A 112237-nucleotide genomic window follows, 5' to 3' on the forward strand; every position below is an offset into this window, starting at 1 on the left:
GCCACAACGGTTTGGTGGCCGCCGCATACCTGGCGCGGGCCGGGAGGTCGGTGGCGGTGCTCGAGCGGCAGCCGCACACCGGCGGCGCGGCGGTGTCCGAGCGGGTGTTCGCGGGCGTCGACGCGCGGCTTTCGCGGTACTCGTACCTGGTGAGCCTGCTGCCGCGATCGATCGTCCAAGACCTGGGCCTGCGGTTCGAGACGCGGCGGCGGGCGGTCTCGTCCTACACGCCGGTCGGGGAGGGGGGTCTGCTCGTCTCGTCCGAGCAGGCGCGGACGGCGGCTAGTTTCGCGCGGCTGACCGGCTCCGATCGGGAATTCGGTGCGTGGCAGCGGTTCTACGCGTCGACCAACCAGCTGGCCCGGCGGGTTTTCCCGACGCTGACCCGGCCGCTTCCCTCCAAGGAGGCGCTGCGGCACATCATCGACGACGCGCCCATCTGGGAGGCTCTGTTCGAGCGGCCGCTCGGCGAGACGATCGAGTCCACGTTCGACGACGACACCGTGCGCGGCGTGGTGCTCACCGACGCGCTGATCGGCACCTTCACCCACGCGCACGATCCGTCGCTGCGGCAGAATCGCTGCTTGCTCTATCACGTGATCGGCGGGGGAACCGGCGACTGGGATGTGCCGATCGGCGGCATGGGCGCGCTCACCGACGCACTGGCCGAGGCCGCGCGATCGGCGGGAGCGGAAATCGTCACCGGCTGTGCGGTGACGAGCCTCGAAACCGATGGCAGCGCAGCGGAAATCGTACACCCGGGCGGGAGAATCGGAGCGCGCCACGTCCTGGCGAACGTCGCGCCGTATACGCTCGCAGGATTGCTCGGTGAGCCCCTGCCGCCGAAACCCGAAGGCGCGCAGTTGAAGATGAATATGCTGCTGCGTCGTCTCCCGCGGTTGCGCGACGCCGAAACCGATCCCAGGGAGGCGTTCGCGGGGACTTTCCACATCGGGGAGTCGTACGCCCAGCTCGACCGAGCCTACGGTGAGGCCGCGATCGGCCGGATCCCGTCCGCGCCACCCGCCGAAATCTATTGCCACACACTGACGGATCCGACGATCCTGGGACCGGAACTGGCCGCGCAGGGCGCGCATACCCTCACGCTGTTCGGACTGCACGCTCGCGGAAAACTCTTCGCCGCCGACCACGCCGCAGCCAAAGACGAGATCGTGCGAGCGACTCTCGCGCAACTGGATTCGGTGCTCGCCGAGCCGATCGCGGACTGTTTGGCGACAGACGAGAACGGCGCACCCTGCCTCGAGGCGAAAACTCCGATCGAACTGGAGCGCGAGGTCGGCCTCCCCGGTGGACACATCTTCCACCGGGATCTGGCCTTCCCTTACCTCCCGGAGGACGCCGATCCCGCCGACCCCGCAGCCCGGTGGGGCGTGGCGACCGGCCACCGCAATGTATTCCTCTGCGGCGCGGGTGCCATCCGGGGTGGCGGGGTCAGCGGCATCCCTGGGCACAACGCGGCGATGGCCGTGCTCGACGCCGGTCAGGCAGGCTGACCCCGCAGCGCGACCTTGGCGGCGCGGCCCGGCGTCTCGGTGGCGACCGCTGCATCCGCCGCTTCCTCCAGCGGATAGGCGGCTTCGATATCCAGTCGCAGGACGCCGTCGGCCGCGAGGTCGATCAGCTCGCGCATGAGCCGCCCTCGGTGCTCGGCGCCGATCTCTTCGATCCGCTTGGCGCCCCAGAAGCCCTTGATCACCACCTGTTTGAAGATCAGCGCGCCCGGGTCGAGCGACAACGGCTGCCCCGAGAGCGCGCCGAAGGAGATCAGCTGCCCGCCGGGCGCGAGCAATGCCAACTCGGCGGCCGCGGCCCGGCCGCCCACCTGATCGACGGCCCGCAGGATCGGCGCGCCCGAGGTGGCCGCCTCCACCTGGTCGCGCCAGCCCTCGCTCTCGGTGTCGAGCACCGGCTCGTAGCCGAGTTCCCGCAGCGCCGCGACCGAGGCCGGGCCGCGCACGAGATTCAGCACGTTCAAACCGCGCTGCCGGGCGAAAACGTTCACGAGTCTGCCGACCGCGCCGTTGGCGGCATTGATCGTCAGCCAGTCGCCGGAGGACAGTTCGAGGTCCTCGATCAGCATCAGCGCGCTCAACGGCATGGCCAGCAGCTGGGACGCGGTCTCGTCGGAGACCGCGTCGGGCAACGGAATCACCTGCCGGGCCGGGACGACGAAATACTCGGCCCACACGTTCTGCGCGCCGGACACCGTCACTCGCTGCCCGACCGCCAGGCCGTCGACCTCGGGTCCCACCGCGTCGACCCGCGCGACCGCCTCGCTGCCGGGGATCGCGGGCAACTCGGGACGGTAGCCGTACACGCCGCGCACGATGGCCAGATCGTGATTGTGGATCGGCGACAGGATCAGCGCGAGCCGCACCTCACCCGGCCCCGGCTCGGGTACCGGGCGCTCCGCGGTGGCCAGCACGTCCTTCGGTTCGCCGAATCGTTCGATGACTACGGCACGCATAACCGCTCCTTCTCGATCAGTCGTCGGCAACCAGGACCTGGACGTCGATATTGCCGCGGGTCGCGTTGGAATACGGGCACACCTGATGGGCTTTGTCGGCGAGCGCCTGCGCGTCCTCGCGGGACAGATGGGGAAGCGAGACCTCCAGCGTAACGGCCAAGCCGAAGCCACCGGCGTCGTTCGGGCCGATACCGACCTTCGCGCCGACGGCGGAGTCGTCGACATTGGTCGAGGTCTGCTTGCCGACCAGGCGCAACGCCGAATGGAAACACGCCGCGTAGCCCGCCGCGAACAGCTGTTCGGGGTTGGTGCCCTCGCCGTTGCCGCCCATCTCCTTGGGAATCGACAGGTTCACGTCGAGCTTGCCGTCGGTGGTGCGCGCATGGCCGTCGCGACCGTCGCCGCTGGCCAGGGCCTCTGCGGTGTAGAGGATTCGCATGTCTACTCTCCTTCGTTCAACTGAGACTTCAGCGCCTCGGTCAGCCGGTGCAAAACGCCGCGCAACGCGATGACGTCGTCCATGGACAAACCACTGGCCTCGGCCATCTGGGCGGGGATGTCGCCCGCCTCGGCGCGCAGCGCGCGCCCGCGCTCGGTGAGCCGGATATCGACGCGGCGTTCATCGGCCGCCGACCGCCGCCGCTCGACCAAGCCGGCCGCCTCCAGTCGCTTGAGCAACGGCGAGAGCGTGCCGGAATCGAGGTCGAGCGCCTGGCAGACGTCTCCGACGCTGCGTTCGTCGCGTTCCCACAGCGCCAGCATCACCAGGTACTGCGGGTAGGTGAGCCCGAGCCGTTCCAGCTTCGGGCGATAGACCGCCGTCATCGCCCGGGACGCCGCGTAGAGCGGGAAGCAGAGCTGCTCGTCGAGGGTGAGGTGATCGGTCATGAGCAATAATGTAGTGGCCAATTTGGTTGTGTACAACATAAATGGGCGGTGGCACCCGTCACAGCACTGCGAAGGGCGGCGGTCTAGCGGGCCGGGAAGCGAAGGACGCGATCGTCGCCGCTCGCGGGGTCACCCCGGCCGTCGGTGTTGGAGGTGGTGAGCCACAGCGCTCCGTCCGGGGCGGCTTCCACGGTGCGCAACCGGCCGTACCGGTCGCGCAGTTCGGCCCGGGGCCCGCCCACGCGGCCGTCCTCGAGCGGCACGGTCCACAGCCGCTGCCCGCGTAGCGCCGCGACATACAGGATGTCGCCGGCGATGGCGATGCCCGAGGGCGAGGCTTCCGCGGTGGTCCAGGTCAGCAGCGGATCGGTGAAGCCGCGGTCGGCGCCGCCCCCGCCCTCGACGTCGGGCCAGCCGTAGTTGCGGCCGGGCTCGATCAGATTGATCTCGTCGAACCGGTTCTGCCCGAACTCCGCCGCGAACAGGCGACCGGCCCGATCCCACGCCAGTCCCTGCACGTTGCGGTGGCCGAGACTGTAGACCGGCGAGCCGGGATACGGATTACCCGGCGCCGGACGGCCTTCGGGAGTCACACGCAGGATCTTTCCGTTCAGGCTCGCCGGATCCTGTGAGCGTCCCGATTCCCCGGCGTCGCCGGTCCCGGCATACAGCATGCCGTCGGGCCCGAACGCGATCCGTCCGCCGTTGTGGTTACCGGCCTCGGCGATGCCGGTGACGATCGCCTCGGGCCGGCCGTCGAGCCGGAACCGGACGATCCGATTGTCCGTCTCGGAGGTGAAATAGGCGTAGACGTAACGGCTTTCGGTGTAGTCCGGCGCGACGGCGAGTCCGAGCAGACCGCCTTCGCCTCGTGCGGCGACGTCCGGCAGCCGGTAGACCTGCTCCGGCGCACGGCCTGCGGCGACTCGCACGATCCGTCCGGAGTCCCGCTCCGCGACCAGCGCGGCGCCGTCGGGCAGGAAGGCCAGGCCCCACGGGACCTCGATGCGCCTCGCGACTTCCTCGGCGGCATCGAGGTCGGGTCTTCCCGCCGGGTTGCTCGGTGCGATGGTGCCTGTCGTAGGCGCACCGCTCGGCGTGGTCGGGCTCTCGCCGCCGCAGGCGCCTATCGCCGCTACGGAAAAGAGCAAGGCGATCACCGCAAGCAAGCGCGGCGCGTGGATCGGGACCTCGCTACCGGGGGCGCACGCTCGGTCGGCACTCCCGCCGCCCGAAGGCGCCGGGAAGACGAGGAAGCGGCCCGATTCGAGTGCCATCAGCCGAGATACGTGCCGTACCAATCCAGGACGCGACGCCATGCCTCGGTCGCCGCCGTGGCGTTGTACCGCTGACCGGTGTCGTTGAAGAAGGCGTGGTCGGCGTCGGGTGCGGTGAAGATCTGATGCGGGGCGCCCGAACGGGCCAGTGCGGCCTCCGCGGCGGGCCGGGAGGCGTTCACGCGGGCGTCGGCCGCCGCGTAGACCCCGAGCACCGCGGCTTTCGACGCGGAGAGATCGCCGTTGTCCGGGAACGGTCCGTAGAAGGGTGTCGCTGCGGCGAGCGGCGACGGGCCGGAGGCCAGCAGTAGCCAGGTCAGGCCACCGCCGAAGCAGAAACCGGTGGCGCCGAGCTTCTTTCCCTCGACCCGGCGCTGGAGTTCGTCGAGCCCGGCGCGCAGGTCGGCGACGAGCTGTTCCTGCGGGATACGGCTCAGTTCGGCGGTCGCGGCGGCCGGATCGGTGAACGCGGCGGTGCCGCCTCGCGCGGACAGCAGGTCGACCGCGAGCGCGGAGTATCCGGCGCCCGCGAAACGTCCTGCCACCGAACGGATGTGATCGGTGAGGCCCTTGTTCTCGTGCACGACCAGCACCCCGCCCCGCGGCTGCGGCGCCGCCGCCCACGCGGCTTGCAGTGGCGTCGCGCCGGGTCCGGTGAAGGTGACAGCGGCGGTCGGGACGGCTGCGGCGGCGCCGGGTGGCGTCGACGGCGCCGTGGGGCTGGGCGTGGAATCGGTGATCGCGGTGTCGTTGCTCGCGCAGGCGGCCAGCAGGGCGGTTGCGGCGGTGACGCCGAGCCCGAGCAGGCCGAGCCTGCGCAGTGCCTCCCGCCGGGGGAGCAGGCCGTCGGCGTGATCGGCCGCGATCTCCTCGGCGATGTAGCGCTGCAACGGCGTCATGCGCCCCACGATAAGCCGGATCGTTGGCGGGTGCGCGGCGTTCACCGTCTGTTCGCCCACGACAAACCGGCCCGACCGCGCATCCCACGGCATTCGCCAGGAGATTGCTACCTTGTCGCTCAATCGGGCGATCGATGGTCGGTCCGCACACCGGTCGAGGGAGCGAGATGGCAGCGGGGCGTGACATGGGACGAACGATGAGCAGGGCGATCCGGATGGTGGCGACGGTCGCGGTACTGGCGGCCGCGGGATTCGGGTCGGGGCCCGCGGTCGCGGAGCCGTCCGCCGAGTCCCACACCGTGGGATGGACCGCGTTGCACGACGGTCCCCAGCCGTATGCCGACGTGCACATCGACTGGGACGTCCCGATCCGGATGAGCGACGGCGTCGTGCTGAAGGCCAACGTCTACCGGCCGGTGAAGCAGGGCGGCGAGGTGGAGCAGCAGCCGCTGCCGACCATCGTGAATCTGACCCCCTACACCAAGCTCATGACCAATCTGATCGACACGGCGCTCGCGGTGCCCGGCTTGCAGCCGCTGACCGTCCGGCTGGTCAACCGTGTGAATCTGGCCCGTACGCCGGTCAGCGGTTTCGGCGATCTGCTGCACGCGGTCGACGGCGGCACCGTGCAGACGGTCCTCGGACTCGATCGCAACCTGATCCGCGCCGGATACACCCAGGTCATCGCCGACGTGCGCGGAACCGGTTTCTCCCAGGGCGCATGGGACACCCTCGGCGAGCGGGAACAACTCGACACCCGCGAGGTGATCGACTGGGCGGCCGCGCAGCCGTGGTCGAACGGCCGGATCGGGATGAGCGGCGGTTCGTATTCGGGGATCAACCAGCTGCGCGCCGCCGAGGACGCCCCGGCGCCGTTGCAGGCGATCTTCCCCGTGGAACCCGGGAGCGACCTGATGCGTGACGTCGTCGCGCCGGGCGGCGGGGTGGGGACGACATTCCTGCCGATGTGGCTCAATACGGTCAACCAGCTGAAGCTGATTCCCGACGTGCAGTCGATGTTGAACGGCACCTTCGATTGGGGGTGGCTGCACGAACGGATGTCCGATCCGGCCAGCAACGTCGATCTGCTGGCCCAGGCGCTGCTCACGCCTTCGCTCGACCACGTGCCGCCCGCGCTGGCCGACGCGCTGGACGAGGACAGCTACTTCCGGCGCGGCATCGAGGGCCACCCGGAGCGCATCACGGTGCCCACCTTCGTCTACGGCGGCTGGCACGACATCTTCGCCAACAGCGCGACCAAGCTGTACAACGCCATCCCGCTCCCCGCGGGCAGGAAGCAATTGATCGTCGGCGACACCTATCACGCGAATCCCGGTGCGGGGACCGGCATTCCCGGAGCACCGCCGCGGCTGGACGTGTTGCAGCGGGTGTGGTTCGACAAGTGGTTGAAGGACGTCGACCACGGCTTGGGCGATTTCGGGCCGGTCACCGTGTGGGAACAGGGAGGCGGCTGGATCACCCTCGGGCAGTTCCCGCAGAAGGACCTCAACCATCGCCGCGTGTATCTCTCGGGCACGCCGAGCGGCACCACCGGGAAAGCGGTATACGACGGATCGCTGACGATGACAGTCCCCGACGAGCGACGGACATTGACGGTGGCGCCCGGCCTCGCCGCGGCGTGTTCCCGCGACACCGCACAGGGCTCGGCAGGCATGGCGGCGGTGGTGGACGTGTGCGCGAAGGACGCGCGCATCGCCGAGCGCAACGCGCTGACCTTCACCAGTGCGCCGATGACCGAGCGCACGGTCATCTCGGGGCCGGTGAACGTGCACCTCAACACCGTGCACGACGCCACCGACGGCTACTGGAGCGTCACGATGAACGATGTGGCGCCCGACGGATCCTCGAAGGTGCTGACCACCGGGCAGTTGACCGCCTCCCTGCGCGCCGTCGACGAGCAGAAGAGCAGCCGCACCTCGTCCGGCGATCTGACCGAACCGTTCAACCCGCTCACCCTCGACAGCGTGCAGCCGGTCGTTCCCGGTGAGCCCGTGGCGCTGGACATCGCGGTCATCCCCACCCAAGCGGTGCTGCAACCCGGTCACCGGCTGCGGATCGACGTCTTCGCGGGCAACTCGCCGAAGGCGCTGGCCTTCCGCCCCATGCTCAACAACACCGAACTGAAGCCCCAGCACCTCGAGTTGGATCCGTCGGCGCCGAGCTTCGTCATCGTGCCGACCAACCGTCCGCTGGGCTGAGCGCCGCGTGGGGTCGTCTCGCCGGGCGACCCCACGCGCCGGGGCTCACAATTGCGACTGCACCTGCGCGGAGATCAGCTCGAGATGCTCGAGATCGGTCAGATCGAGTACCTGCAAGTAGATGCGGCTGGTGCCGATCTCGGTGTACCGGCCGATCTTGTCCACCACCTCGGCGGGTGAGCCGGCCAGGCCGTTGGTCTTCAGCTCGTCCACCTCGCGTCCGATCGCGGCGGCCCGGCGCGCCACCTCGGCGTCGTTCGCGCCGACGCAGACCACCAGCGCGTTGGAGTAGACCAGGTCGTCGGCCGCGCGTCCGTAGGTCTCGGCGGCGGCGCGCACCCGGTCGAACTGCCGCGCGCTGTCCTCGAGCGAGGAGAACGGCATATTGAACTCGGCGGCGTACTGCGCGGCCAGCCGGGGGGTGCGGGTGGCGCCCTGGCCGCCGATCAGCACCGGAATCGGGTCCTGCACCGGTTTGGGCAGGGCGGGGGAATCGGTGAGCTGGTAGTGCTTGCCGTCGTAGCTGAACGTGTCGCCGGGTTTGGTCGCCCAGAGCCCGGTGATGACGGCCAGCTGCTCTTCCAGCCGGGCGAACTTGTCGGCGGGGAACGGGATGCCGTACGCGGCGTGCTCCTCGGCGAACCAGCCGCTGCCAAGACCGAATTCGACCCGGCCGCCGGACATCTGGTCCACCTGGGCGACCTGGATGGCAAGCGGGCCGGGCAGCCGGAAGGTGGCGGCGGTGACCAGGGTGCCCAGGCGGATCCGTTCGGTCTCCCTGGCCAGTCCGGCGAGGGTGATCCAGGCATCGGTGGGGCCGGGCAGGCCGTCGGCGCCGCCCATGCTCAGGTAGTGGTCGGAGCGGAAGAACGCGTCGAATCCCAAGTCCTCGGTGGCCTTGGCAACGGTGAGCAGCGTGTCGTAGCTCGCACCCTGCTGCGGCTCGGTGAAGATGCGTAGTTCCATATCGATGACCCTAGTCGGTCGGAGCATGGGCGAATCGCTCCGCTCGCGCCGTACGGACGACGGGGAAAGCATGGGGCGATGTGCCGGGAGCGGTGCGTCACCGGATCATCGAGATTCACCAGCGGCGGGGGTTCGGTGCTCGCCTGGCGTCAGCGATTCCGGCCGCGTGTAAGTCCGTGCGATGAGCGCGGCGCGTAATCGGTACAGCACATGCGGAACGGCTGTGTCCAGGCCGGTGAGGCGGCCGATGCGCTTGAGACGATGGTCCACGGTGTTCGGGTGCAGATACATCGTCCGGGAGGTCCGCCTGCGGTTGAAGTCGTTGCGGATGTGCTCGCGCAGGGTGTCGAACAGCTCGGGATGGCCCTCCAGCGGGTCGAGCAGCGCCGCCAGCCGATCGCGTCCCGGCCCCGGCCGGGTGAGTTGATATTCGAGGGCCAGATCCTCGAAACGGTACAGACCCGGCGGGTTCCGCAGGCGCCGGACCATGTCGAGCAGTTCGTGTGCCTGGTCGGCGGCGCCGGGGATCCGGTCGGGCTCGGCGGTCATGGCGGCGGCGGTGAGCGGGGCGGGTACCGCTGTGGCCAGCGCGGCGACCAAGGCGTCGAGATCGTTCGCGGCGACCAGCGACTCCGGTACCAGGATCGTCCCGCCGATCGCGCTGAGCACGGCGGGCACATGCCCGCCGCAGTGCACGGCGAGGCAGATCTGCATGCGCTGCCGGATGCTGTAACCGTCGCCGGGGCGTCGCCCGGGACGTTCCTCGGTGGGCTGGTCGACCGCCACGGCGAGCACGGTGTAGCGGTCGGCGACCGGAATGCCGTACTCACGGTAGACCTTCGCGGGGTGGTGTCCTCTGAGCAGTGCGACGGCGACGGCGTGCGGAGCGGTCTGCTCGGCGGCGGGCGCGACGGACAGGTAGGCGAGCGATACGGTCGTGGTGACCGCGTGCAGCGCGTCGAAGAGCCCGCGGATGTCGTCGTGGCGCACGGTCTGTGCGTCCCGCAGGTGGTCGTCGAGATAGAGGCGGAATCCCTCGTGGACGAGATGCTGGACGGTGTCCATCGGAACCCCCACCCCGGCCCACCGGGTGGCGGCCTCGAAGATGCGGACCGTGCGCGCCGGTCGCTCGGGATCGACGGACGCGACCAGATCGAGGCAGTGCGTGACGGTGGCGCGGATCTCCTCGCGCAGCAGGTTCCCGCGCTCCACGTGCCGCCGGGGAATGATGCCGAGCAGGTGCCGCACGATGTGCTCGGTGGCCGGGACGAACTCGGCGGACGCCGCGGCGGCGCTGCGTGGGGATGGCATGCCGCTACTCAGACTCCGCCTCCGCCGCGAGGCGCCCGTAGCTCGGGCGTGCGGTCGCGGTCCGGATGTCGGGCCAGGTCCGTGCATTGCGTCATCGCGAACATTCGTACTTCCCATCCGGTCCGCGCGGATTTCAAATCTTTTGACGCAGAACGAAATCGGCGGGCCGCAGTCTCGGTCCTCGAAATCTAGCCGCAGGCGGCGCGAATCGTCACTGCACGGGCCGACGAAGTGCTCGCCCGCTAGGTTGTTGCCGATGACAAGTCCGCGCGCACGACAGATCCTCCGCCATGGGGGAAGGAGGTTCGAGTGCACGATGTACCGGTGATCGTCGTGATGGGGGTGTCGGGTTCGGGAAAGACGACGGTGGGCTCGCGCCTGGCCGACGCGCTCGGGGTCGAGTACGCCGAAGGCGACGACTTCCACCCGCGCGCGAACGTCGCGAAGATGGCGGCGGGGGCGCCGTTGGACGATGCCGATCGCGCACCCTGGCTCGACGCCTTGGCCGCCTGGATGGCCGAGCGATCCGGACGGGGCGGCGTCGTCACGTGCTCGGCTCTCAAACGGATCTACCGCGACCGGCTGCGCGCCTCCGCCCCCGAGGCGTTCTTCCTGCATTTGAGCGTGCCGCGCGCCGAACTCGAGCGGCGCGTGACCGGACGTCGCGGGCATTTCATGCCGCCGCGCCTGCTCGATTCCCAGCTGGCCACCCTGGAGCCGCTCGGTCCCGACGAGGACGGCAGCACCATCGATGGGGCACGTCCGCCCGAGGAGGTGGTCCGGCAAGGCGTGGCAGCGTTGGGCAGGTGAGCCGTGCGTCGGGTTCGCCCGCTAGAGGCCGCCGAGATCCGACAAAACCTCGAAAGCGAGATCGAGGCCGCGCCACAACGTGTCGATCCCGGCGGTCACGACGGGTGTCGCGGCCGGATCCTGCATGGCCAATCCGTTCGAGAGAATGACGACGTTGGCGCCCGCGTCGGCCAGACGGAGCAAGGGGCCGGTCGCCACCCCGCGACCGACCACCAGGTCCAAACCCTCGCCGACGAAGTAGAAGCGCCACAGCGGGCCGAGGTCGCCGCCGTAGACCGCTTTGGTCGCGTCGACGATCAGCGCGCCGTGCTGGGCGATCGCGTCGACGATGCGGAAATAGTCGCCGGCGTTGGCGGCGGTGCTGCCGACCGCGGCGACGGAATAGGACAGGTCGACGCTCAGATGCGCGTTGTACCCGGCCATCGCCACGCGCGCGGGGGACAGCTCGCAGTGGCGGGTCAGGGCGAAATAGTGCGCCCAGTGCGGGTCGACGGGTGCGCCGGTGAATTCGGCGTGCACTGTGCGCAGGAAGCGCGACAGCAGTTCGAGACTGATCCGATGCGCCCATTCCGGGTCGTCGAACGACGCGGGGTCGCGCTGTAGCGGCAGGACGGCGGCCCGTTCGACCGCGTCGAGCCCGAGGGCGAACACCCCGCGCAGATCGCGGTGGGCGACCAGGATCTCCGTGATCCGCCGGTGCCGGTCGACGGCTTCCTCCAATCGCGGCAGCGCGGAACCGGTCAGCGTGCCGGTGTCGGACAGTTCCGCGATAGCGGCCGTCTCGGCAGGCGCCAGCGGTGTGCCGCAGGCCGTGGCCGCCGGTGCGGCGGAGGCGTTCGCCGGACCGAGCGAGATCGTGAGGATCAGCGCCGTCACGGCTGCGGTCAGTGCTGAAAAAAGCTGCCGCGCAGCAGTACTCGTCGTACGCGCAAGGATGTTCGGCATACTGGCTCCAGGGTCGTGAATCGCGATTCCGCGCCGGGACGGCCGAAGTGGATGAATTCGGCGATGCGGCACGCGGTAGGTGGCGCAGGGGCGGGGATCGAAGCCTATCCGAGCCGATCGCGTCGCGCAGCGCGGCGTCAGTGCGACGCGAAGCAGGAGCCGGAAGGCGCGCCCGGCAGGCAGATCTCGGCGATGGCGGAGACGAGCAGCCACGCGCCGATCAGCAGCGAACCCACGGCTATCGCGCCGAACACGAAAACCCACAGCAGGCCGGGCAGCCGGGTGAGCCTGGCGAGTTGATCGGCGTCGGAGTCGACCTCGTGATAGCGGGCGCGCTGCTGCCGGGAACGACCCCGCTGTAACTCGAGCACCGGCCGCGCCCCGGCGAACAGCAGGAACCAGGCGCCCAGATACGCGAAACCCGCTTGCAGCGTGTCGGTGCCGAACCAGGAGACGACGAAGACCGCCGCACCGAGTCCGAGCACGGTGATACCGCCGTAGACATTCCTGATCTTGATCAGGAGCGCGGCGAGCAGGACGATGGCGGTCCACAGCATCAGCGTGATCCGGCTGGCGCCCAGCAGGGCCGCGAACCCGAGACCGAGCAGCGGCGGCGCGGGGTAACCCGCCATCGTGGTGAGGATCATCCCGAGGCCGTAGGGTTTTCCACTCGACACCGTGAGTCCCGAGGTGTCCGAATGCAATCGGATGCTGTTGAGCTTGCGGCCGGTGAGCAGCGCGACCAGGGCGTGCCCGCCTTCGTGCGCGATGGTGACGATATTGCGGGTGAGCCGCCAGATCGGGGTGTAACCCACCAGCACGAGCGCCGCCACCGCGGCCGCCACCACCAGCCACCACGGCGGTTGCGCTTGCGTCGTCGTCAGACGATCGGCGATGGAGGCGCCGCGCTCGAAGAATTCCGCTCTGTCCACCGCCGCACCTTAACCGCCCACGGACGACCGCGCTCGTGGCAAGCGTTCCCGTTCGCGGCACGTGGCGACGGCGGCGTCCGCCTCTCAGCTCTTGCGCAGGACCCCTTCGATGTTGCCGAAAATGCCGGAGAGCCTGTAGGCCACCGAGCCGTCCGGTTGCAATCGGACCGTGGAGGTGGAGCCGTTGTCGAAGCAGGTGGGAGAGCCGCCGGAGAGTCGCGCGACAAAGGACAGCTCGGTCTCGGTGGCGCCGGTGAGGGTCTCCGCCCGCTCACAGCGCTCACCCTTCAGCTTGCCGGTGTTCGACGACTGCGCGACTTCTTCGCCGATCGTGCCGTCTCCGATGGTCAGAACGATGTCGAACGACGCGAGGACGTCACGAGCGACGCCTTTCCACTCGCCGAGAAATGCCTTCGGAACGCTGGTGGCGGAGGGACTGCTGCTGGTCGTCGGGGTCGTGACATCGGCCTGCGTGGCGGTAGCTGTGGAAGGTGTGCTGGCTGCTGGGGTGGTCTGTGCGATCGAATCGTTCGAATTGTCGTTCCGCAGCTGTGCGCCGACCACGAACGCCGCTACGGCGACGGCGATGCAGACGACGAGCGCGCCCGCGACGAGCAGGGCTCGGCCGGGGCGGCGCGGATGAGGTGGGGCGGCGGCCGCGCCGAATCGGGGCGAACTGTGGTGTGCGGGCGGGTAGGTGTGGTGTCCGGTGTACGTGGGAGACGCCTGCGGCGGGCCAGGATGCCGCAGGTGCGTGGGCGCCGATCGCCCGGGGTCGCTGTGCGGGTGCGCAGGTGAAACCGAATGGATCATGGTGTCGGCGGTGCGCGCGGGATGCGGGGGTGCGGGAAGGTCCGGGCGGTCGAACGGCCCGGAGTCCAGGTTCAGCAGTTCCACTGCGCGGTGGCTGACCTCCTCGAGCACCGGGGCGGGCAGCCAGCCGCCGCGCTCGGGGATGCCGAGAGCGGTGAGCTGGGTGAGCAACTGGTCCGGCGTAGGGCGGGCCGCGGCGTCCTTGGTCAGGCAGGCCGACACCAGCGGACGCAGTCGCTGTGGGACGTCGTCGAGCTGCGGCTCCTCGTACACCACCCGCCACAGCATCTGCACGGTGTCGCCGACGCCGAACGGCCCGTGGCCGGTCGCCGCGAACACCAGGATCCCGCCAAGGGCGAAGACGTCCGCGGGCGGGCCGACCGGGTCGCCGGTCACCTGCTCCGGGCACATGAATCCCGGAGAGCCGATGACCTTTCCGGTGGTGGTGAGCCGACTGTCTTCGACGGCGCGGGCGATGCCGAAGTCGATGACCTTGGGACCGTCGAGAGCCAGGAGGACATTGGACGGCTTGAGGTCGCGGTGCACCACCCCGGCGCCGTGGACCGCCGTCAATGCCTCGATCAGCCCGTGCGCCAGCACGAGCAGCGCGTGCTCGGTGAACGGCCCGTACCGGTCGACCGCGTCGGCCAGCGAGAACCCGGCCACATAACCGGTGGCCAGCCACGGCGGATCGGCGTCCACGTCGGCGTCGAGCACCGGCGCGGTGAACCGTCCGCCGACCCGCCGCGCCGCCGCGACCTCCCGCCGGAAGCGCGTGCGGAACTCCGCGTCGATCATGTCGGGGCGGATGACCTTGACCGCGACGGTGCGCCCGCCCGCGTTCCGTCCGAGGTAAACGCGGCCCATGCCACCGACGCCCAGGACGCCGAGCAGGCGATAGTCCCCGATCCTGGCCGGATCGTTCATGCCGAGCGGTTGCATCGCGCAGCTGGCTCCCTTCTCATGGCGTACGACCCTCCGAGAGGCTACTCACCGGGCGCCGCGTGTCCGCACAGCGCGCTGCCCTCGCTAACCGGCCATGCTGGGCTCGGGCGCGGGTTGGTCCCGCCGCGTCCGCCTGGCCAGCAGATATGCCGCGAGCGCCGCGGGAATGTTCATCAGAACGCCGTAGACCGCGCCGGGCACGGCCATGGTCTCGTTGTCGAGTACCGAAGCGGCGACGGCGATCGCGAGCGCCGCGTTGTGCACGCCGATCTCCATGGCCGAGGCGATGGCCTGATCGGTTTCCACTCGCGCGAGCCGGGGCACGAAGTAGCCGACGGCCAGGCTGATCACGGCGAAGGACAGGCAGATCGCGGACAGCTTTCCGATGTGCTCCGACAGCGTGTCCAGATTCGAGCCCACTCCGGCCGCGATCACCAGCGCGAGTACCACGACGGAAAGGATCTTGACCGCGCCGCGCATCCGGCGCGACCATTCCGGGAACCGCCGGTGCACCGCCATGCCGATCGCGACGGGCACGAGCACGATGGCGAAGACCTGAGCGAATTTGTCCGGCCGCAGCCCGACCGAGCCCTCACCGTCCAGGAACAAGGCGTAGGACAGCGCCACCACCACCGGCATGGTGAACACCGCGAGCACCGAATTGATCGCGGTGAGGGTGATGTTCAGCGCCACGTTGCCCCCGGCGATGTGACTGAACAGGTTCGCCGACGCTCCGCCCGGCGACGCGGCGAGCAGCAGCATGCCCGCGGCCAGCGCGCCGTCGAGTCCGAACAGGCGGATCAGGCCCAGGCACACCGCGGGCAGCAGGACCATCTGGCATACCAGCGCGATCACCGCCGCTTTCGGATAGCGCAGCACGCGCGCGAAATCGTCGGTCGTCAGCGTCAATCCGAGCCCGAACATCACCAGGGCCAGTGCCAGCGGCAGCAACACCGCGAAAATCGTTGCACCCATGGGGGTCTCCTCTCCGCCGAGCGGCCGGACCGGCCGATCCGGGGACCGACGTTATCGACTCGCGGCGAAGGTGGCCAGCCCCGGTCAGGCGGTGACCGTCACACCCCGGGCCGCCGACTCTCGTGCCTTCGTCAGCAGGCGCAGCGTCGTGACGGCGTCGCGCGGGTCGACGGGTACCGGCGCGCCGTCGATGAGCGCGGCGGCCATGGCGGAGTAGAACGCCGGGTATGCGCCGGGCGCGGTAGGCACCGGGACGAAATCGGGTTCCGCGCCGAGTACGCCCCAGCGGTCGGCATCGACTGTGCCCCAAGGCGAATCGTCGTCCGGGCGGCGTCCGGACCGCAGCGCGTCCTCCTGCGGGTCCAGCCCGTAGGTGACATACCCGGCTTCCGACCCGAGCACCCGGAAGCGCGGTCCGAGGTGCGGGGCGACGGCGCTCATCCACAGGTGGGAGCGGACACCGCCGGTGTGGGTCAGCGCGACGAACGCGTCGTCGTCGGTGGTGATCCCTTCGCGCCGCCGGTCCAGCTCGCAGTACACCGAAGCCACCGGGCCGAACAAGCTCACGGCTTGGTCCACCAGGTGGCTGCCGAGGTCGAGCAGGATGCCCGCGCCCTCCTCGTCCGTGCCGACCTCCCGCCAGCCGCCCTTCGGCACCGGACGCCACCGCTCGAACCGCGACTCGAACCGCCGCACCCGGCCCAGCTTCCCGGTCTCGACCAGCTCGCGCACCGTCCGGAAGTCGCCGTCCCAGCGCCGGTTCTGGAAGACCGACAGCGCCAGGCCGGAGCGTTCCGCGCGCGCGACGAGGTCCTCGGCGTCGTCTGCCGAGACCGCGAACGGCTTGTCGACCACCACCGGCAACCCGGCCTCGAGGGCTTGCCGGGTCAGCGGCGCGTGGGTGCGGTTGGGCGTCGCGATCACGACCAGATCTATGCCGCGCGGCGCGGCGAACAGCTCTTCGGCGTGCGACACCACGCGCACACCGGGGTGCTCGGTGCGCGCGCGTTCGGCCCGCTCGGCCGAGGAGGTGACCACCGCCGCGACCCGCATCCGCGGCTCCGCCGCGATCAGCGGAGCGTGGAAGACCGAACCGGCCAAGCCGTAGCCGAGAACGGCGACGTCGAGGATGCTCATGCCCCCGACGCTACCGCGCCCGCGACGGTGCCCGCCGCCACCACGTCCGCGCCGGCCCGTCGGGTGCGAGCACCTCCGAACCGCAGCTGTGTCGCACGGAAGCGAACCGCGCCGTCTGTCGTGCGCTCGCAAAGGATCAGCGGCTTCGATCCGTGCTCGGAGACACGAGGGTATCGCCCGCTCAGCGCTGCGCTACGGCGGAGTACTCCTGTTCGGGCCGCCCCGTGGTGCCGTAGCGCAGGCTCATGCGCACCGCGCCGCCGGCCACGAGCCCGGCCAGGTAGCGCTGGGCGGTCGCCCGGGAGACGCCGATGGCGCTCGCCACCTCGCCTGCGGACAGGGGCGTTTCCGCTGCGAGAATTGCTTGCAGCACAGCGTCTTTGGTGGGAGAGGACGCGGTTGCCGATGGGCTCGCGGTGGCCGCGGGCCGCAGTGCGTGCAGCGCGGCGGACACCCGGGCGTTGTCGATCTGCGGCGCCGCGAGGATGCGCCGGTACCGGGCATAGGCGGCCAGCCGGGCGGCCAGGTCGGTATGCGGAAACGGCTTGACGAGGTAGGCCAGCGCGCCCGCCGCGATGGCGGCCCGCACGGCCCCGCTCTCCGTCGAGGCGGTGAGCATCATCGCGTCGCAGCGGATCTCGCGGACGAAATCGATGCCGGATCCGTCCGGCAGATAGACGTCCACCAGCGCCAGGTCGATCGGGTCCGCCGCGACCAGTTCCCGCGCGGACGCGAGGGTGTTGGCGGTGCCGGCCACCGTGAAACCCGGTATGGACCGCACGATTCCGGCATGCAGGTTCGCCACCCGGAAGTCGTCGTCGACGACGAGGACGGTCAAGGTCGGCGCGGCCATGCCACCTCGCTTTCCACGAGCACACCGGGGACGCGGGCGATGAACTCCGCGCCGGTGAGCGGCGGCGGCCCGCCGCCGGGGCTCGACAGGCGCACGTCGCCGCCGTGGGCGCGGGCGATCTGGCGGATCAGGGCGAGGCCGACACCGCGCCCGCCGGGTACGCCGCGCTCGTCGCGGGTCGAGACCCCTTCGGTGAACAGCGTGTCCACCAAGCCGGGCGCGACGCCGTCGCCGGTGTCGGCGACGGTGATGTGCAAAGTCGAATCCTCCTGCACCAGTTCGACTTCCACCTGCCGCACCGCCCGGTCCCCGGCGCGGACTGCCTCCATGGCGTTGTCCAGCAGGTTGCCGAGCACGGTCGTCACGTCCACCGGATCGGTGAGACTGCCCTCGACCCAGGTGTTGGGGCCGAGTACGAGTTCGACGCCGTTCTCCCTGGCGTGCGCGGCCTTGGCGGCCAGGAATGCCTGCAGGTACGCGTCGTGGATGGCGTCGATGCCCGGTGTCGCCGGGCCGAGCGGGCCCGCACCGATCAGTTCGTCGACGGACCGCGCCGCCTCCCCGACCCGCCCGCCGTGCAGCAGGCCGCTGATCAGGTGCATCTTGTTGGAGAACTCGTGGCGCTGCGCGCGCAGCACCGTGCTCATCGACTGCACCGCGTCCAGTTGCCGGGTCAGCGATTCCACGTCGGTGCGGTCGCGCACGGTGAGCACCGCGCCGAGATCGCGCCCGTCCCGGACCACCCGGCGCGCGGAGACGATCACGATGTTCGCGCCGACCGTCGCCGAGGCGGGCTGCTCGTCGAGGTCGCGAAAAACTTCGAGCACGCGGGGCGTCAGCCCGAGCTCGTCCACCGGACGCCCGATGTCCGGCGCGACACCGAGCAGCCTGCGGGCCTCGTCGTTGACGAAGGTGGTGCGCCACGACGCGTCGACCGCGAGCACGCCGCCGCCGATACCGTGCAGCACCGCGGCTTGGCCGCGGACCAGTTCGGCCAGCTCGTCCGGTTCCAGCCCGAGCGTGAGCCCCCGCCACCGGCGGGCGAGCAGGATCGATCCGGCGATGCCGACCGCGAGCGCCACCGCGACCAGCGCGCCCGCGGTGCGCAGGTCGCCGAGCAGTTGATCGTGCACCGCGTCGGTGGCGATGCCGACGCTGACCGCGCCGACCACACGGTCGGAACCGGGAGCGAGTACCGGGACCTTCGCGCGCACCGAGTCGCCGAGCGTGCCGCGTTCCTCGGTGATCGACTCGCGGCCCGCGAGCGCCTCGGACGGATCGGTGCTGACGTGCTCGGCGAGCCGTCCGGCGTCCGGATGCGCGAGGCGGATGCCCGCGTCATCGGTGATCACGACGAACAGCGCACCGTTGCGCTGCGTCGCGTCCACCGCGAGCCGCTCGAGCGGGCCGGCGGCCAGCTCCCGGCGCACGGCGGGATCGTCGGCGACCGCCCCCGGGGCGTACCTCCCCACCTCGGCGCGCACCACCGGGTCGGCGGCGACGGTGCGCGCGACAGCCAGCGCGCGCTGGCCGTAGGCGTCGCGCAGCCGCTGGTCGCTGAGGTAGCCGAACACCGCGAACGCGACACCGAGGGTCAGCGCGACGACCAGGATCTGCGACAGCAGAACCTGGGTCCGCAATCGCACGGCCCGCGCGCCCTCAGTGGCCATGGGCGCAGCATAGGCGCGAATTACCGCGCACGGGAACGTGAGCAGAATGCGCAAAACCTGCGAATCCCGCGTTTGTGGCGCTTGTGCGCACAAGCTCGGGGGTGTGACCGGGGACACGTACGTTCGCACTACCCGATCTCGCAGGAGTAGGAAGCAATGACGCAATCACTCATCGAGCTGCGGAGCGCGACCAAGCGCTTCCCCGGCACCGGCGGTGGCATCCACACCGCCGTGCGCAATCTGAACCTCACGGTGCGGCCCGGCGAATTCGTCGCCGTCGTCGGCCCGACCGGATGCGGCAAGTCCACCACGTTGTCGCTGGTGTCCGGGCTGGAACCGGCCTCGGCCGGCCGGACGCTGGTGCGCGGTGAGGACGTCGACGGCATCCCGGACGGCATCGGCTACATGTTCCAGCAGGACGCGGTGCTGCCGTGGAAGAGCGTGCTGGACAACGTCGCGCTCGGCCCGCGCCTGCGCGGCGCGTCGAAAGCCGAGGCGCGCGCGAAGGCGTCGGGATGGGTGCGCAAGGTGGGCCTGGCCGGATTCGAGAGCTACTACCCCCACCAGCTGTCCGGCGGCATGCGCAAGCGCGTGGCGCTGGCGCAGACGCTGGTCAACGAGCCGGAGATCCTGCTGATGGACGAGCCGTTCAGCGCACTGGACGTGCAGACCCGCCAGCTCATGCAGGACGAACTGCTGCGGGTCTGGGCGGGCACCAACGCGGCGGTCATCTTCGTCACGCACGATCTGGAGGAGGCGATCGTGCTGGCCGACCGGGTGGTCGTGATGACCGCGAGCCCGGCCACCGTCTGTGGTGACTTCCCCGTCGGCTTGGCGCGGCCGCGCAGTGTCGAGGAAGTCCGGCTGACGACCGAGTTCCGCGACATCTACCAGGAGATCTGGCAGACGCTGCGCGATCAGGTCGAGGCCGCCCGCGCGAAGGGAGCCTCCCGTGTCGCATGACGTGCTGGCGCCCGACGCCGCCGCGCCGGTGGTGGAGAACGAGACCGAAGAGCAGATCCTGGCCAGGGTGCGCACCACCGCGCGGCGCGCACGGATCCGCACCTGGGGCCTGCGCGCCGCGCTGGTGGCGCTGTGGCTGGGCGCGTGGGAACTCACCGCCACGGTGTGGATCGATCCCTTCTTCTACTCCAAGCCCTCGCTGATCTGGGCGCGGTTGGTGGAATGGTTCACCGAGGGAACGCAATTCGGCTCGATCTGGCTGCAGATCTACACCACCGTGCAGGAAGCCGTGCTCGGTTTCGTGATCGGCACGGTGGCCGGCGTCGTGCTGGGCGTGCTGCTCGGCCGCAGCCGGTACTGGGCCGAAGTGCTCGCGCCGTTCATCAAGGCGCTCAACGCCGTTCCGCGCATCGTGCTGGCCTCGCTGTTCATCATCTGGTTCGGGCTCGGGCTGAGCTCCAAGGTGGCCACGGTGGTGGTGCTGGTGTTCTTCGCGGTGTTCTTCAACGCGTTCACCGGTGCGCGGGAGGTCGACGGCAACGTGATCAACAACGCCCGCATTCTCGGCGCCAGCCGCAGGCAAGTGCTGGTGTCGATCGTCCTGCCCAGCGCGACCACCTGGATCCTGTCCAGCCTGCACACCGCCTTCGGCTTCGCGCTGATCGGCGCGGTCGTGGGTGAATACGCCGGTGCCGGCAAGGGTTTGGGACTGTTGATCAGCAACGCGCAAGGCACATTCGACTCGGCGGGCATCTACGCGGGCATGATCGTCATCACGGTGATCGCGTTGATCGCCGAGTGGGGGATCGGCATGGCGGAGAACCGGTTGCTGAAGTGGCGGCCCTCGCAAGCGACCTCGAACCACGGGATCTGATCATGAGGTATCGCAAGCAGCTGGCGCTCGTGGCCGTCGCGATCGCGGCACTGCTGACCGTCACCGGATGCCGGGACTCCCGCACCATTCCGATGGCCGACGGGCGGCCGCAGATCACCATCATGGTGGGTGGCCTGGAGAAGGTGATCTATCTGCCCGCCATGCTCACCCAGCGACTCGGCTTCTTCGAGCGCAACGACATCGACGTGAGATTGCTCGGCGAACAGTCCGGCGCCACGGCCGAGACCGCGCTGCTCACCGGCGATGTGCAGGGGGTGGTCGGGTTCTACGACCACACCATCGACCTGCAGGCCAAGGACCAGTGCATCCGCTCGGTGGTGCAGATGTCCGATGTGCCGGGCGAGGTGGAGCTGGTGTCGAGGGCGGACGCGGACATCACCTCGGTCGCCGACCTGCGCGGCAAGAAACTGGGCGTGACCTCGCTCGGTTCCTCGACCGACTTCCTCACCCAGGCGCTCACCGGCCAGGAGGGCATGACGACCGCCGAGTACACCCGGGTGAAAGTCGGCGCGGGACAGACCTTCATCGCGGGCATGAACCACGACGGCATCGACGCGGGCATGACCACCGATCCCACCGTGGCGCAGATGGTGAACTCCGGGGAGGCGCGGATTCTGGTCGACATGCGCACCGAGGCGGGCACCCGGGCCGCGCTCGGTGGGCTGTACCCGGCGACGTCGCTGTACATGAACTGCGCCACGATCGACGCCCACCCGGACATCGTGCGCAAGCTCGCCGCCGCGTTCGTGCAGACGCTGCAATGGATCCGGACGCACACGCCCGAGGAGATCGCCGCGAAGATGCCGCCGCAGTACGCGAGTGCGGGCAAGGACCTCTACGTCCAGTCGATCCGCGACTCCATCGGCATGTTCAACGGCGACGGCCTGATGAAACCGGAGGGCGCGCAGAACGTGCTGGACATTCTCGGCAAGTACTCGAAGAACGTGCGCCCCGTGCGCGATCGCATCGACCTGTCGGAGACCTACACCACGCAGTTCGTGGAGGAGGCGTTGCGCGCGCCGCGCCAGTAGGCCGGTGACCACCGCCGAGCCGCCCGAAGCCCAGCTGCGCTCGGGCGGCTCGGCCGGTCAGTGCTCGAAGACGCTCACATCACCGGGTTCGGTTTCGAGCGCCCGCCGGTCGAACGCCAGCAGGGCGAGGAAGAACACGCCGCCCGTAACGACCAATCCGGCGACGATCACGACCGGAACGAAGGCGTCCGAGGGCGTCACCAGGACGAACAATGCGACAGCCGACCACACCAGCGCGCCGATGGCGACCGGCAACTCGAAGCGCCCGAGGTCGAACGCGCCTTTCCTGCGGTCCAACCGGCGGCGCACCGCCAGGTAGAGAACGACTGTCGAGGCGTAGATGAGTGCGGGCAGGATCGTCGACGCCGTGATCAGCTCCAATAGCGCGTCGCCCGGCAGGGCGATCATCAGGACCACACCGAGGAGAAAGATCAGGATCGTCGCCGGGACCGGCGTGTGGGTGCGAGGGTCGACCCGGCGCATCAGCCGGTGGGCGGGGAAGCGCGCGTCGCGGGACATCGCGAAAACCAGCCGCGAGCACGCGGCCAGCACCACCATCCCGGCGCCGAAGAACGCGAACGTGATCGCCGCCAGCAGCGTCCGCTCCATCACCGGACCGAGCTGATCGCGCATGATCGCCGCGACCGGCGAGCCGCTGGCACTGATGCGGGGGATGTCGTCGATCGCGACGGTGAGCGCGATCAGGAACAGCAGCCCCAGCACCCCGGCGGCCACCACCGATCCCACGATCGCGCGCGGGACGCTGCGATGCGGGTCCTCGGCCTCTTCGGCGAGGTTGGCCGCCGCGTCGAAGCCGACCAGCGTGCCCAGGCCCATGAGCATGGCGAGCATCAACCCGCCGCCGACGGTGAAGTAGTCGGGAGCGTTCTCGGTGACACCGCGGGAGGTGAGGTTGCCGGGGGCGCCTCTACCGGTGATCACCACCGCGACGACGAGCGCGATCGCCAGCACCACCACGAGCCCGAGTTCGAGCCCCACCGCGCTGGTGTTGATCATGCTGACCAGGCGCGTCGACGCGATGGCCAGCACCGCCTGGATGAACAGCACCACGAGCGTGATCAGCCGGGCGGTGTCCTCGTCCGGCTCGATGCCCGCGAGCGGCATGAAGGCCTGGCTCGCCAGCGCGTTGTCGACGGCCACCACGGCGATCGCCAGGTAGCAGAAGGTCACCCACCCGAACCACCAGCCGATCTTGGGGTTGGCCAGTCGCGATGCCCACTGGTAGGAGGAGCCGCTGAGCGGGATGCGCGCCGCGAACTGCGCGACCACCAACGCCACCAGAGCCTGCCCCACCGCCGCGACGATCCAGAGCCAGACACCCACCGGACCGGCGTTGCGCAACACGTCGTCGTAGGTCGCGAAGATGCCGACCGCCACCGAGATGAACGCGAACGAGATCGCGAACACCTGGAAGGAGCCGAGGGTCCGTTCCAGCTCCTGCCGGTAGCCGCCGGCCTCGACGGAATTCTCGTCGGCCTGCGAGTGCGCCGAAGCTCGCGCCACCTTCGCCACCTCACCTTCGATAGAAGTGGTGTACCGACCCGGAGGTCGATCGGGAAGGTCATCAGGTTCAGAGATTGTGGCGACCGGTCTGCCACCGATCATCCCTTCCCACCTGGGCGATGTCACTGCTCGTTCGCGGAGCTAAGTTCCGGAGCCGCTGCTGATCTTCTCAGCCGTGGAGACACCGCACCATAGACCGACATGAGAGTTGGTCCCACAAGCCGGTGTACGTCACGGCGGCCGAGGTGCGCGTGCATTATCTGATCGGATTCGTCGGGCTGGCGTGCTTCCTGCTGCTGGCATGGTTGCCCAGTACCGACCGCCGCGCCGCCGCCGGAAGGCTGCCGCGGATCGCGGTCCTGTTGCTCCTGCAGATCGCGCTAGGTTTCCTGTTGCTGAAAACGGGGATCGGGGGAACCGTGATCCGGGCGGTCAGCGACACTTTCGCCCATATCCTCGGCTACGCCGCACAGGGTACGGCGTTCGTGTTCGGCGACCTGCCCAGCGTCGGCGGCAGCGGGCCCGCGTTCCTCTTCGCGGTCCTGATGCCGATCGTGCTCGTCTCCGCGCTGATCGGCATCTTGCAGCACCTGCGGGTGCTGCCGTTCGTCATCAAGTACCTCGGTCTGCTGCTGGCGTGGGTGAGCGGCTTCGGCAAGATCGAATCGTTCAACGCGGTCGCCTCCGCCATCCTCGGTCAGTCCGAGGTGTTCATCTCGCTGCGCGCCATGCTCGACGACATCCCGTCGCAGCGGATGTACACCCTGGCGGCCTCGGCGATGTCGACGGTCTCGGCGGGCATCCTCGGCGCCTACATGCAGCTGATCGACCCGAAGTACGTGATCGCGGCCATCGTGCTGAACATGCTGGGCGCTTTCGTGGTGTGCTCGCTGATCAACCCCTACGTGGTCACCGCCGCCGACGACGCGCGGCTGCTCGGCGAGGAGATCTCCGACAGCCGTAAGGCGCAATCGTTCTTCGAGATGCTCACCGAATACATTTTGGTGGGTTTCAAGGTGGCTTTCACCGTCGCGGCCATGCTGATCGGATTCATCGCTCTGCTGGCCATGATCAACGGAATCTTCGCCGCCCTGTTCCACGGCACCACGTTCCAGGATCTGATGGGGCACATCTTCGCCCCCGCCGCCTGGCTGACCGGCATCCCGTGGGACGAGGCGGCGGCCGCGGGCCGATTCATGGGCACCAAGCTGGTGTCCAACGAGGTGGTCGCCATGCAGGAGCTGAACCGGCAACACGGGGGACTGTCCGACCGCACCGTCGCGATCGTGTCCACCTACCTGGTGTCGTTCGCGAACTTCTCCACCATCGCCATCGTCACCGGCGCGGTCCGCAGCCTCAGCGAGAAACAGGGCAGCGTCATCGCCCGCAACGGCCTCCGCCTGCTCTACGGCGCCACGTTGGTCAGCTTCCTGTCCGCCACCATCGTCGGGCTGCTGAGTTAGTATTGCAACGGAAGTCGGGATCGCGTCACTGGTGACGTTTTCCCTTCAGCGGCAACGACTTCGGTTCCGGCGAACCAGGCCGATCATTCCTTCGATCGATGAGCTCTATACCGGTGAATTCACCGAGCCGCGCGCTGGTCTCGCCCTCCGAAACCTGACGCACAATGTCTCGGAATTGCCATAAAACGTTTCCGGACCGGGGTGCGGTGTCCTCGATGGTGCGTGCGTAAACAGGGTCGAGCAATCGAATTTCATGCGCTTTGGGGAGATTCCAATACGGAATCATCGGCGAGAGATGGTGATCCAGGTGGTATCCCTCGTTGTGTATACCCAGGAAATGGTAGGAGATCGGCCCCAACGCGCGATGGCGAGTGGTGTGTAGATCTATGCTGTTATTTCCTACCAGGGGGAAATGTTCCAGCAATGCCATGTACCAGTTGATCAGTGGGAATACGAACAGCAGCGGGATGATCCAATACAGCAGGAATTGGGTTCCGTAACCGGTTGTCGAGCAGAGCAGGCCCAGCGTTGCCAGATAGCACACCACTGCCAACCCGGGGCGGACCTCGTCCCGGGTTCCGGAGAGTCTCAACTCCTTCACGATGGCCGACGTCTCCCGCCCCAGGAGCGGCATCACCATGTGACGCCACACGAACTCGGCGCCGGATTGCGGCTTGTACAAGCCCGCGGTGATATGTGCCCGGAAATCCGGATCTGTGCGCACATCGCCGAAGCTGCCGTGATGATCGCGCATGTGGCTCCGCCGGAACGCGTCGAACGGTTGCAGGATCACATACCCCGAGAACCATGTTCCCAAAAACCTGTTGACGCGCTCGTTTTCGGCCAGCGTCCCGTGCACGGCCTCATGAACCAGTGTCGCGAGCGCGCGCTGCCTGGTTGCGATGGCAGTCAGACCCACGGTGAGATAGACGAGCCACCATATCCACCCTGATAGCTGCTCGCACACGATGACAACAGCCGCGATCACCGCCCAGTCGCCGATCAACGCCAACGGCCCGTGCCAATTGTCCAGCTGCCGGAGTTTTTTGATCTCCTTGTTGATGTCGGGGGCGAACCTGTAGCGAGGTACTCGACCAGGAAGTGGAGCGATGCCATCGCTTTGTCGTTCTTCGGGCAACGCTGCATCCTTGCTGCGGCTTCCTGCCGCTGACGAATCCGCTGCCGATCGGTCGTACACGACCGGATCGGCGCGTGAGGTGAAAGGGTGCGGGAGTTCTCGATGCCGAGTCGCGTGACGGAGCCACATCGAGGGTCTGTCCTGTCGTCGGTGTAACTCGTCTCCATTCCTGGTGATTCGGTGACTGGCGGGTGGCGAACAAGCGTCGGTCGAAGGCGCCGTTGCCGGCTCGATTCAGGTGTCCGGTCCGGTAAGCACCTCCGGCTTCGCCGGGCCGCGTAGCCCTCGATCCTCCTGGCGCGCTTGCCAGTTCGAAATAGTCCTCCATCCTACCCTCGAGCGCGGGCTCCACCACCGGCTTCGTCATCCGTGCTCACAGCCCGCCCACGCCGACCGGGATCACTCGCGGCCACATGAGGAAACTTCGAGTGCGCGCGTAGCCCGCTCGATCCGTGATGTCCGGATCTGTGGGGGAGGCGTCCTTGTGGACTCGCCGCACCGGCTCGAGACTGGGTGCATGGAGGCGAGCGGTGACGTCGTGGTGGCGGTATCGGACGGAGTGCTGATGCTCGATGTCGCCGGACCGGTACAGGTGCTGCACTGGGCCGGGCGCCGCATCCGATTCGCCTCGCCCGACGGCGCTGCGGTCCGCACGGACGTCGGTGTGCCGCTCGGCGTCGACGGCGCGCTGAGCGAGCTGACCGGATCGGTGGACATCCTGCTGGTGCCCGGGTATCCGCCGGAGGACCGTGTGCCGACCGCGCTGGTGGAGGCGGTGCGCGCCGTCGGCGGCGCGGCGCGGCGGGTGGCCTCGGTGTGCACCGGCGCGTTCGTGCTGGCCGAGGCCGGATTGCTGGACGGGCGGCGCGCCACCACGCATTGGCTGGCGTGTTCGGCGCTGGCCCAGCGGTTTCCGCGCGTTCGAGTGGAAGCCGACGCCATCTATCTGCGCGACGGCCCGGTCATCACGTCCGCCGGAGTCACCGCGGGTATAGACATGGCTTTGGCGCTGGTGGAGGAGGAGCACGGCGCGGACCTCGCGCGCTCGCTGGCCAAATACCTCGTGGTGTTCCTGCACCGGCCCGGCGGCCAGTCGCAGTTCAGTGTGCGCACGAGTATTCCGACGCCACGCACCGACGGCCTGCGCCAGGTGGTCGACGCGGTGATCGCCGACCTGTGCGCCGATCACAGCCTAGCCGCCATGGCCGCCCGCGCCGCGCTGAGCGAACGCCATTTCAGCCGCCTGTTCCGGCAGGAGATCGGCATGACGCCGGGGCGTTACGTCAAGCAGGTGCGGCTGGAAGCCGCGCAAGCGCTGCTCGAATCCGGCGACGAGCCGATGACGACGGTCGCCCGCCGCAGCGGGTTCGGCTCCGAGGAGACGATGCGCCGCACCTTCCTCGAACTGCTCGGCACCTCGCCGAGCGACTACCGCAGGCGCTTCCGCGCGCCCGCGCGCTGATCGCACCGTTCACGAATCAGGAGTACGACCATGTCTCTGTCTCGTCGTGCCGCGCTGAGCGCGGGAATCGCCGCCGGCGCGTTCACCGTGGCGACGAAAGTGGCTTCGGCACAGGGATTTTCCCTGAGTAACCCGGCGACATCCGTGGCGGACGCCGCGAATCGGCTCATCGCCGCCGAACTCTCCCCGATGCTGCGCAACCACAGCGTGCGGGGTTTCCTCTTCGGGCGCGCGGTCGCCGAACGGCAAGGCTTGCGGCCCGGCGCCGACTACGACGAGGAAACCATGTATCTGATCTGCGCGCTGCACGACCTCGGTTGGCCGACAGCGCGGAGGGCGACCAGAAGTTCGAGATCGGCGGCGCCGATCGCGCCGCGCGATTCCTCGAGGACAACGGTGTCACCGACGCCAGGGTGGACACGATCTGGGACGCCATCGCCGCGCACACCTCGGGTTTCACCGACTCGCCGGTCTGGCGCCGCCGCAGGCCGCCGGAAACGTGGATCGCCGTGGACGGCATCGGCGTCGACGTGGGCGGTTCCCCCGCCGACCTGCCGTTCGGCTACGCCGACCTGGTGCACGGCGCCTATCCGCGGCTGGGCGGCAGCCGCGCGCTCGGCGCGGCGATCGAAGCCCAGGCGGTGGCGAACCCGCGGAAGGCGCCGCCCACAAGCCTCGCTCGTGCGATCCTGCAGCAGCGCCATCCCGAACTCCCTACGCTCACCTGGGACGCGATCGTGTCGATGAGCGGGTGGGGCGACTGACGATTCAGGCGTTGGCTTCCTCGGCCGCCCGCAGTTCGGCCTTCCATTCCCGGAAGCCTTCCTCGGTGCGGCCGCGGCGCCAATACCCGGAGATCGACGCCGCCCACTCGGCGGGAACGCCTCGATCCCTGCGGATGTAGCGCCGCAGATCCTTCATGACCGCCTCGGCCTCGCCGTGGATGAACACCTGAACCTGTCCGGGCGCCCACGACGCGGCACGGACGGTTTCGGCGAGCACTTCGCCAGGGGGCCGGACGCCGCGGTGCAGCCAGGTGAGCTCGATGCCGTCCGGCTTCTTCAGCGGGAGTTCGTCGTCGGGACCGGCGACCTCGACGAACGCCAGGCCGGTCGCTTCGGCGGGCATCGCCTCGAGCGCGGCGGCGATGGCGGGCAACGCCGCCTCGTCACCCGCCAGCAGATGCCAGTCGGCGTCCGGGCGCGGGGAGTAGGCGCCGCCCGGGCCGTACAGGTCGACGGTGTCGCCGGGTTCCACCGCGGCTGCCCACGGTCCCGCGAGGCCCTCCGCGCCGTGGTAGACGAAATCCACCGCGATTTCCCCGGCGACGCTGTCCACCGATCGGACGGTGTAGGTGCGCAACACCTCGTTCCCGTCCTGCGGGAAGATGAACTTCACATACGAGTCGGTGAACTCGCTGGGCCGGAACGCGGCGAAGCCGGGGCCGCCGAGGTGCACCCGGATCAGGTGCGGGGTCAGCCATTCCGTGCGTTGCACCGTGAGGGTGGTGCGGGGACGTGCCAAGGGAACCTCCGATAAATGTTATTAGGATTGCCTTACTTACCCTACTCGTGTTCGGCTCAGGGTGCGGCCAACCGCTGACGGCGCGCCGCGCGGGCGAAAGGATGATGCCCATGACGCAGTCCGTGCCGACACCGACCCACGCCGTGCAACAGCGCTACCGCGATCCTCGACCGGTCGAACCCGCGCCGTGGAATCAGGTCCTGCAAGTGCTGCACGAACATCGCTCGGTGCGCCGCTACCTGTCCGACCCCGTGCCCGATGCCACGCTGCGACTGCTGATCTCCGCGGCGCAGTCCGCGCCGACCTCGTCGAATCTCCAGGTCTGGAGCGTCATCGCGGTGCGCGACCCGCAGCGCAAGGCACGCTTGGCCGCGCTCGCGGGCGACCAGGCCCACATCGTGCAGGCACCGGTGCTGCTGGTCTGGACGGCCGACTTCGCCCGCCTGCGCCAGCTCGCCGAAGACCGGAGCGCGCCGCTGGAGGGCGCGGACTACCTCGAGTCGAGCTACGTCGGCTTCATCGACGCCGCGCTCGCGGCGCAGAACGCGGTCGTGGCGGCGGAATCGCTCGGACTCGGCACCGTCTACATCGGCGCGTTGCGCAACAAGCCGGAAGAAGTCGCCGCCGAACTGGGCCTGCCGCCGCAGGTCTTCGCCGTCTTCGGCTTGGTGGTCGGCCACCCCGACCCCGCCGAGGACGCGCGGGTGAAACCGCGTCTTCCGCAGGAAGCCGTGCTGCACCGGGAAACCTACGATCTGGCCGCGCAGCGGTCGCACGTAGCCGAGTACGAGACCCGAATCGCGGAATTCTATGCCGAGCAACAGCTCGCGCATTCCTGGACCGAGCGTGTGCTGGCCCGGCTGGCCTCGGCGGCGGCGCTCAACGGCAGGCACCGGCTGCGCGAATCGCTGAACAACCACGGCTTCCGGTTGCACTGACCCGCCTCAGGCCGCGACCTTCTCGGTGAGCAGTTCGAACGATCTGGCGCGGTCGTCGATGTCGTAGACCAGCGTGTTGATCATCAGCTCGTCGGCCCGCGTGCGCTCGAGCAGGTCCGCGAGCCGGCCGCGCACCGTCTCCGGCGAGCCGAGCACCTGCCCGGCCCGGCGCTGCCGGATGAACGCGCGCTCTTGCTCCGTCGGGCGGAACGCGGCCGCTTCCTCCGGCGTGGCCAGCGCCTGCGGCGTGCCGCGCACCAGGTTCAGGAAAGCCAGGTCGCGCGGACCGGCGAGGGCATCGGCGCGCTCGTCGGTGTCCGCGCAGATCACCGCGACCGCCACCATCGCGTACGGGCGCTCCAGGTGCTCCGACGGCCGGAAATGCTCGCGGTAGAGCGCGAGCGCGGGCTCGGTGTTGTCGGGGCTGATGTGGTGCGCGAAGGCGAACGGGAGTCCGAGCACCGCGGCGACCTGGGCGCTGTAACCGCTGGAACCCAGCAGCCAGATCTCCGGTTCCTCGCCGCGACCCGGCGTCGCGGCGATGCCGCCGGGATCGGCGCCGCGGAAGTAGCCCAGCAATGCGGCCAGTTCCTGGGGGAACGATTCCGCCGACAGTCCGTCCGCGGTCCGTCGCAGCGCGCGGGCGGTCGCCTGGTCGGTGCCGGGCGCGCGTCCGATGCCGAGGTCGATCCGCCCGGGATGCAGCGCGTGCAGGGTGCCGAACTGCTCGGCGACCACGAGCGGCGCGTGATTGGGCAGCATCACCCCGCCGGAGCCGACCCGGATGGTCGAGGTGGCGGCGGCCAGGTGGGCCAGCAGCACGCTCGGCGCCGAGCTGGCGATGCCGGGCATGTTGTGGTGTTCGGCGACCCAGAAGCGGTGGTAGCCCAAAGCTTCGGTGCGCCTGGCCAATTCGGTGGTCGCGTCCAGCCCCTCACGGACGGTGCGGCCGGACTGCACCGGCGCCAGATCCAGTACGGACAGCGGGACGTCGATCATGGGTCTCCTCCACAGTGGCGATCTCCACTGCCAACGCCGCCCGTCCCCGGTGTATTTCGCCCGGCCGCCTCAGCCGCGTGCGATCGCGCGGAACACCTCGATGGTCTCCTGCTCGTCCTGGGTGGTGCCGTGGTCGCTGAGCTTGACGATGACGGTGCCGCTGGGCGGGTCCACGTAGACGTACTGGCCGTACACGCCGACGGCGGTGAGGTCGGCGCCGTCCCCGCCGGTCGGGTGCCACCATTGCGCGCTGTAGGGCCAGACGCCCACCCGGTGCGGTGCCGGCGTGCGGATGCGGTCGATCCAGGCAGGCGGCACGATCTGCGCGTCGCCTGCCCGTCCGCCGTCCAGCACCAGCCGGCCGATCTTGGCGAAATCGCGGGCGGTCGCGTTCAGGCAGCAGAACGCTTTCTCCTGGCCTCCGGAGCGATCGAGGTTCCACAGCGCGTCGTCCTCGGCGCCGATCGGCCCCCAGATGTCGCGCTCCAGCAATTCGGCCGGCGGCATGCCTTCGACCCGCGCCAGCGCCATGCCCAGCAATTGGGTGTCCACGCTGCGGTACTCGCCCGCGCTGCCGGGAGGGAACCGCAGGCCGTGGTGGTCGCGGACGAATCCGGCCAGATCCTCGGTGAGGTACATCCGGGCGGTGCCCGTCAGCGGCAGATACTTGTTGTAGTTCTCCGATACGTCTACCCCGGAGGCCATGTCCAGCAGGTCGCGGATGGTGATGCTGTCGTACTCGCCGCCGGTGGTCAGCTCGGGCAGGATCCGCACCAAGCGGTCGTCCTCGGTGAGTTTCCCCGCCGCGACGGCTCGGCCGGTCAGCAGCGACACGATGGACTTCACCACCGACCACGAGGACTGCCGGGTGGTCGCGGTGAAGCCGTCGCGGTACCACTCGTGTGTCACAGCGCCGTCGCGCAGGACGAGGAATGAATTGGTGTGCGTGGTGCCGAGGAAATCGGCGATCGAGAGGTGCGAGCCCTTCCAGGGCACCTGGTCGGGCAGCGGCCGCGGTGCTTTCGGGAGGGGACGCGGGGCGGGGGAGGCGGCCACCGTCCGGCTCTCGAACAGCGCGCCCTGCGCCGACGGCGGGTCGGTCAGCAGACGCAGCAGTGTCGGCGGCGATGGGATGTGCAGGACGGTCGTCGTCGCGAACGACGCGCCGACCAGGACGGCGACGATCACGAACAGGACGACGACGGCGCGCAGCGCGAAGCGGCCGGGTCGCCCGCGCCGTGGCGATGCTTCGGTCATGACGAAAGCCCATCGGTAGGGGATCCGATGATGGCACGCCCGACGCCGCTCCGGTAGATCCGCACGGCCGTGGCGGTCGGCCCGGAGACGACGCGCGCGCCGGCCGGGCGGTAGCGTGACCCCCTGGGCCGGACCGTGCGATGATCCGACATCGTGTTCCGGCGTACCGGCAGGCGACCGGCGCCGCTGCCCAGCGAGGGAAGGACCGCAGTATGACAGCCTCCGACCGTCATCTTCAGGACGCGGGCCCCTTGGATCCGGCGGACGGCGGGGAGTCGGAGGGCTACGCGCGGGGCCTGAGCCCGCGCACCATTCAGATGATCGCCATCGGCGGCGCGATCGGCACGGGCCTGTTCTACGGCGCGGGCGGCGCGATCGAGCAGGCCGGTCCCGGTCTCATCCTGGCCTATCTGGCGGCGGGCCTGGCCATCTTCGTGATCATGCGGGCGCTCGGCGAATTGCTGACCTACCGGCCGATCTCGGGCAGTTTCGCCGAGTACGCGCACGAATTCCTCGGCCGCTTCGCCGGTTTCGTGACCGGCTGGTCGTACTGGGCGGTGTGGGTGGCCACCTGCATGGCCGAGATCACCGTGGCGGGCAAGTACGTGGAGTACTGGTTCGACATCGCGCCGTGGGTCACCGCACTGGTCGTGCTCGCGGTGATGTTCTGCGCCAACTTGATCTCGGTGCGGCTGTTCGGCGAGGGCGAGTTCTGGTTCTCCACCATCAAGGTGACCGCCATCGTCGGCATGATCCTGCTCGGCATCGGCGTGCTGCTGTTCGGTTTCGGTCACGCGCCCGACCCCACCGTCACCAATCTGTGGGCCGACGGGGGCGTGTTCCCCAACGGTCTCGGCCAGTCGCTGCTGGTGTTGCAGATCGTGCTGTTCGCCTACGTCGGCGTGGAATTGGTCGGCGTCACCGCAGGGGAGGCGCGCGAGCCCCGCAAGACGCTGCGCAAGGCGATCAACACGCTCCCCTTCCGGATCGGCCTGTTCTACGTCGGCGCGCTCATGGTGATCATGGCGGTTTCCAGTTGGCGCACCTTCCACGCGGGCAAGAGCCCGTTCGTGGAGGTCTTCGAGCAGATCGGCATCCCCGGTGCGGCGGGCATCGTCAACTTCGTGCTGCTCACCGCGGCATTGTCGTCGTGCAACTCGGGGATCTACTCGACCGGCCGGATGCTGCGCACCCTGTCGCTGCGCGGCGAGGCGCCCGCCGGGCTGAGCAAGCTGAGCGCGAACGCGGTGCCCTACGCCGGGATCATCGCGTCCGCCGCGGCGATGGTGATCGGCGTGGTGGTCAACATCATCTCCCCGGACAAGGCGTTCGCCTACATCACCTCGGTGTCGACCATCGGCATCATCTTCGTCTGGGGCGTCATCCTGGTCTGTCACCTGCTCTACCGGGCCAAGGTGGCCCGCGGTGAGTTGCCCGCGAGCGACTACCGGCTGCCCGCCGCGCCCTACACCTCCGTGCTGGCGCTGGCGTTCCTCGGGCTGGTGGTCGTGCTGCTGCTGTTCACCGACAGCGGGCGCACCGCGATCGTCGTCGGCGTGGTGTGGGCGGTGCTGGTGTCGGCCGGGTACCTCGCGCTGCGCAAGATCGGTAACTCCAGCACCGCGACCGACCCCGTGCACACCAGCTGACGGGCGGTCATCGCTAGGCGGCCGCGAAGAGCGCGACAGCGCCGACCGTCTCCACCATGCCGTAGAACCAGGTGGGGTAGAAGGCCGTCCGCTCATCGAGCACAGCGGACGCCACCCGGCCGAGGGCCATGCCCGCCAGCGCCGCGCCGACCGCGACCATGATCCCGCCGCGCAGCGATGCGAGGTCCAGGGCGGCCACCGCCAGCACGGCCGCCATCGCCAGCCCGAAACCGCCGTAGACGGCGCGCACTTCGTAGCGGGCGCCGGCTTCGGTGAGCCGGATGCCGAACGGCCGGATCAGCGCGGCGGGTGCGGCGAGTGCGTACGCGCCCATGCCGAGGAAGAACACGCCGACGATCCCGCATACGGTTTGTGCCACTGCGACCTCCAGAGTTCCGGTTCGGTTCGGGAAGCCCAGCTTGCGCCAGGGTCGGTGCCGGACGCTTCCGAAAACCCGCTGCCTAGAGTCGAGTCGTCCGCTTCATCTGTGCGCTCCTGGCCCGCGGGCCTGCTGCGGCATATGCCGATGAGGACGAGCGCTGGACGTCGGCGCGGTCCGCGCCTCCGTGGGCCGCCCGGCATGGGTGCCACCCGGTTGCCGCCCACCTGTCCGGAGCGACCGAAGCACCTCGCGCCACTGTGGCCGAGCGCGGTGCGGGACCGACGGTCAGCCGGTCACCGACCGCCGGGGCATCATCGCCGAAGCGATGAGCATGACGGCGGCCATCGCCGCGATCGTGACGAAGACCAGATGCACCGCCGAGGCCAGTGTGGCGGGCACCGGGTGGTCGGTGTGGCCGACCCGCGAGTTCACGATCGCACCGAACACGGCGACGCCCACCGCGCTGCCGAGCGAGCGCGCGAACATATTGGCCGAGGTGACCACGCCCCGTTCGGTCCATTCGGCGCTGGTCTGCGCCGCGATCAGGGTCGGGGTCGCGACCAGGCCCATGCCGGTGCCGATGACGAAGCACGACGCGGCGACCTGCCACAGCCCCGAGTGCTGGGTGATCAACAGCGTGCTCGCGGCACCGAGCGCCGCCAAGCCGCTGCCGATCAGGGCTGTCGCGCGGAAGCCGATGCGCAGGTACACCTTGCCCGCTTGGGACGCGGCCAGCGGCCAGCCGAGGGTGAGCGCGCCGACCGTCAGGCCCGCGACCAGCGCGCCGGTGCCGAGCACACCCTGGGTGAAGGTGGGCACGTAGGAGGTCGCTCCGATCAGGACGGCGCCGACCAGGACCGACACCAGGCTGCTGGCGACCACCACGCGGCGGGTGAACACCCACAGCGGCAGGATCGGATTGCGCGCCCTGCGTTCGACCAGCCCGAACAGCACGAGCAGGAGCGCGCCGCCCGCGAAGATCCCCACGCTGACCGGCGAAGACCATGCCCAGGCCTGGCCGCCCTCGAGCAGTCCGAGGATCAACGCGCCCGCACCGACGGTCAGCAGAGCCGCACCCAGGTAGTCGACGCTCTGCCTGCGTCGCGGCGCGGCCTCGGCGAAATTGCGCACCAGCATCCATCCGGCCAGCGCGCAGAGCGGAAGGTTGATCAGGAAGATCCAGCGCCAACTGACGTACTCGGCGAACAGGCCGCCCAGCAACGGGCCCGCCACACTCGACATGGCCCACACGCTGGCCAGATATCCCTGGACCTTGGCGCGCTCCGACAACGTGTACAAATCGCCCGCGATCGTCATCGTCATCGGCTGGATCGCTCCGGCGCCGATGCCCTGGACGGCGCGGAAGGCGATCAGCCCGAGCATGCTGGTCGCCACGCCGCACAGCAGCGAACCCAGTGCGAACATCGCGATCCCGAACAGGATCACGGGTTTACGCCCCACGGTGTCGGCGAGCTTGCCGTAGATCGGCACCGTCACCGCCTGCGCCAGCAGATAGATGGAGAACAACCAGGGGAACTGCGCGAAGCCGCCGAGGCTGTCGGTGATGGTGAGCACCGCCGTGGCGATAACCGTCGAGTCCAGCGCGACCAGCGCGGTCGCCAGCATCAGCGAGCCGAGGATGGCGCCGCGCTCGGATCGGAGCCCTACGGACGCCGTCACAGTCTCGGTCGCCACCGCGGCCCCTCTCGTTCGCCTGTCTAACCACCTCGAACGACCGTATCCGCCCTCCGGCTATTCCCGCATACGGATTTTTCGTGCTCGGAGCGGCCGGCCACCGCGGCGGCGGTCCGGCGATCAGCCCTGGCGAGGCACCGGCGCGACCGTAATCGTCGGTGGCCGGCGCCCCGGGTCACTGGGGCAGGTCCGCCCCGGTCGGGGGCGGCTGTGCCTCGAGGACGGCGAGTTCCTCGTCGGTGAGCAGTCGCGAGCGGATCAGGAAGCGCACCCCTTCGGGCGCTTCCAGGGAGAATCCGCTGCCACGGCCCGGCACCACGTCGACCGTGAGATGGGTGTGCCGCCAGTACTCGTACTGGTCGGCGCTCATCCAGAACGGGGTGTCCGCCGCCGGATACCCCAGCAGCACGTCCGACGCGCCGACCCGGAATTCGCCGCGCGGATAGCACATCGGTGCACTGCCGTCACAGCAGCCGCCGGACTGATGGAACATCACCGGGCCGTGCTGCTCGATCAGTCGGCGCAGCAGCGCTTCCGCCGATCCGGTGAACTCCACGCGGCCGGCCGGATCCGGCATCAGAAGAATCCGAGCTTGTCCGGCGAGTAGCTGACCAGCAGGTTCTTGGTCTGCTGGTAGTGGTCGAGCATCATGCGGTGGTTCTCGCGCCCGATGCCGGACTTCTTGTAGCCGCCGAAGGCGGCGTGCGCGGGGTAGGCGTGATAGCAGTTGGTCCACACCCGGCCCGCCTTGATCTGGCGGCCGAGGCGGTAGGCGGCGTTGATGTCGCGGGTCCACACTCCCGCGCCGAGTCCGTAGAGGGTGTCGTTGGCGATCTTCAGCGCCTCGTCGACGGAGTCGAACGTGGTCACCGACACGACCGGCCCGAAGATCTCCTCCTGGAAGATCCGCATGTCGTTGCGGCCGGAGAAGATCGTCGGCTCGACGTAGAAACCGCCGGGGAACTCGTCGACCTTGCGCGGGCCGCCGCCGGTGAGCACCTCGGCGCCCTCCTGGCGGCCGATGTCGATGTAGGACAGGATCTTCTCGAACTGGTCGTTGCTGGCCTGCGCGCCGATCATGGTGGCCTCGTCGAGCGGGTTGCCGCTGCGGATGGCTTTGGTGCGTTCGATGCACCGGGCGATGAACTCGTCGTAGATCGAGGAGTGGATCAGCGCGCGGGACGGGCAGGTGCACACCTCGCCCTGGTTGAGCGCGAACATCACGAAGCCCTCCACCGCCTTGTCGAGGAAGGCGTCGTCGGCGGCCATGATGTCGGGCAGGAAGATGTTGGGACTCTTTCCGCCCAGTTCGAGCGTGACCGGGATGATGTTCTCGCTGGCGTACTGCATGATCAGCCTGCCGGTGGTGGTCTCGCCGGTGAAGGCCACCTTGGCCACGCGCGGGCTGGCCGCCAGCGGCTTGCCCGCCTCGACGCCGAAACCATTGACCACGTTGAGGACTCCCGGCGGCAGCAGATCGGCGATCAGCTCCACGACCTTCAGGATCGAGGCCGGGGTCTGCTCGGCGGGCTTGAGCACCACGGCGTTTCCCGCGGCGAGGGCCGGCGCGAGCTTCCAGGTGGCCATGAGGATCGGGAAGTTCCAAGGGATGATCTGCCCGACGACGCCGAGAGGTTCGTGGAAGTGATAGGCGATGGTGTCGGCGTCGATCTCGCTGATGCCGCCTTCCTGGGCGCGGACAGCCCCGGCGAAGTAGCGGAAGTGATCGACCGCCAAGGGCAGGTCGGCGGCCAGCGTTTCCCGGACCGGCTTACCGTTCTCCCAGGTCTCGGCCACTGCCAGCGCCTCGAGGTTGTCCTCGATCCGGTCGGCGATCTTGTTGAGCAGGTTGGCTCGCTCGGTGGTCGACGTGGCGCCCCACGCGTCGGCCGCCTGGTGCGCGGCATCCAAGGCCAGTTCGATATCTGCGGCCGAGGACCGCGCCACCTCGCAGAAGGTCTGGCCGTCCACCGGCGAGGGATTCTCGAAGTAACGGCCCTCCACCGGGGCGGTCCACGCACCGCCGATGAAATTGTCGTAGCGCGTGGCGAATTCGACGACGCTGCCCTCGGTTCCCGGCTTCGCGTAGCTCATGGCGGGTGACTCCTCGCTGGTTGCGGACGTGATGCACACGGCGCGGCGGCCGTGATTCGGGTCACTATGAACCGCGAGGGTTGACGAAACGTTGAGGCGCGCGACCTCAGTCGCGCAGCGCGCCGTGCAGCCGGGCGGCCGCCAGCGCACGACGCCCGTCGCCCGCGGGAAGCAGGCGAAGCGCGCGTTCATGGATCTCGATGTCGTGCGGTGCGCGCTCGCCGTAACGCAGCGCGTGCTCGACGTTTCCGCTGGACAGCACCGCGGTGCGCACGCCGACCGCCAGGTACTCGCGCCACTGCACGATGCCGGGGGTGTCCGAGTCCGGCAGCAGCGGGCCGCGATACAGCTCGACCGCCGTGGCGGTGTCGCCCGCTTCGAGCGCGGCGAGCACGTCCACGGCGTCACAGGACAACGGGCTCACCAGGCGATAGACCCGGCTGGTGATGTCGCCGCCGGTGGCGCGCCGCAGGTAGGACATCTCGGATTTGAGCGTGCTGGCCCCGACCGGCCGGTCGCCGTACACCGCGAAGTGCAGACGTTCGTGGGTGAACCCGTCGGGTTCGAGTGCCAGCAGGGTCAGGATCTCCAGGTGCCTCGGGCGCAGCCGCACGGGGGCGCCGTCACGGATCAGGCGGGCGGTGCCGAGACAGGTCAGCCGGACCCCGGGCGTGGCCATGCGATGGTGCAGCTTGGTCTCGATGGCGGTGACCAGGGTACGGGCGGTGGACATGGCCAGCGGGTGCGCGCGATCCCAGGTGGTTGACAGGTCCAGCACGCCGAGCTGGCGACCGTCCGCGGCGCGGATCGGCGCGCAGTAGCAGACCCAGCCGTGCAGGGCGGCGACCAAGTGCTCGGCGGAGAACACGGTGTGCGGCCGAGCGGTGCGCAACGCCAGCGACAACGCGTTCGTGCCCATGTGCGCCTCGTCCCATCGACCGCCCGGCGCGAAGTTGACCTGTTCGGCGCGGCGGCGCATCACCGGACCGCCGTGCGACCACAGGATGGTGCCGGTCTCGTCGGTGATCGCCGCGACGTAGCCCGCGCCTTCGGTGATGTCGCGCAATTGGTCGGTCAGCTCGGATACCGGTGTGCGCAGAGGGGACTCGGCCCAGCGGGCGGCCACATCGGCGTCGGCGTGGGGCGCGTGCTCGCACGCCGGATCGACGGTGCGCAACGATCGCAGCCACGATTGCGCGACCTCGCTGCGCAGCGCGGAATCACCCTGCGGTGTCCCGGCGGGTATCCATCGGGACCACTCTTGTTCCAGTGCAGCGCGTCGCTGCGAGAGGGAACTGCGCTGTGCCATCTCCGCGGATCCTGTGTCTTCGCTCCGATCGTCTCCGTGCTCTCCCATCATGCCCCAGCGCACGGCCGGGCATTCCGTTTCGGCGCGACGTCCACGGGTCTGGACGAACGACGATCGGGCCGCCGCGTTCCCCTCGGCCGACCGGCGCGAAAGTGCGCGGACACCCAGGGAATCCCGGCGGCGCGACCGGCGATCGGTGTGCGGCCGTCTTCCCGCCGCACACCGACTCGGCCGATTACGGCGTGGAGAAACCGATCAGCGCACCGATGCCCGCTCCGATCGGAACAGTGACCAGCGCGCCGACTCCGCCGAGGAAGAAGCCGATCACGGCGCCGATGCCCGCGCCGATGAGGGCGCCGATACCGGCGTTGTACTGCTTGCGCGCGAGGGTGTCGTCCTCACCGATGAACTGGGTGAGGCGCTCGGTGGTCGCGGGCGCGTCGACCGGCGTCACCGTGAGGGTGCGACCGGCATCGGTGATCGTGGGCGCCAGCCCGTGCGCCGCGCCGGAGGCCTGGAACGCCAAGGGCATGGTCGCGACGACCTGTCCCGTCCCGTTGCGCAGTTCGACGGCGCCCGCGTCGGCCGTCAACGCGAAGGTGCCCGCGTCGAGGGTGGTGACCACCCCCGTGCCGTCGGCGGCGGGTGCCGAGGTGAAACCGATTCCCTGCTCGACGCCGTGCACGCTGACCTGTGCCGGTGCCGCGGGCTGTGCGTGCGCGACACCTGTCGCTATTCCGGTGGCTCCGACCGCCAGCAGGGCGGTTGCGGCGAATCTGTTGACTCTCATCAGTTTTTCCCCACATAGTCGTGTCGGCCACGAGTGCCGACGAATCCCCAAGATGCCGGTTCTCGGCCCCACCCATTCTGGCCGTAGGGCTTTCGCGAAGCAATCGTTCTGCGAATTTCACGAAAAATCGGTGACCTGCCCGCACCCGGTGCGCCACTGAATTACTTACGGGCGGCGCCTGTTTCGCTGTCCGATTCGGCCGAATTGCAGAATGTGTGCTGATTCGTCTGACGCGGTGCAAAATTCGCGCGGCGGACGCCGGTATCTCCGGAGAATTCAGATGTGGCAACCGGATCGGTACGAGTTCGTCGGCCGCGCGCTGCCGGGGTGCTGGGTTTACCGCGGCCCGGTTCGAGATCGGAGAGTGCACTTCGCCGCTCGGGCGGTCGCTCGGCGCGACGCCGTGATTCGAGGCCGCCGCGGGGTTGCGGCACTCGATCCGGCGATCGCGTCGGTAGGTGTGGCCACGGGGCTCGGGGAGCGATCTCGCCAAGTGCCGAATGATTCCGGGGCCGCGCCCATGCGGAGCCCGGCCGCGAACAAGGCGCCGGGTCGGCGGCGCGGAGCCGGAATCATCTGGCGTGCTGCGGGAGCGCTCCGCTCAGAACGCGCTACCGGTGCCGGGCAGCATCCAGGCGATGCCGGGCCAGATGCCGAACGGGCTGCCGTAGAACCCGAACGGGTTGCCCCCGTAGCCGTAACCGCCCCAGCCGCCGTAGCCGCCCCACCCGCCGTAACCGCCCCACCCGCCGTGGTGGCCCCAGCCGCCGTGGCGGTGCCAGCCACCGTGGATCTCCTGAGCCTGGCTCGCCTGCGCGACGGTCGGCTGCTGCGCCATCGCGGGCGCGGCGACCGCGGCGACGGGGGTCAGTGCGAGCGCGGCGACCATCGCCACGCGGACAACCGCTCGCCGGGCGCGTCCGGTCTCGACGTCGTGAATCATCGGTACTCCCTCACTTCGGTACGTCTTCGTCCGGTCGGTGACCGATTCGGAGGTCATCGACCCAATCTAACCAATGCGTATCGTACCGTTGAATAACGGCACATTCAATGTGGTGCGATCGTGCGAGAATTTCCTCCCAGCGGAGCGTCGCCGGTCGTGGCGGGTGGTCGCGCTGGGTACCGTCGGTGGCAGCGGACTACCCGAGAAGGAGTCGATAGATGGCTACCAGTGCCGATGTGCTCACCGACGCCTGCGAGCGGATCAAGGAGGTGGTGCACGAAGCGGTGGACGGGCTGGCGGACGACCACCTCGTCCGCCGGGTCGATCCGGGCGCCAACTCGATCGCGTGGCTGATCTGGCATCTCACCCGCGTGCAAGACGACCACCTCGCGGAAGTGGCCGGCACCGAGCAGGTCTGGACCGCGCAGGGCTGGTACGACCGCTTCGACCTGCCCATCGACGCGGGAGCGACCGGCTACGGTGACCGCCCCGCCGACGTGGCGGTCATCCGGGCGTCGGCCGAATCGCTCGCGGGCTACTACGACGCGGTGCACGAACAGACGCTGCGTTTCGTCCGGAAATTGAACGACAGCGATCTGGACCGCGTCGTCGACGTCCGGTGGGATCCGCCGGTGACGCTGGGTGTGCGGCTGGTCAGCGTGATCTCCGATGACCTACAGCATGCGGGCCAGGCGGCGTTTCTGCGCGGTGTGCTGGAACGGACGGAGTAACCGGCACCGGGAAGTCGTCGACCCGTGCGCGGCCCTCGTCGTGACGTAGGTTGATGCCGCGCAAGCCGAATGTTCGCAGAGAGTGCCGTCGTGGTCGTGAAGAGTGTTCTGGTCGGTGTCGTCGTGCTCGTTCTCGTGGGCGTCGTCGTGCTCACGGTCGTCGGCGCCCACTGGTATGTCTGGCGGCGGCTCGTGCGGGACACGACCGCGGCGGGGTCCCGCGCGCGGCGCGTCGGTACCGCCATCGTGCTGGCCGGGCCTTTGCTGCTGTTGGGCGCGACGGTGGCGGAGCTGGCGTCCGCTCCGTTCGCGGTGGTGCGGATCATCGCCTGGCCCGGCTATCTGTGGGGCGCGTTGTTCGTTTATCTGCTGCTGGCGCTGGCGGTCGGCGAGCCGATCCGGATTCTCGCGCTGCGCCGGTTCGATCGGGGCCAGGCGGTACCGGACCAGGAATCTCCTGCGGAGATCGACTCCGTCCCGAAGTTTCCCGTGGGGAGCGGTTCCGCACAGGCGTCTGCGGTGGGAAGCGATCCCGCGTCGAAGTCTCTCGTGGGGAGCGGTTCCGGACAGGCGTCTGCGGTGGGAAGCGATTTCGCGTCGAAGTCTCCTCCGGAAAACGGTTCTGCGCGGGAGTCATCGACGGAAGCCGGTTCCGCGCCGGAGTCCCTGCCGGACACGGCCGCTCCCGCCGAGTCCCCGAAGACCCGCCTACCGCGCCGGGTCTTCGTCTCGCGGGTGGTGAGCGGCGCCGCGGTCGCCGCCGCGGCGGCCACCGTCGGCATCGGCGCCTACGGCGTCCTGGACGGACCGAGCGTCAAGCGCGTCGCCGTGCCGCTGGCGAAGTTGCCGCGCCGAGCCGACGGGTTCCGCATCGCGGTGGTCAGCGACGTGCATCTCGGTCCGATCCTGGGGCGCGGCTTCGCCCAGCGAGTGGTGCGCAGTGTCAACGACACCCAGCCCGACCTCATCGCGGTCGTCGGCGACCTGGTGGACGGCAGCGTCGAGCATCTGCGATCGGCCGTCGAGCCGCTGGCCGGGCTGCGTGCCCGCCACGGCGCGTTCTTCGTGACCGGAAACCACGAGTACTTCTCCGGCGCCGAGCAATGGGTGGAGCACGTTCAGGAGCTCGGCATGCACCTGCTCGCGAACGCCCGCACCGAGCTGCCCGGGTTCGACCTGGCCGGGGTGAACGACGTACAGGGCGAACGCATCGGGCAGGGACCGGATTTCGGCAAGGCGCTCGGCGACCGCGACCGGGCGCGCACCGCGGTGCTGCTGGCGCATCAGCCCGTGCTGATCGAGGACGCGGTAGCGCACGGCGTCGATCTGCAGTTGTCCGGCCATACCCACGGCGGCCAGCTCTGGCCCGGCAATTACCTTGCCGGGCTGGCGAATCCGACCGTCGCCGGACTGGAGCGATACGGCGACACGCAGCTGTACGTCTCCCGGGGAGCCGGGGCGTGGGGCCCGCCGGTGCGAGTGGGCGCGCCGTCGGACATCACCGTCGTGGAACTCGTATCGCTTCAGGCTTGACCGCGCCTGTCGCCATCAGCCGAACAGGCCGCCGAGCACACCGCCGCTCTGGCCGGCCTCCTGTCCGCCGCCGGTGCCTCCGACGAAGCCGCCCGGCGGCAGCTCCGACGGCTGCACGATGACGAAACCGTGTCCGGAGAACGACAGCGTCATCCCCTCGCCGGTGCTGCGGCCCATCAGCCTGCCCAATCCGAACGAATCGTTGCGTTTGATGCCCGTCTGCAGGCTCGACGACCAGGCCACGGCCGCCTGCGGGTCGGCGTAGGTCGGCTGGTCGACGTTGAGTACCACCGGCGTGCCGTGGGTGGTGATGGCGATGCGGCCACGGCCGGTGAAGACGCAGTTGAACAACCCGGCGTTGCTGGCGAATCCGGCGGCGCCCTGCACCATCCGGATGTCGTAGCGCAGGGTGGAATCGAAGGCCAGCACGTTGGCGCCGTTGATGGTGAGCCCGTCGGTGCCGTCCAGATCGATGGTGTGCACGTCGGCGGCGCCGTTGGCGACGAACAGGTCGCCGCGCCCGGACACCTTCATCAGCGGAACGCCCTCGCCGGTCAGCCGCTGCTGGATCGCCCGGCCGATCCCGCCCGCACCGAGCGCCTGGAATTGCAGATCGCCCTGGTAGGCGACCATCGATCCGGCGCGAGCCATGACCTCGCCGTTGACGGCCACCTTGATCATCTTGCCGCCCTGCTTCTGGATGCCCGCGCCGGTGACTTCGGCGTGGCTGGGGGCGAACAGTTCGCTCTGCATCGGCAGCGCTCCTTGCTGAGGTGAGTGCATCGGTGGTGGCGGCACCGCGGCGGCCGGCGCGGAATAGGCCGGTGGCGCTGGGTAGGAAGGCGGTGGCGCGGGCTGGTACGCCGGTGGCGGTGGTTGATTCGCCGGTGGCGGGGGAGGTCGATAGGCGGGCGGGGGAGCGGGCGCCGGGGTCTGCGGGGCCGGTCGATTCGCCGGTGGGGGAGCCGCAGCGGGCGCCTGGGCCGGTTCGTCGTCGATGCTCACGCCGAAGGCCGTCGCGATTCCGGCCAGTCCGTTGTCGTAACCCTGCCCGACCGCGCGCACCTTCCACGCGCCGCCGCGACGGTAGATCTCCACACACACCACGGCGGTCTCGGTGCTCAGCCCGGTCATCGGGAAGGCGAGCGTGCCAGAGGGAGACGCGATGGTCGCGCGCAGCGACCCCGCGGACGCGAAGGTGGGCGGGCCGTTGCCGTCCAGGCTCGCGGTGACGACGACGCGATCCACATCGCCGGGCAGCGCGCTGGTCTGGATGTCCACCACATCGCCCGCGCCCTGGCCGTGCCGGTAGGTGACGCCGGGGGCGACCGGTTGATTGAAGAACACGAAATCGGCGTCGGAGCGCACCCGCCCCGCCGAGTTCAGCAACAGTGCCGAGACGTCGACGGGGGCCGAGCAGGTCACGGTCACCGTCAGCCGGTCGGCGGGCGCGGGGCGGTTCTCACCGCGGGCGAGGTCGGTCACGGCAGGCCGTCCGATCCGCGGCGGCGCCGTCGGGTTGACATGCGATTCACGGGCTCCAGTGTGTCGTGCGGGCGGAAAGCGCGCCACAGGCACACCGGGTCGCGTGTCGACCTGGCGCTTCGAGTCGGTGCGCTGGTCGGTCCATCGCCGTCATCGAGCACGTGGCGTTCGCCGATCGGAGGACCGATGTCGGCCGGAGGACGCGAGCCGGGACCGGGGCCACCCCGGCGGCGGAACACCGATGGTTGGGCCCGCCTCGGCCGACGTGCACGCGGTCGGGGCATTCACGCGCATCCGGCCTACGGCGGCGAATCCCCGGAACGCGGTGAGAGCCCGGCCGTGTCGACCGGGCTCTCGTCATGGATTCGGGTCAGAGGACTTCGGCGTACATGGTGCCGTCGAGGATGCCGAATTCGACCTGCCCCGGGAACAGGGGCAGGGCGCCGGTGGCGTGCTGGGTGTGGTTGAGCGCGATGGTCTCGGTGGCCCACCGGTGCAACGGCTCGGGTAGACGCAGGACCCGGTGGTCGGTGCAGCGAACGTACGGATAGGTGGTCTCGCCGGGCCGGGCGAGCGGGTTGTGAATATCGAGGGTGGCGATGTCCAGGACCAGGCCGGTGTGCTTGGCGGAGGCGACGGTCGGTGGCTGCAGTTCGATGTCGTCCATGACCGAAGACGGTAGCTCGAAGGATGCCCGATGCGGGTGATTCCACGCGAATGTCCCTGCGATTTCACGGGAAGCGGCGGGACGGCGAGGTTCATCTAATTGGGTGAACCCCACCGCTACCACCAGCGATCGCGGCAGGCTTGGGCATACCGATGCCGCGCCGGCTGTCCCGGAGCCACCGGGACTGTGCCGAGCCTAAGCGACGCTGAACGTTCGCGGGGCGTTTCCGGGGAATCGGCGGACGTTGCCGCCCGGCCCGGATCCGGTGGCGACCGGTCGGTAACCGGCGTCGGAATGTCCGATTCCCGGTGCTGCGGCTTACTATGCCTGCGGCGTCAAAGAAGCTGTGCGCGTTGCGTATCCGGCACGGCGGTGTGCTATTCGATTTTTCCTTCAGGAGGTTGGAAGACGTGCTCTACGTAGTCATCGCGGCCATTGTCGTCGCGTTGCTGGCCGTGTCGGCCGTGGCGATGGTGTGGGATCCGCGCCGTCGTACGGAGTCGGACGAGTTCGACTACGAGTACGGCATGGACGAGGACGGCGTCGCGCCGGGCGAATACGCCCGGTCGGGCAGTGTGGAATGGCCGCGCAAAGAGAGTGTCTGACCGGCGGTCAGGGCCGCCCGGCCAGGCGGTGACGTAGCTGATGCCCAGCCGAGTTCGGCTGGGCATCAGTTGTTTTCAGCGGACCCCGCGTCGCTCGGCGACGCCGGTCACCCCACCGTGAAGTCGCGCCACGAGGCGTGCAGTCCCTGTCCGCGCAGCGATGTGCTGTGTCCGTCTTCGATCGGATGCAAGGTGATGATGCCGAAACCGATCTGCACCGTCTCGGGCAGCTGCGGCGCGCGGGTGGTGTACACCGGGGCGTCGTCGACGTACCAGCCCGCGGTGCCCGCGGCCCGGTCGATCGTGACGCTGTAGCGGTGGAACTCTCCGGGTTTGATGTCGATCCCCGCCAGCGGCGCGTGCACCACGTGGGTGAACGCTTCTTCCGCTGGGACGACGCCCGGCACGAACAGCCGCTCGTGAATGGCGTAGGCGTGCTTGCTGGTCGCGATCAGGTCGAAGACCTGGGCGCTGCTCATATCGAGGACGTTGAATGCGGCGAAGCCGTCGCGGTAGTCCTCGCCGGTGGCGCCGATGTTCTCCGCCGCCATCTCCACGGTGAAAGTCCGTGGACCGCCGGTGAGATCGAACGTTTCGGTCGACACCAGCAGATGCTTCGGGTTGTCCAGGATCTGGACGTCGGCGTGGGATCGGGTGAAGGCGTCGATCCGAACCGACACCGCACCATCGCCGACCTCGGTACGGGCGGCCGGGTCGGCGTAGCGCCAGCTCTGGCCGGGCCCGAGCGGGACTTCCAGGTGACGCCACCGGTCCTCGCGAAGGTCCGGTCCGTTCAGGTCGTCGTAAGTCATTGCGGCAATTACCTTTCAGCCGTGTGGTCCGGCGGCGGCATCCGATAGGTCGTCCTCGGTCGCGCGGCGGCGCAGTGCGGTCACGACGCCGTTCGACGTTCCGGACTTGTAGCCGACGCCGCCCAGCAGCAGACGTTCCTCGGTCATCCGCGGGCGTATCGCGGGACCCATCGGCCACCAGTCGTCGAGTTCGACCAAGCCGGGCTCGATCAGTTCCAGATCACCGAAGTACGAGGCGATCTGCGCGCGGGTGCGGTACCAGCCGGAGCCCAAGCCCATTTCGGTGAAACGCCGTTGCAGCTCGATGGCCATCTCGTGCGCCTCGCCGCCGTCGTCGGGATCGTAGAAATGCGTGATCGCGACGTAGGAGCCTGCGGGCAGCGCGTCGATGTACTGACGCATGATCCCGGCCGGATCGAGGTCGTCGTCGACGTGATGCAGGATGCCGCACAGGATCAGCGCCAGCGGCCTGGTGAGATCGAGGTGCCTGGTGACGTCGGAGTGCGACAGCAAGGTCTTCGGCACGGTGAGATCCGCGGGCACGAAATGCGTGAACTCGTTGCGCTCGAGCAGGACGCGGCCGTGGATGTTGCACACCGGGTCGTTGTCGACGTACACCACACGCGCCTGGGGATTCTGCTGTTGGGCGATCTCATGGGTATTGCCGACGGTCGGCAGCCCCGCGCCGATGTCGAGGAACTGGTCGATGCCGACGGTCCCGGCCAGATAGCGCACCACGCGGTGCAGCCAGCGGCGATTCATGCGGGCCACATCGCTCTGCCGCGGCGCGACTTCGGCGACTTTGTCGCGCACGTAGCGGTCGACTTCGTAATTGTCCTTGCCACCGAGGGTGGCGTCGTAGACGCGGGCGATGCTCGCGCGTGTCGTGTCCACGCCTACCGGCGCGCGAACACCGGTCTGGGGAGCGTGCTCGGACATGGAGACCTCTCTGTAGTTTCCGTCGCCTGGCTCACCAGCCTAGGGTCCGCCGAATCGGCGGGCAATCCGTGCGGATACGTTCGGCGGGCGCTGATTTCGTGGATCGACGGTGGTCTCGCCGACCACGACCGAGCATACGAACCGGTCGATACTCATCGGCCGATCGCGGTGGTGACCGTTGGGGTTTCATGCCACCGAGGACGCGGGCCGGCTCGTCCTGGACGTCCTGCTCGGTGATCTGCACGTCGTTCGAAGACATATCGGGGTCCGTGGTGGGGGACGGGTTCAAGTCTTGCGGCCGACGCCGCCGAGGATGAGCCGTTCGTCGGGCCACGGCGTGCGCAGCGCGGGGCCGCCGGGCCACCATTCGTGCAGCTCCACCAATCCCGGTGGAACCATTTCCAGTCCGTCGAAGAACGCCTGGATCTCCGCGCGGGTGCGCCATCGGCCGGTGCCGAGACCCCCATCGTGCAATGCCCGCTCGGCCCGCCTGGCCAGGACGTGCAAATGCTCGTTCTCGTCGGCCGGATCGAAGAAGTGGCTGATCATCACGTAGGAGCCCGGTGCGAGACGATCGATATACCGCCGCATGATGCCCGCGGGGTCCTGGTCGTCGTCGACGTGGTGCAAAGTGCCGCACTGCATCAGCAACATCGGGCGGGACAGATCGAGGTAACGGTTGACCGCGAGGCTGTCGAACAGATCCGCGGGGTGGGTGAGGTCCGAGTCGAGGAAGTGGGTGCGTTCGTTGGCTTCGAGTACCTCCCGTCCCCGGACGACGCAGGCCGGGTCGTTGTCCACGTAGACCACCGCGACCGCGGCGTCGAGTTCCTGGGCGATCTCGTGGGTGTTCTTCTGCGTGGGCAGTCCGCTGCCCAGGTCGAGGATCTGATCGATGCCCGCCGACCGGGTGACGTAGCGGACCACCCGCTCGAGCCAGCGCCGATTCGCGGCGCCGACGTCGTCCTGGTGCGGCACCGCCCGCTTCAGGTGCTGATATACCTGCCGGTCGGATTCGTACCAGTCCGTCCCGCCGAGGGCGTAGTCGTACACGCGCGCGATGCTGGGCACCGCCGGGTCCACACCCGCTAGGCGGGGCGATCCCTCTGCCGACGTCATGGCGCTCCTCCTCCGCGTGGCCACCGTCGGGGGCGACTCTACGCATACCGCCGCGGGCTCGCTCGGATTTCTGGGCAAGATATTGCGTTGGCACTCTTGCGAATACCTGTTTGCGCCCCCGGCGTTCCGGGCACGCACTCGCGCCTGGACCGCCGTCCGGGAACGGACTAGTAGGATTTGCAGCCGACGTTCAGAGAGCTGTGATGGTGGAGGCACAACGCCCCGCGGTCTAACCCCCGATCGGCCGGAGGCATGCATGAGCAACGACGAGGATGCCGGTGACAACGCGGATCTCCCTGCCGCAGAACGTGGTCCGACCGTCCTGCGGATCGCGTTGGGCAGCCGGTTGCGACAGCTGCGCGAGGGTTGCGGAATCAGCAGGGAGGCCGCGGGCGACGCCATCCGCGGATCGCATGCCAAGATCAGCCGACTGGAACTGGGCCGGACCGGTTTCAAAGAACGTGACCTGCGCGACCTGCTGAGCCTCTACGGCGTTGTCGACCCCGCTGAACGCGAAACGTATCTCGAACTGGCTCGGCGGGCCAACGATCCGGGCTGGTGGCAGCACTACAGCGATCTGCTTCCCGCGTGGTTCGAGACCTACATCGGCCTCGAACAGGCCGCCACCACGATCCGCACCTACGAGGCGCAATTCGTGCCCGGACTGCTGCAAACCGCCGATTACGCGCGCGCGGTGATCCAACTGGGCAATACCGACGAGACCGAACGCCGCGTCGCCATTCGCATGCGCCGCCAGCAGATCCTCTATCGGGCGGCCGCCCCGACGCTCTGGGCGGTCATCGACGAGGCCGCGCTGCACAGGCCGGTCGGCGGGATGGAGGTTCTGCTCGAGCAGATCGAACATCTGGTCGGGATGGCCGACCGTCCCAGCATTCGGATACAAGTACTGCCGTACTCGGCGGGCGGGCACTCCGCCGCGGGTGGCCCGTTCAGCATCCTTCGATTCCCGGAACCCGAGCTGGCCGACATCGTCTACACCGAACAGCTCACCAGCTCGTTGTACTTCGACAAGCAGCGCGATGTCGAGCTGTACATGTCGGTCATGAACCGGATCAGCGTGGAGGCGCTGTCTCCGGCCGAGAGCATCGGTTTCCTCCGCGAGTTGCTCGGCGGCATGCGCTCGGGCGAATAGGACCCGATCGGCGCCGCCGAGCGGGCCGTACTCGCCGTGCGGCTTGCGCGGGGAGTTTGCTCAACGCATTGACCTGCTCCGCGCACGTGGTACTGCGCACTTTCGGAGCGGGGCCATCTCGGCCGTTTGAAAACCGGGCGGTCGGATCGATTCAGGGGCGGCGGGGTGAATCGTGCGGCACCCGAATCGAATCCTCGCGCCGGGGTGTGAATTCTGTTGTCGTCGGCCGTAACTCGTCGAAATGAGACATACGAAAGGTAACAGTTCGGCATCGCCGAACCCTGGACGATGCTCATCCGTTATCGATCGGCGTCTGTCCACCTCGATCTTCGAGCATTTCGAGACCGGTAGCGCCAATGCACATGCACGCGCGCATGTACGTACCGATGGAAGATCACCGATGCGACGCGGCCGCGGTGATGTGGCAGGATACCTGTCGAGGTCGGGGTCTGAGGATAGGCTCGGGCAGCGGCTGGTTCGGCCACGGCGACCCCAACGCGAGTTGGGGTCGCCGGCGGAGCCGTTACGAATCGCTCCGACGTCCGGATTGCCGGAAGTTCACGGGGTCAGCACGATTCGGATCGGATTGCCTTCCTTGTTCTCCAACGCCTGCACCGCTTTGTCCGCTTCGGCCGACGGGAGCAGGGCACTCACCGATTCGGCGAAGTCGATGCGATGGGCGCGGCGCAGGCGCACCAGTTCGAGCACATGATCGGGTTCGGAGCCGTAGTGTCCACGCAGCCGCTGTCGGCGGAAGCGCCCTGGAGTCGGTACCGGCACCTCCTCCGGGCGAAACCGCTGCCCGGCGGCGGCGCGCGGGAACAGCTGTCCAGCAAGCATGTCCTCAACTCCTTCTACGGCACTCGCCGGTGCGGTCAGGGCGTCCAGGTGATGCGGCCGCCCTCGAAGTCCTGGGCTTTGCCGTTCTCGAGGTCGTATTCGTCGCTGGTGGGATAGCCGTAGCGTCCGGCTTCGGCCGCCGCGGCCTCCCAGGACTCACGGATGGACCCCCAGACGACGTGGGTGCCGGTGCGCGGGGCCGAATAGATGGCTCCGCCGCCGAAGAAGTTGTAGCGGCCGTTGCCCGAGCGGGCGGGGGATTCGTCGGTGATGGGGAACCCCAACGGGCTGCTCTCCCAACCGTAGGTGCCCCATTTGTCGCGGATCGCGCCGCCGATCTGATGCGCGGCGGTGCCGAGGGACCAGTAGATGGACCCGTTCTGGAAGACGCTGTAGCTGCCCGGTTTCGAGGGTGTCGCCGCTTCCCGCGCCACGGGATAGCCGAGCGCTCCGCCTTCGTAACCGAGATTGCCCCATTTGTCGCGGATCGCCCCGCCGACTTGATGGGCTCCGGTGTCCGGGTGCCAGTAGATGGAGGAGCCGCGCTCGAACGCCTGGTAGCGGCCACCGCCGACGGCGGGCGAGTCGGGCGTGACCGGATCGCCGAAGAACGCGGGCCCACCGGCCTCGTCGTATTCGGCCTCGATCGCCCCGCCGACGTCGTAGGGGCCGATCGGGCGTGCCGCCGCATCTGTTCCGATGCCGGTGAGCAGGGTGGAGAGCGCGGCGGCGATGGCGAAAGCGCCGCGGGTGGTCGAGCGGTTCGGGCGACGGTGCCGTGCCAAAGTGAACTCCTGTGCATCTCGGGTGGGTGCGGGATGGAGCTGAAGGCTGTGGTCGGCGTAGCGAAGATCAAATTACCTCGCCGCGTCCCGATACGGAGGAATACGAGGTAGTCGACCGGCCTGGTGTCGTGCCGCCGATAGTTGCCGTGAGCGGCCCATCCGAGTCGTCCGGGGCTCCGAACAAACTGGCGGTGCTACCGTGCCCACGGTCGCGCCTTCTCGGATACGGCGCCGCCGGGGCAGGGTGCCTGCACCTCTGGCCCGGCGGCGTGTCCAGTCCGAACAGGTTTCCGGGCAAGGGGATCCGTTGCTGCAACGCAACGCGCGCGCCGCTTCCGCGGACACCGGGCGCTACTCTGCTCCCTCGCCAGTACTTGCCTGAGCCCGGATCACCGGGGGGCGATGCCGCGCGGCGTCCTCGGTTCGCCGCGCTGGGCTTCGGCGCACGGCTGCTCGGCCCCTTTTCGCCCGGGCGGGTGGTGGATACGGATCGCGGCGGTGCTTCTCGGTCTCACGCTGGGATCGCCGCGCGCCGGGGGAGAGCGATCAGAGCTGTGCCTTGATCTTCGCGGCGAACTCGTAGCCGACCTGCCATTCGCTTCCGGACGGGGCGAGGATGACGCGCGCGGCGCCCGCCTCGGCGTAGGCGGCCAGTTGCTCGGCGGCCTGGCCGGGATCGGTCGCCAAGGGGGGCGCCACGATCGTCACTTCGAGCGGTGGGCGGCCGTATTCCTCCGCGAGCGTCGTCAATTCGGCCGCGGCCGCGGCGACCCGAGGCGGCTCGAGTCCGATGGCGATCCAGCCTTCGGCGTAGGCCGCGGCGCGCCGTCGCGCCCGTTCTCCGTCGCCCGCGATCAGCACCGGCGGCATGGTTGCACCCGGTGCCAAGGTGACCTCGGTGCCATCCGGGAGTACCGCGGGCCGCCCGGCGACCAGATCGGGCAGGACACGCAACGCCTCGTCCGTGCGACGGCCGCGCTCGGCGAAAGGCGCGCCTGCCGCCCGCCATCCGGTATCCCCGTGCGCCGGGTTGCCGGTGCCGACGCCGAGGATCAACCGGTCGCCGGAGACGTACTGGAGCGCGGCGATCTGCTTCGCGGCCCACGCGACCGGCCGCAACGCGAGCAGCAGCACGCCGTAACCGATGCGGACGCGATCGGTCACGGCGGCGGCGGTGGCCAGCACCACGGTGCTGTCCAGGATCGGCGCGCCGGCCACGAGATGGTCGGTGGACCACACCGAGTCCAGGCCGATCTGCTCGGCGAGACGGGCGGCGGCGCGCACGTCGCCCAGGATGGGTCGCGCCGGATCGGGCGTCGAGGTGGGCAGGATCGTGCCGATTTCCAAGGTCATGGTCACGACGCTACGAAGCCGCGGCACTCGCGCCAATGTTCCGCCGGCTCGAGTCGATATCCCGGACGCTCATCCCGAAGCTGCGGCCGGAAGCAGTGCCTCGACCAGCGCGCGGGACCGGGCGGCCGGACCCGTCGCGCCGAACGCCTGTGTCGTGGCGTAGGCGCCTTCCATCACCAGCATCAGCTGATCGGCCAGCGCCTGCGGGTCGGCGACCGGCGCGGTCGCCGCGAGTTCGCCGACCAGCGCGCCGAACTGTGCCCGCACCCAGCTCTTCATCGCGACGGCGTGTTTGTGGCCGAGCACGTCGCGGTCCGGGAATTCGCCGAGCGCGATGAGAAACGGACAACCGCGACAGGATTCGGGGCGCACCTGCTCGGCCAGCGCCTCGAACAGCGCCAGGATGCGCTCGCGCGGGCCGTCCCCGCTCGCCGCCGTGGTGAACCACTCTCGATAATGGCGGTCCTCGCGCTCCAGGTACGCGGCGACCAGATCGTCCTTGGAACCGAACAGCCGGTACAGGGTGGGCGGCGCGACGTTCGCCTCGGCCGCGACGCGATCCACGCCGGTCGCCCGAATCCCTTGTTCGTAGAACAACTCCCGCGCGACGACCAGGATGTGCTCCCTGGTCTCCGCGGCGGTTCGACGTTTCGGTTCCACGGGAATAGAGTAGCCGCTGTCAGCGATGTTAGGGAACGTTACCTAACGACAATGCGGGAGTGCATCATGACTGATCCGAACGGAAAGACCGCCCTGGTGACCGGCGCCTCGCGGGGGATAGGCCGGGCCATCGCCGAGCGGCTGGCCGCCGACGGTGTCGAGGTGGCCGTGCATTACGGCACCAACAAGGAGGCGGCGGAGCAGACGGTGTCGGCGATCCGGAGCGCGGGCGGGCGGGCGTTCCCCGTTCGCGCCGAACTGGGTGTCGACGGCGACATCGACCAACTGTTCGGCGAACTCACCGCGGGGCTCGGCGACCGGCCGTTGGACATCCTGGTGAACAACGCCGCGATCATCGCCTACGAGGCCACCGTCGAGCAGGCCACGCCCGAGGACTTCGACCGGCTGTTCGCGGTCAACGTGCGGGCGCCGCTGTTCATCGTGCAGCGGGCGTTGCCGTTGCTACGCGACGGCGGGCGCATCGTCAACATCTCCTCCGGCGTCACCTGGTTCGCCACGCCGGAAGTCGTCTACGGGATGACCAAGGGCGCGCTCAACGTGTTCGGCCGCTCGCTGGCCAACACCCTCGGACCCCGCGGGATCACCGTGAACACGGTCTCGCCCGGCATCACCGACACCGATATGAACTCGTGGCTGCACACCAACGACGGCGCGATCGCGGGCGTCGCGGGCATGACCGCGTTGGAGCGCGTCGGCAGCGGCGCGGATATCGCCGACGCGGTGGCCTTCTTCGCCTCCGATGACGGGCGCTGGGTCACCGGCCAGACGCTGGAGGTGAACGGCGGCTTGTTCCTGGGGCCGAAAGCGCCGTCCTGGTGATCGCCGGACACGGTTGGGCGCCGACATCGGGCGCCCGCGCTTGCGGTTAGGGTGGGCGGATGGTCGAGTCGACGCGAATCGTGCTTGCCTCCCGGCCGGTGGGTGCGCCCACCCCGGAGAATTTCCGGACCGAGACCGCGGAGCTCCCCGCTCCGGCGGAGGGTGAAGTCCTGCTGCGCACCCGGTACCTGTCACTGGACCCGTACATGCGCGGCCGGATGAGTGCCGCCGAGTCGTATGCCGCGCCGGTGGAGATCGGCGCGGTGATGGTCGGCGCGACCGTGGCCGAAGTACTCGAATCGCGCGACCCGTCGATGGCGAAAGGCGATGTGGTGCTGGCCTATTCGGGCTGGCAAACCCACCATGTCGCCCCCGCGCGCGACGTCCGCAGGCTCGACCCGGCGAAGGCTCCGGTCTCGACCGCCCTCGGTGTGCTCGGCATGCCGGGATTCACCGCCTACGCGGGACTGCGCAAGATCGGCAAACCGCAGCCGGGTGAGACGCTCGTGGTCGCCGCGGCCACCGGTCCGGTGGGCTCGGCCGTCGGCCAGATCGCCAAGATCGGTGGCGCCCGCACGGTGGGCATCGCGGGTGGCCCGCGCAAGGTCGCCTACCTGAACGAACTCGGCTTCGACGTCGCGCTCGACCACCGCGCCCCCGATTTCGCCGAGCAGTTGGCGGCGGCGGTCCCCGACGGCATCGATGTGTATTTCGAGAACGTCGGCGGCGCGGTGGCCGACGCGGTCTATCCGCTGCTGAACACCTACGCGCGCGTGCCCGTCTGCGGGCTGATCGCCAACTACAACGCGGCAGGCGCGCCGGACGGCCCGGATCGGCTGCCCGCCTACTACGGCCGCATCCTGACCAAGAGCCTCACGGTGCGCGGATTCATCCAAACCGAATTCGTCCGCGAGCTGTACCCGGATTTCCTGCGTGAGATGGGTGAGTGGGTCGCCGAGGGGCGCGTGCGCTATCTCGAGGATGTCGTGACCGGCTTGGCCGCCGCTCCCGAGGCGTTCATCGGGATGCTGGAGGGCCGCAACTTCGGCAAGGTGGTCGTGCGGGTCGCCGACTGATCAGCGCGCCGCCGCGCCGCCGCCGATGCTGAGATAGACCAGCATCAGGATGAACAGGAACCAGCCCGCGCCCTGCCAGATGGGCCACGTCCGGCCGCGGCGCCACTGCACGTAGGTTTCGACGAACGCGCCGATGCCGCCGATCAGCAGAACCACCGCGGGCCCGAGTACCACGGCGACCTGGACGGTGCTGTCACACAACAGCCGGTCCGCGTCCGCGCACTCGCGCTGGGCGGCCCACAGCAGGCTCAGCAGGAAGACCAGCGCGGCGGTGGCGAGCACCGAGGCGACGTAGGTCGCCGCGCGGCGGAACCCGCGGGGATCGCGCCAGCGCTTCTCCACGTCGTCGACCATGTCCACCACCTCACCCGTCCGCGGCCGCCGGATACCTCCGACGTGATTGCCGCGCGGCGGCGGCTCAAACGCCGCTCAGGTTTTGCGCCCGACGCCCGCCCAGTACCAAGCGGACCGTACCCCGGCCGGAGCGGCATCCGTGTCCGGCCGCCAGGCGTCGACCGCAACGATGCCCGGCTCGACGAGTGCGGTTCCGGCGAAGAAGGATTCGACCTCGTCGCGGCCGCGCGGGCGGAAGGCGATGCCGGCCTGCTCGGCGGCGGCCGCGGCGCGCGCCATGGCCCGCGGGTCGAAATCACCGGTGGAATGGGTGAGCACCAGATAGCTGCCGGACGGCGCCGCCTCCAGCAGCCGGCCGACGATCCCGTGCGGATCGTCGCTGTCGCGGAAGAACATCATGATCGCGACCAGCAAGATCGCGATAGGCCGGTCCGGGTCGAAGGTGTCGGCCAGGACGGGCGCGTCCAGGACGGCGCTCGGATCGCGCAGATCGGCGTCGAGGAATTCGATCCTGCCCTGCGGTGTACTCGCCATCAGGGCCCGGGCGTGGGCGAGCACGAGCGGGTCGTTGTCGACGTAGACCACGCGTGCGGCCGGATCGATCCGCTGGGCCACCTCGTGCGTGTTGCCCGCGGTGGGCAGGCCGGTGCCGATGTCGAGGAATTGATCGATGCCGGCCTCGCCGGCCAGATGGCGCACCGCGCGGCCGAGGAACGCGCGATTGGCGCGGGCCATGTCGCGGATGGCCGGGATGTGCATGGCGATCGTGTCGCCGAGGGCGCGATCGGCGGGGTAGTTGTCCTTGCCGCCGAGCCAGTAGTCGTAGACCCGCGCCTCGTGGGCGAGGCTGGTATCGAGCTTGGGCGACGACCCGGCGCGCACCCGCGCGTGACCGTTCGTCATGCGACTCCTTCCCCAGGCGACGCCGGACCGTGCCCGGCGCGGCACCGCTGTCGTCTCCCGAACGACGAGCTCGCGCTATCGATTACGCGTCAACAATAGGGTGGCGCACCTGCGGCGGGCGGATTTTCGACCGGATCGTCCCATTTTCGCGAACCTAGGCGGCGGCGAACCTGGCCGCGATCTCCTGGGCGGTGACCTTCGCGAGCTCGACGAAGAACGGCACGCGCGCGGGGATCATCAGCGTCGTCGGCCCGCGCAGGCCGAGTGCGAACCGGCAGTGGCCCGCCGGATCGAGGATGGGCAGGCCGATGGTGCGGAAGCCGGGATCGAGTTCCTCGTCGTTGTAGGCGTATCCGCGCTCCCGCGCGGTGGTCAGTTCGGCGCGCAGCTCGCCGGGACCGGACACCGAGCGCTCGGTTCCCTCGTCGTAGGGAAGTTCGCGCAACTGCTCGTCGGTGGTTTCCGACCAGGCCAGCAGGGCCTTGCCGAGGGCGCTGGCGTGCAGAGGTAGCCGTACGCCCTGTAGTTCGTGCCCGTCGGTCTCCCGCCACCGGCTGGTGCCGAGCAGCACGGCGTGGATTCCGTGGCGGGTGGCGACCGAGCAACTGGCTCCGGTGGTGCCCGCGAGCTGTTCGAGATACGGCTCGGCGAGATAGATCCGGTGCTGGCGGTAGGCGATCTGCCCCCACTCCGCGAGGGCGCCGCCCATGCGATACCGGCTGGATTCGGTGCTCTTCTCCAGGAAGCCCGCCTGCACGAGCGTGGCCAGCAGCCGGTGCGTGGTGCTGACCGCGAGACCCTGCTGCCGCGCCACTTCCGAGACGCCGCGCTCCCGGCCGTCGCGGAAGCAGTCCAGGACCGAGAGGGCGCGGGCGACGGTCTGCACGCCGGAGGGTTCCACGGATCCGACGGTAACACAACACTGGGGATGAGAAGGTTTGTCCTTTCCGATATTTGGAAAGCTACAGCGAAGATGACGCAGACTTGGTCGCGATCGCTCCGCCAGAAGTCGACTCGCAGCAGTTCGGAACGAAAAAGCGTAGAGAGTTCGATATGTCAAGCTTTCCGATCCTCGGAAAGCATTACCTCGTGACCCGGGCGTCGCCGTCCCTACTCTGCGAGGGCATTGATCGACAATTCGGACAAGGAGTCCTCACGATGTGGCGGCAAGCCCTCATGCGCATCACGCTCGCGATCGTTCCCCTCGTCGCACTCGTCGCCGCGTGTGGTTCGGACACCGGCGGCGACACCGGCGCAGGCGCCTCCTTCGTGCTCAAAGTCGCCGACCCGGGGAACTCCGGCCCGCTGGCGGTCGGCAAGCGCGACGGCACCTTCGACGCGGCGCTGGCGCCGCTCGGCGCGAAGATCGAGTGGGTCACCATCACCCCCGGCTTCAGCTCCAACCTGAAATTGTTCAACACCAAGGAACTCGACGTCTCCGGTGCGGCGTTCAGCCCGGTCGTCGGCGCGCTGTCCAAGGACGTCGGCGTGCGGATCGTCGCCGTGCAGGATCCGGCGGGCAAGGACCAGAGCGGCATCATCGTGACTCCGGAGTCGGGCGTGCGTTCGGTCGCCGACCTGGTCGGCAGGCGCGTCGCGGTGAATCCCGCGGCCAAGGGCGAATACATCCTGCTCAAGGCGCTCGCGCAGGCGGGCGTCCCGGCCGACAAGGTGACGCGGGTTCCGTTGCAGCAGAAGGACGCCGCCTCGGCGTTCGCGACCGGCAAGGTGGACGGCTGGGCGTCGTTCCTGGTGCCCTACCAGGAGGCCAAGGCCAACGGCGGGGTCGAGATCGCTACGGAGAAGAGCATCGGCTCCAACGACAACACGGTCGTCGTGTTCCGCACCGAGGTGCTCGATCAGCGCCCCGACGTGGCGGCGAAATATCTCGACGTCCTGCAGGATCTCACGGCGAAGCAGCGGGCCAACCCGGCCGAATTCGAGAACGTCTTCGAGAAGACCGGCCCGCGCGCACTGTCGGGCGCGCGGCTCACCGACGCCTACCGGGTGGGCGGTGAGGCCACGGCGCCGCACCTGCCGAACGAGGCGGACGCCACCGCCTTGGCCGACGTGGTGAACACCTTCTTCGGCAACGGCGTGATCACCCGCAGGATCACCGCCGCCGACATCTTCTACGACCTGAAGTCCAAGCTGACGCCCGAGCAGTTGGCCGCGATCCAGGCGGGCAGCTGAGATGGCGGTGATCGCCGCGGCCGGGCCGGTGCCCACCGCGCTCGCCCCGCCCCGCAGCCGCGCCGGAAAGCGCAGGCCCACATGGCTTTCGCTGCCGTTGCGGTTCCTTCTCCCCGGGCTGATCGTCGCCGGCTGGTGGATAGGCTCCGCGACCGGAGCGCTCTCCGAGCGCGTGCTCGCGGGCCCGCCCGCGGTGTGGACGGCCTTCACCGAGTTGCTCGGCACCGGACAGCTGCTCGACTTCGCGCTGGCGTCGTTCGTGCGCGCCGCCTTCGGCGTCGGCATCGGCGTGGCCATCGGGCTGACGCTCGGCCTGGTGTCGGGGCTGTCGAGCCTCGGTGAGGAGCTGGTCGATTCGACGATGCAGATTCTGCGCGCGGTGCCGTTCCTCGCGCTGGTGCCGCTGTTCATCGCCTGGTTCGGCATCGATGAGCTGTACAAGGTGCTGCTCATCGCCGTCGCGACGGTGGCCCCGATGTACGCCTACACCTACCTCGGGGTGCGCAACGTCGATCGCAAGATGGTCGAGGCGGCCCGGAGTTTCGGGCTGACCGGCTGGCGGCTGGTGCTCGAGGTCGTTCTGCCCTCGGCCCTGCCCGGCGTGCTGATGGCGCTGCGGGTCTGCCTGTCGATCAGCATCACCGGTCTCATCGCGGCCGAGCAGGTCGGCACCAGGGAAGGCGTGGGCTACCTGGTCACCCTGGCGCAGGAGTACAACCGCACGGACTACATGGTGCTGTGCGTCGTGCTTTACGCGCTGCTCGGCTTGATCTTCGACGGGCTGGTGCGGTTGGCGGAGCGCTTCGCGATGCCCTGGCGCGGACAGGTGGCGATCCGATGACCGCCGTCACCGAGCCGGGAGCCGAGGTGACCACCGCGCCCGCGGTGGCCGAACCGGTCGCCGTCTCGATCACCGGCCTGCGCAAGTCGTTCGGCGACAAGACCGTGCTCGAGGGCGTCGACCTGACCATCCGGCGCGGCGAGTTCGTCGTCCTGCTCGGGCCCAGCGGCACCGGCAAGACCACGCTGCTGCGCCTGCTCACCGGACTCGAGGCGCCCGACGCGGGGGAGGTGCTCGTCCCGGGACGGCGCACCACCGTCTACCAGGAGCCGCGGCTGATCCCCTCGAAACGGGTGCTGGCGAACGTCATCGTCGGGCAGCGCCGTTCCCGGGGCAATCGCGAAGCCGGGCTGCGCGCCCTCGCCGAGGTCAACCTCGACGGCAAGGCCAGGCAGTGGCCCGCCACTCTCTCCGGTGGCGAGGCGCAACGCGCGGCGCTGGGCCGTGCGCTCGTGCGCGACCCCGAACTGCTGCTGCTCGACGAGCCTTTCGCGGCGCTGGACGCGCTGACCCGCCTGCAGATGCAGGACCTGGTCGGCGACCTGGTCGCCCGGCACCGGCCCGCGGTGCTCATGGTGACCCACGACGTCGACGAGGCGATCCGCCTGGCCGACCGCGTGCTGATCCTGGACAAGGGGCGCTTCGCCGTGGACGTCGGCATCGACGTGGCCCGCCCGCGCGACCGCGCCGACCCCGAAATCTTGCGTTATCAATCCCTTTTCCTCAGTCAGCTCGGCGTGGGTCGCACCACGCCCGCTCCAAGGAGTGCCTCATGACCGACACCCTCTGGTACACCCGCTGCCCAGTGCCCACCGCGAGCGGGCTCGCGCACAGCCTCGGCTGGCTCGGCGACGCCGCGGCGCGAGCCGGGCTGGAGTTCGGCGTCCTCCAGGACGCGGGTCCGGAGCTGGCCGGGCACCACTTCCTGCACGACCTGTCCGGGCTGATCCGGGAGGGCGGCAATGTTCCGGCCTTGGCGGCGCGCGCCCATGGCTCGCCGACCCGCTTGATCGGATTGACCTGGATCGACGAGGCGCAAGCCATTCTGGTCGGGCCGGAGTCCACCGTCGGCGGCGCCGCCGAGCTGGCCGGTCTGCGCGTCGGCATCCCGGCGTGGGCGCAGGACCAGGCGCGCAGCTTCCCCCGAGCGATGGCCCTGCACGGTTTCGCGAACGCCCTGCGGCTCGGCGGCCACACCCTCGCCGACGTGCGCCTGGTCGAGATCGGGGTGGAGCGGAACCCGCAGGTGCGCACGGAGATCCAGGCGAATCGCCGGGTGGTCACCTGGGGTGTGGCGGAGTTGCTGCGCGGCGAGGTGGACGCCATCTACGTCAAGGGCGCTCGCGCCCAGGAAGTCGCGCGCGAACACGGCCTGCGCGTCGCGGTGGACCTGGACGCCACCGAGGCGAAACGCTTCCGGGTGAACAACGGGACGCCACGCCCGATCACCGTGCACTCGGACCTGCTGGAAGCGCGTCCGGAAGTGGTCGTGGAATTCCTCGCGCAGAGCCTGCGCGCGGCCGACTGGGCCGCGGGCAACCTGCAAGGGGTCCGGGATGTGCTCCAGCGAGAAACACTGTCCGGCCCGGAGGGCGTCGTCGCGGCGTACGGCGCGAACTTCCACCGTGGCCTGCACCCCTCGCTCTCGGACGAACGGATCGAGCTGATCGGCGTGCAGAAGCAGTTCCTCTACGCGCACGGTTTCCTCGCCGCCGACTTCGACCTGGACTCCTGGGTCGCCTACGAGCCGCTGTCCCGGGCCCAGGAACTCGTCGCATCCGGGAAGGTCCCCGCATGACCGAGTTCCTGTGGCGCTTGCCCTCCCGGGGCGACGGTCGCCACACCCGTCCCGAACAGCGCAATCGCGGCGGATTCGGCGGCCCCGCGCCGGTGACGCCCGCGACCGACCTGCGCCCGGGACGCTTCGGTCCGTTCGACGACCTTGCGCAGATCATCGATGCCGCCGAACTGGCCGGGCTGGACGGGGTACTCGCGCCCTACGACCCCGACGGCGAGGAGTCGTGGATCGTGGCGGGCGGCGCGCTGCGCGCCACCCGGTACTCCCGCGTGGTGGTCGAATTCCAGCCCGCGTTCGGCACTCCGGTTTACGCGGCGAAGATCTCGGCCACCCTGCAACGTATTTCGGGCGGCCGACTGGCCTGGCAGCTGGCCGTGGACACCGATCCCGCCGACGCGCGGGCACGCGGCGATCGCGTCACCGGAGACGACCGCTACGTCAGGGCCGCGGAGTTCCTCACCGTCGCACGCGGCGTCTGGAACGAGACCGCGGTTCCCTCGGCGGGCTTCGCGGGCACCGGGTTCCACTACGCCGGAACGCATTACGACGTGATCGACGGCGGCTTCCGCGGCATCCTGTCGGGGCTGCCGTTCCCGACGGTCTACCTGACCGGCGATTGCGCCGCCGCGCTCGAGCTGTCGGCCGCGCACGGGGACGTGCACGTCTTCACCGAGACCGAGGCGGGTGTCGGCACCGCGATCGCCGCCTTGCGCGAGCGCGCTACGGCGGCGGGACGCACGGTGCGCGCCGGGCTGGAGCTGCCGGTCATCGCGCGGGAAACCGAGGACGAGGCATGGGCTCGCGCCGAACGTCTGTGGCGCGAGGTGCACCCGGACGGGCCGGACGCACGGGAACACGATCTGGGCGACGGCCGCTGGGCGGGGTTCGCCGGGCTCGGATACTCCGCGACCATCGGACTCGTCGGCAGTTACACGCAGGTCGCGCACCGTCTGTCGTCCTACACCGAGGCAGGCGTCGACAGCGTGGTGCTCGCCGGGCACCCGCACATCGAGGAACTGCATCGCGCGGGCGAGCACCTGTTGTTCCTCGCCGACCCGGTCGGCCGCACCTTGACCGAGCAGGAGGCAACCGCATGACCATCGACATCTACTGGCGCATCGGCATGGAGGGCGATCACGCGTCGCTGCGCACGCCGCGCCGCTACAACCGCGGCCACGCCAACGGTTACGGGCCGGGCAATATCGCACCCGCCATCCGCGGCGGCGAACTCGACGGCTACGGCTACATCGACCATATGGCGGCGGTGGCGAAGGCCTCCGAATCGGCCGGATTCCTCGGCGGCCTGCTGCCCTCGTTCCCGGTGACCGACGACCCGTGGGCGGTCGCGGCGGCACTGGCCGCGGAAACCACCACCTACCGTTTCATGGTCGCCTTCCAGCCCGGCTTCCTGCACCCGGTGCAGGCTGCGCGGATGTCGGCGAGCTTGCAGCGCGCGACCGGTGGCAGGCTCGTCTACAACATCATCAGCGGGGGCGGCGGGCCCGCCCAGCTGTGGTGGGGCGACAAGGTCTCGCACGACGATCGCTACGCCCGCACCAGCGAGTTCCTCGACGTGCTGCGTGGCGTGTGGGATGGCGATCCCTACGACCACGAGGGCCGGTTCTTCCGGGCCGAGGGCGCCGCCCTCGCGCCGGGCATCGCCGGACAGCCGTTTCCCGAGGTGTATTTCTCCGGATCCTCGGCCGCGGCGGTGCGGGCCGCGGGCACGCATGCCGACTACTACCTGTCCTGGCTGGAGCCGTTCGCCGATCTGCGCGCCAAGTTCGACGGCGTGCGCGCGCACGCCGGAACCATCGGACGCACACCGAAATTCGCCGTCCGCATCGACATCCTGGCCAGGCACACCGAGGAGGCGGCCTGGGCGGAGATCGAGAAGGGCTGGGCTTTCGTCGACCGCGGTGCGGCCGAGCGGGCCGCCAAGGGCGACTCGGTCGGCGCCGCCCGCATCCAGGGCTGGGTGCCGGAGACCATCACCGGATACCGCGACCTGGAAGTGCAGCCCAACGTCTGGTGCGGATTCAGCCTGATCCGCGGCGGTCCGGCATTCGGCCTGGTCGGCAGCTACGAGCAGGTGGCGCAGCGGCTCGACGAGCTGATCGCTCTCGGCGTCGACGCGTTCATCCTCGCGGGCAATCCCCACCTGGAGGAGGCCTATCGCGTCGGCGAAGAGGTGCTTCCACTGCTCGGCCGATCCCGGCTCACCGCGTCCACCGGCGCGGCCTCCCTTTCCCCCGCTCGATGATTCAGGAGAAACCATGACCACCACCGAGACCCGGCTGCCGGAGTCCGTCACCACCTTCGTCGCCGCCGCGGCCCGCGACGCCGAGAAGGCATTCCGGGTGTTCCGGGAGACCGGCACCGTTGCCGGCAACGGCACCGTCAATTTCGTGGAGCGCGTGCCCGGCGAGGAGATCGCCGTCGCCCTGAACGAACCGGGGCCGTGGGCCGAGGACCGTGCCGTCGCGCCGGTGGTCGCCACCTTCGACGGCGAGGTGCTGTCGGGGGCCGGCTCCGCCGGATTCGTCACCGGCTACGCGAAGGTGTTCCGCGCGCATCCGGAGATCACCTCCGTGGTGCACATCCACACCCCGTGGCTGGGCGGGTGGGCGCAGACCCATCGAACGCTGCCGATCCGCTACGCGGCCGCCCAGCGGCTCACCCTGTCCAGGGCCATTCCGCCGCACATCGACCGCAGCGTCGGCGCGGGCGATTTCATCCTGTCCAAGCTGGTCGAGGATCCCGATCTGGTCGCGATCTTCGAGGCCAACGGCGGAGCGAACGTCCTCGGCCGCTCGGGACTGCTGGAGCTGGCGAAGTTCGTCGTGCTGCTCGAGGAGGGCGCGCAGTACCAGGCGATCGCCGAAACCTTGGGCGGCTCGGTCGAATTCGATCGGTCCAACCTCGCGGTGCAGTGGAGCCGCACCGGCCTCGCCGACGAGGCCCGCCGCCGCGGCCTGATCTGACCGGCCCCATCCAGCGAACTCGAGGAACGATCATGACCATTCGTGTCGGCTACTTCCCGCACAACAATTCCCTGTTCGTCCTGCGCCACCGCGGCATCCTGGAGCATCTGCTGCCCGAGGTGGAATGGGTCGACCTGCGCGAGCTGCCGCGCCCGGCGCCGGTGGACCCGAGGACGGGACTGCCGTCGCTGCACTCCGATCATCTGTTCGACGGCGGCTACGACTTCATCGGCACCGGCTTCACGCCCCCGCTGACCGCGCTCGCCAACGGACGCGACATCGTCTACGTCGGCATTTCCGGACCCCGGGTGGAGAACGGCCGCTTGGTCACCGAAGCCGCTTCCGGCATCGAGACGGTGCTGGATCTGAAGGGCAAGCGGGTCGGAATCGCGCACGGTTCCTGGCAGACCACCCTCGCGCTGCTCGCGCTGGACCGCGCGGGCCTGGCGTGGAAGGACATCGAACCGGTGGACATCGACGTGCACGACGGCGGCGCGGCGCTGCTGCGTGGCGACCTGGACGCCTGGGTCGGCGCGTATCCGGGTCTCGCCGCGATCGAGGCGGCCGCCGACCTGCGCACGCTCGTGGACACCGAGTCGCTGTTCAGTCACCCCTCGCTGTGGTTCACCCGGCGGGACTTCGCCGAAGGCAACCGCGCGGCGCTGACGGCGATCATCACCGCCTTGCAGCAGTCGGACGCGTGGATCCGGGAGAACCCGCGCGCGGCCGCTCGGTATTTCGTGGACGACGTGGTGGCCCGTGGTGGGACCGCGAGCCTCGACGCGTGGGAAGCCGCTCTGCGCGGCAGGCCCTTCGGTGTCCAGCCCGTCTCCGAGGAATTCCTGGACGAACAGCAGCACGCGGCCGATCTGCTGGCCGCCAACGGCCTGCTGCCGAGCACGGTCCGGGTCCGGGACGCCGTGCTGCCGTGGATCGGCGAGACGGTCACCGCGAAATCCGGCGTAACGGTCTGATCGGACGAGAACGGCGGGCCGGGTGTCGGAGCGACCCCGGCCCGTTCGTCGTGTCCGAGGAAATGTCAGCGCGGCGAGATATTCGACCGCCCGCCGTGTCTTTCGGTGGAGCGCAGCTCGAACCAATAGGCTGCGACAACGGTGGCGTAACCGGCGACGACGGCCGTCGCGGTGACGATCAACAGCGTGATGAACAGTGGAATCAAGAAAGCGGTGTGCATTGTGCCCTCCCCGCGGTCACGGTGATCTCAGCGGAAGGTTCGGCGCCGCACTGCACCGACATCATGTCAGCCCCTGCACTCAGTGAAATCGTAGAGGTCGCAGCGTCGTCCGGCACGGCAGGAGGCTGTGAGTTGAATCATGCGGATGACGGTGTGTCGCGGGGAATACACCTTCGCCATACGATCTAATCGATCTTGTCACGAGTTTCCCGGCGAACCACCGGAAAACAGGACACGACCACGACACGGGACCGCCGGATCGGCGGCCGTGAGCGTCGCAGTGCCCGTGGCGCGCCGAATTCCTCGGTAGCGCAGCTCTTTCTCTCGAATCTGTCTCCGGCATCACCTCGGCATGCGAAAAGGAGCACGAACGTGAGCATGATTCTGGCCGCGCTGCACGACACCGTGATCGCGCAGCAGTTCGAAAATCCGACCGCGGAAGAGCCGCCGCTCGCGGACAAACTGATGCAGATGGGCCGCTATTTCACCTGGCTGGTCCAGCTGTCCGGGATCACGGCGATCACCTACGGCGGCGGCCGGTTCGCGTGGGAGAAATGGAACGGCGGCAGCCTCCAGTCGCCGAAGATGGTCGCCAGCGCGATGGCCGGGGGCGCGGTGGCCACCAGCGCGGGCACGATCATGAACTCGATCATCGGCTGACGCGGGCCGGGACTCGTGACGCGCCGGCCCGACGTCGACCGTCGGGCCGGCGTTCGCATTTCGGTGGCGAGGATCGTCGGACGTGTCATACACGGCGCCCGCTCCGCGGACGAGGCCGTCGGTGCCGCACTCGACCAGCCGGGGTGGTGGAACATGCGCATTGCGCGCGGCGCGAGCCGAGACGCCGTCGGTGCGGTAGAAAGCAACCGCGAACCGGGTCCGTCTCGAAGGTGACGGCCCGACCGTAGGCAAACCCGGAAGGCGGAGCCGGCCGTGACGTTCTCGACAGCGGCACCGGCCGCGCCCGGCGACGACGGCCGCACTGGAGAAAAGGAAACACCATGGGCACCATCGCAGTTCACGAGTTCATCGCACTCGACGGGGTATACGAGGATCCGTCTTGGACCTTCGAGTACGGGTTCGACCCGAAGATGGGGGAGACCCTCGGCGCGATCACCTCGGCATCCGAAGCGATACTGCTGGGCCGCACCACGTTCGAGATGTTCGCACCGGCCTGGTCGACCCGCACCGTCGAGGACGATCCGGGCGCGCCGTTCTTCAACGACACGACGAAGTACGTCGTCGGTGCGCGGGAGCCGCAGGCGGAATGGGCCAACAGCATTCGCCTCGGCGCGTACGACCCCGAGGTCATCCGCAACCTGAAGAACGAGGTCGACGGCAGCATCTACGTCAGCGGCAGCGGCACGCTGGTGCGGGCGCTGCTCGCGGACGGCCTGGTCGACGACCTGCACCTGTTCGTCTATCCGATCGCGCTCGGCAAGGGCAAGCGCCTGTGGGGCGACGGTGTCGACGCGACCAAACTGGCACTCGAAGAGCACGAGGTGTACGCCAACGGCGTCGTCCACCTCGGATACGGGCCCGCCGAGGCCTGATGAAACGCGGAAGGGCGGCCCTTGCGGGCCGCCCGGGCGATCCGGCTCGCCGCAGGGTGTGGCGAGCGGAGCCGGATGTCAGCGCCCTCCGGTGCAGTAACCCTCGGGGGTGTACTGGCACGGGCGCTCGTTGCGTCCCTGGTATCCACCGTGGTTGCTGCTGCGGGCGCGCTCACCCACCCCGGAACCGCGCTTGTCGGCCGGGTTGTGCGAATACCGATCCGCTGTGGTGGTCACCGAGGACTCGGGCGAAGCGACTGCCGCCGCTGTGATGACCGCCCCGCCGATCAGCGCCGAGGCCACCACTCGACGCACTGTCACGCGCTTGCTCGTGTTGTGCATAAGATTCATCCCGTCGATTAACGTGCCGTCATATAACGATACATTGATCGGTGGACCACCAGCGAGTCATTTCCCCATGGCTGGGAAGCTTTGCTCGCAGCTGTTGGCGATTTTCGGAGGTGACCAGGGGTGATGGCCATTGGTTAGGCGACTTGACCTGAGCATCGTGCCGTTCATCAGGTCTTCGGGTACTACTGCGCCTGTCGCGGGGCCGCCGAAGCTATGCGCATACGACGGAGGTTCTGTCGCGCTCTATTGATCGGTGCGAAGTCCGCCCGAGTCGCGAGGCTTACCGACGCGCAGGGTGATGCGCGGAACGCGCGCCACTGCCGACGGATCGGTGGGGTGGGACGGTCCGATCGCGCAACTTGCGCGGGAGGCCGGTCACGATCATGAACCGTCCATGCCGTGCGCCTGGCGCTTGTGCTGCCAGCGCTCCGGGTCGGCCTCCAGGGCGGCGCGGTCCCAATGGCCGAGGTCGGCGGCGGCGGCATACGTCGTGTCTAGGAACTCGAGCAGCGCCCGCTCCGGCGCTTCGGCCGTGCGCACCGCCTCGTACGGCAGGAGGAATTGGCGATAGTCCTGGCTGTAGAAGGCCTCTCGTGGACCGACCCGGTAGTCGGCGAACCCCTCGGGCTCCGGGTACGCGTAGGCGTAGAAGGCGCCTTCCGCGCCGCCGCCCGGCCAGAAGCCGCAACTGCTCAGTTCGTGCGAGTAGCCCTCGACCATGACCCAGTCGCCACAGTTGGGAGCGCCACCCGGATGCCGCGGAGCGACTCGGCCGGAGAATCTGGTGCACGCCAGATCCATCGCGCCCCAAAAGAAGTGCACCGGGCTCACTTTGCCGATGAAGCGGGAGCGGAACTGGTGCATGACGCGATCGGCGGCGAGCAATTGCCGCCAGAACAAGGTGGCGGCCGTGGCGTCGTAGGAGCGATGCTCGTAGTCCTCGGCGAACGGGATGGCGGGCTCGACCTCGTTCGGCTTGGCTTGGATTCGTACCGGAATGCCGAGTTCGTCGAGCGCGGTGACGATTTCGCCATAGAAAGTCGCTACCGGCTTCGGTTCGAGTGTGATATACCGGGTTCGGCCGTCACTGGACCGGATGTGCAGCCGATGGTCGAGGAAGTCGAATTCGATATCGAAACACCCTGTCGGGTGCGGCACGGCGGAGGTGGTCAGCCCCCTCGGGGTGAGGTAGAAGGTGACCTGCCACCAGTGGTTGACCAGCGGAGCCTGCGAGAGCCTGATCTTGCCGACGATCTGCGTCCACATGTGCAGCGTCTCGCGCGTGGGCGTCCAATCATCGACGCGCAACCTCGGCCACGGCCCAGGGGTGGTCTCGGAGCCTGTCACTGCCACACCTCCGTCTTTTCGGGATTCTCGGTGCCAGTGGCGTGCGCGGACGCCCGTGAAGGCGCGGCGCAGCGTTTCGATCGTCACCGTACCTGCTGGTAACGCACCGGGCAGCCCGACATGCGCTGCGATTGGCAACTGTCTGGCAACATTCGGGGTGTGTGACTCCGAGCTCGATGACTCGCAGTGAAGAGCGGCTCCGCGGCCGACGGCTGCGTCTCAAGGTCGGCGGGGCCAACTGTCGTGCGGTGACGGCATGCTCGCCACCGGCAGCGCGGCACCCTTTCCGGTTGCCCGGGCTCGCCGGCGGGAATTCGGATCCCACACCATAGCCGCGGCCGCACCGCCGAGAAGAATCACGACGATGGCGACGATCGCCACCCACAGCAGTACCACCGCTATTTCTCCAGTCATCCCCGTCCGCTCCATAGGGCACGTTATGCGAAGGCGGACAATTGATTTCGCAATTGCGAGCATTCTTCCCGGCCGGGGTGAACGGCGCGAATCGACGCGCGGATTCTGTGGTGTGGCAGCACCACTATCACCGAGGTTTGGGATACGTCTGGTAACGCATAATGTCGCGGACGGGAAGCTCGGGTGTTCATGCGCGAAAATGGGGATTTGGTCGAGGGGTCGGTGCGAGTGCCGCACGCGGGACGGAACTCGTTGTCCTGGGTGTGTATTCCTCAGAGCTCGAGCAGATCGGCGGTCTCCTCGCCGAGGAGGGGCCCGAGGGCCGTGCCACGATCGCCGGCCCCGGTGATCACCCAGACATGGCGGTCGACTCGTGCGCGGACGACCGGGACGCCGGGGTCGATGCTCTGGCTGTACACGCCTGCCCACCGCCGCACGACCGGCGGCAGTTCGCGGCCCAGTAGCTCCTCGGTCACGCACGTGAGGTGCTCGTACGGGGCCTCGTGCACGTCGAACGCGAACGGCTCGGTGTGCGCGTGGGTGTCGCCGATGGTCAACCCGCCGTGCAGGCGCTGCACGCACAGCAGTTGCATCCTGTGCTCGGCGGCGGTCGCTGTCTGCGACTGTTCGCGGTTCAGTGTGACGACCTCGGGGCCCGCGAAGCCGGGGTCGTAGCGGAACGTGTCGCCGTCGGCGACGGCAGTGGTGAGCGGCTCGCCCAGCGGGGCGGTCTGCATCATCTGCAGCCGGACCCGCCGCACGGGGAGCGCTCCGGCCAGTTCCCTGGTCAAGCCGGTGTGCGCGGCGCCGGGGCAGATGAGCGCCAGGTCGGCGTCGAAGACCCGCCCCTGGTCGTCGCGCGTCCGCGCGCCGGAACCGGTATCGGTGACATCCCGCGCTTCGACGCCGGAGTGGAAGGTGTAGCGCCCGGTCGCGGTGAGATAGGCGCGCAGGGCGGGCAGCACCTGCCATGGCTCGACGACCGCGTCGGTCGGACAATGCAGTGCGGCAAGGAATTTGCCGCGCAGAGCGGGATTGACGACGCGGACGCGCTCGGGGTCGAGTAATTCGAAACCGCGCGCTTCGGCCGCGGGACCGGTCGCCGCGGCCTCGGCGACCGCCAATTCCTCGGGGGTGCGCACCAGGGTGAGCGAGCCCGCGGGCCGGAATCCGACGCCGGGCACCCTCCCGCCGATTTCCTCCCACAGCAACCGCGAGCGCAGGGCGAGGTCCGGTTCCGCGGCCGACCGCCCCGACATCCGGACCAGGCCGAAGTCGCGCACGGTCGCCCCGCGCGGTTCGAGTTCTCGCTCGAGGTGCGCGACCTCGTGCCCACGGCGGACCGCGGCCATCGCGTGTGCGGTGCCGAGGATGCCGCCGCCGATGATCACCAATCGCATGACTCGAGGATGGCAAATGTCCGGACGGCTCGCCGGGCGAACTTGCTGTGACCTGCGGTTGTGGGCCACGCCACAACGGGAGGGAACCGGCCAGCTCCAGGCCTTTATGGTCGGTTGTTCAGCGCATTGCGGACCGCGTTCGAGTTGGCGCTCTGAGAGAGTGAGACTTAAGGTCTCTCATGTCCTCAGGGGGTGCGTGGGGTCGCTCTCATTATGACCCGGAAAGTGTTGTATGACAACGGAATTCGTGGTTCTCGAGCAAACCCGGCAGCATCTCGGCAGGGCCCGTGCGCAGCTGGGTAGCCCGCTCGGCGGGATGGTGGAGCATCGCTCCGAGGGGGCGCGGCTGTGGACCACCGATGGTCGCGAATTCCTCGATTGTGGCGGCTACGGCGTCTTCCTGCTCGGTGCCGGCAGTATCCTGCTGCCGTTGAAAGCCCTTGTGCTGAACACTCTTTCACTGGCCGCGACGTTCGGCGCACTGGTGTGGATCTTCCAGGAGGGGCATCTCGGTGGTCTCGGCACGACCTCCACCGGTTACACCGTCGCCACCGTCCCGGTGCTGTTGTTCTGCGTGGCCTTCGGTCTGTCGATGGACTACGAGGTGTTCCTGCTGTCTCGCTTCACCGAGGAATGGGAACGCTCCTCGCGCACCCGCGCCGACGTCGACACCGCCGTGGCCGTCGGCCTGGCCCGCTCCGGCCGGATCGTCCCGCCGCCATCCTATGGCCGTCGTGTTCGCCGGTATCGCGACCAGTGAGGTGTCGATCATGCGCGCCCTCGGGTTGGGCCTGGCCCTGGCCGTCGTCCTGGACGCCGCCTTGGTTCGCACCATCCTCGTGCCCGCGGCCATGCGGATAGCGGGCACCGCCAACCGGTGGCTTCCCCGCCCGCTGGCCCCGGTCGTCGCCCGCGCGAGGCTGCGAGAATGAAATCCGCTCCGCTGGACCGCGATTCCCTTCTCGGCCGCTATCTCGGCGACCGCCGCTTCGCCCTGACACTGCCCCGCGCGGTCGGGTTGCAGATCCTGCACCCGTCCGTCGCGGCGGCCATCGTCGCGCACGCGCCGAGCAGCTTGTGGGCGCACAAGAAGCGGACGGTGTCGCGGATGATATACCTCGCCTACACGCGGTGCGATCCGCATCCGGCGATCCTGTACGGGCACGGGCTGGTGCACGGGGTCGACAGCCGGGGCAAACGCTACAGCGGCCTGACCCCCGAGTTGTTCTTCTTCCAGCACGCCACCTATGTCGACACCCTCTTCACGGCCATCGAGACCTTCGACCGTCCGCTGAGTCCGGACGAGAAGAAGACGCTCTACGCCGAATGCTGCGAGTGGTACCGGCGCTACGGGATCTCCGCACGGCACATGCCACGGACCTGGGCGGACTTCGTCGACTACCTGAAATCCGTGTGCGCCACCGAACTCGCCGTCACCCCGGACAGCGACAAGCTCGCACCGGAACTGCTGCGGCCCGACGCCTGGGTGCCACGCACGCTGCCCGACTTCGCGGTACGGACGCTGCTGCACCACCGAACCCGCGAGCTGCTGCGGATCCCATTGCAGCCCACCGACCGCGCCGCGGCCGCCGCCTACGCGAACGTCGTGAAGACGGGTATGCGCGCGTTGACATCACGAGCCCGGCTGGTACCCGCGGCACGCGCCTGACATCCGCTCCCCGCGAGCGCGAGCGGCGCACTACTCGGTCGATCGCGCGGAGCAGGCAAGTGTTGTCACGGGCGTCGGTCGCGGAGCACTGCTCAGCGTTCGTGCGGCGCGGAGCGAGCGCAGGCGCCATGCGGACTATGGGGCCGTTCGTCGACGCCGACGTTCAGTTCGCCTCGAACGCGGTGGCGACGATCGGGCGCACCTGTTCCATGGTGGCCGTCCCGGATTCGCGTGCCACGGAGGTCATGTCGACGTCGGGGAGCCCGCAGGCGACCGCCCAGTGCCAGGGTTCGAGGTCACCGTCGACGTTGAGCGCGAAGCCGTGACTGGTGATCCCGCGGCTCTGGCGCATGCCGATGGAGACGATCTTGCGGCCGGTGTGCCTGGTCCACACACCCGTGAGCAGCTCGGAGCCGGGCGGGGTATCGCGGCGTTCCGCGGCAATGCCCAGCCGGCCGAGTGCCTCGATCAGGCGGAACTCGACCTCACGGATGTAATCGACCACTCCTTCGCCGGGATCGAGCCGGACGATGAGATAGCCGACCAGTTGACCGGGGCCGTGATAGGTGAGCTGGCCCCCGCGCGTGGTCTGCACGACCGGGATGTCATGGGCCGGGTCGGGCAGGTGGTCCTGCGGCGTTCTGCGTCCGATGGTGTAGACCGGCGGGTGGCTCAGCAGCCACAAGGTGTCCGGCCGCGCGCCGCTGTGGCGTTGGTCGATCAGTTCACCCATGCGCTCCATGGCCTTGTCGTAGTCGACGAGGTCGTCCTGGATCAACGTCAGCGGCCTGGATCGCATGCTCCGACGATAACGCTCTCCCGCGCAGGGGGAGTTCGCCGCCTTCGGATATCCAGCTCGGCGGCCCCGCACCGCAGCCTCCGTCACAGCGTCGGCGGCAGACCGAAGGGCCGGAACAACTCCTCGCCTAGGAAGACGGTGATGCGTTCGATGGCGGTCTCGGTCGTAGTGAGAACGTGGATGGAGTGCGCGCGGTGGGTCCCGTCCGCGTCGCGCAGGTAGTAGGCGACGGCGGGCTGGGTGTTGGCGGCGGTCGGCACGGCCCGCCAGGTGTCGCCGTCCTGGTTCGCCTTGTGTGCGAAGAAGGCGACCACGTGGGCGCGGCCGGCGAACCAGACCAGGGCGGGTGGCATCTCGAGCACCACGTCGTCGCGCAGGAGCTTGCCGAGTTCGTCCATATCGCCGTTGCCGAAGGCGGTGACGTAACGATCGATCATCGCGCGCTCACCGGGGCTCAGGGATTCGGACATCCGATCGATCATGGGGGCGGCCTTGTCGAGCTGGGCGCGGGCGCGTTGCAGCGCGCTGTTGATCGCGGCGGGGGAGGTGTCGAGCAGATCGGCGACCTCCGCGGCGGACCAGGCGAGCACGTCGCGCAGGAGGAGCACCGCGCGCTGGCGGGCGGGCAGGTATTGCAGCGCGGCGATGAAGGCGAGGCGGATGCCGCTGCGCGCGGCCACCACGGTCGCCGGGTCATCGGCCGAGTTGCCGAGCAGGGCGTCGGGAATCGGTTCCAGCCAGGAGATTTCGGGATGCCGGACCGGCCGGGGCCGGACGGTCGCGGCCGGTTCGGTCAGGTCGGTGGGCAAGGCCCGCCTGCCGCGCTGTTCGAGCGCGGTCAGGCAGGCGTTGGTGGCGATACGGTACAGCCACGTGCGCAGCGAAGCGCGCCGCTCGTCGAACCGGTCGGCGGCCCGCCAGGCCCGCAAGAGGGTTTCCTGCACCAGGTCCTCGGCGTCGTGGACGGACCCGAGCATGCGGTAGCAGTGTGCGAGCAGCTCCGGCCGGTAGGTCATGGTCTCGGCCGCGAAATCGGCGCCGATGGTCATCGTCGCAACCTACCGAGCCGCGACCGGCTGCGCGTCGGTAGGCGCGGCGACGGGCGCGCCGGCCGGTAGCAGCAGGCCGAGCGCGGCGCCGGTCAGCGCCAGCAGCGCCGCCGTGCCGATGGCGGCGGCGAATCCGGTGCTGAAGGCTCCCGCGGATCCGAGACCGCCGACCGAGGCGAAAACCGCCGCGGGTAGCGCGATTCCGAACGCGCCCCCGAGTTGACGCAAGGTGTTGAACGTGCCCGAGGCCGCGCCCACCGCCGACAGCGGCACCGAACGCAGCACGGCGCTCTGTGCCGCGGGAATGGCCATCGAGACGCCGACGCCGCTGAGCACGAAGGGCGCGATCATGGCCGGGTAGGACAGCTGCGGCCCGGCCATGATCGCGAGGCAGCCGTAGCCCGCGGCCTGCATGAGCAGTCCCGCGACCACGAGCGGTCGTTCACCGAAGCGGTTGACCTGCCTGCCCGCTACCGGCGCGACGAGGAACAGGGTGATCGTCCACGGCGCCAGCCGCACCCCCGCGCCGAGTGGACCGTGGTGCTGGACCGTCTGCAGGAACTGCGCGAAGAAGAACGCCCCGCTGAAAATGGAACCGAACAGCAGGAACCCCACCGCGTTGCCGATCGAGAAGCCGCGCGCGGCGAACAGCCGCATCGGGATCAGTGGCGCGGTGGCCCGCCGCTCCCAGCGCACCAACGCGACCAGCGCGACCGCCCCGAGCGCGAACGCCGCGAGGACTTCCGCGCTGCCCCAGCCCGATTCGTTGCCGCGCAGCAGACCCCACACCGATCCCAGCGCGGCGGCGCCGGCCAGCCCGATGCCCGGGTAGTCCAGTCCGCGTGCCTCGCCTCGGCTCTCCGGCAGCCGGGTCAGCATCAGCGGCACGAGCAGTGCGGCGATCGGCAGATTCAGCCAGAAGATCCACTGCCATGTCGCACCCTCCACCACCGCGCCGCCGACCAGGGGACCGCCGAGCGTAGCCAGTCCGGTCACCGCCGCGAACAACCCGAGCGCGCGGGTGCGCTGTTCGGGCGGGAAGGCAGCCGACAACAGTGCCATGCCCACCGGCATGACGGCCGCCGATCCCACGCCCTGCACCGCGCGGGCGGCGATCAGCCAGCCCAGGCTCGGCGCCAGCGCGCAGGCGGCCGACGCCGCCGAGAACAGCAGTACCCCGGCGACCAGCACGCGGCGCCGTCCGTATCGCTCGCCCAGCGCCGCACCCGCCATCAACAACACCGCGAAGCTCAGGGTGTAGGCGTTGACGGTCCACTCCAGTTCGGCGATCGAGGCGTGCAGGTCGATCTGGATCGCGTGCAGCGCGGTGGTGACGACCAGCGCGTCCAGCGAGATCAGTAGCGCGGCCACCGATGTCAGCGCGAGTACCCAGCGCTGTCCCGTGGTCATATTCATGGGCGAAATTCCTCCTCCGATGGGTTCGCCAGTACCTACCGGCGCCACGGCCGCGATTCATCGCGGGTGCGGAAATTCGCCGCGAATTCGGTGAGCGCGTGCCGAACGAATCGTCGGCACGACCGCTGTCGCGGACAGGAAGACGGCGGGGTCGTCCCGGTGGTCGGACCGTGTCCGGTGATCTTCAGCCCTGCAGCGGGGCCCGGCGGGCGCTACGCCGCCTGACGGAGTACGGACCTACCAGCATGTACAGACCGGAGAACAGGAGCAGGGCGAGCGGGAGCAGCGGCAGGTAGGACACCCAGATGATCGGCTGCTCCTGGGCCAATGCGACGAAGGTGGCGAGGACCGTCGCGACGAAGACTATGCCCGACCCACGGTGCAGTTGCCGGACCCGTGGTGCGGAAGCGCGGGGAGCCCCGGCCTGCGGGATGTTCGCGGCTCGGCCTCGTCTCGTAGCGGCGAACGACAACACGAAGATGCCGAGACCGGACAAGAGCAGCAAGGCGAGTGGTGCCAGCGGCACGTAGGACACCCAGACCGGACCCTTCAGCGCCAAGGCGACGACGGTGACCACGATCGTCACCGTGAAGACGATGGCAAGCCACCGGTGTGTCCGTCGAACCCGCTCGTTCCAAGTCATGCGTCCTCCTCTGCCTGCGATCCCTCCGCGTCCCGGCGATGCGCCGCGCGGACCTCCGTGCCGATGACGGTAGTTCCGGCTCGGTGACCAGCGCTTCTCGAATCCTGATCGTTCGCAGAACTTCTGTCGGTTGACCTCTGACGGGACGGGTATGCATGAGTCATGCATGATCAGCGTTTGGTGAATCTGCTGGGGGCGGCGGCGCTCGCGATCAACGATGTGCTGCTCGCCGAGGTGCACAGCACCGGTGCGGTGAGCGCCAGCGCCGCGAGCGCGCTGGTGACGCTCGCGCAATCGCCGGGTCTCGGCGTGACCGACCTGGGCAGACGAGTGGGCTTGAGTCAGTCCGCGACCACCCGCATGGTCGATGCGATGGAGGCCGCCGGACTGATCCGCCGCGCTCCCGGCGCGGGCCGGCTGGTCGGTGTGAGCCTGACGCCGTCCGGCAGCGAAACCGCGGGCCGGATCCTCGCCGCTCGCGCCCGGCGGCTGACCGCGCTGGTCTCCGACCTCGACGCCCACGAGCGAGAAGCGTTGACGGAGTTGCTGGTGAAGCTGCTCGCCCGGCTGTACGGGGAGATCGGCAGTGCGGATCTGTTGTGCCGGTTGTGTGACCGCGGCTGCTGCACTCGATCGGCGGTGTGTCCGGTGGGCCAGGCCGAGCGGGACCGGGAGGCCTGATCATGGGCACGCTGCTGGCACTGGTCTCCGCATCGAGTTACGGCCTGTCGGATTTCGTGGGTGGCGTGGCGTCCCGGCGCGTCGGGTTCGTGCGCGTCGCCTTGCTCGGGCAGCTCGGCGGGCTTGCCGTCACCCTCCTCGCCGGCCTCCTGGCTTCCCGCCTCGTGCCGCATCCGGCCGATCTCGGATGGGGAGCGCTGTCCGGCGTGGGTACCGGTATCGCGATGACATTCCTGTTCCGGGGCATCAGCCGCGGAGCGATGTCGGTGGTGGTACCGATCAGCGCCGTGGGTGGCGTCGCGTTGCCCGTCCTCGTCGGCACCGCCGTCCTCGGGGAACATCCGGCGCCCTCGGCGTGGGCCGGGATCGCGGTAGCCGTGCCGGCTCTCTGGCTCGTCGCGGGCGGCGCCACCGGTACCGCCGCGAATGCCCACGCCGCCGTCGGCGACGGACTGATCGCCAGCGCCGGGATCGGCGTGCAGTACCTCGCCTTGGCCCAGGCCACACCGGCCTCCGGTATCTGGCCGGTGACCGCGGGCCGGGCAGCGGCGGTCGTACTCGTCGCCCTGTCGGCGTGGAAGATCGCGTCCGGAGCCGGCGACGCGGCGACGGCCCGGCCACATCGGGCCGACCTCGCCGCCGTGTGCTCCGGCGTCCTCGCCGCCGCCGCACTGGTGTCCTACCTCTTCGCCACCCGGTCCGAGTACCTGGCCGTGGCAGTCGTGTTGTCTTCGCTCTACCCGATCGTCCCCGTGGTGTTGGGCGTGTCGGCGCTGAAGGAGCGATTGCGCCGGAGCCAGATCATCGGGCTGGCCGCCGCGTTGGTGGCGAGCACTGTCATCGCCACCTCCTGAGACGTCGTCGGTGCGCCTGCGCCCTCCGCTGCGCGGCGCCTGCCTTCGTGACCGATCCGATCACCACGGAAGGGTGCCTTCGGCGTCGAAGTAGCCCCCGGTGGGCCCGTCCGGACCCACCTGCGCCATCCGCACGATGATCTCCGCGCCGCGCTCCACGGTCTGGTGGCCGGTTCCGCCGTTCAGGTCGGTCTTGGTGAACCCGGGCTCCACCGCGTTGATCCGCATTTCCGGAAACGCCTTCGCGTACTGCACGGTGATGACGTTGACCGCGGTCTTCGACGCCGGATAGGCGATGCCCGGGTAGGCATACGCCGGGGTGCCCGGGGTGGTGACCCTGCTCAGCGAGGCCAGGCCGCTGCTGACATTGACCACGACCGGGGCCGTGGAACGCCGCAACAGCGGCAGGAACGCGTGCAGGACGCGCACCGTGCCGAACACGTTCGTCTCGAATGTCTGCCGCATCAATTCGGCGGTGAGGTCCGCCGCGCCGGTCACGGTGTCGGTGGCGCTCCATTCCGGTGCGATGCCGGCGTTGTTGACCAGTACGTCCAGGCCTCCGCCCGCCTCGATGGTCGCGACGGCGGCCGCGACGGACGCGTCGTCGGTGACGTCCAGACGCACCGGCCGCGCGCCCAACTGTTCGGCGGCCCGGCGCCCGCGCTCGGCGTCGCGGCTGCCGAGGTAGACGGTGTGGCCCGCCGCGAGGAGTCCGCGGGCGGACTCGAAACCGAGCCCCTTGTTCGCTCCGGTGATCAGTGTTGTCGTCATGATCACCGACGCTAAGAGCTGGAGCGCGCTCGAAGTCAAGCCGAGCCGCATGCCGACCTCGAACCTGACCCAGCCCTAGTGGTCGAGCTGGGACAGCGCGAAGGCGGTGAGGAAACCCGCCACCGTGATCAACCCGACCCACAGGTGGGCGTCCTCGAACGCCTCCGGAATCATGGTGTCGGTGATCATGGCCAGGATCGCGCCCGCGGCCAGGGCGGTGATCGCCGCGAGCACGGCGGGCGCGGCGTCGCCGAGCAATCCGTAACCCGCCATGGCGGACACGCCGCTGATCACCGCTATCCCGCCCCACAAGCCGAACACGTAACGCGGGTGGCGGTGGGCGCGGCGCATACCGGCCGCGCTGGACAGGCCCTCGGGGATATTGCTGATGAACACCGCGGCCACGGTGACGGCGCTGACGGCCTTGCCGCCGAGCAAGCTGGTCCCGATGACGATGGACTCGGGCACACCGTCCAATAGCGCGCCCAACGCGATGGCCGTGCCGGAGCCGGACTGTTCGGCTTCGCTGGGTTGCTGGTCTCCCGAACGCTTGCGGTGGCGAGCGCCACGGCGGGCCAGAGCGAGGTTGGCCAGGGTATAGATCACCGCACCGGACACGGCGCCGAACACGGTGGGCGGCAATCCGGCGCGTTCGTGCGCGTCGGCGATCAACTCGAACGACACCGCCGACAGCAGCACCCCGCTGCCGAACCCCATCACGCTCGCCACGATCTTCGTCGGGACGCGCGCCAAGAATCCCACCAGAGCCCCTATCAGCAGGGCGGATCCGGCCAGCAATCCCCACCCGCCCGCAGTCGACAACCCTGACACCCGACCGTCTCCTCACTGCTCGAACCCGCGGAAACCAGCGCGGATCATCGCTGACTTCTCGTCCGAGCTACCCGCACTGCCGGGGTCGGAAACGAGGCGCCGCCGGTGCGCGGCATTCTGTTCCCCCGAGGGGTCGAGCTGTTCTGTGCTTGACTTGCGATCGAACACCAATGGTCGGATGAGCTCCGGCGGACAACGGCGAGAGCAGGACGGTAGGCGGCCCGTGGTGATGGAAAGTGCTGTGTCGGCGCGCGGCAGTGAGTACGCGGTGTTGCTGCGCCGGGTGCGGGGCGCGGGACTGCTGAGCAGGCGGCGGCGGTATTACGTCTGGAAGAGTGCGCTCACAGCCGTGGCGTTCGCGGCCGGGTGGACGGCGTTCGTGGTGGTCGGCGACTCGTGGTGGCAGCTGGGCGTCGCCGCGTTCCTGGCCGCGGTGTTCGCCCAGATCGCCTTCCTCGGCCACGATGCCGGACACCGGCAGATCTTCGGTACGCGACGCGCCGACTACCTGTACGGCGTGCTCTTCGGCAACCTCGGTATCGGGGTGAGCATCGGCTGGTGGACCAGCAATCACAACCGGCACCACGCACACCCGAACACCGAGGGCGCCGACCCCGACGTCATGGGTGTGCTGGCGCATTCCGGCGATCGAGCACACGCGGCCCGGGGCCTGCGGCGGCTGATCTTCCGGAACCAGGCCTGGCTGTTCTTTCCGATGCTGCTGCTGGAGGGCTGGAGCCTGCACTACGCGAGCGCCCGTGCGGTGCTGCGATGGGACATCCCGCACCGCGCATGGGAGGGACTGTTGCTCGCCGCGCACGCCACCGGGTACCTCTGCGCGGTGTTCCTGGTCCTGTCCCCGGCCGAGGCCGTGATTTTCATCCTCGTGCACCAGGGCCTGTTCGGGCTCTACATGGGCTGCACCTTCGCGCCCAACCACAAGGGGATGGAAGTGCTGGCGGCCGACGACTCGAAGGACTTCCTGCGACGTCAAGTGCTCACCTCCCGCAACGTCCGCGGCAGCCTGCTCATCGATACGGCCTTGGGTGGCCTGAACTATCAGATCGAGCATCACCTGTTCCCGTCCATGCCCCGGCCCAACCTGCGTCGAGCCCAGCCGCTGGTCGCGGAGTTCTGCGCCGAGCGCGGGCTGCCCTATTGCCAGACCGGCCTCCTGGACTCCTATATCCACGCGCTGCGCCACCTGCACAGTGTCGGTCGACTCGCTCGGCCGCTCGCCCCTGTCGGTCCGATCGAGCCCTCGGCAGGCGCGGCGACCGATCGGGTCGGGTGAACCTCGCGCCGCACCGACGTTTTCGCCGTGGCGGTGGTGGTATGCCCAGCCCGTGACGACCTCGTCCGAATACGACAGCCGCCTGCGGAGTCTGGCCGCCGAGAAGTTCGGCTGGACACACCTGCACGACGAGCAGCTGCGGGCCATGGAGCAGGTCATGGCCGGTAAGGACGTGCTGGTCGTGCTGCCGACCGGTGCCGGTAAGTCGGCGATCTATCAGGTGCCCGCATTGCTGCTGGACGGTCCGACCGTGGTGGTGTCTCCGCTCATCGCGTTGCAGAACGATCAGATCGACAGCATCGAGGACAGCCGTGCTCCGGATGCCGTCGCGTTGAACTCCACCCAGAGCAAGAGCGAGCGCCGAGCGGCCTGGGACGCCCTGCGCCGTGGCGATGCCGGATACATCTTCCTCTCGCCGGAGCAACTGGCCAACGAAGACCTGGTCGACGACCTGGCCGCCCTGCGGGTTGCCCTGTTCGTGGTGGACGAGGCGCATTGCGTTTCGGCGTGGGGGCACGACTTCCGGCCGGACTACCTGCGGCTTGCTCCGGTGATCGATCGCCTCGGGCACCCCGGGGTGATCGCCTTGACGGCGACCGCCGCGCCGCCGGTGCGCCGCGATATCGTGTCGCGGCTGGGCATGCGCGACCCTGGCGAAGTCGTGGCCGGTTTCGATCGGCCGAACCTGCGCCTGGCTGTCGACCGATTCACCGACGACGCCGACAAGCGCGAGGCCGTGATCGCCCGCATCCGAACATTGACCTCCGACCCGGCGACGCGCCGCGGACTCGTGTACGTGGCCAGCCGCAAGGACAGCGAGTTCTATGCCGCGGAATCAGCGGCGGCCGGCATCCGGGTAGCGGCCTACCACGCGGGCATGAGGGCCGCTGATCGCGAGCAGGTGCATCAGGACTTCCTCACCGGCGCGATCGACGTGATCGTGGCCACCTCGGCCTTCGGCATGGGCATCGACAAGCCCGACGTACGCTTCGTCCTCCACGCGTCGGCTCCGGAGGCGCTGGACTCCTACTATCAGCAGATCGGCCGCGCCGGACGTGACGGCGAGGCCGCGGAGATCACGTTGTTCTACCGTCCCGAGGATCTGAGCCTGCAGAAGTTCCTCACCGCGACGACGGCCCCCGAGGACACCATCGCCGAAGTGGCACACGCTCTGTACCGGCACGATCATCCCGTCCGGCTGTCCCAGCTCGAAGTCGCCGCCGCCCCCGCTCGGCGCACTCGGGCGATCAACCTGCTCGAACAGGTCGGCGCGATCACCATCACCGAATCCGGCCTGCTCGAAGCGGATTCCGGGCGTACACCCGGCCAGGCGGTCGAGCAGGCGGCGGGGGCCGCGCGGGCCTACGAAGAACTGACCCGCTCGCGCATCGAGATGATGCGCGGCTACGCCGAGACGACAGGGTGCAGGCGACAGCATCTGCTCGGTTACTTCGGTGAGCAACTGCTCGACCCGTGCGGCAACTGCGACACCTGCGATGCCGGAACCGCCGCGCGGCGCACACCGGGCGCCGACGAGTTCCCGGTGCACAGTGCTGTGCGGCACCGTGATTGGGGCGCCGGGAGCATCATGTCCGCCGAAGCCGATCGCATCACCGTGCTGTTCGAGGAAGTCGGATACAAGACCCTGTTCCTGCCCGAAGTGCGTAAGCAGGACCTTCTCACCCGGGGCTGAGCGAGGTGGTGGGCGACCGCGGTCGCGGGGTGCGCGGACAGCTCAGCGGCCGAGCCGCCGACGGCGGGAACCCGAATTCATCCCTTTCACGGAAGGACCGCACCATGAACCTGGGACTGTCCACCACTTTGCACACCAGCTTCGACGACGCCGTCGCACGGACCCGGACCGCCCTGAGTGAGCAGGGATTCGGCGTCCTCACCGAGATCGACATCAGAGCCACCCTGAAAGCCAAACTCGACGAGAACATCGAGGACTACCTGATCCTCGGGGCCTGCAATCCATCCCTGGCCCACGAAGCGGTCGGTATCGACCGGCAGATCGGGCTCCTGCTGCCCTGCAACGTCGTCGTGCGCCGGAACCCCGACTCGGACGCCGAGATCCTCGTGGAAGCGATGAACCCGCAACTGTTGGTCGAGGTCACGAACGAACCGGCCCTGCAATCGGTAGCCACGCAAGCGGCCGTCAAGCTGCAGGCTGCCATCGACTCCCTGGATTGAACGCATTCCCTCGATCGTGATGTGCCCGGAGCGGACCGCACGGCTGGCGCCCGGCGACACGGTCCGGCTGGTGAACTCGAATCCCGCCCGCGCGGGGCGACCCGGTTCGGGTGGAACGAGGCGGTCAGCTCTGCGATCTGGCGATGAGCACAGGCACCGTGGCCCCGTGCAGTACCGCCTGGCTCACCGAACCGAGGGTCATTCCGGCGAAACCGCCGCGCCCGTGGCTGCCGACGACGATCAGCCGCGCGTTCGCGCCCACCTCGAGCAGTCGTCTGGCGGGGCGGTCTTCGGCCACCACTCGCCGCACCGGCACCTGCGGATAGCGCTCGCCGTACCCGGCCAGGCTCTCGGAGAGCAAATGCTCTCCCTCCTGCTGCATCTCGGCGCGCGAGTCGTAGCGGAAGAATTCCGACCAGGTGTGGACCGCGACCAGTTCGGCGCTACGGTGGGCGGCTTCCTCGAAGGCGATCTCGACGGCGCGCGCACTGCACGGCGAGCCGTCCACGCCCACGATCACCGGGCCGACCGCATGCTCGACATCGCCGGGGATCACGGCGACCGGGCATGCGGCGTGCCTGGCCAGCGCGGTGCTCACCGAACCGAGAATACTGCGGCTGAAGACGCCCAGCCCATGGGTGCCGACCACGAGCAGTCGCGCGTTCTCGGATCGGTCGCGTAAGAGCGGGATCGGTGGTGTTTCGGCCAATTCGGTGGTGATGTCGAGTTCGCCGAGCGGGGCGGCCGCCGTCGCGGCGGCTTCCCGCGCGGCCTCGAGTGCCGCGGTTGCCTGCGCGCGGTAACTGTCGAAGTCGATCTGCTCGAGTGCGACGCCCGGTCCGAAATCGGCCGGCGCGGGAATCGAGTCGATGATGTGCAGCGGTGCGTGGCGGTGGGCCGCGGCGAAGCGCACGGCGGCGAGCGCGGATTCCGACCCGTCGACGCCGACGAGGACGGGTGGATTCTCGGGGTCGGCAGACATGAGTTTCGCTTTCTGAACCTGGTGGGCGGCCATGACCGGGCAGTGGACATTTCGTGTACTCGAAGAATAGGTATCGGCGAGGTCGCCCACGCCTGGCGTTGGTCCCGGATGCGAAGGGCTTTCGGCAGCAGGCCCGGGCCGGAGAAGGCAGCGGTATCCGGCACTGCCGATCTACCGCAAGAACCGTGATCCAGGCGGATTCGCGAGCACCGTGCTGGGGTCGACCAGCAACGCGCTGCTGCACTCGGTGGAGGTGCCGATGATCGTCGTTCGTTCACGGTGAGGGGGCGGCCGACGTTCGGACGGGTGCGCAGGTGCGCGGTGTCTACGGCCGTCATCACCGAGCTCTTTCGGCACCGCTGGAACCCCCGGAGTTCCGTGGCGATGATCGCCGCGGCCGACGCCGACGGTCCCACCATCGTCTCCGCGCCGATCGACGGCCCTTTCGGTCGGACATTCACCTTCGCCGACCCCGACGGCTACCAGGTCACTCTCCACGACCGCGTCCGATGGGCCCGACGCCACCGGACGATGACGGACGGATCTATGTCATGTCCGCCGGCGTCGCCTCATCCGGCGCCGATTCGCACTGGTTCGGCCGCCGCGATGTCCCGGTGACAGCGCCGCGGAACCGGGTTACGCGTCGAGCACGCGTGGCCGGCGTTGCACTACCGGCGGCTCGGTGGACCACGGGAAATTGATCCACCGGTCGGTGCGCCGCCACACGTACTCGCTGTCGACCTTCGACCACGGCTTCTGGTAGATCACCGCGCAGCGCACCTCGGCGACTTTGCCGGAGCAGAAGTCGCGAACCAGTTTCAGGGTGGCTCCGGTGTCGGCGACGTCGTCGGCGACCAGCACCGTGGCGCCGGCCAGATCGACGGTCTGCGGCACCGGCGGCAGCATCACCGGCAGTTCCAGGCGCTGGTCGATACCGGTGTAGAACTCGACGTTCATCACGTGCAGGTTCTTCACGTCCAAGGCATAGCCGAGGGCGCCCGCCACGAACAGCCCGCCCCGGGCGATCGACAGGATCAGATCGGGCTCGAAGCCGTCCGCCGCGATGGCCGCGGCGAGTTCCCGGCTCGCGGAACCGAACGATTCCCAGGTCAGTACTTCGCGATCCGTCACAGGCTCTCCCTCTCGCTGGACGCGACGCAGTGAGCATACGAGGGCCGCCATGGTTTCCCGGCGGGTTGCTCGCCGCGGTGGGAAGCGGAAGGGGAAGATGGCCGGAAATCTCGATATCCCGTCCGTATCTCTCGTCCGGCCTGCGTGTTTGCCGCCATACGCTCGAGCGCATGGACAGCCACTACGACGTGCTCGTCATCGGTTCCGGCTTCGGCGGCAGCGTGGCCGCACTGCGAGCGACCGAGAAGGGATACCGGGTCGGCGTGCTCGAGGCGGGCAGGCGGTTCGCCGACGACGAGTACGCGAAGAACTCCTGGCATCTGCGCGAGTACCTGTGGGCGCCGAAACTCGGCTGTTACGGCATCCAGCGGATGACCTTGCTCAACGACACCTTCATCATGAGCGGAACGGGAGTCGGGGGCGGGTCGCTGGTGTACGCCAACACGCTGTACGAGCCGCCGGAAAAGTTCTACCGCGACAAACAGTGGGCGCACATCACCGATTGGCGCGACGAGCTGACGCCGTATTACGACCAGGCCAAACGCATGCTCGGCGTCACCCGGAATCCGGCGACCACACCTACCGACCGGATTCTGCGCGAAGTCGCGGAGGAGATGGGCATCGGCGACACCTATCGCCGCACACCGGTCGGAGTGTTGTTCGCGGACAACGATTCCCGTCCGGGCCAGCAGGTCGCCGACCCCTTCTTCGGCGGCGTCGGGCCGGCGCGCTCGACCTGCACGCACTGCGGTGAGTGCATGACCGGCTGCCGGCACGGCGCGAAGAACACCCTGGTGAAGAACTACCTCTACCTGGCCGAAAAGGCCGGGGCGACAGTGCATCCGCTCACCACCGTGACCGACGTGCGGCCACGGCCGGAGGGCGGTTACGAGGTGCGGACGGTGCGCACCGGGCGGTGGATGCGCAAGGAGAGGCAGACCTTCACCGCCGATCAGGTGATCTTCGCGGCCGCCGCGCTCGGCACCCAGAAGCTCTTGCACCGGTTGCGCGAGAACGGCAGTTTGCCGCATGTCTCGCCGCGGCTGGGCCATCTGGCCCGTACCAACTCCGAAGCGGTACTCGCGGCGCGCTCCCTGCGCAAGGACTCCGACTTCACCAAGGGCGTCGCGATCACCTCGTCCATCCACCCCAACGAGTACACCCACATCGAGCCGGTCCGCTACGGCAAGGACAGCAATGCGATGAGTTTGCTGACCACCGTGCTCGTGGACGGCCAGGAAGGCAGGGCCCGCTGGTGGCTGGGGGTGCGGGAACTCATCGCGCAGCGCCGTCACCTGCATCGGCTGCACAATCCCCGGCGCTGGTCGGAGCGCATCATCGGCGTGCTCGTCATGCAGAACGTCGACAACTCGATCGTGACCTACACCAAGCGCGGCTTGTTCGGCAGGCGGATGACGACCAAGCCGGGCGACGGCACCGCGCCGCCGACCTGGATTCCGGAGGGCCACGAGGTGACCAGGCGGATCGCCGAGAAGATCGGCGGCCTTCCGCAAGGCGCGTGGACCGAGCTGATGAACATTCCGATCACCGGCCACTTCATCGGCGGCTGCGCCATCGGCGACTCGCGCGAGACCGGCGTCGTCGACGCGTATCACCGGGTCTACGGCTATCCCGGCCTGCACATCACCGACGGGTCGACCATTTCGGCGAACCTGGGCGTGAATCCCTCGCTGACCATCACCGCCCAAGCCGAACGCGCCATGGCGCTGTGGCCGAACAAGGGCGAGGACGACCCGCGCCCGCCCCTCGGGACCGCCTACCGCAGGCTCGCCGCGATCGAACCGAAGAACCCGGTGGTCCCCGTCGCCGCGCCGGGCGCGCTGCGGCTGCCGATCACTCCGGTCCGATCGGCCGGAAATACGGTCGCGCGTGGTCGGATCCGGTGACAGGATCGGCGCTGTGCCCGTCCATGTCACCCTGGAACCGCTCGACGAGCGATGCCTCACCGATCTGCTGCGCGCGGCCGTGGCGGACGCGGAGCCGGGCGAGGTGATGCCGGTCGAGGAACCGGGTGACGGCTGGGATGCCGGCCGGACAGCGGCCTTCCTGGCGTTCCACCGAGGCCGGGCGCTGGCGAGTCCGCCGATCGAGTCGACCTACGGCATCCGAGTGGGCGGCGAGGTGGTAGGGGCGGCACGCCTGTGTCCGCTGCCGGACGAGCCGGGAGCCGCCGAGGCCGGAGTATGGATCGGCCGTACCCGCAGGGGAGCGGGCATCGGGACCGCGGTGCTCGGTGGACTGATCGAGCGGGCGAGAGCGGAGGGTTACGCGAAGCTCTTCGTGAGCACGACGGCGGACAACACGGCCGTGTTGCGCATGCTGGCCGCCCGCGGAATCGCGTACGCGGTGGACGACAACGCGGTGACCGCTTGGGTTAGCTGCGGTTGACCCGCCGCGCCGCACTCTGCCCCGGACCCATCGCGGCGGCGAATTCATTGCGGCCGCGTGGAGTACGTAGTCGACCGCGAGGACGCGTCGTCCACGGCCCGGCTCGCCGGGGACCGCCTCGTCCGCGATGCGGTCGCCGGCGGCGGTGACTCGGACACGAGCCACCAGGGGGCCGCGAACACGCGGGAGCGCAGTCGCGGCAAGATAACACCGTGCGCATCTTCCTGGCCGGGGCTACCGGCGTGATCGGCGTCCGCCTGCTTCCGCTGCTGCTCGCGGCGGGACACGAGGTGGCGGGTATGACCCGGTCGGCGGCGAAAGCCGACCGGGTGCGGGCGGCCGGCGCCGAGCCGGTGGTATGCGACGTCTATGACGTGGATGCTTTGACCGCCGCCGTGGTCGGGTTCGGCTCCGACATGGTGATGCATCAGCTCACCGACCTGCCGGACGACGTGGCGCTGCTGCCGGAGCGGGCCGAGGCCAACTCGCGCATCCGCACCGAGGGCACCCGCAACTTGATCGCCGCCGCGCGGGCGGCCGGTGCGAAACGCTTTCTCGCGCAGAGTATCGCGTGGGAGCTGCCGCCCGGGCGGGGCGCGGCGATCCAGGAGCACGAAGCCGCCGTGCTGGACTTCGACGGTGTGGTGGTGAAGTACGGCCAGTTCTACGGTCCGGGCACCTATTACGAGACCGAACTGCCCACGCACCCGCGCGTGCACGTCGACGACGCCGCGGAGCGCACGATTCCGCTGCTGGACGCCTCGAGCGGAGTGGTGATCGTCGCCGACGCGTCCTGACACCGGTCAGGAGGCGCAGGGGCCGGTGTCGACCGGCCGGTCGGATCGCCATGCGTGGTCGAGCCGATCGAGGACCTCCGGCAGGCTCGTGGCGAACCCGACGTTGCTGTTGTTCTCGTCGACACCGAATACGATGCCCAGCACGCGGCCGGCGCGGTCGACCAGCGGTCCGCCCGAATTGCCGTGCTGGATCGACCCGTCCACGGTGTAGATCTCGCGTTCGCCGAGACCGGTGCGGTAGATGTCGCGCACCTGACGCGCGGCCCGGCTGCGCACCCGGGTGGCGGACGCGGTGTAGGACCCGCCCCGCGGATAGCCGAGCGCGATGGCGTCGGCGCCGGGACCGGCGGGTTCGGGCGCAACGGTGAGGGCCGGGGCGGCGAGACCGGGGACGGCGAGCACCGCGATGTCCATGGTCGGATCGAACTGCACGACGTCGGCGGTGAGCGATCCGGTCGGGGCGTCGACGGAGACCTTGCTGGAGCCTGCGACGACGTGCGCGTTGGTCAGCACCCGCTCCGGCGCGATGACGAATCCGGAGCCGGATTGCCGCACACCGCAGATCGGTGCGAGGTCCTGGATCCGCAGCACGCTCGCCCGCAGTTCGGCGGGCATCGGACCGTCGATGATGCCGGGATCGGGCGGCGCGAGCGGGAGGCCGAGCCCGGCCTCCATGATCGGCCCGGTGAGCACCTCGGACAGCCCGGACAGCCAGAACGGCGCGACGTCGTCCACGGTCCGCACGGTGGTCGAATCACGCACCAAGGCGGCGGATTCCACCGGCGCGGCGAACAACCACACCACCAGCGGGACCGCGAGCACATGAACGAGGCAGCCGCAGAGGGCGTCGACGCGCCGCGTGAGGGGATCGGAAACCGTCGCGCGCGCGGCTTGTCCGGCCCGGTGCCCGGCGACCGCGCCGAAGGCGACCAACCCGACGATCACCATCAGCACCAGGAGGAGCCGCACGGCGCCCGGAGCGAGTTGACCGAGCACCGCCGCCGACAGCGCCGCGCCGAGGATCGCCCCCGCCAGTCCACCCGCGAAGCCGGGCAGCCCCACGATCGCGCCGCGGCGCCAGCCGAGCACCGCCGCGACCGCGAGGATGCCGAGAACGGCCAGATCCAGCCAGTTCGGCACGGTCAACGCCACACTCCCGTCGCTGCTGATGGACAACGGCGCGGACTCGTCGTCGGCCGCCCCGTCACCACCCGGCTATACCCTGGTTAGCGCGTCGGCAACGGTCGAGCCGCTAATTTAATCAGCGATTCGAGCTGCGGCAACCATGTTGCCCTATGCCGTGGGCTGGGTGGCCAGCGCCCGCCGGGCATACGCGCGCACGTCGGCGTCGGTGTCGTCGATCGCGGCGCGCAGCGCGTCGTGCGCGGCGGGCAGGTGCGGCCACACCGAGAGCGACAGCACCGCCGCCTTGCGGACGTCGAGATGCGGATCGTGCAGGGCGGCGGCCAGAATCGGCACCGCGAGGTCCGGGTCGGCGCCTGCGAGCCCGCGTGCCGCACCTTGACGGATCTGCCAGGCCGAATGGCGCAGCGCGGCGTCCAGTGCGGTGACGTCCGCGGGTTCGCCACCCAGCTCGGCGAACGCGGTGAGCGCCGCGGCACGCACCAGCGGGTCGTGGTCGTCGCCGAGGCGACGGATCACCTCGAGCCCGCCGTCGCCGATGGCGGCGAGGCCGTGGGCGACGGCGATCCGCACTTCCCGATTCTCGTCGGCGGCCAGGGTGGCGACGCCGTCGCGATCGTTCAGCGACACCAGCGCGCGGACCGCTTCGATGCGGACGCGATGATCCCCGTCCGCCAAGGCGGCGCGATACTGCGCGGCCTCGCCCGCCCGCAGCGCGCGCAGCAGATCGATCACGGTGGATCGCACGACGGGATCGGCCGAACCGAGCCGGTCGGCAAGCCCTTCCGCGGAGGGCAGCACTTCGACGAGTTCGCGCAGACTGGCCGCGGCAGCACGCCGGACCGAGGCCGCTTCGTCGTCCAAGGCCTCGCCGAGGGTGATCGAGAAGCCCTCCGGGGTGTGCTCGCTCAGCACCGAGATCGCCGCGGCCCGGACGCCCGCGTCGGGATCGGTCAGATAAGCCGACAATTGCTCCACGCTGGGCTCGTCGAGCGCGAGCAACGCGACGATCCGAGGTGACGGGGGAGCGGCGGGTTGCGCCGTCGCGGTGGCGGCCCGATCGTCGTCAGCGGCGACGCCGATATGCGGCGCACGGCCTGCGATCAGGTGCGGCTGGTGCACCGGCACCGCTTCGGCATCGGCCGAGGGCAGGTCGTCGAGCCCGGGCACGGGAACCAGGTACGGCGCCACCGGTCGCTTCAGGAAGGCCATGGTTCCGTCGGGGTTCTTGCGCAGGTTGAGGTGGTATCGCCATTCGACATCGTCGCGTTCGGGTAGGTCGGCGCGCTCGTGATAGAGGCCCCAACGGGATTCGGTCCTGGTCAGGGAGCTGCGGGCGGCCATATCGGCGCAGTCGCGGATGAAGGACACCTCCACCGCGCGCATCAGCTCGTGCGGGGTGCGCGCGCCGATGCTCTCGACCTCTCCGCGCATCCGGTCGAAGGTCTCCACCGCGATGCTCAGCTTGGCCGCGGTCTTGGGCGGCGCGACATAGTCGTTCACGAAACGCCTCAGCTTGTATTCGACCTGCGGTTGCGGCGGCCCGTCCGGCTGACGCAACGGCCGGTAGATCAGCTCGTGGGCCGCGGCCAGTTGGTCCTCGGGCAGGTCGGCGGGTGCGGCGACCTCGTCCAGGGTGGACGCGGCGTGCGCGCCGGCGAGATCGCCGTAGACGAACGCGCCGATCATGTAGTTGTGCGGCACGCACGCCAGATCGCCCGCCGCGTACAAGCCGGGCACCGTGGTGCGCGCGTGCTCGTCGACCCACACGCCGGAGGCGGAATGCCCGCTGCACAGGCCGATCTCGGAGATGTGCATCTCGATGTCGTGAGTGCGGTAGTCGTGACCGCGGTTGGCGTGGAAGGTGCCGCGGGTGGGGCGCTCGGTGGTGTGCAGGATGCCTTCGAGCGTGCTCAGCGTTTCGTCGGGCAGGTGCGACACCTTGAGATAGATGGGGCCGCGCGCGGATTCGATCTCCCGCTTGACCTCGGCCATCATCTGGCCCGACCAGTAATCGGAGTCGACGAAGCGTTCACCCTCGGCGTTGACCTGGTAGCCGCCGAACGGATTGGCGACGTAGGCGCAGGCCGGGCCGTTGTAGTCCTTGATCAGCGGGTTGATCTGGAAGCATTCGATGCCGCTGAGTTCGGCGCCCGCGTGGTAGGCCATCGAGTAGCCGTCGCCCGCGTTCGTCGGATTCTCGTAGGTGCCGTACAGGTATCCGCTGGAGGGCAGCCCGAGCCTGCCGCACGGCCCGGTGGCCAGGATCACCGCTTTCGCGGCGACGGCCACGAATTCGCCGGTGCGGGTGTGCAGGGCGGCGGCGCCGACGGCGCGCCCGCCCTCGGTGAGCACGCGCACCGGCATGAGCCGGTTCTCGATGCGGATCCGCTCGCGCATCTTGCGTTGGCGCAGGACGCGATACAGCGCTTTCTTGACGTCCTTGCCCTCGGGCATCGGCAGTACGTACGAGCCGGAGCGGTGCACCCGGCGCACCGCGTACTCGCCGTACTCGTCCTTCTCGAACTTCACGCCGTAGCGCTCCAGCCGCTGCACCATGGCGAAGCCGCGCGTGGCCGTCTGATAGATGGTGCGCTGGTCGACGATCCCGTCGTTGGCCCGGGTGATCTCGGCGACGTAGTCCTCCGGTTCGGCCTTGCCCGGGATGACGGCGTTGTTGACGCCGTCCATGCCCATGGCCAGCGCACCGGAGTGCCGCACGTGCGCCTTCTCCAGCAGCAGCACGTTCGCGCCCTGCTCGGCGGCGGTGAGCGCGGCCATCGTGCCCGCCGTGCCGCCCCCGATGACGAGCACGTCGCAGTCCAGCCGGATCTGTTCGGATAGCGGCGGAATGTTCACAGTCTCTCCAGGATCTCGGCCTTCGTCGCGGACCGGTCGATCGCCTCGCGTGGGCTGGGCACCGGCACCAGCGCCCGCAGCGTGCCGCCGCCGAGCACGGCGATGCGGTCGCCGAGCAGCAGGGCCTCGTCGAGGTCGTGGGTGACGAAGACGATGGTGGTGGGGTGGGCGCGCCAGGTCTGGATCAGCAGGCGCTGCATGGTTTCCCTGGTCTGGGTGTCCAGCGCGCCGAACGGCTCGTCCATCAGCACGGCGCGCGGCGCGGCGGCCAGGCTGCGCGCCAGCTGGACGCGCTGGCGCATGCCGCCGGACAGGTCGCGCGGCAGATAGTCGGCGTACCCGGTGAGCCCGACTTCGTCCACCCAGTGCAGGGCCGTGGCCCGGCGCTCGGCCCGGGGCGTGCCGCGCAGGCGCAGGGCCAGCTCGATGTTCTGCCGCACGGTGCGCCAGGGCAGCAGCGCGTCGTCCTGGAACACCAGGGCGCGGTCGGCCGCGGGGCCGCTCACGCGGCCGCCGTCGGCCAGGATGGTTCCACCTTCCGGGGCGCGCAGTCCGGCGATCGCGCGCAGCAAGGTCGACTTGCCGCAGCCGGATTTGCCGACCACGACCAGGATCTCGCCCGGCGCGATCGCCAAGTCGAGCCCGTCGAGTACCGGTTCGCCGCCGTAGGCGATCCGGACGCCGGTGAGGCTCAGGCGCATCCCGGTCGATGCCGGTGCGTCGATCACTGTGGTCATGCTTCGACCTCTCTGGGCAGCCAGCGGGTGATGCGGCGGCCGGCCAGCTCGACCAGCCCCGATGTCGCGAAACCGAGGACGCCGATGGTGATCATGCCGACGAACACCGCCGGATAGTCCACGATGGTGTAGGCCTGCCAGGTGCGGTAGCCGACGCCGAGCCGTCCGGAGATCATCTCCGCGGAGATGAGACAGATCCATGCCACGCCGACGCCGACCGACAGTCCGCTGAAGACGCCGGGCAGGATGCCGGGGAACACCACGCGCGCGAGCACGTCCAGCCGGGACGCGCCGAGGGTGCGCACCGCGTCCTCCCAGATCGTGGGCAGTGCGCGCACCGCGTGCCTGGTGCTGACCAGCACCGGGAACAGCGACGCGGTGAAGGTGATGAACACGATGCCGGATTCGTCGCTGGGGAACAGCAGGATCGCGACCGGGACCAGGGCGATGGCCGGGATCGGCCGGACCAGTTCGGCCAGCGGGCCGAAGGTGTCGGCGAGCAGCCGTGAGCGGCCGAGGCCGATGCCCGCGATCACGCCGACCACCGCGGCCAGCCCGAAGCCGGTGACGATCCGGATCAGCGACTGCGCGATGTCCAGGTAGTACTGGTCGGCGCGCAACTGGGTGCCGAATTCGGCGACGATCTCGGTGACGGTCGGCAACGTGTCGAAACGCAGACCCGCCCGCACGTTGTTGACCGTGAGCAGCTGCCACAGGCCGACCGCGGCGGCGACCGAGGCGACCCGCAGCAGGCGCGAGCGCCAGGCCGACCGCGACCCCGGGGCGGCGGCCGAGCGGGTCGCGGTGGCGTCGGTGGTGTTCGCGGTGGCCCGCACCGCGGGGGCGGCGAGTTCGCTGGTCATCCGCGTACTTCCGTGACGGCCTGGTCGTAGGTGATCGGAGCGGCGGACGGATGCGCCTGCCGGTACCGCTGCGCGGCGGCGGTGGTGGTGAAGGGCAGGTAGGAGGCGCCGTCGCGCAGCCAGATCGACTTGTCGGCGAACCAGCGCGTGCCGAGTTCGGTATCCGGGACGTAAGCGGCGCGGATCGTCTTGCCCTGCGCTTTCGCGGCCTGGACCGCGCGCAGCAGGCAGGTCGGGTCCGCGGCCGGTTGCGGCTTCGGTGCGCCGTCCAGCCACAATTCGCCGGCCAGCGCGGGGTTCTCCGCCGCCTTGCCGCAGACGGGATCGGCGCCGGTGACGCGGGTCGGGTTGGCGGTGGAAGCCAGTTCACCGTCATAGTCGGTGCGCCCGGTCTCCGCGAACGCCTTGCGCAGCGGCGCGTCGTCGACGAACCGGTCGATGTCCAGGTCGGCGAAATCGCCGATCGACTTCAGGTACGCCACATCGCCTTTGAGCGCCGAGATCAGGCTGGGCTTGAGCGTCGTGTCGAAACTCGTTCCGCCGGGGCCGTTGTAGAGGTACACCACCTCCTGGGGCAGCCCGGACCCGTCGGCGACGATCTTCGCGGCCTCGAACGGCTCGTCCCGCAGGAACTGGGTGGCGTCCAGCTGCGCGGCGAGGAACGCCTGGAGCACCTCCGGGTGATCGGCGGCGTAGGCGCGCCGGGCCACCACGCCGTGGAAAGTCGGCACGCCGAGTTCGGCGCCGTCGTAGAGCAGCTTGGCCTTGTTCTGGAACACGACCAGACCGGGCCACGCGACGAACTGCGACAGCGCGCCCACCTGACGGGACTCCAGGGCGGTCGCGCCGACCTGCGGCTGCTGGTTGAGCACCTCCACGCCCTTGACCGGGTCGATCCCGGCCCGCGACAGCGCTTGCACCAGGGTGCCGTGCCCGGCCGAACCCACGCTGGCCGAGATCTTCTGCCCGGCCAGGTCGCCGATGCCGGTGGCCGCCGAATCGTTCGGCACGACGACCATGTTCAGCGCGCCCTTGGGGTTGTACCCGGTCACCGACACCAGTTCGGTGCGCGAGCGCTCGCCTGCCTGGGTGCGGGAGCCGTTGATCAGCAACGGGTAGTCACCCATCGACCCGATGTCGATCTTCTCGGCCACCATTTGCGCGGTGATCGGCGCGCCGGTGTCGTAGTCCTGCCACTCGACCTGGTACTTGGCCCCGCCGTTGTCGGTGATCTTCTGTAGCCGCCGCTCGAGGTAGCCCTGCGCGCGCAGCAAGGTGCCCGCGGTGACAGTGTTGATGGTCTTCGACTGGTAGCCGACGACCAGCTTCACGGTGCCCGCGGGGGTGTCGTCGGTCTGCTCGAGCGAGCACCCGGTCAGCGCGAGCGCGGCGGCGAGCAGGATGGGGGCGAGTTTTGCTTTCATCGGTCTTCCAGATCAGCGGAGCAGGTAGGGCATGTTGACGGTGACGGCGCCGGTGGGGCAGCGGGCCGCGCAGGGACCGCAGTACCAGCACTCGTCCACGTGCATGAAGGCCTTGCCGTTGTCGGGGTTGATGGCCAGGGAGTCGAGCGGGCAGATCTCCACGCACAGCGTGCAGCCCTGGATACACAGCGACTCGTCGATGGTGACGGGGATGTCGGCGCGCTGGTTCACGAGTGCCATCTAGAGGACCTTCCATTCGGGGGTGCTGCGGGTCAGGCTGCCGCGCATGGTGATGCGGTCGCCGCGCATGCGGATGTACTCGAGGTCGACGGGGCGGCCGTCGTCGAGCCGGGTCAGGCGTTCCAGCATCAGCAGCGGCGCGCCGCCGGGGACGTCGAGGGTGGAGGCGGTGTGCGGGTCGGCGGGCACCGCTTCCAGGGCGAGGTCGGCCGAGCCGAGCGAGCGGCCGCTGATGCGTTCCAGCAGCACGAAGACGTCGGTGTGCTCGAGATCGTGGCCGAGCACCTCGGTGCCGATGTCGGGCACGAGGTAGGTGAGGTCCAGGCTCAACGGCAGATCCGCGAGGTAGCGCAGCCGCTCGAGATAGACCACCCGCTCGCCCGGCGCCAGACCGAGCCTGCGCGCGACAGCCGGCGGCGCGGCGACGTGCATCGCCGCGCGCACCTCGTTGCGCACGGTGCCGTGGCCTTTGAAGGTCTCCTGCAATCCGAGCAGGGCGTCGAGCCCGTGGTCGTACTTGCGGGTGGCCACGCGGGTGCCCACCTTGGGCGCCCGGTCGATCAAGCCCTCGTCCTTCAACAGCGCCAAGGCGTCGCGGACGGTATTGCGCGAGGCGCCGTACTCGGCGGCCAGGTCCTGTTCGCTCGGCAGCGCGCCGTCGAACGCGCCCGCGTGCAGTTGGTGGCGCAGGATGTCGGCCACCCGCCGCGCCTGATCGGCGCGCAAATGCCGCACCGGCGTGGGTTCCGCTGCCACCGTTTCCGCCTTTCCATCGCTGACCTGCACGAATAGCGACGATAATGCGGATGGGGCGGCGTTTTCGCCCGCGCCGCCGCCGGGAAAAATCAGGGGATGTTATTGCGCCGGGTGTCCCGCCGCCCGACCTGGCGATATGCCCGGCTGTCCGGGCATTACGCCACGTAGGGCGCCGACGGCCGAATTTCGATCACGGCGATTCGAACGCGGCGGCGACCAGGCTTCGGCGCACCGATCTATGGTCGTGGGCCGTAGGTATTGAGGAACAGCACCGGTTCCGCGCCGAAGTCGCCCGCGCCGTCCATCGCGAGCAGCGCCGCGAGCGCTTTGGCGGTGTAGACGGTCTCCAGGCGCAATCCGCTCGCTTCCGCGCGCTGTTCGGCGTCTTGGGCGGCGGGCGTGGTGTGGCCGTAGCCGGGACCGAGCCAGTCGGTCGTCATCATGATGTCCTCGGGCCGAAGTCCGGTCGGCGCGAAGCGCGCTCCGCGTGTACGGAGCAGGCGTTCGGTCCGTTCGGCGAGGCGGACGATGTGCTTCGCGTCGAGCGGAAGCGTGTCGTTGACGACGACCCCGACGACGCGCGTGCGCAGCCCGGCGAGCCGCAGGCCGAGCGCGAGGCCGGCCGCGGTGCCGCCGGATCCGACCGCGGTGACGAGATAACCGGGCTCGGGAAGCTCACCCGCGGCGACCTGGGCCGCGAGTTCGCACGCCGCTTCGACATAGCCCAGCGCGCCGACCGGTGACGACCCGCCCGCAGGGAGGAAGTACGGACGCCTGCCGCCACGGATCCGGCGCAGATACAGCCACGGCGCCGCGAGGATCGTGCGCGGTTTGCTGTGCGTGTAATACAAAGTGGCGCCGGAATTCTCCAGTCGCCGCAGTTGTGCGCGCACGTGGTCGTCGACCGGCTGGTCCAGCAGCGCGAGAGCGGTATCGATACCGTGGGCGCGCCCGTACAAGGCCGTGGCGAGGCCCCAGTTGGTTCCCGTGCCGCCGACCGTGAGGATAGTGCGCGCACCGCGCCGTCGTGCCTCGGGTAGCAGCCATTCCAGCTTGCGGACCTTGTTGCCGCCCCATCCGCCGTCGCCGTATCCGCTCTCGTCCTTGCACCACAACTCGGCGGCGGTGCCGAGGTCACAGCGGCGCACAGGCGTCGGAGCGGTGCCGAGCCGGAGGAACGGCAACGTGTCGGCCACCTCGGGAAAGCGCGCGTGCAGCAGCGCTCCGGTCACGGCGCGATGGCCTCGGGGATGCCCAGCAGCGCCGCCTGCACCTCGTGCAGCCGGTCCACGTCGCCGCGGATACCCGCGACGTTGTCGTTGTACAGGAACGCCTCGCCGAGCCGGACCAGTGCGTAAGCGAGCAGCGCCGGTTCCAGCGGCGGGTCGTAGCCGTCCTCCTCCGTGGCGCGGAGGATCAGTTCCTGGACGGTGCCCACGACCAGCGGCTGTACCGGCCCGTCGCTCGCGGTGAGGATGCGCAGCCCGGACAGCGGCTCGTTCTCGAAGTAGCGGCGGAACGGTTCGTTGTCGGTCATCCACCGGTTGACCCGGTACAGCACGTCCAGGATGCGCCGCGCTCCGGTGGAGCGGCGGCGGGCGTCCGCCCGGCTGAGCAGCGCCTCGAACTCCCCGGCCAGGACCGCACCGAGCACCCCGTCGCGAGAGCCGAACCAGCGGTAGACCGACGCGCGGCTGAGCCCGAGCTGTCCGGCGATCGCCTGGATGTCCACGCGGTCACCGGACAGGAACGCCCGGCGAGCGTGCTCGATGACCTGTTCCCTGGTCGCGGAGGCCGGTCGGCCGGGAGGGCGGGTGGTCCGCTGACTGGAATCGATCACCGCGGAATGATACATCTTCTAGAAAGTGTATCGAAACGGGCTGTGTTCAGAACCAGGCGTCGCGCATTTGCAGGGTGGTCGTGTCCAGGCTGGCGAGCAGATCCAGTGCCGGTGCGGTCTTGGGCAATTCGAAACGATAGAAGAACCGGGCCGCGTGCCGCTTGCCATCGTAGAAATCGCCTGCACGGTCCGCGGTGGCGAGGAACTGCTCGAGCCAGATCCAGGCCAGCACGGTGTGCCCGAAGGCTTCCAAGTACACCGAGCTGTTGGCCAGCGCGGCCTCGACATCGCCGGAGGCGAACAGCCCCGCGGTGACCTCGACCAGCCGCCGCCACGCCGAATCCAGTTGCGCGGCCAGTTCGGCCGCCTCGCCGCCCGCCGCGCGAGCGGCGGTGATGGTCGCATCGATCCGGGACCCGAGTGCGAGCAGGCTCGCGCCGCCCTGCTGGGTCACCTTGCGCCCGAGCAGATCCAGGCCCTGGATGCCGTGCGTGCCCTCGTGGATCGGGTTGAGCCGGTTGTCCCGATAGTGCTGCTCGACGTTGTATTCGCGGGTGTAGCCGTAGCCGCCGAGCACCTGGATGGCGAGGCTGTTGGCCTCCAGGCACCACTGCGAGGGCCAGCTCTTGGCGATCGGGGTCAGGATGTCCAGCAGTTGGGTGACCGCGCGGCGGTCGTCGTCGGACTCGGCGGTGCGCTGCTCGTCGACCAGCTGCGCGCAGTAGAGCACCAGCGCCAGCGCCCCTTCGGCGTACGCCTTCTGCGCCAGCAGCATTCGCTTCACGTCGGCGTGCTCGATGATCGGCCGCTGCGGCGCGGACGGGTCGGCGGGAAGCTTGGCCCGGCCCTGCGTGCGGGTGCGGGCGTAGTCCAGCGACTCGAGGTATCCGGTGTAGCCGAGCGCGGTGGCGACCAGGCCGACGCCGATGCGCGCCTCGTTCATCATGTGGAACATGTAGGTCAAGCCGCGATGCGGTTCCCCGACCAGGTAGCCGACCGCGCCCGGCGCGCCGCCCGGCGTCCAGCGGCCCTCGCCGAAATTGAGCACGGTGTTCACCGTGCCGCGGAAGCCCATCTTGTGATTGAGCCCGGCCAGGGCGACGTCGTTGCGTTCGCCGATCGCGCCGTCGTCGCCGACCAGGAAGCGAGGCACCACGAACAGCGAGATGCCCTTGGTGCCCGCGGGCCCACCGGGGATCTTGGCCAGCACCAGGTGCACGATGTTCTCGCCGAGTTCGTGGTCGCCGCCCGAGATCCACATCTTCGTGCCGAACAGGCGATAGCTGCCGTCGTCCTGCGGTTCGGCGCGGGTGACGATATCGGCCAGCGACGAGCCGGCCTGCGGCTCCGACAGGCACATGGTGCCGAAGAAGCGGCCCGCGAGCATGGGCTCGACGAACTTCTCGACGTGCTCCGGGCCGTGGGCGAGGAGCAGATTCGCATTGGCCACGGTGAGGAACGGGTAGCCGGCGGTGCCCGGGTTGGCCGCCTGGAACCAGGCGTAGCTCGCCTGCGCGACGGTCGCGGGCAGCTGTGCGCCACCGAGTTCGTAATCCATTGCCGCCGAAGGCAATCCGGCCTTGGCGAAGGCTTCCAGCGCCTGCCCGACCTCCGGGATGATGGTCACGCGCTCGCCGTCGAAAGTGGGTTCGTTGGCGTCGTTGAGCTTGTTGTGCGGCGCGAAGTATTTGGTCGCGAGCTGCTCGCTGAGGTCGAGCACGGCGTCGAAGGTCTCGCGCGAGTGCTCGGCGTACCGCTCGCGTTTGGTGAGCCGCTCGACGTCCAGCCACTCGTAGAGCAGGAAATCGAGATCGCGCCGGGACAGCAAGGTCGACCGCATCAGCCCGTCCTTTCGAGACATGTTCGACGTACTGTATCTTACGGGTCGGTGGTCCGGTATCCACGGCCATCGCACCGTTCGGCCGCTGAGGAGTATGCCTGGCCGGCGATCTGCGTTCCCGATCTATAGACGACGCCGGAGCGTGTAGCCGATCACGGTGGCCCCGGTGACGAGGACCGGAACGAGCAACAGTGCGCTCGCCAAGCCCGTCGATTCGGCGGCGAAGCCGATCGCCGGGGGCGCCAGAAGGATCCCTCCATAGCCGAGGGTGGTAGCGACCGCCACGCCACTCGCACCGCCGCTGGACCCGGCGGCTCCGATGGCGAGCGGAAAAAGGTTGGCCAGCCCGAGCCCGGCGAGGGCGAGGCCCGCGAGGGCGAGCCACGGCCAGGGTGTGATCGCGGCGATCGTTGTGCCGAAACACGCTGTCACGCCGCCGGTCAGCAGGACGCGTCCCGGCCCGGCGGCGGTGATGAGGGCGCCACCCGCCAACCGGCCCGCTGTCATGGCGCCCTGGACGATTCCGTACCCGGCCGCCGCGAGACCGTCGGTAGTCCCCAGGTCGGTGCGCAGATGCAGCGGCATCCAATTGTCCAGACCTCCTTGGGCGAAGGCCGCGCACAGCCCGATCACGCCGAACATCGCGACGAGCCCTGCGGAGCCGGCGCCCACCGGGCCGGACGGCGAGGGCTGGGCGCCGGGCACGGGATCGGCGGTCAGTGCCCACCCGGCCACGGAGGCGGCCACCATGCCCAGCGGGGCCACCGACAGCAGGTGCCCGACCGGCGAAAGGTTCGCCGCGAGGACCGCACCGACCCCGGCTCCGGCCAGGCTGCCGAGGCTGTTGGCCGCGTGCAGCGCCGGCATCAGGGGTCGGTCCAGCGCCGTGACCAGATCCACGGCCACCGTATTGACAGCGACGTCCAGCGCTCCGAAGGCCACCCCGAAGACGGTCAACGCCATCGCGAGCTGTGGCACGGACGTCGCCATGGGAGGCAGCACCACCGTGGCCGACAACATCCATCCGGCCGCAGGCGCCACCCGCGCGGCGCCCCAGCGACGGCAGATCGCGCCCCCTGCCGACATCGTCGCCACCGCGGCGACCGACATGGCCAGAAGCGCCACACCGAGTTCGCCGGGCGCGGCGTGCATGCGGTGCGCGACAGCGGGGATACGCACCGCCCATCCCGCGAAGACGAAACCCCCGAGAGCGAACAGGGCCGTCACCGCAGCCCTGGCGCGCCACAGCGGCATGAAGCCCGACCGCCGCGTAAGCATCGATCTGTTACCAGTCATAGATTTAGACGGTAAGCAATGTCGCTCTTACCGGTCAACGGTTAGACTGGTAAACATGTCGGGGACCAGCAGCGCGCCCGGAACCCTGGAGCAGGTCCGGGCCTTCCTGAATACCTGGCGGCTACCGCACGAGACGCGGACGCCCGCAGACGATCTCCCCGCGCTGATCACTCGGGCCGCGGACTGGCGCGCCGCCCTGCCGGACATTCCGCGACCCCATCCGCGCGACCTGGACGAGCTGCTCACGCTGCGCGCCGACCTTCGCGCGGCACTCGGTCGGACCGCTCCGGCCGGGCTGCGCGAGTGGTTCGAACGGCGCCCGGTGCAGGTGACCGTCGGCGATGAAGCGCAGCCCCTGTGCTACCGGCCCGGCGACGACTGCGCGGCAGCGGTCATCGTGGCGATGGTCGCCGCCGCACTCGCCGAGGGGCAGTGGGCTCGGCTGAAGTCGTGCCCCGACTGCCGCAACGTCTTCTACGATCACAGCCGCAACCGAAGCCGTACGTGGTGCTCGATGTACGCCGAGACACCCGACGGTCGCGCCTGCGGCAGCATCTCGAAAGTGCGCGCGTATCGGAAGCGTCAGCGCCCCGGCCGATAACGCGGTTGCGCTCGTCCAGCCACGTCCTTGCCGGGCGCATGGCGGTCGCTTTCCGTGCTGCGGCCCTGTTCCGCGGGTCACCTATCCACCGCGTCATTCGTGCGCCGCGTGCGAGCGGTATGGAACGCCTGGACGAGCAGCCGCACGCATCAAGGGCTTACCGCCCCGAACCTGTGTGGCCCGCGCGCCGGCACGAAACGTGGTGGGTCGCGTTCGTTACGCGGCGGTGCGGACGATGCCGATCCCGCGGCCCGCCTGTGGTCGGTCATCCGTCGGCGACGAGCAACCCGCGTTTCCGCGCCGTCGCGGCCGCTTCGGTGCGGCTGGACGCGCAGAGCTTGGCGAGGATCCGCGAGACGTGCACACCAGCGGTGTTGGCGCTGATGAAAAGCTCGGCCGCGATCTGACGGTTGCTCGCTCCCGTTGCCACCAGACGCAGCACATCGAGTTCCCGTGGGGTCAGGCCGGCGGTGTCCGCCCGTGAGGTCGTGGCAGGCCGGTTGCCGGATTGGGCGAGATCGATCCCGGCGCGGTCGGCCAGCTGCCTGGCTTGCTCGGCGAGTGGCACGGCCGCCAACTCGTCGGTCAGCGCTAGAACGGAACGCAGTGCGCCGCGTGCTGCCGCACGATCACCCGCCGCCAATTCCGCGTCGCCGGATTCGAGCAGGCTGCGCGCGAGCTCGTACGGTCGGCCCAGGGCTCGCCAAGACGAAACCGCCGTGACCCAATCGGCGGGACGGCCACTACCCAGGGCGTGGCAGGAATTCCGATATGCGGTGTCGACGGCGGACGTCACGGGCAACTTCGCCGTGACGGAGTCCAGAACCAGTGGGGCGCGGCGAGTTCGGGCGATCGCCTCGGCCAGCGCCCACGCCTCGTGATGGTGCGCGGCCAGGTCGTCCGCGCTCAATGTCGCGGCGCCGATCTCGGCGGCGCGCTGCGGGTTGCCCGCCGCGTGCGCGATCTCGGTCTGCACGGTGTGCAGTTGGATCTGGTATTGCCTGGCCCAGCGGCGGTCTCCGAGCAAGGGCTGTGCGGTCGCCGCGCTCGTCGCCGCGGCCTCCTCGTCGCCACGCGCCAGCATGATCCGCGCGTGACACAGCAGCAGCGCGGCGGTGCTCAACGGGGTCAGCTGCGCGGTGAGCGATTCGTCGATCAGCTCGAGCGCTTCGTTCCAGCGACCCAGCGCAGTGAGCGCCTGTGCCCATTTGACCAGCAGGATCGGTGCCGCCTCGGCGAATCGGTAGGTCTCGTGCGCGGCGCGCAGCCCCTGCTGGATCGCGGCGATGGCAGCCTCGTCGGCGCCCGCCGACACCAGCAGCGCCGATTCCCACAGCACCACCGTGAGCAAGGTGCCCGGATCATGCGCGGACTTCGCGATCGCATGCGCCTGTTCGAAGTGCGCCATGGCGGCCTCCGGACGGTCCGCGGTTGCCAGCCCGAGATACGCGTAGGCGCGCGCGGCCAGCGCCCTGGCGCGCCGGTCGTCGCGAAAGACGCTCGAACGCGGCCATGCGGACGCGGCATCCGCACCGGCGGCCTCCTCGGGCGCACATGGCGTAGCCATGACAGACGAGGTGTCGTCGGCGTTCGGCGCACTGCGTAACCCTTCGGCCACCTCGACAGCGGCGCGCGCGTCGTTCTCGGCCGCCGCCGCCGCGCCGCTGAACACCCGCGCCGCGGCGAGTTCGGCGAGCACTTCGCCGCGCAGCAGGGTCGGCCGGTCCGAAGGAAGATAAGCCAGCGCCGCGAGCAGGTCGCCTTCCCCGCCGCCGCTGCTCTGATTGCGCAGTCCGGCGCGGTAGTAGTGCAGCCGGGCCGCGCGCTCCGGGTCGGTCGCCGCATCGATGACGGTCAGCGCCTCGTCGGCCGCCGCGATCCCGCGCTCGACGACACCGCCCCGGTAACACGCGGCCACCACCGCTTCCACCACATCGATCCGGTCGGCGTCCACCCGGCTCGCCGCTTCGGGCACCCGCTCCCACGATTCGAGCACCTGGTCCAGATAGCGCACGCGGACACGATGCGCTCCAACGTTTTCCGCTTCGGTCGCGGCTTCCCAGGAGGCCTCGAGTGCCAGCGGCAGCTCTCCGGCGGCATACGCGTGGTAGGCCAGCTCGCCGGAGGGGCACTCGTCCGGTTCCTGCATGCGGAGCACGGCCAGTGCACGAGAAAGGCTGCTGTGCAGCCTTTTTCGCTCGGCTGGTAGGAGACCGTCGTAGACGGCGTCGCGGATGAGCACGTGGCGGAACTGATAGCCGGTGTCGGTGGGCACCAAGAGCTGCTGGTCGATCAGCTGATGCAAAGCCGCGGTGAGCGCGTCCTCGGCGAGATCGGAGGCGGCCGCCAGCGGGGCGTGCCGAACCGGTGACCCGGCCGCCGCCGCGAGCCGCAGTACCGACGCGGTTTGATCGGGCAGGTCGGACAGGTGGCCGAGCAACAGCTCCGAGAGCTCGGCGGGCGTATCCTCGGGTGCGGGACAGAGCGCCTCGACGAACAAGGGGATTCCCTTGCTGCGCTCGAAGATTCGCCCGATCGTTCCTGGTTCCGACTCCCGGCCGCGTAGCGCCGCCAGCTGTCTGCCCACCTCGTGCCTGGTCAGTGGCGCCGGAGAAAGCAGGCGGACACCGAGGTCGCGGCGCAGGCCCGCGACCAGCTTGCGCAACGGTCCGGAATCGGCGGGCCGGTAGGTGCCGACCAAGAACAGATCGCCTTCGGCGATGTTGGCCACCAGGAAGGCGAGCAATTCCAGGCCGGACTCGTCGGCCCAGTGCAGATCCTCCAGCACCACCACCAGCGGTCTGTTCATCGAGCACTGTTCCAGCACGGTCAGGATCTCGCCGAACAACCGGATCCGATCGGTGTCGATCTCCGCCGCGCCGGACCGCGCCGCCAGTTCCGGAAGCCAGCGCGCCAGCGCGGGTTTCGCCGGAAGCAGCGCCGCGAGCGCCTCCACACCCTGGTCGCGCAGCAGTGCGCGCATGACCGCGACGAACGGAGTGAACGCCACCCCCTTCGCGCCGAATTCCGGGCACCGCCCGGACAGCACCGCCGTGCGGGCCCCGAGCCGCGTCCCGAACTCCGCGACCAGCCGCGACTTGCCGATCCCCGCTTCGCCCCCGACCAGCACGGTATGCACCGTCGGCTCCCCATAGGCATCCTGCAATGCCGCGAGCTCAGCGGCCCGCCCCACGAAGGCGCCGCATACCGGAAGGCTGACCACGGCGCGATCATGCCCCGACGGCGAGGTCAGCGCCAATCGCGGAGCCGAGGCGGAGCGCGGTGGAGAGCTGGATCGGTACTTCGAGCCAGAGCGCCCACGACGGAAATAACGAATTCTCGTGATTCGGCGGGCCCCTCGTTACCCGAAGTATCAATGGCATGACGAACACCGAGATCCGCCCCTTCCGCATCGACATCCCGCAGGCCGACCTGGACGACCTTCGCTCGCGCGTGGCCCGCACCCGCTGGATCGACGATCTGCCCGGCATCGGCTGGGAGCGCGGTGTGCCGACCGCCTACCTGAAGGAACTGGCCGGGTACTGGGCCGAGAAGTTCGACTGGCGCGCCGCCGAGACGCAGTTGAACGCCTACCCGCAGTTCACCACCATCGTCTCCGGACAGAATGTGCACTTCCTGCATGTGCGCTCGGCCCGAGCGGACGCCACCCCGCTGCTGTTGCTGCACGGTTGGCCGAGTTCGGTGGCCGACTTCCGCGACATGATCGGCCCGCTCACCGACCCCGCCGCGCACGGCACCCCGGACGCGCCTGCCTTCCACCTGGTCATCCCGTCGCTGCCCGGCCACGGTTTCTCCGGCCCGATCACCGAGCCGGGCTGGAACGACGGCCGGATCGCGGCGGCGCTCGCCGAACTCATGGCCCGTCTCGGCTACGACCGCTACGGCGTGCAGGGCGGCGACCACGGCGCCTTCATCGCCCCGGCACTGGGGCGGATCGATACCGAGCATGTCCTCGGCGTGCACGTCAACGCGTTGGTGACTTTCCCGACCGGCGACCCCGCCGACATGGCCGCCCTCACCGACGCGGAGAAGGCGCGACTGGGCGCGATGAAGAAGTTCCAGGACGACGGCTCGGCCTACATGAACCTGAAGGGCTCCCGCCCGAACACCATCGCCCAGTTGCTCGCCGATTCCCCGACCGGCCAGCTCGGCTGGATCGTGGAGAAGTACCGCGAGTGGACCGACCGATCCCACGGCCTGCCCGAACAGGCCGTCGACCTCGATCGCCTGCTGACCACGGTGAGCATCTACTGGTTCACCGACACCGCCCGCAGCGTCGCGAACCTCTACTACGAGCGCTTCCACGACGCGACCATGTTCGCCCCGAAACCGAAGGGCACCGTGCCCACCGGCGTCGCGGTATTCAAGGACGGCGACTACGCCATCCGCCGCTTCGCCGAGCACACGCACAACATCATCCATTGGTCGGAGTTCTACTCCGGCGGGCATTTCCCCGCACTCGAGGTGCCGGAGCTGCTGATCGGCGACGTGCGCGAGTTCTTCCGGTCGCTGGGCTGATTCGATGGGGCAGAGGGGCAGGCAGTGGCGACCGCCTGCCCCTCGCCGTGGATCGCACTCCGCTGAATACGACTCGTCCACCGCCGGCTAGCGAATCTTCGCGCTATCTCTATTCACGGATCAAGACATCGAACGTCGGCGCGTTCGGCCAACCCGGTTTCGTCACGCCGACTCGAGACCATCCCCAGCGCAGGTACGCGCCGTAAGCGCGTTCATTCTCGGGCTCGACCAGGAGCGTCGCACGCCGTTCGGGTCGGCTGCTCAACAGCGTGTCGTGCAGGCTTCGCGCCAAGCCGCGACCGGTGTATTCGGCGCACACCATGATCTCCGACAGCGCGAATGTTCGGGTGCCATCCTCGGTGGTGAACGTGTCGATGCCGGCAAGCCCATCGTCTGGCTGAAAATTTCTCCACCACGCGGCATTCGGACGCAGCGTCCATCCCCACGTCTGCCCCGCGGGCGTCCCGCCGACATACGCCATGACCATCGCGAACACACTGCCGCCTGCGGGGTCGGTGTAGTTGTCGAATCGGTGCATGAACTGCTCAGGCGCATCGAACGGATCACCGGAGGCGATCGCGTCGACGTAAGACCGACGGTAGATGTCTTCGACCGTCGCTCGGAGTTCCCGCGCCTCTACAGCGTCGAGGTGTCGCCATTCGACATCCGGAAGGTTCACACCGTAATCCCTGTCTGTGACGTGAGCGAAGCGGTTCCGGAACTCCCGACGTCCAGCAAGCAGGTACGGCGAAAGGTATCCCTGCTCCTTGGAAAGGTTACCTGGTCGGGTGCGCGGTCGCTCGGCTCAACCGAACCTGATCAGCCGCGCTCGATTCCGCACCAAGCGGCAAATCCCCGCACACTCTCATTGCTCCGTGCGTCGTCGCGAGCGAGAACCCGAATCGTCTCGTGGACCATGGGGTGGTAGCGGGTCTGTGTCGGCGCGATCTCCTTGGCTTTACGCAAGGAGTTGAGAGCTTTGGTGCGGTCTCCATGGAGCAGGTATCCCCGGGCCAGGTCGATGTAGTGGTGTCCCGCGCGCTCACGTGGTGTCGAAGCGGGGAGACGCACGCGCTCGGCTCGCTTCACCGCCTCGGTGCCGTCCATCATCTCGACGGCCAGCCCGACCGACCAGATGTCGACGTTCGTGACGCCGAAGCACAGCCGGTAGTCGTCCCGATCGCCACCGATGCGGTGGGCGGTCTCCCGCGCTTCGGCGAGGTGTTCGTCGGCGACGTCCCGCCGTCCCGCGCGGGCTGCGGCGAGACCCGATTTCAGGTGGAGGTTGCCCCACATGCTGAGAACAGCGGGGTCGCCGCCGCCGATGTCGGATTCGATTGCCGCGCGACTGGATTCGAGGAAGCGCAGGGCAGTCGACCAGTCGGCCGTGCAGATCAGCTCGCCCGCGCGCTGATAATCACCCGCGAGCACGGCCAGTTGGTCGTCGGTTTGCGCGGCTGCCCATTCGTACCGCTCGACGCACAACGAGGAAAGGTCGATATAGCCGAGCTTGTACACGAGCTGTCCGGTCGCGGCGAACGTTTCGGCGAGAAGACCGAATATGCGCGTGCGCTCGGTTCCGGTCGCGCAGTGCCAAGCCACGCGGAGGTCGGCTAATAGGCCCGGCAGGAGCGTGCCGAGGTCACCGAGGTTGACCGAGTGCCGCAGTTTGGACGCCTTCGCGACGTCAGCGGCGAGTTCGCGCTCGGGCCGTGCGTTCATGGTGCCGTCCGGCTCGATCCTGTACGCGGCCAGTTCGCGTCGGATTCCGGCTACTCCGGCATGCACTTGCTGTTCGTCGCGAGTCTGGCGCGGATAGGGCTGCTCCAGCAGATCGGCCGGATTCACGCGCAGAGCACGTGCGCATGCCGCGACGAACGCCGGGGACGCGGGCGCGCGGCCGCGCTCCACTTTGCGGACCAGACTCGCCGAGAAGTTGGCTTCCCGCGCGAGTTTCTCCTGGCTCCAGCCCGCCAGCTTCCTGGCTACGCGTACTTTGTCGCCGACACCGGACTCCTGGGTCATCGTCATCACGCATTCCATTCCACAGACTTCTTCATCCCCAGGGTGGCAAAACTTTTGCCGCTTCGCTGTGTTGTCGTTCCGTCACAGTCTGTTCGGGCCCCGGCGCCGGGCGAGCACATCCCTCGTCAACAGCGCCGATCGCGTTGCCATCGTCCGGGGATCCCCGGCACCGGGTGCCACACCACATCGACGGAAGAGGGGCGGACATGGCGGAAATCGCGCTCGGCTACATCCGGCTGGATCAGTCCGGCAGTGATCACGCGGGTGAGGAGCGCGCGATTCGGGCGCTAGCCGAGCGGAGAGGCTATCCCGAGCCGGAAGTGCTGGTGGTGGAGCGGGATGCGCTGATGCCGACGCTGCTGCTCGTGCAGGCGATCCGCCGGGTGGGCGCATCGGTCGTCATCGCTCCGACTCGGGAGCACATCTGGACCGCCAGGCGCGGCCTCACGGAAGAAGTGACGCTGATTGTCGTCGCGCCCGAGCAGGTGTGGGAGCGGGGACATCGGTGGGCGCCGCTCGGCGCACCGGAGAACGGGGCGAGAGCTTGATGTCCGACCGGTCCGAGTTCGGCACGGCCCTGGTGGTGGGGACGGCGGTGGTCGTGGTGCTGCTGATGGTCTTCTTCGCGGCGAGCAGGTGGTGGCGAAGGCCGTTGCGTGGTCCGAGCGTCTATCACATCGCCGAACGTGTCGGCCATGAGCAATTGTGCCCTGCTGGGCTGGCCGCCGTTGGGCTGGCCTGCGGTAGAACCGAGAGACGGCCCGGAATTCGGCCCCGGCGACGCGCACGCCCTCATGCAGGTGCATCTCGAGTGCGACGCGGACGAGTGCTCGTGGAAATGCGCGGCGGTGGAGACCTTACGAGCCACTGGTCGCATGCGGCCGAGCAAGTAATCCGCGCCGGCCCAATCCGTTCCGCCGCACAGCAGCGAAGCGCTGCCTTAGGCCGTGTCTCACATGGCTGATTTCGCGAGTTTCTTGTACCAGGTAAGTGTCGCGGCGAGGCGAGGAACTGGTGGCCTTGCGGTCGTAGCGGATGTTTGAGGCGGCGGTAGCCGGTCAGCCAGGAAATCGCGCGCTCGATCATCCACCAGTGGCGGCCGAGGCGCTGGGAGGATTCGATGTCTTTGCGGGCAGGGCGGACACCGATTCCGCGGTTGCGCACCCCTTGCCGCAGTTCGGCGGTGTCGTATGCCTTGTCGGCGTGCAGCTTGCCGGGTTCGCGTCGGTGCGGCCCGCGCTGCGAGCGGGTGGCGTGGACCGCTTTGACCAGCGGCCGCAGCGCTTCGCCGTCGCTGGTGTTGGCGGCCGAGATACCCACCGACAGCGGAATTCCCGCGCGGTCGGACAGCACGTGGATCTTCGAGCCGGGCTTGCCGCGATCGACCGGGCACGGGCCGGTTGAAGGTCCCCTTTTCGCCCGGACACCCGCCGCGTCGGTCACCGCCCAGAACAGCACCCGATACGTCGTTGTGAGCGCGGATATCGTCGCCTGATCAACCTACGACCGGCTACTCCGCCGGGACAGCAGCGACTGCAGTACGACGAGCCCGCCGAGGACGAGTACGGTCACGCCGATCACGCGGAATCCGGTGTCCGCGCCCGAGACGAACGCCGTGACGACCTCGGTGGCGCGCTCGGGCGCGGTCGTGGCGAGGGCTTCGGCCACGGTGTGCGGGGAATGGTCGGCGCGGATGTCCGGTGGTAGCGCGGCGGCGAACCGTGCGGTGAGCACCGTGCCGATGACCGCGACCCCCAGGGCGCTGCCGAATTCCCGCGTGGTGGCTTGCAGTCCCGCTCCGACTCCGGCCTGCTCCGGCGGCAGCGAACCGGCGATGGCGCCGGACAGCGTCGGAAGTGCCAGCGCCACACCGACTCCGGTGATCACGAGCCAGGCCGCGTATGCGAGGTAGGGCGTCTGCGTGCCGCTCACGGAGAGCCCCAGCAGCCCACATCCGACGAACGTGAAGGCCAGTGCGATGGTCGCGTCGAGGCCGATGCGTCCCGACACGCGTGCGGCATGTCGTGCGCCGAGGATGATCGGGACGGTCAGCGGAACGATGCCCAGCCCGGTGCGCAGCACGCCGAACCCCTTGCCGTACTGCAAGAACGACGCGTTCACATAGAACAGCGCGAACATGCCGAAGAAGACCGCCGTCATCCCGAGGCAGGCGCTGCGCAGGCCGGGCACGCGGAACAACCGGGGATCCAGCAGCGGATGCTCGACCTTCATTTCCACGACCGTCCACGCGGTGAACAACAACGCGGCACAAGCGAACCCGGCGACGACAACCACGCTGTTCCACCCCGCCTCCGGCCCTTGGACGATGCCGAGCAGTAGCGCGACCGACGCACCGACGAGCAGCACCGCGCCGAGCGGATCGAGGCGGCGATCATGGCGCGCCGACACCGGCGCGATACGTCCCGCGATCGCGGCGAGAACCAGCGAGATCGGCACGGCGGCGGCGAACAACCACCGCCACGAGCCGCCCGACAGGATCGACCCGCCGCCGACGTTGCCGACGACTCCGCCGATGCCCGTCATCGAGGCCCACGTGGCGATCGTCGCGCCCTTGCGTTCGGCGGGTACCGCGTGCAGCAGGACCGACAGTGTGTTGGGCAGCACGGCGGCAGCGCCGACACCGGTGATCGCACGGCCCGCCAGAAGCAGAGCCACGGTGGGCGCCGTCGCCGAGATCAGCGCGCCCACCGCGAACAGCCCCAGGCCCGCGAGCAAAATTCCCTTGCGCCCGAAGCGGTCCCCGGCGGCCCCGCCCGGGATGACCAGGCAGGCGAAGACGATCACATAGGTGTCGACGATCCAGACCAGCGCGGACGCGGACGGATGCAGTGCGCTGGAGGCGAGCATCGGGACGGCGAGGTTGATCGCGGCGACCATCCCGACGACGAGGACTACGCAGGCGCACATGATCGCGAGCAGACCGCGCTGTGCGGCGGGACGGGACGGGTCTCGCGACAACGCAACGCGATCCCGGAGCATGACATCGAACGGCATGTGCCCGACGGTAGGGATCTCGATGAACTTCGTGCCACGCAACTTCGACAATAGATACTTGCGTAGGATGCAACTATGCCCGAGCAGCTGGATCTGAATCTCCTGCGGGTGTTCGACGCCCTGCTCCGGGAAGGCGGCGTCACGGCGGCTTCCGAGCGCTTGCATCTGTCCATCCCCGCGACCAGCCGGGCGCTGGGCCGGTTGCGACGGGCGATGAACGATCCGATCCTGGTGCGCGCCGGGCGTGGGATGGCTCCGACACCGTTCGCACTGCGCACCGCGCCGCGGGTGCGGTCACTGCTCGACGAAGCGGCCGCGTTGATCAGCGCCGATCGCGAGATCGCGATCGGCGAGCTGGAGCGCACTTTCACCATTCGCATCAATGACGGCGTCGCCGCGACCTTGGCGACGACGGCGGTCGATGC

Annotated in this window: 105 protein-coding genes and 3 pseudogenes (2 of these 108 only partly in view); 42 read left to right on the forward strand and 66 right to left on the reverse strand. The window is 69.2% G+C overall.

Annotated elements, in window-relative coordinates; translation table 11 throughout:
• Positions 1-1514, forward strand: partial view of a phytoene desaturase family protein gene (locus ACGF7Y_RS20330; RefSeq protein WP_393235930.1) — the 3' portion only. 46 nt of this gene lie to the left of the window's left edge; the window shows 1514 of its 1560 coding nt (coding positions 47-1560); its start codon lies beyond the left edge, outside the window; its stop codon occupies positions 1512-1514.
• On the opposite strand, the gene ACGF7Y_RS20335 is transcribed toward ACGF7Y_RS20330, so the two are convergent.
• From ACGF7Y_RS20335 to ACGF7Y_RS20355, 5 genes are all read right to left on the reverse strand, one after another.
• Positions 1502-2488: a zinc-binding dehydrogenase gene (locus tag ACGF7Y_RS20335; protein WP_393235932.1), complete on the reverse strand. Its 987-nt coding sequence runs from the start codon at positions 2486-2488 to the stop codon at positions 1502-1504. The genes ACGF7Y_RS20330 and ACGF7Y_RS20335 overlap by 13 nt on opposite strands.
• Positions 2489-2504: 16 nt before the next feature.
• Positions 2505-2927 carry an organic hydroperoxide resistance protein gene (locus ACGF7Y_RS20340; RefSeq protein ID WP_393235934.1) on the reverse strand — a complete coding sequence of 141 codons (423 nt, stop codon included), beginning with the start codon at positions 2925-2927 and terminating at the stop codon, positions 2505-2507.
• A gap of 2 nt (positions 2928-2929) precedes the next feature.
• Positions 2930-3376, reverse strand: coding sequence for a MarR family winged helix-turn-helix transcriptional regulator (locus ACGF7Y_RS20345; protein WP_393235936.1), 447 nt, complete (start codon positions 3374-3376; stop codon positions 2930-2932).
• Positions 3377-3459: 83 nt separating this feature from the next.
• Positions 3460-4653: a PQQ-dependent sugar dehydrogenase gene (locus ACGF7Y_RS20350; protein WP_393235938.1), complete on the reverse strand. Its 1194-nt coding sequence runs from the start codon at positions 4651-4653 to the stop codon at positions 3460-3462.
• On the reverse strand, positions 4653-5552 hold the full coding sequence (locus tag ACGF7Y_RS20355; RefSeq protein WP_393235940.1) for a dienelactone hydrolase family protein: 900 nt from the start codon (positions 5550-5552) through the stop codon (positions 4653-4655). The genes ACGF7Y_RS20350 and ACGF7Y_RS20355 overlap by 1 nt, the downstream gene beginning before the upstream one ends.
• A gap of 197 nt (positions 5553-5749) precedes the next feature.
• On the opposite strand from ACGF7Y_RS20355, the gene ACGF7Y_RS20360 reads away from it, so the two are divergent.
• Positions 5750-7771 carry a CocE/NonD family hydrolase gene (locus ACGF7Y_RS20360; RefSeq protein WP_393235942.1) on the forward strand — a complete coding sequence of 674 codons (2022 nt, stop codon included), beginning with the start codon at positions 5750-5752 and terminating at the stop codon, positions 7769-7771.
• A 45-nt stretch (positions 7772-7816) separates the two neighbouring features.
• On the opposite strand, the gene ACGF7Y_RS20365 is transcribed toward ACGF7Y_RS20360, so the two are convergent.
• Positions 7817-8737 (reverse strand): LLM class F420-dependent oxidoreductase, encoded by a 921-nt coding sequence (locus tag ACGF7Y_RS20365; RefSeq protein WP_393235944.1) that lies wholly within the window; start codon positions 8735-8737, stop codon positions 7817-7819.
• Positions 8738-8842: 105 nt separating this feature from the next.
• Complete coding sequence (locus ACGF7Y_RS20370; protein ID WP_393235946.1) at positions 8843-10048, reverse strand: PucR family transcriptional regulator; 1206 nt, start codon at positions 10046-10048, stop codon at positions 8843-8845.
• A gap of 336 nt (positions 10049-10384) precedes the next feature.
• Here ACGF7Y_RS20370 and ACGF7Y_RS20375 point away from each other — a divergent pair, with 336 nt between their 5' ends.
• The gene (locus ACGF7Y_RS20375) at positions 10385-10858 is read left to right on the forward strand and encodes a gluconokinase (RefSeq protein WP_393236175.1); all 474 of its coding nucleotides are present in this window, start codon (positions 10385-10387) and stop codon (positions 10856-10858) included.
• A gap of 21 nt (positions 10859-10879) precedes the next feature.
• On the opposite strand, the gene ACGF7Y_RS20380 is transcribed toward ACGF7Y_RS20375, so the two are convergent.
• The 7 genes from ACGF7Y_RS20380 to ACGF7Y_RS20410 all read right to left on the reverse strand — a co-directional run bounded on the left by ACGF7Y_RS20380 (position 10880) and on the right by ACGF7Y_RS20410 (position 19128).
• A complete protein-coding gene (locus ACGF7Y_RS20380) occupies positions 10880-11803 on the reverse strand; it encodes a DUF5995 family protein (RefSeq protein ID WP_393235948.1) in 924 nt (307 codons plus the stop codon).
• A 137-nt stretch (positions 11804-11940) separates the two neighbouring features.
• Complete coding sequence (locus ACGF7Y_RS20385; RefSeq protein WP_393235950.1) at positions 11941-12735, reverse strand: M50 family metallopeptidase; 795 nt, start codon at positions 12733-12735, stop codon at positions 11941-11943.
• A gap of 84 nt (positions 12736-12819) precedes the next feature.
• The gene (locus ACGF7Y_RS20390) at positions 12820-14490 is read right to left on the reverse strand and encodes a protein kinase (protein ID WP_393235952.1); all 1671 of its coding nucleotides are present in this window, start codon (positions 14488-14490) and stop codon (positions 12820-12822) included.
• Between the two features lie 87 nt (positions 14491-14577).
• Complete coding sequence (locus tag ACGF7Y_RS20395) at positions 14578-15468, reverse strand: bile acid:sodium symporter family protein (RefSeq protein ID WP_393235954.1); 891 nt, start codon at positions 15466-15468, stop codon at positions 14578-14580.
• A gap of 84 nt (positions 15469-15552) precedes the next feature.
• Positions 15553-16605, reverse strand: coding sequence for a Gfo/Idh/MocA family oxidoreductase (locus tag ACGF7Y_RS20400; RefSeq protein ID WP_393235956.1), 1053 nt, complete (start codon positions 16603-16605; stop codon positions 15553-15555).
• A gap of 181 nt (positions 16606-16786) precedes the next feature.
• Positions 16787-17458 (reverse strand): response regulator, encoded by a 672-nt coding sequence (locus tag ACGF7Y_RS20405; RefSeq protein WP_393235958.1) that lies wholly within the window; start codon positions 17456-17458, stop codon positions 16787-16789.
• Positions 17440-19128, reverse strand: a complete 1689-nt coding sequence (locus tag ACGF7Y_RS20410; RefSeq protein ID WP_393235960.1) for an ATP-binding protein — start codon at positions 19126-19128, stop codon at positions 17440-17442. Before ACGF7Y_RS20410 ends, ACGF7Y_RS20405 begins: the two co-directional genes overlap by 19 nt.
• Before the next feature lie 156 nt (positions 19129-19284).
• Between ACGF7Y_RS20410 and ACGF7Y_RS20415 the strand changes: the two genes are divergently transcribed.
• The 3 genes from ACGF7Y_RS20415 to ACGF7Y_RS20425 are packed head-to-tail and all read left to right on the forward strand — an operon-like array spanning position 19285 to position 22017.
• Positions 19285-20091: an ABC transporter ATP-binding protein gene (locus ACGF7Y_RS20415; protein WP_393235962.1), complete on the forward strand. Its 807-nt coding sequence runs from the start codon at positions 19285-19287 to the stop codon at positions 20089-20091.
• A complete protein-coding gene (locus tag ACGF7Y_RS20420; RefSeq protein ID WP_393235964.1) occupies positions 20081-20965 on the forward strand; it encodes an ABC transporter permease in 885 nt (294 codons plus the stop codon). The genes ACGF7Y_RS20415 and ACGF7Y_RS20420 overlap by 11 nt, the downstream gene beginning before the upstream one ends.
• Before the next feature lie 2 nt (positions 20966-20967).
• Positions 20968-22017 (forward strand): ABC transporter substrate-binding protein, encoded by a 1050-nt coding sequence (locus ACGF7Y_RS20425; protein ID WP_393235966.1) that lies wholly within the window; start codon positions 20968-20970, stop codon positions 22015-22017.
• Positions 22018-22074: 57 nt separating this feature from the next.
• Here the strand turns inward: ACGF7Y_RS20425 and ACGF7Y_RS20430 are convergent, their stop codons facing one another.
• Positions 22075-23541: an APC family permease gene (locus ACGF7Y_RS20430; RefSeq protein ID WP_393235968.1), complete on the reverse strand. Its 1467-nt coding sequence runs from the start codon at positions 23539-23541 to the stop codon at positions 22075-22077.
• A 224-nt stretch (positions 23542-23765) separates the two neighbouring features.
• Between ACGF7Y_RS20430 and ACGF7Y_RS20435 the strand changes: the two genes are divergently transcribed.
• Entirely contained in the window at positions 23766-25004 is a 1239-nt protein-coding gene (locus ACGF7Y_RS20435) for a NupC/NupG family nucleoside CNT transporter (protein ID WP_393235970.1), read from the forward strand.
• 25 nt (positions 25005-25029) lie between these two features.
• On the opposite strand, the gene ACGF7Y_RS20440 is transcribed toward ACGF7Y_RS20435, so the two are convergent.
• Entirely contained in the window at positions 25030-26142 is a 1113-nt protein-coding gene (locus ACGF7Y_RS20440) for a fatty acid desaturase (RefSeq protein WP_393235972.1), read from the reverse strand.
• A 517-nt stretch (positions 26143-26659) separates the two neighbouring features.
• Between ACGF7Y_RS20440 and ACGF7Y_RS20445 the strand changes: the two genes are divergently transcribed.
• The gene (locus ACGF7Y_RS20445; RefSeq protein WP_393235974.1) at positions 26660-27604 is read left to right on the forward strand and encodes a GlxA family transcriptional regulator; all 945 of its coding nucleotides are present in this window, start codon (positions 26660-26662) and stop codon (positions 27602-27604) included.
• Positions 27605-27921: 317 nt separating this feature from the next.
• Positions 27922-28368 carry a hypothetical protein gene (locus ACGF7Y_RS20450; protein WP_393235976.1) on the forward strand — a complete coding sequence of 149 codons (447 nt, stop codon included), beginning with the start codon at positions 27922-27924 and terminating at the stop codon, positions 28366-28368.
• 4 nt (positions 28369-28372) lie between these two features.
• Here ACGF7Y_RS20450 and ACGF7Y_RS20455 read toward each other — a convergent pair whose 3' ends face one another.
• Complete coding sequence (locus ACGF7Y_RS20455) at positions 28373-29128, reverse strand: siderophore-interacting protein (protein ID WP_393235978.1); 756 nt, start codon at positions 29126-29128, stop codon at positions 28373-28375.
• A 110-nt stretch (positions 29129-29238) separates the two neighbouring features.
• Here ACGF7Y_RS20455 and ACGF7Y_RS20460 point away from each other — a divergent pair, with 110 nt between their 5' ends.
• Entirely contained in the window at positions 29239-30066 is an 828-nt protein-coding gene (locus ACGF7Y_RS20460; RefSeq protein WP_393235980.1) for an NADPH-dependent oxidoreductase, read from the forward strand.
• Between the two features lie 6 nt (positions 30067-30072).
• Here the strand turns inward: ACGF7Y_RS20460 and ACGF7Y_RS20465 are convergent, their stop codons facing one another.
• Both ACGF7Y_RS20465 and ACGF7Y_RS20470 read right to left on the reverse strand, forming a co-directional pair.
• Positions 30073-31065: an LLM class flavin-dependent oxidoreductase gene (locus tag ACGF7Y_RS20465; RefSeq protein ID WP_393235982.1), complete on the reverse strand. Its 993-nt coding sequence runs from the start codon at positions 31063-31065 to the stop codon at positions 30073-30075.
• 69 nt (positions 31066-31134) lie between these two features.
• On the reverse strand, positions 31135-32322 hold the full coding sequence (locus ACGF7Y_RS20470; protein WP_393235984.1) for a serine hydrolase domain-containing protein: 1188 nt from the start codon (positions 32320-32322) through the stop codon (positions 31135-31137).
• Positions 32323-32534: 212 nt separating this feature from the next.
• Between ACGF7Y_RS20470 and ACGF7Y_RS20475 the strand changes: the two genes are divergently transcribed.
• A complete protein-coding gene (locus tag ACGF7Y_RS20475; RefSeq protein ID WP_393235986.1) occupies positions 32535-33971 on the forward strand; it encodes an amino acid permease in 1437 nt (478 codons plus the stop codon).
• A 13-nt stretch (positions 33972-33984) separates the two neighbouring features.
• Here ACGF7Y_RS20475 and ACGF7Y_RS20480 read toward each other — a convergent pair whose 3' ends face one another.
• The 7 genes from ACGF7Y_RS20480 to ACGF7Y_RS20510 all read right to left on the reverse strand — a co-directional run bounded on the left by ACGF7Y_RS20480 (position 33985) and on the right by ACGF7Y_RS20510 (position 41184).
• Complete coding sequence (locus ACGF7Y_RS20480) at positions 33985-34350, reverse strand: DUF4345 family protein (RefSeq protein ID WP_393235988.1); 366 nt, start codon at positions 34348-34350, stop codon at positions 33985-33987.
• A 288-nt stretch (positions 34351-34638) separates the two neighbouring features.
• Entirely contained in the window at positions 34639-36048 is a 1410-nt protein-coding gene (locus tag ACGF7Y_RS20485) for an MFS transporter (protein WP_393235990.1), read from the reverse strand.
• A gap of 175 nt (positions 36049-36223) precedes the next feature.
• Positions 36224-36625: a DUF779 domain-containing protein gene (locus tag ACGF7Y_RS20490; protein WP_393235992.1), complete on the reverse strand. Its 402-nt coding sequence runs from the start codon at positions 36623-36625 to the stop codon at positions 36224-36226.
• Positions 36625-38142 carry an aldehyde dehydrogenase family protein gene (locus tag ACGF7Y_RS20495; RefSeq protein ID WP_393235994.1) on the reverse strand — a complete coding sequence of 506 codons (1518 nt, stop codon included), beginning with the start codon at positions 38140-38142 and terminating at the stop codon, positions 36625-36627. The genes ACGF7Y_RS20490 and ACGF7Y_RS20495 overlap by 1 nt, the downstream gene beginning before the upstream one ends.
• 106 nt (positions 38143-38248) lie before the next feature.
• Positions 38249-39451 carry a transcriptional regulator gene (locus tag ACGF7Y_RS20500; protein ID WP_393235996.1) on the reverse strand — a complete coding sequence of 401 codons (1203 nt, stop codon included), beginning with the start codon at positions 39449-39451 and terminating at the stop codon, positions 38249-38251.
• 235 nt (positions 39452-39686) lie between these two features.
• Positions 39687-40241 carry a hypothetical protein gene (locus ACGF7Y_RS20505; protein ID WP_393235998.1) on the reverse strand — a complete coding sequence of 185 codons (555 nt, stop codon included), beginning with the start codon at positions 40239-40241 and terminating at the stop codon, positions 39687-39689.
• Between the two features lie 601 nt (positions 40242-40842).
• Positions 40843-41184 (reverse strand): hypothetical protein, encoded by a 342-nt coding sequence (locus tag ACGF7Y_RS20510; RefSeq protein ID WP_157114067.1) that lies wholly within the window; start codon positions 41182-41184, stop codon positions 40843-40845.
• Between the two features lie 218 nt (positions 41185-41402).
• Here ACGF7Y_RS20510 and ACGF7Y_RS20515 point away from each other — a divergent pair, with 218 nt between their 5' ends.
• Positions 41403-41915 (forward strand): DUF664 domain-containing protein, encoded by a 513-nt coding sequence (locus tag ACGF7Y_RS20515; RefSeq protein WP_393236000.1) that lies wholly within the window; start codon positions 41403-41405, stop codon positions 41913-41915.
• Positions 41916-42005: 90 nt separating this feature from the next.
• Positions 42006-43448 carry a metallophosphoesterase gene (locus ACGF7Y_RS20520; RefSeq protein ID WP_393236002.1) on the forward strand — a complete coding sequence of 481 codons (1443 nt, stop codon included), beginning with the start codon at positions 42006-42008 and terminating at the stop codon, positions 43446-43448.
• Between the two features lie 15 nt (positions 43449-43463).
• Here ACGF7Y_RS20520 and ACGF7Y_RS20525 read toward each other — a convergent pair whose 3' ends face one another.
• Together ACGF7Y_RS20525 and ACGF7Y_RS20530 are read right to left on the reverse strand one after the other, a co-directional pair.
• On the reverse strand, positions 43464-44933 hold the full coding sequence (locus ACGF7Y_RS20525; RefSeq protein ID WP_393236004.1) for an AIM24 family protein: 1470 nt from the start codon (positions 44931-44933) through the stop codon (positions 43464-43466).
• A 370-nt stretch (positions 44934-45303) separates the two neighbouring features.
• On the reverse strand, positions 45304-45600 hold the full coding sequence (locus ACGF7Y_RS20530) for a hypothetical protein (protein WP_062971377.1): 297 nt from the start codon (positions 45598-45600) through the stop codon (positions 45304-45306).
• A 410-nt stretch (positions 45601-46010) separates the two neighbouring features.
• Between ACGF7Y_RS20530 and ACGF7Y_RS20535 the strand changes: the two genes are divergently transcribed.
• The gene (locus tag ACGF7Y_RS20535) at positions 46011-46205 is read left to right on the forward strand and encodes a hypothetical protein (protein WP_393236006.1); all 195 of its coding nucleotides are present in this window, start codon (positions 46011-46013) and stop codon (positions 46203-46205) included.
• A gap of 107 nt (positions 46206-46312) precedes the next feature.
• On the opposite strand, the gene ACGF7Y_RS20540 is transcribed toward ACGF7Y_RS20535, so the two are convergent.
• The 3 genes from ACGF7Y_RS20540 to ACGF7Y_RS20550 form a co-directional block, all read right to left on the reverse strand.
• The gene (locus ACGF7Y_RS20540; protein WP_393236008.1) at positions 46313-47017 is read right to left on the reverse strand and encodes a DUF6081 family protein; all 705 of its coding nucleotides are present in this window, start codon (positions 47015-47017) and stop codon (positions 46313-46315) included.
• A 15-nt stretch (positions 47018-47032) separates the two neighbouring features.
• Positions 47033-47956: an SAM-dependent methyltransferase gene (locus ACGF7Y_RS20545; protein ID WP_393236010.1), complete on the reverse strand. Its 924-nt coding sequence runs from the start codon at positions 47954-47956 to the stop codon at positions 47033-47035.
• 285 nt (positions 47957-48241) lie between these two features.
• Entirely contained in the window at positions 48242-49075 is an 834-nt protein-coding gene (locus ACGF7Y_RS20550; protein WP_393236012.1) for an SAM-dependent methyltransferase, read from the reverse strand.
• 256 nt (positions 49076-49331) lie between these two features.
• On the opposite strand from ACGF7Y_RS20550, the gene ACGF7Y_RS20555 reads away from it, so the two are divergent.
• Positions 49332-50228: a helix-turn-helix domain-containing protein gene (locus ACGF7Y_RS20555; RefSeq protein WP_393236014.1), complete on the forward strand. Its 897-nt coding sequence runs from the start codon at positions 49332-49334 to the stop codon at positions 50226-50228.
• A 558-nt stretch (positions 50229-50786) separates the two neighbouring features.
• Here the strand turns inward: ACGF7Y_RS20555 and ACGF7Y_RS20560 are convergent.
• The 4 genes from ACGF7Y_RS20560 to ACGF7Y_RS20575 all read right to left on the reverse strand — a co-directional run bounded on the left by ACGF7Y_RS20560 (position 50787) and on the right by ACGF7Y_RS20575 (position 53866).
• Positions 50787-51068 (reverse strand): hypothetical protein, encoded by a 282-nt coding sequence (locus tag ACGF7Y_RS20560; RefSeq protein WP_393236016.1) that lies wholly within the window; start codon positions 51066-51068, stop codon positions 50787-50789.
• A gap of 35 nt (positions 51069-51103) precedes the next feature.
• Positions 51104-51853, reverse strand: a complete 750-nt coding sequence (locus tag ACGF7Y_RS20565; protein WP_393236018.1) for an LGFP repeat-containing protein — start codon at positions 51851-51853, stop codon at positions 51104-51106.
• Between the two features lie 546 nt (positions 51854-52399).
• Entirely contained in the window at positions 52400-53206 is an 807-nt protein-coding gene (locus tag ACGF7Y_RS20570) for an LLM class flavin-dependent oxidoreductase (RefSeq protein ID WP_393236020.1), read from the reverse strand.
• 69 nt (positions 53207-53275) lie between these two features.
• The gene (locus tag ACGF7Y_RS20575) at positions 53276-53866 is read right to left on the reverse strand and encodes a TetR/AcrR family transcriptional regulator (RefSeq protein WP_393236022.1); all 591 of its coding nucleotides are present in this window, start codon (positions 53864-53866) and stop codon (positions 53276-53278) included.
• 66 nt (positions 53867-53932) lie between these two features.
• On the opposite strand from ACGF7Y_RS20575, the gene ACGF7Y_RS20580 reads away from it, so the two are divergent.
• A complete protein-coding gene (locus tag ACGF7Y_RS20580; protein ID WP_393236024.1) occupies positions 53933-54706 on the forward strand; it encodes an SDR family oxidoreductase in 774 nt (257 codons plus the stop codon).
• Between the two features lie 59 nt (positions 54707-54765).
• Positions 54766-55782, forward strand: coding sequence for an NADP-dependent oxidoreductase (locus tag ACGF7Y_RS20585; protein WP_393236026.1), 1017 nt, complete (start codon positions 54766-54768; stop codon positions 55780-55782).
• On the opposite strand, the gene ACGF7Y_RS20590 is transcribed toward ACGF7Y_RS20585, so the two are convergent.
• The 3 genes from ACGF7Y_RS20590 to ACGF7Y_RS20600 form a co-directional block, all read right to left on the reverse strand.
• Positions 55783-56136 carry a hypothetical protein gene (locus ACGF7Y_RS20590; RefSeq protein ID WP_393236028.1) on the reverse strand — a complete coding sequence of 118 codons (354 nt, stop codon included), beginning with the start codon at positions 56134-56136 and terminating at the stop codon, positions 55783-55785.
• Between the two features lie 75 nt (positions 56137-56211).
• The gene (locus ACGF7Y_RS20595) at positions 56212-57039 is read right to left on the reverse strand and encodes an SAM-dependent methyltransferase (RefSeq protein WP_393236029.1); all 828 of its coding nucleotides are present in this window, start codon (positions 57037-57039) and stop codon (positions 56212-56214) included.
• A gap of 154 nt (positions 57040-57193) precedes the next feature.
• Positions 57194-57940: an IclR family transcriptional regulator gene (locus ACGF7Y_RS20600; RefSeq protein ID WP_393236031.1), complete on the reverse strand. Its 747-nt coding sequence runs from the start codon at positions 57938-57940 to the stop codon at positions 57194-57196.
• Between the two features lie 257 nt (positions 57941-58197).
• Between ACGF7Y_RS20600 and ACGF7Y_RS20605 the strand changes: the two genes are divergently transcribed.
• The 8 genes from ACGF7Y_RS20605 to ACGF7Y_RS20640 are packed head-to-tail and all read left to right on the forward strand — an operon-like array spanning position 58198 to position 65829.
• Positions 58198-59232, forward strand: a complete 1035-nt coding sequence (locus ACGF7Y_RS20605) for an NrtA/SsuA/CpmA family ABC transporter substrate-binding protein (RefSeq protein WP_393236033.1) — start codon at positions 58198-58200, stop codon at positions 59230-59232.
• 1 nt (position 59233) lies between these two features.
• Positions 59234-60073, forward strand: coding sequence for an ABC transporter permease (locus tag ACGF7Y_RS20610; protein ID WP_393236035.1), 840 nt, complete (start codon positions 59234-59236; stop codon positions 60071-60073).
• On the forward strand, positions 60070-60849 hold the full coding sequence (locus ACGF7Y_RS20615) for an ABC transporter ATP-binding protein (protein ID WP_393236036.1): 780 nt from the start codon (positions 60070-60072) through the stop codon (positions 60847-60849). The genes ACGF7Y_RS20610 and ACGF7Y_RS20615 overlap by 4 nt, the downstream gene beginning before the upstream one ends.
• Positions 60846-61871 (forward strand): ABC transporter substrate-binding protein, encoded by a 1026-nt coding sequence (locus ACGF7Y_RS20620; protein ID WP_393236037.1) that lies wholly within the window; start codon positions 60846-60848, stop codon positions 61869-61871. The genes ACGF7Y_RS20615 and ACGF7Y_RS20620 overlap by 4 nt, the downstream gene beginning before the upstream one ends.
• Positions 61868-62968 carry an LLM class flavin-dependent oxidoreductase gene (locus ACGF7Y_RS20625; protein WP_393236039.1) on the forward strand — a complete coding sequence of 367 codons (1101 nt, stop codon included), beginning with the start codon at positions 61868-61870 and terminating at the stop codon, positions 62966-62968. Before ACGF7Y_RS20620 ends, ACGF7Y_RS20625 begins: the two co-directional genes overlap by 4 nt.
• Entirely contained in the window at positions 62965-64134 is a 1170-nt protein-coding gene (locus ACGF7Y_RS20630) for an LLM class flavin-dependent oxidoreductase (RefSeq protein ID WP_393236040.1), read from the forward strand. The genes ACGF7Y_RS20625 and ACGF7Y_RS20630 overlap by 4 nt, the downstream gene beginning before the upstream one ends.
• A gap of 13 nt (positions 64135-64147) precedes the next feature.
• Positions 64148-64855 carry a class II aldolase/adducin family protein gene (locus ACGF7Y_RS20635; protein ID WP_393236041.1) on the forward strand — a complete coding sequence of 236 codons (708 nt, stop codon included), beginning with the start codon at positions 64148-64150 and terminating at the stop codon, positions 64853-64855.
• Positions 64856-64887: 32 nt separating this feature from the next.
• On the forward strand, positions 64888-65829 hold the full coding sequence (locus ACGF7Y_RS20640; RefSeq protein WP_393236043.1) for an ABC transporter substrate-binding protein: 942 nt from the start codon (positions 64888-64890) through the stop codon (positions 65827-65829).
• Between the two features lie 65 nt (positions 65830-65894).
• Here the strand turns inward: ACGF7Y_RS20640 and ACGF7Y_RS20645 are convergent, their stop codons facing one another.
• Positions 65895-66050, reverse strand: coding sequence for a hypothetical protein (locus ACGF7Y_RS20645; protein WP_393236045.1), 156 nt, complete (start codon positions 66048-66050; stop codon positions 65895-65897).
• A 378-nt stretch (positions 66051-66428) separates the two neighbouring features.
• Here ACGF7Y_RS20645 and ACGF7Y_RS20650 point away from each other — a divergent pair, with 378 nt between their 5' ends.
• Together ACGF7Y_RS20650 and ACGF7Y_RS20655 are read left to right on the forward strand one after the other, a co-directional pair.
• Positions 66429-66710 carry a hypothetical protein gene (locus ACGF7Y_RS20650; protein WP_040866379.1) on the forward strand — a complete coding sequence of 94 codons (282 nt, stop codon included), beginning with the start codon at positions 66429-66431 and terminating at the stop codon, positions 66708-66710.
• A 341-nt stretch (positions 66711-67051) separates the two neighbouring features.
• A complete protein-coding gene (locus tag ACGF7Y_RS20655; protein WP_393236047.1) occupies positions 67052-67603 on the forward strand; it encodes a dihydrofolate reductase family protein in 552 nt (183 codons plus the stop codon).
• 78 nt (positions 67604-67681) lie between these two features.
• Here the strand turns inward: ACGF7Y_RS20655 and ACGF7Y_RS20660 are convergent, their stop codons facing one another.
• The 3 genes from ACGF7Y_RS20660 to ACGF7Y_RS20670 form a co-directional block, all read right to left on the reverse strand.
• Positions 67682-67924, reverse strand: coding sequence for a hypothetical protein (locus ACGF7Y_RS20660; RefSeq protein WP_157114064.1), 243 nt, complete (start codon positions 67922-67924; stop codon positions 67682-67684).
• Positions 67925-68335: 411 nt separating this feature from the next.
• A complete protein-coding gene (locus ACGF7Y_RS20665; RefSeq protein WP_393236049.1) occupies positions 68336-69301 on the reverse strand; it encodes a DUF5996 family protein in 966 nt (321 codons plus the stop codon).
• Between the two features lie 686 nt (positions 69302-69987).
• Positions 69988-71115, reverse strand: a complete 1128-nt coding sequence (locus tag ACGF7Y_RS20670; protein WP_393236051.1) for a TIGR03364 family FAD-dependent oxidoreductase — start codon at positions 71113-71115, stop codon at positions 69988-69990.
• A gap of 394 nt (positions 71116-71509) precedes the next feature.
• On the opposite strand from ACGF7Y_RS20670, the pseudogene ACGF7Y_RS20675 reads away from it, so the two are divergent.
• Both ACGF7Y_RS20675 and ACGF7Y_RS20680 read left to right on the forward strand, forming a co-directional pair.
• Positions 71510-72047: pseudogene (locus ACGF7Y_RS20675) on the forward strand (MMPL family transporter); the annotation flags it as partial.
• Positions 72044-72784 (forward strand): oxygenase MpaB family protein, encoded by a 741-nt coding sequence (locus ACGF7Y_RS20680; protein ID WP_393236053.1) that lies wholly within the window; start codon positions 72044-72046, stop codon positions 72782-72784. The pseudogene ACGF7Y_RS20675 and the gene ACGF7Y_RS20680, both read left to right, overlap by 4 nt.
• 163 nt (positions 72785-72947) lie before the next feature.
• On the opposite strand, the gene lipB is transcribed toward ACGF7Y_RS20680, so the two are convergent.
• The 4 genes from lipB to ACGF7Y_RS20700 all read right to left on the reverse strand — a co-directional run bounded on the left by lipB (position 72948) and on the right by ACGF7Y_RS20700 (position 76691).
• Positions 72948-73583, reverse strand: coding sequence for a lipoyl(octanoyl) transferase LipB (gene lipB, locus ACGF7Y_RS20685; RefSeq protein ID WP_393236055.1), 636 nt, complete (start codon positions 73581-73583; stop codon positions 72948-72950).
• 83 nt (positions 73584-73666) lie between these two features.
• Positions 73667-74632, reverse strand: coding sequence for a sigma-70 family RNA polymerase sigma factor (locus tag ACGF7Y_RS20690; protein WP_393236057.1), 966 nt, complete (start codon positions 74630-74632; stop codon positions 73667-73669).
• Positions 74633-74641: 9 nt separating this feature from the next.
• Positions 74642-76048 (reverse strand): MFS transporter, encoded by a 1407-nt coding sequence (locus ACGF7Y_RS20695; RefSeq protein WP_393236058.1) that lies wholly within the window; start codon positions 76046-76048, stop codon positions 74642-74644.
• A gap of 184 nt (positions 76049-76232) precedes the next feature.
• The gene (locus ACGF7Y_RS20700) at positions 76233-76691 is read right to left on the reverse strand and encodes a hypothetical protein (RefSeq protein ID WP_393236060.1); all 459 of its coding nucleotides are present in this window, start codon (positions 76689-76691) and stop codon (positions 76233-76235) included.
• 162 nt (positions 76692-76853) lie between these two features.
• Here ACGF7Y_RS20700 and ACGF7Y_RS20705 point away from each other — a divergent pair, with 162 nt between their 5' ends.
• The gene (locus ACGF7Y_RS20705; protein ID WP_393236062.1) at positions 76854-77372 is read left to right on the forward strand and encodes a MarR family winged helix-turn-helix transcriptional regulator; all 519 of its coding nucleotides are present in this window, start codon (positions 76854-76856) and stop codon (positions 77370-77372) included.
• Positions 77373-77374: 2 nt separating this feature from the next.
• On the forward strand, positions 77375-78226 hold the full coding sequence (locus ACGF7Y_RS20710; protein WP_393236063.1) for an EamA family transporter: 852 nt from the start codon (positions 77375-77377) through the stop codon (positions 78224-78226).
• A 60-nt stretch (positions 78227-78286) separates the two neighbouring features.
• On the opposite strand, the gene ACGF7Y_RS20715 is transcribed toward ACGF7Y_RS20710, so the two are convergent.
• Positions 78287-78997 (reverse strand): SDR family NAD(P)-dependent oxidoreductase, encoded by a 711-nt coding sequence (locus ACGF7Y_RS20715; RefSeq protein ID WP_393236064.1) that lies wholly within the window; start codon positions 78995-78997, stop codon positions 78287-78289.
• A 75-nt stretch (positions 78998-79072) separates the two neighbouring features.
• Positions 79073-79828: a ZIP family metal transporter gene (locus ACGF7Y_RS20720; RefSeq protein WP_393236065.1), complete on the reverse strand. Its 756-nt coding sequence runs from the start codon at positions 79826-79828 to the stop codon at positions 79073-79075.
• 229 nt (positions 79829-80057) lie between these two features.
• On the opposite strand from ACGF7Y_RS20720, the gene ACGF7Y_RS20725 reads away from it, so the two are divergent.
• The 3 genes from ACGF7Y_RS20725 to ACGF7Y_RS20735 all read left to right on the forward strand — a co-directional run bounded on the left by ACGF7Y_RS20725 (position 80058) and on the right by ACGF7Y_RS20735 (position 83315).
• Positions 80058-81122, forward strand: coding sequence for a fatty acid desaturase family protein (locus tag ACGF7Y_RS20725; protein WP_393236177.1), 1065 nt, complete (start codon positions 80058-80060; stop codon positions 81120-81122).
• A gap of 52 nt (positions 81123-81174) precedes the next feature.
• Positions 81175-82815, forward strand: coding sequence for a RecQ family ATP-dependent DNA helicase (locus tag ACGF7Y_RS20730; protein ID WP_393236067.1), 1641 nt, complete (start codon positions 81175-81177; stop codon positions 82813-82815).
• 104 nt (positions 82816-82919) lie between these two features.
• Positions 82920-83315, forward strand: coding sequence for a DUF302 domain-containing protein (locus ACGF7Y_RS20735; RefSeq protein ID WP_393236069.1), 396 nt, complete (start codon positions 82920-82922; stop codon positions 83313-83315).
• Positions 83316-83439: 124 nt separating this feature from the next.
• On the opposite strand, the gene ACGF7Y_RS20740 is transcribed toward ACGF7Y_RS20735, so the two are convergent.
• Positions 83440-84297 carry a universal stress protein gene (locus ACGF7Y_RS20740; protein WP_393236071.1) on the reverse strand — a complete coding sequence of 286 codons (858 nt, stop codon included), beginning with the start codon at positions 84295-84297 and terminating at the stop codon, positions 83440-83442.
• Positions 84298-84690: 393 nt separating this feature from the next.
• Here ACGF7Y_RS20740 and ACGF7Y_RS20745 point away from each other — a divergent pair.
• A pseudogene (locus ACGF7Y_RS20745) lies at positions 84691-84801 on the forward strand (VOC family protein); the annotation flags it as partial.
• A 132-nt stretch (positions 84802-84933) separates the two neighbouring features.
• Here the strand turns inward: ACGF7Y_RS20745 and ACGF7Y_RS20750 are convergent.
• Entirely contained in the window at positions 84934-85479 is a 546-nt protein-coding gene (locus ACGF7Y_RS20750; RefSeq protein WP_393236072.1) for a phosphoribosyltransferase, read from the reverse strand.
• Between the two features lie 119 nt (positions 85480-85598).
• Between ACGF7Y_RS20750 and ACGF7Y_RS20755 the strand changes: the two genes are divergently transcribed.
• The 3 genes from ACGF7Y_RS20755 to ACGF7Y_RS20765 all read left to right on the forward strand — a co-directional run bounded on the left by ACGF7Y_RS20755 (position 85599) and on the right by ACGF7Y_RS20765 (position 88634).
• The gene (locus ACGF7Y_RS20755) at positions 85599-87335 is read left to right on the forward strand and encodes an FAD-dependent oxidoreductase (protein WP_393236073.1); all 1737 of its coding nucleotides are present in this window, start codon (positions 85599-85601) and stop codon (positions 87333-87335) included.
• A 13-nt stretch (positions 87336-87348) separates the two neighbouring features.
• Positions 87349-87837, forward strand: coding sequence for a GNAT family N-acetyltransferase (locus ACGF7Y_RS20760; protein WP_393236075.1), 489 nt, complete (start codon positions 87349-87351; stop codon positions 87835-87837).
• A gap of 212 nt (positions 87838-88049) precedes the next feature.
• Positions 88050-88634, forward strand: a complete 585-nt coding sequence (locus ACGF7Y_RS20765; RefSeq protein WP_393236076.1) for an NAD-dependent epimerase/dehydratase family protein — start codon at positions 88050-88052, stop codon at positions 88632-88634.
• A 6-nt stretch (positions 88635-88640) separates the two neighbouring features.
• On the opposite strand, the gene ACGF7Y_RS20770 is transcribed toward ACGF7Y_RS20765, so the two are convergent.
• The 11 genes from ACGF7Y_RS20770 to ACGF7Y_RS20820 all read right to left on the reverse strand — a co-directional run bounded on the left by ACGF7Y_RS20770 (position 88641) and on the right by ACGF7Y_RS20820 (position 101632).
• Positions 88641-89810 (reverse strand): MarP family serine protease, encoded by a 1170-nt coding sequence (locus ACGF7Y_RS20770; protein ID WP_393236078.1) that lies wholly within the window; start codon positions 89808-89810, stop codon positions 88641-88643.
• A 117-nt stretch (positions 89811-89927) separates the two neighbouring features.
• The gene (locus tag ACGF7Y_RS20775) at positions 89928-92636 is read right to left on the reverse strand and encodes a fumarate reductase/succinate dehydrogenase flavoprotein subunit (protein ID WP_393236079.1); all 2709 of its coding nucleotides are present in this window, start codon (positions 92634-92636) and stop codon (positions 89928-89930) included.
• Positions 92633-93373, reverse strand: a complete 741-nt coding sequence (locus ACGF7Y_RS20780) for an ABC transporter ATP-binding protein (protein WP_393236081.1) — start codon at positions 93371-93373, stop codon at positions 92633-92635. The genes ACGF7Y_RS20775 and ACGF7Y_RS20780 overlap by 4 nt, the downstream gene beginning before the upstream one ends.
• Positions 93370-94236 (reverse strand): ABC transporter permease, encoded by an 867-nt coding sequence (locus tag ACGF7Y_RS20785; protein WP_393236083.1) that lies wholly within the window; start codon positions 94234-94236, stop codon positions 93370-93372. Before ACGF7Y_RS20785 ends, ACGF7Y_RS20780 begins: the two co-directional genes overlap by 4 nt.
• Positions 94233-95660, reverse strand: a complete 1428-nt coding sequence (locus tag ACGF7Y_RS20790) for an ABC transporter substrate-binding protein (protein ID WP_393236084.1) — start codon at positions 95658-95660, stop codon at positions 94233-94235. Before ACGF7Y_RS20790 ends, ACGF7Y_RS20785 begins: the two co-directional genes overlap by 4 nt.
• 12 nt (positions 95661-95672) lie before the next feature.
• The gene (locus ACGF7Y_RS20795; RefSeq protein ID WP_043690033.1) at positions 95673-95900 is read right to left on the reverse strand and encodes a ferredoxin family protein; all 228 of its coding nucleotides are present in this window, start codon (positions 95898-95900) and stop codon (positions 95673-95675) included.
• Entirely contained in the window at positions 95901-96656 is a 756-nt protein-coding gene (locus ACGF7Y_RS20800; RefSeq protein WP_393236086.1) for a GntR family transcriptional regulator, read from the reverse strand.
• A 236-nt stretch (positions 96657-96892) separates the two neighbouring features.
• Positions 96893-97888 (reverse strand): 1-aminocyclopropane-1-carboxylate deaminase/D-cysteine desulfhydrase, encoded by a 996-nt coding sequence (locus ACGF7Y_RS20805; RefSeq protein WP_393236088.1) that lies wholly within the window; start codon positions 97886-97888, stop codon positions 96893-96895.
• Positions 97885-98496 carry a QsdR family transcriptional regulator gene (locus tag ACGF7Y_RS20810; RefSeq protein ID WP_393236090.1) on the reverse strand — a complete coding sequence of 204 codons (612 nt, stop codon included), beginning with the start codon at positions 98494-98496 and terminating at the stop codon, positions 97885-97887. The genes ACGF7Y_RS20805 and ACGF7Y_RS20810 overlap by 4 nt, the downstream gene beginning before the upstream one ends.
• 46 nt (positions 98497-98542) lie before the next feature.
• The gene (locus ACGF7Y_RS20815) at positions 98543-100336 is read right to left on the reverse strand and encodes an acyl-CoA dehydrogenase (protein ID WP_393236091.1); all 1794 of its coding nucleotides are present in this window, start codon (positions 100334-100336) and stop codon (positions 98543-98545) included.
• 123 nt (positions 100337-100459) lie between these two features.
• Entirely contained in the window at positions 100460-101632 is a 1173-nt protein-coding gene (locus ACGF7Y_RS20820; protein WP_393236093.1) for an MFS transporter, read from the reverse strand.
• 55 nt (positions 101633-101687) lie between these two features.
• Here ACGF7Y_RS20820 and ACGF7Y_RS20825 point away from each other — a divergent pair, with 55 nt between their 5' ends.
• A complete protein-coding gene (locus tag ACGF7Y_RS20825; RefSeq protein WP_393236095.1) occupies positions 101688-102233 on the forward strand; it encodes a CGNR zinc finger domain-containing protein in 546 nt (181 codons plus the stop codon).
• Between the two features lie 265 nt (positions 102234-102498).
• On the opposite strand, the gene ACGF7Y_RS20830 is transcribed toward ACGF7Y_RS20825, so the two are convergent.
• The gene (locus tag ACGF7Y_RS20830) at positions 102499-105456 is read right to left on the reverse strand and encodes a helix-turn-helix transcriptional regulator (RefSeq protein WP_393236097.1); all 2958 of its coding nucleotides are present in this window, start codon (positions 105454-105456) and stop codon (positions 102499-102501) included.
• Between the two features lie 158 nt (positions 105457-105614).
• Here ACGF7Y_RS20830 and ACGF7Y_RS20835 point away from each other — a divergent pair, with 158 nt between their 5' ends.
• Positions 105615-106772, forward strand: a complete 1158-nt coding sequence (locus tag ACGF7Y_RS20835; protein WP_393236099.1) for an epoxide hydrolase family protein — start codon at positions 105615-105617, stop codon at positions 106770-106772.
• A 109-nt stretch (positions 106773-106881) separates the two neighbouring features.
• Here the strand turns inward: ACGF7Y_RS20835 and ACGF7Y_RS20840 are convergent, their stop codons facing one another.
• Positions 106882-107451 (reverse strand): GNAT family N-acetyltransferase, encoded by a 570-nt coding sequence (locus ACGF7Y_RS20840; protein WP_393236100.1) that lies wholly within the window; start codon positions 107449-107451, stop codon positions 106882-106884.
• 140 nt (positions 107452-107591) lie between these two features.
• Complete coding sequence (locus ACGF7Y_RS20845) at positions 107592-108803, reverse strand: helix-turn-helix domain-containing protein (RefSeq protein ID WP_393236102.1); 1212 nt, start codon at positions 108801-108803, stop codon at positions 107592-107594.
• 200 nt (positions 108804-109003) lie between these two features.
• Between ACGF7Y_RS20845 and ACGF7Y_RS20850 the strand changes: the two genes are divergently transcribed.
• Complete coding sequence (locus ACGF7Y_RS20850) at positions 109004-109345, forward strand: hypothetical protein (RefSeq protein WP_393236104.1); 342 nt, start codon at positions 109004-109006, stop codon at positions 109343-109345.
• Between the two features lie 244 nt (positions 109346-109589).
• On the opposite strand, the pseudogene ACGF7Y_RS20855 reads toward ACGF7Y_RS20850, so the two are convergent.
• Both ACGF7Y_RS20855 and ACGF7Y_RS20860 read right to left on the reverse strand, forming a co-directional pair.
• Positions 109590-110243: pseudogene (locus ACGF7Y_RS20855) on the reverse strand (transposase); the annotation flags it as partial.
• 54 nt (positions 110244-110297) lie between these two features.
• Positions 110298-111812, reverse strand: a complete 1515-nt coding sequence (locus tag ACGF7Y_RS20860) for an MFS transporter (RefSeq protein ID WP_393236106.1) — start codon at positions 111810-111812, stop codon at positions 110298-110300.
• Positions 111813-111887: 75 nt separating this feature from the next.
• Between ACGF7Y_RS20860 and ACGF7Y_RS20865 the strand changes: the two genes are divergently transcribed.
• Positions 111888-112237: the 5' portion of a LysR family transcriptional regulator gene (locus ACGF7Y_RS20865; protein WP_393236108.1), read on the forward strand. Its footprint extends 592 nt past the window's final position; only the first 350 of its 942 coding nucleotides appear in the window; its start codon is at positions 111888-111890; the stop codon falls past the right edge of the window.

Source organism: Nocardia sp. NPDC047654 (assembly GCF_043205035.1).
Lineage (GTDB): Bacteria > Actinomycetota > Actinomycetes > Mycobacteriales > Mycobacteriaceae > Nocardia.

Excerpts from the sequence above, each read along its gene's own strand:
- ACGF7Y_RS20335 (WP_393235932.1), bottom strand. The coding sequence starts at position 2,488 with ATGCGTGCCGTAGTCATCGAACGATTCGGCGAACCGAAGGACGTGCTG.
- ACGF7Y_RS20340 (WP_393235934.1), bottom strand. The coding sequence starts at position 2,927 with ATGCGAATCCTCTACACCGCAGAGGCCCTGGCCAGCGGCGACGGTCGC.
- ACGF7Y_RS20345 (WP_393235936.1), bottom strand. The coding sequence starts at position 3,376 with ATGACCGATCACCTCACCCTCGACGAGCAGCTCTGCTTCCCGCTCTAC.
- ACGF7Y_RS20350 (WP_393235938.1), bottom strand. The coding sequence starts at position 4,653 with ATGGCACTCGAATCGGGCCGCTTCCTCGTCTTCCCGGCGCCTTCGGGC.
- ACGF7Y_RS20355 (WP_393235940.1), bottom strand. The coding sequence starts at position 5,552 with ATGACGCCGTTGCAGCGCTACATCGCCGAGGAGATCGCGGCCGATCAC.
- ACGF7Y_RS20360 (WP_393235942.1), top strand. The coding sequence starts at position 5,750 with ATGAGCAGGGCGATCCGGATGGTGGCGACGGTCGCGGTACTGGCGGCC.
- ACGF7Y_RS20365 (WP_393235944.1), bottom strand. The coding sequence starts at position 8,737 with ATGGAACTACGCATCTTCACCGAGCCGCAGCAGGGTGCGAGCTACGAC.
- ACGF7Y_RS20370 (WP_393235946.1), bottom strand. The coding sequence starts at position 10,048 with ATGCCATCCCCACGCAGCGCCGCCGCGGCGTCCGCCGAGTTCGTCCCG.
- ACGF7Y_RS20375 (WP_393236175.1), top strand. The coding sequence starts at position 10,385 with ATGGGGGTGTCGGGTTCGGGAAAGACGACGGTGGGCTCGCGCCTGGCC.
- ACGF7Y_RS20380 (WP_393235948.1), bottom strand. The coding sequence starts at position 11,803 with ATGCCGAACATCCTTGCGCGTACGACGAGTACTGCTGCGCGGCAGCTT.
- ACGF7Y_RS20390 (WP_393235952.1), bottom strand. The coding sequence starts at position 14,490 with ATGCAACCGCTCGGCATGAACGATCCGGCCAGGATCGGGGACTATCGC.
- ACGF7Y_RS20395 (WP_393235954.1), bottom strand. The coding sequence starts at position 15,468 with ATGGGTGCAACGATTTTCGCGGTGTTGCTGCCGCTGGCACTGGCCCTG.
- ACGF7Y_RS20400 (WP_393235956.1), bottom strand. The coding sequence starts at position 16,605 with ATGAGCATCCTCGACGTCGCCGTTCTCGGCTACGGCTTGGCCGGTTCG.
- ACGF7Y_RS20405 (WP_393235958.1), bottom strand. The coding sequence starts at position 17,458 with ATGGCCGCGCCGACCTTGACCGTCCTCGTCGTCGACGACGACTTCCGG.
- ACGF7Y_RS20410 (WP_393235960.1), bottom strand. The coding sequence starts at position 19,128 with ATGGCCACTGAGGGCGCGCGGGCCGTGCGATTGCGGACCCAGGTTCTG.
- ACGF7Y_RS20415 (WP_393235962.1), top strand. The coding sequence starts at position 19,285 with ATGACGCAATCACTCATCGAGCTGCGGAGCGCGACCAAGCGCTTCCCC.
- ACGF7Y_RS20425 (WP_393235966.1), top strand. The coding sequence starts at position 20,968 with ATGAGGTATCGCAAGCAGCTGGCGCTCGTGGCCGTCGCGATCGCGGCA.
- ACGF7Y_RS20445 (WP_393235974.1), top strand. The coding sequence starts at position 26,660 with ATGGAGGCGAGCGGTGACGTCGTGGTGGCGGTATCGGACGGAGTGCTG.
- ACGF7Y_RS20460 (WP_393235980.1), top strand. The coding sequence starts at position 29,239 with ATGACGCAGTCCGTGCCGACACCGACCCACGCCGTGCAACAGCGCTAC.
- ACGF7Y_RS20465 (WP_393235982.1), bottom strand. The coding sequence starts at position 31,065 with ATGATCGACGTCCCGCTGTCCGTACTGGATCTGGCGCCGGTGCAGTCC.
- ACGF7Y_RS20470 (WP_393235984.1), bottom strand. The coding sequence starts at position 32,322 with ATGACCGAAGCATCGCCACGGCGCGGGCGACCCGGCCGCTTCGCGCTG.
- ACGF7Y_RS20475 (WP_393235986.1), top strand. The coding sequence starts at position 32,535 with ATGACAGCCTCCGACCGTCATCTTCAGGACGCGGGCCCCTTGGATCCG.
- ACGF7Y_RS20490 (WP_393235992.1), bottom strand. The coding sequence starts at position 36,625 with ATGCCGGATCCGGCCGGCCGCGTGGAGTTCACCGGATCGGCGGAAGCG.
- ACGF7Y_RS20495 (WP_393235994.1), bottom strand. The coding sequence starts at position 38,142 with ATGAGCTACGCGAAGCCGGGAACCGAGGGCAGCGTCGTCGAATTCGCC.
- ACGF7Y_RS20500 (WP_393235996.1), bottom strand. The coding sequence starts at position 39,451 with ATGGCACAGCGCAGTTCCCTCTCGCAGCGACGCGCTGCACTGGAACAA.
- ACGF7Y_RS20505 (WP_393235998.1), bottom strand. The coding sequence starts at position 40,241 with ATGAGAGTCAACAGATTCGCCGCAACCGCCCTGCTGGCGGTCGGAGCC.
- ACGF7Y_RS20510 (WP_157114067.1), bottom strand. The coding sequence starts at position 41,184 with ATGATTCACGACGTCGAGACCGGACGCGCCCGGCGAGCGGTTGTCCGC.
- ACGF7Y_RS20515 (WP_393236000.1), top strand. The coding sequence starts at position 41,403 with ATGGCTACCAGTGCCGATGTGCTCACCGACGCCTGCGAGCGGATCAAG.
- ACGF7Y_RS20530 (WP_062971377.1), bottom strand. The coding sequence starts at position 45,600 with ATGGACGACATCGAACTGCAGCCACCGACCGTCGCCTCCGCCAAGCAC.
- ACGF7Y_RS20540 (WP_393236008.1), bottom strand. The coding sequence starts at position 47,017 with ATGACTTACGACGACCTGAACGGACCGGACCTTCGCGAGGACCGGTGG.
- ACGF7Y_RS20545 (WP_393236010.1), bottom strand. The coding sequence starts at position 47,956 with ATGTCCGAGCACGCTCCCCAGACCGGTGTTCGCGCGCCGGTAGGCGTG.
- ACGF7Y_RS20550 (WP_393236012.1), bottom strand. The coding sequence starts at position 49,075 with ATGACGTCGGCAGAGGGATCGCCCCGCCTAGCGGGTGTGGACCCGGCG.
- ACGF7Y_RS20555 (WP_393236014.1), top strand. The coding sequence starts at position 49,332 with ATGAGCAACGACGAGGATGCCGGTGACAACGCGGATCTCCCTGCCGCA.
- ACGF7Y_RS20560 (WP_393236016.1), bottom strand. The coding sequence starts at position 51,068 with ATGCTTGCTGGACAGCTGTTCCCGCGCGCCGCCGCCGGGCAGCGGTTT.
- ACGF7Y_RS20570 (WP_393236020.1), bottom strand. The coding sequence starts at position 53,206 with ATGACCTTGGAAATCGGCACGATCCTGCCCACCTCGACGCCCGATCCG.
- ACGF7Y_RS20580 (WP_393236024.1), top strand. The coding sequence starts at position 53,933 with ATGACTGATCCGAACGGAAAGACCGCCCTGGTGACCGGCGCCTCGCGG.
- ACGF7Y_RS20585 (WP_393236026.1), top strand. The coding sequence starts at position 54,766 with ATGGTCGAGTCGACGCGAATCGTGCTTGCCTCCCGGCCGGTGGGTGCG.
- ACGF7Y_RS20590 (WP_393236028.1), bottom strand. The coding sequence starts at position 56,136 with ATGGTCGACGACGTGGAGAAGCGCTGGCGCGATCCCCGCGGGTTCCGC.
- ACGF7Y_RS20595 (WP_393236029.1), bottom strand. The coding sequence starts at position 57,039 with ATGACGAACGGTCACGCGCGGGTGCGCGCCGGGTCGTCGCCCAAGCTC.
- ACGF7Y_RS20605 (WP_393236033.1), top strand. The coding sequence starts at position 58,198 with ATGTGGCGGCAAGCCCTCATGCGCATCACGCTCGCGATCGTTCCCCTC.
- ACGF7Y_RS20610 (WP_393236035.1), top strand. The coding sequence starts at position 59,234 with ATGGCGGTGATCGCCGCGGCCGGGCCGGTGCCCACCGCGCTCGCCCCG.
- ACGF7Y_RS20615 (WP_393236036.1), top strand. The coding sequence starts at position 60,070 with ATGACCGCCGTCACCGAGCCGGGAGCCGAGGTGACCACCGCGCCCGCG.
- ACGF7Y_RS20620 (WP_393236037.1), top strand. The coding sequence starts at position 60,846 with ATGACCGACACCCTCTGGTACACCCGCTGCCCAGTGCCCACCGCGAGC.
- ACGF7Y_RS20625 (WP_393236039.1), top strand. The coding sequence starts at position 61,868 with ATGACCGAGTTCCTGTGGCGCTTGCCCTCCCGGGGCGACGGTCGCCAC.
- ACGF7Y_RS20630 (WP_393236040.1), top strand. The coding sequence starts at position 62,965 with ATGACCATCGACATCTACTGGCGCATCGGCATGGAGGGCGATCACGCG.
- ACGF7Y_RS20635 (WP_393236041.1), top strand. The coding sequence starts at position 64,148 with ATGACCACCACCGAGACCCGGCTGCCGGAGTCCGTCACCACCTTCGTC.
- ACGF7Y_RS20640 (WP_393236043.1), top strand. The coding sequence starts at position 64,888 with ATGACCATTCGTGTCGGCTACTTCCCGCACAACAATTCCCTGTTCGTC.
- ACGF7Y_RS20645 (WP_393236045.1), bottom strand. The coding sequence starts at position 66,050 with ATGCACACCGCTTTCTTGATTCCACTGTTCATCACGCTGTTGATCGTC.
- ACGF7Y_RS20650 (WP_040866379.1), top strand. The coding sequence starts at position 66,429 with ATGATTCTGGCCGCGCTGCACGACACCGTGATCGCGCAGCAGTTCGAA.
- ACGF7Y_RS20655 (WP_393236047.1), top strand. The coding sequence starts at position 67,052 with ATGGGCACCATCGCAGTTCACGAGTTCATCGCACTCGACGGGGTATAC.
- ACGF7Y_RS20670 (WP_393236051.1), bottom strand. The coding sequence starts at position 71,115 with ATGCGATTGGTGATCATCGGCGGCGGCATCCTCGGCACCGCACACGCG.
- ACGF7Y_RS20680 (WP_393236053.1), top strand. The coding sequence starts at position 72,044 with ATGAAATCCGCTCCGCTGGACCGCGATTCCCTTCTCGGCCGCTATCTC.
- lipB (WP_393236055.1), bottom strand. The coding sequence starts at position 73,583 with ATGCGATCCAGGCCGCTGACGTTGATCCAGGACGACCTCGTCGACTAC.
- ACGF7Y_RS20690 (WP_393236057.1), bottom strand. The coding sequence starts at position 74,632 with ATGACCATCGGCGCCGATTTCGCGGCCGAGACCATGACCTACCGGCCG.
- ACGF7Y_RS20695 (WP_393236058.1), bottom strand. The coding sequence starts at position 76,048 with ATGAATATGACCACGGGACAGCGCTGGGTACTCGCGCTGACATCGGTG.
- ACGF7Y_RS20700 (WP_393236060.1), bottom strand. The coding sequence starts at position 76,691 with ATGACTTGGAACGAGCGGGTTCGACGGACACACCGGTGGCTTGCCATC.
- ACGF7Y_RS20705 (WP_393236062.1), top strand. The coding sequence starts at position 76,854 with ATGCATGATCAGCGTTTGGTGAATCTGCTGGGGGCGGCGGCGCTCGCG.
- ACGF7Y_RS20710 (WP_393236063.1), top strand. The coding sequence starts at position 77,375 with ATGGGCACGCTGCTGGCACTGGTCTCCGCATCGAGTTACGGCCTGTCG.
- ACGF7Y_RS20715 (WP_393236064.1), bottom strand. The coding sequence starts at position 78,997 with ATGACGACAACACTGATCACCGGAGCGAACAAGGGGCTCGGTTTCGAG.
- ACGF7Y_RS20725 (WP_393236177.1), top strand. The coding sequence starts at position 80,058 with ATGGAAAGTGCTGTGTCGGCGCGCGGCAGTGAGTACGCGGTGTTGCTG.
- ACGF7Y_RS20735 (WP_393236069.1), top strand. The coding sequence starts at position 82,920 with ATGAACCTGGGACTGTCCACCACTTTGCACACCAGCTTCGACGACGCC.
- ACGF7Y_RS20740 (WP_393236071.1), bottom strand. The coding sequence starts at position 84,297 with ATGTCTGCCGACCCCGAGAATCCACCCGTCCTCGTCGGCGTCGACGGG.
- ACGF7Y_RS20750 (WP_393236072.1), bottom strand. The coding sequence starts at position 85,479 with ATGGCGGCCCTCGTATGCTCACTGCGTCGCGTCCAGCGAGAGGGAGAG.
- ACGF7Y_RS20755 (WP_393236073.1), top strand. The coding sequence starts at position 85,599 with ATGGACAGCCACTACGACGTGCTCGTCATCGGTTCCGGCTTCGGCGGC.
- ACGF7Y_RS20780 (WP_393236081.1), bottom strand. The coding sequence starts at position 93,373 with ATGACCACAGTGATCGACGCACCGGCATCGACCGGGATGCGCCTGAGC.
- ACGF7Y_RS20785 (WP_393236083.1), bottom strand. The coding sequence starts at position 94,236 with ATGACCAGCGAACTCGCCGCCCCCGCGGTGCGGGCCACCGCGAACACC.
- ACGF7Y_RS20790 (WP_393236084.1), bottom strand. The coding sequence starts at position 95,660 with ATGAAAGCAAAACTCGCCCCCATCCTGCTCGCCGCCGCGCTCGCGCTG.
- ACGF7Y_RS20795 (WP_043690033.1), bottom strand. The coding sequence starts at position 95,900 with ATGGCACTCGTGAACCAGCGCGCCGACATCCCCGTCACCATCGACGAG.
- ACGF7Y_RS20815 (WP_393236091.1), bottom strand. The coding sequence starts at position 100,336 with ATGCGGTCGACCTTGCTGTCCCGGCGCGATCTCGATTTCCTGCTCTAC.
- ACGF7Y_RS20820 (WP_393236093.1), bottom strand. The coding sequence starts at position 101,632 with ATGACTGGTAACAGATCGATGCTTACGCGGCGGTCGGGCTTCATGCCG.
- ACGF7Y_RS20825 (WP_393236095.1), top strand. The coding sequence starts at position 101,688 with ATGTCGGGGACCAGCAGCGCGCCCGGAACCCTGGAGCAGGTCCGGGCC.
- ACGF7Y_RS20835 (WP_393236099.1), top strand. The coding sequence starts at position 105,615 with ATGACGAACACCGAGATCCGCCCCTTCCGCATCGACATCCCGCAGGCC.
- ACGF7Y_RS20845 (WP_393236102.1), bottom strand. The coding sequence starts at position 108,803 with ATGACGATGACCCAGGAGTCCGGTGTCGGCGACAAAGTACGCGTAGCC.
- ACGF7Y_RS20850 (WP_393236104.1), top strand. The coding sequence starts at position 109,004 with ATGGCGGAAATCGCGCTCGGCTACATCCGGCTGGATCAGTCCGGCAGT.
- ACGF7Y_RS20860 (WP_393236106.1), bottom strand. The coding sequence starts at position 111,812 with ATGCCGTTCGATGTCATGCTCCGGGATCGCGTTGCGTTGTCGCGAGAC.